General features: G+C 48.2%; 84 protein-coding genes, 6 tRNA genes and 6 rRNA genes (2 of these 96 only partly in view). 28 read left to right on the forward strand and 68 right to left on the reverse strand.

What is annotated here, in order from left to right:
• Both spoT and trmH read left to right on the forward strand, forming a co-directional pair.
• On the forward strand, positions 1–2,059 hold the 3' portion of the coding sequence (gene spoT, locus QMG91_RS17410) for a bifunctional GTP diphosphokinase/guanosine-3',5'-bis pyrophosphate 3'-pyrophosphohydrolase (RefSeq protein WP_004405948.1). Its footprint begins 65 nt before the window's first position; the window shows 2,059 of its 2,124 coding nt (coding positions 66–2,124); the start codon falls outside the window, past its left edge; it ends in the stop codon at positions 2,057–2,059.
• Between the two features lie 50 nt (positions 2,060–2,109).
• The gene (trmH, locus tag QMG91_RS17415; RefSeq protein WP_004405949.1) at positions 2,110–2,796 is read left to right on the forward strand and encodes a tRNA (guanosine(18)-2'-O)-methyltransferase TrmH; all 687 of its coding nucleotides are present in this window, start codon (positions 2,110–2,112) and stop codon (positions 2,794–2,796) included.
• A gap of 25 nt (positions 2,797–2,821) precedes the next feature.
• Here trmH and QMG91_RS17420 read toward each other — a convergent pair whose 3' ends face one another.
• The 12 genes from QMG91_RS17420 to fdhD all read right to left on the reverse strand — a co-directional run bounded on the left by QMG91_RS17420 (position 2,822) and on the right by fdhD (position 33,584).
• A complete protein-coding gene (locus tag QMG91_RS17420; protein WP_281827921.1) occupies positions 2,822–3,208 on the reverse strand; it encodes a VOC family protein in 387 nt (128 codons plus the stop codon).
• A gap of 38 nt (positions 3,209–3,246) precedes the next feature.
• Complete coding sequence (locus QMG91_RS17425) at positions 3,247–4,056, reverse strand: helix-turn-helix domain-containing protein (protein WP_281827922.1); 810 nt, start codon at positions 4,054–4,056, stop codon at positions 3,247–3,249.
• 60 nt (positions 4,057–4,116) lie between these two features.
• Positions 4,117–9,744: a non-ribosomal peptide synthetase gene (locus QMG91_RS17430; protein WP_281827924.1), complete on the reverse strand. Its 5,628-nt coding sequence runs from the start codon at positions 9,742–9,744 to the stop codon at positions 4,117–4,119.
• Between the two features lie 2 nt (positions 9,745–9,746).
• Entirely contained in the window at positions 9,747–13,121 is a 3,375-nt protein-coding gene (locus QMG91_RS17435; protein WP_281827926.1) for a non-ribosomal peptide synthetase, read from the reverse strand.
• A gap of 3 nt (positions 13,122–13,124) precedes the next feature.
• Complete coding sequence (locus tag QMG91_RS17440) at positions 13,125–22,130, reverse strand: non-ribosomal peptide synthetase (protein WP_281827928.1); 9,006 nt, start codon at positions 22,128–22,130, stop codon at positions 13,125–13,127.
• A 56-nt stretch (positions 22,131–22,186) separates the two neighbouring features.
• A complete protein-coding gene (locus QMG91_RS17445; RefSeq protein ID WP_281827930.1) occupies positions 22,187–24,037 on the reverse strand; it encodes a non-ribosomal peptide synthetase in 1,851 nt (616 codons plus the stop codon).
• Between the two features lie 80 nt (positions 24,038–24,117).
• Positions 24,118–25,443, reverse strand: a complete 1,326-nt coding sequence (locus tag QMG91_RS17450; RefSeq protein ID WP_281827932.1) for a glycosyltransferase — start codon at positions 25,441–25,443, stop codon at positions 24,118–24,120.
• A gap of 363 nt (positions 25,444–25,806) precedes the next feature.
• Entirely contained in the window at positions 25,807–27,897 is a 2,091-nt protein-coding gene (recG, locus tag QMG91_RS17455) for an ATP-dependent DNA helicase RecG (protein WP_281827934.1), read from the reverse strand.
• Between the two features lie 128 nt (positions 27,898–28,025).
• Positions 28,026–29,333 carry a two-component system sensor histidine kinase EnvZ gene (envZ, locus tag QMG91_RS17460; RefSeq protein ID WP_281827936.1) on the reverse strand — a complete coding sequence of 436 codons (1,308 nt, stop codon included), beginning with the start codon at positions 29,331–29,333 and terminating at the stop codon, positions 28,026–28,028.
• 123 nt (positions 29,334–29,456) lie between these two features.
• Positions 29,457–30,176 (reverse strand): osmolarity response regulator transcription factor OmpR, encoded by a 720-nt coding sequence (ompR, locus tag QMG91_RS17465; RefSeq protein ID WP_004405153.1) that lies wholly within the window; start codon positions 30,174–30,176, stop codon positions 29,457–29,459.
• Between the two features lie 199 nt (positions 30,177–30,375).
• Entirely contained in the window at positions 30,376–32,661 is a 2,286-nt protein-coding gene (locus QMG91_RS17470; protein WP_281827940.1) for an FdhF/YdeP family oxidoreductase, read from the reverse strand.
• Positions 32,662–32,699: 38 nt separating this feature from the next.
• Entirely contained in the window at positions 32,700–33,584 is an 885-nt protein-coding gene (gene fdhD / locus QMG91_RS17475; RefSeq protein ID WP_281827943.1) for a formate dehydrogenase accessory sulfurtransferase FdhD, read from the reverse strand.
• A 220-nt stretch (positions 33,585–33,804) separates the two neighbouring features.
• Between fdhD and greB the strand changes: the two genes are divergently transcribed.
• Both greB and QMG91_RS17485 read left to right on the forward strand, forming a co-directional pair.
• Positions 33,805–34,284 (forward strand): transcription elongation factor GreB, encoded by a 480-nt coding sequence (gene greB, locus QMG91_RS17480; RefSeq protein ID WP_004405156.1) that lies wholly within the window; start codon positions 33,805–33,807, stop codon positions 34,282–34,284.
• A gap of 57 nt (positions 34,285–34,341) precedes the next feature.
• Positions 34,342–36,666, forward strand: coding sequence for a Tex family protein (locus tag QMG91_RS17485; RefSeq protein WP_281827945.1), 2,325 nt, complete (start codon positions 34,342–34,344; stop codon positions 36,664–36,666).
• Positions 36,667–36,739: 73 nt separating this feature from the next.
• Here the strand turns inward: QMG91_RS17485 and QMG91_RS17490 are convergent, their stop codons facing one another.
• The 4 genes from QMG91_RS17490 to QMG91_RS17505 are packed head-to-tail and all read right to left on the reverse strand — an operon-like array spanning position 36,740 to position 40,683.
• Positions 36,740–38,506 carry a polysaccharide deacetylase family protein gene (locus QMG91_RS17490; RefSeq protein WP_281827947.1) on the reverse strand — a complete coding sequence of 589 codons (1,767 nt, stop codon included), beginning with the start codon at positions 38,504–38,506 and terminating at the stop codon, positions 36,740–36,742.
• Positions 38,506–39,237: a 3-deoxy-D-manno-octulosonic acid kinase gene (locus tag QMG91_RS17495; RefSeq protein ID WP_281827949.1), complete on the reverse strand. Its 732-nt coding sequence runs from the start codon at positions 39,235–39,237 to the stop codon at positions 38,506–38,508. Before QMG91_RS17495 ends, QMG91_RS17490 begins: the two co-directional genes overlap by 1 nt.
• 51 nt (positions 39,238–39,288) lie before the next feature.
• Positions 39,289–40,143 carry a 4-hydroxybenzoate octaprenyltransferase gene (gene ubiA / locus QMG91_RS17500; RefSeq protein ID WP_281827951.1) on the reverse strand — a complete coding sequence of 285 codons (855 nt, stop codon included), beginning with the start codon at positions 40,141–40,143 and terminating at the stop codon, positions 39,289–39,291.
• The gene (locus tag QMG91_RS17505) at positions 40,144–40,683 is read right to left on the reverse strand and encodes a chorismate lyase (RefSeq protein WP_022552077.1); all 540 of its coding nucleotides are present in this window, start codon (positions 40,681–40,683) and stop codon (positions 40,144–40,146) included. It lies immediately after the preceding gene.
• A 131-nt stretch (positions 40,684–40,814) separates the two neighbouring features.
• Between QMG91_RS17505 and QMG91_RS17510 the strand changes: the two genes are divergently transcribed.
• On the forward strand, positions 40,815–41,225 hold the full coding sequence (locus QMG91_RS17510) for a flagellar basal body-associated protein FliL (RefSeq protein WP_022552078.1): 411 nt from the start codon (positions 40,815–40,817) through the stop codon (positions 41,223–41,225).
• A 64-nt stretch (positions 41,226–41,289) separates the two neighbouring features.
• On the opposite strand, the gene glpG is transcribed toward QMG91_RS17510, so the two are convergent.
• The 6 genes from glpG to ftsY form a co-directional block, all read right to left on the reverse strand.
• A complete protein-coding gene (gene glpG / locus QMG91_RS17515) occupies positions 41,290–42,126 on the reverse strand; it encodes a rhomboid family intramembrane serine protease GlpG (RefSeq protein ID WP_281827953.1) in 837 nt (278 codons plus the stop codon).
• An 8-nt stretch (positions 42,127–42,134) separates the two neighbouring features.
• Positions 42,135–42,455, reverse strand: a complete 321-nt coding sequence (gene glpE, locus QMG91_RS17520; protein WP_281827955.1) for a thiosulfate sulfurtransferase GlpE — start codon at positions 42,453–42,455, stop codon at positions 42,135–42,137.
• 387 nt (positions 42,456–42,842) lie between these two features.
• Positions 42,843–43,700 (reverse strand): RNA polymerase sigma factor RpoH, encoded by an 858-nt coding sequence (gene rpoH, locus QMG91_RS17525; protein WP_004405181.1) that lies wholly within the window; start codon positions 43,698–43,700, stop codon positions 42,843–42,845.
• 173 nt (positions 43,701–43,873) lie between these two features.
• A complete protein-coding gene (ftsX, locus tag QMG91_RS17530) occupies positions 43,874–44,806 on the reverse strand; it encodes a permease-like cell division protein FtsX (RefSeq protein ID WP_281827958.1) in 933 nt (310 codons plus the stop codon).
• Positions 44,796–45,470: a cell division ATP-binding protein FtsE gene (gene ftsE, locus QMG91_RS17535; RefSeq protein WP_004405186.1), complete on the reverse strand. Its 675-nt coding sequence runs from the start codon at positions 45,468–45,470 to the stop codon at positions 44,796–44,798. The genes ftsX and ftsE overlap by 11 nt, the downstream gene beginning before the upstream one ends.
• Before the next feature lie 29 nt (positions 45,471–45,499).
• Entirely contained in the window at positions 45,500–46,708 is a 1,209-nt protein-coding gene (gene ftsY / locus QMG91_RS17540; RefSeq protein ID WP_223095528.1) for a signal recognition particle-docking protein FtsY, read from the reverse strand.
• A gap of 81 nt (positions 46,709–46,789) precedes the next feature.
• On the opposite strand from ftsY, the gene rsmD reads away from it, so the two are divergent.
• Both rsmD and QMG91_RS17550 read left to right on the forward strand, forming a co-directional pair.
• Positions 46,790–47,389, forward strand: a complete 600-nt coding sequence (rsmD, locus tag QMG91_RS17545) for a 16S rRNA (guanine(966)-N(2))-methyltransferase RsmD (RefSeq protein ID WP_281827961.1) — start codon at positions 46,790–46,792, stop codon at positions 47,387–47,389.
• Positions 47,386–47,652, forward strand: coding sequence for a DUF1145 domain-containing protein (locus tag QMG91_RS17550; RefSeq protein WP_004405193.1), 267 nt, complete (start codon positions 47,386–47,388; stop codon positions 47,650–47,652). The genes rsmD and QMG91_RS17550 overlap by 4 nt, the downstream gene beginning before the upstream one ends.
• Positions 47,653–47,709: 57 nt before the next feature.
• On the opposite strand, the gene QMG91_RS17555 is transcribed toward QMG91_RS17550, so the two are convergent.
• From QMG91_RS17555 to QMG91_RS17570, 4 genes are all read right to left on the reverse strand, one after another.
• The gene (locus QMG91_RS17555; protein WP_281827964.1) at positions 47,710–48,300 is read right to left on the reverse strand and encodes a YhgN family NAAT transporter; all 591 of its coding nucleotides are present in this window, start codon (positions 48,298–48,300) and stop codon (positions 47,710–47,712) included.
• 67 nt (positions 48,301–48,367) lie between these two features.
• Positions 48,368–48,604: a YecH family metal-binding protein gene (locus QMG91_RS17560; RefSeq protein WP_281827966.1), complete on the reverse strand. Its 237-nt coding sequence runs from the start codon at positions 48,602–48,604 to the stop codon at positions 48,368–48,370.
• Between the two features lie 48 nt (positions 48,605–48,652).
• Positions 48,653–49,273 (reverse strand): lysoplasmalogenase family protein, encoded by a 621-nt coding sequence (locus QMG91_RS17565; protein WP_022552085.1) that lies wholly within the window; start codon positions 49,271–49,273, stop codon positions 48,653–48,655.
• A 919-nt stretch (positions 49,274–50,192) separates the two neighbouring features.
• A complete protein-coding gene (locus QMG91_RS17570; RefSeq protein ID WP_004405197.1) occupies positions 50,193–50,561 on the reverse strand; it encodes a hypothetical protein in 369 nt (122 codons plus the stop codon).
• 235 nt (positions 50,562–50,796) lie between these two features.
• Here QMG91_RS17570 and QMG91_RS17575 point away from each other — a divergent pair, with 235 nt between their 5' ends.
• Positions 50,797–51,126 (forward strand): DUF2500 domain-containing protein, encoded by a 330-nt coding sequence (locus QMG91_RS17575; RefSeq protein ID WP_004405199.1) that lies wholly within the window; start codon positions 50,797–50,799, stop codon positions 51,124–51,126.
• Here QMG91_RS17575 and QMG91_RS17580 read toward each other — a convergent pair.
• Both QMG91_RS17580 and QMG91_RS17585 read right to left on the reverse strand, forming a co-directional pair.
• On the reverse strand, positions 51,123–52,142 hold the full coding sequence (locus QMG91_RS17580; protein WP_281827969.1) for an acyltransferase: 1,020 nt from the start codon (positions 52,140–52,142) through the stop codon (positions 51,123–51,125). The two genes, QMG91_RS17575 and QMG91_RS17580, sit on opposite strands and share 4 nt — an antisense overlap.
• A gap of 105 nt (positions 52,143–52,247) precedes the next feature.
• Complete coding sequence (locus tag QMG91_RS17585) at positions 52,248–52,967, reverse strand: SDR family oxidoreductase (protein WP_022590382.1); 720 nt, start codon at positions 52,965–52,967, stop codon at positions 52,248–52,250.
• A 127-nt stretch (positions 52,968–53,094) separates the two neighbouring features.
• Here QMG91_RS17585 and QMG91_RS17590 point away from each other — a divergent pair, with 127 nt between their 5' ends.
• Both QMG91_RS17590 and QMG91_RS17595 read left to right on the forward strand, forming a co-directional pair.
• Positions 53,095–53,925: a LysR family transcriptional regulator gene (locus tag QMG91_RS17590; RefSeq protein ID WP_200766342.1), complete on the forward strand. Its 831-nt coding sequence runs from the start codon at positions 53,095–53,097 to the stop codon at positions 53,923–53,925.
• 122 nt (positions 53,926–54,047) lie between these two features.
• Complete coding sequence (locus QMG91_RS17595; protein WP_281827973.1) at positions 54,048–54,518, forward strand: Dps family protein; 471 nt, start codon at positions 54,048–54,050, stop codon at positions 54,516–54,518.
• A gap of 98 nt (positions 54,519–54,616) precedes the next feature.
• On the opposite strand, the gene arsJ is transcribed toward QMG91_RS17595, so the two are convergent.
• The 6 genes from arsJ to rhtB form a co-directional block, all read right to left on the reverse strand.
• Positions 54,617–55,834 carry an organoarsenical effux MFS transporter ArsJ gene (gene arsJ, locus QMG91_RS17600; RefSeq protein ID WP_004405212.1) on the reverse strand — a complete coding sequence of 406 codons (1,218 nt, stop codon included), beginning with the start codon at positions 55,832–55,834 and terminating at the stop codon, positions 54,617–54,619.
• 88 nt (positions 55,835–55,922) lie between these two features.
• Positions 55,923–56,411, reverse strand: coding sequence for a cyclin-dependent kinase inhibitor 3 family protein (locus QMG91_RS17605; protein ID WP_281827975.1), 489 nt, complete (start codon positions 56,409–56,411; stop codon positions 55,923–55,925).
• A gap of 11 nt (positions 56,412–56,422) precedes the next feature.
• Positions 56,423–57,424, reverse strand: a complete 1,002-nt coding sequence (locus tag QMG91_RS17610) for an ArsJ-associated glyceraldehyde-3-phosphate dehydrogenase (RefSeq protein WP_038195715.1) — start codon at positions 57,422–57,424, stop codon at positions 56,423–56,425.
• Positions 57,425–57,493: 69 nt separating this feature from the next.
• On the reverse strand, positions 57,494–57,826 hold the full coding sequence (locus QMG91_RS17615; RefSeq protein WP_022552093.1) for a metalloregulator ArsR/SmtB family transcription factor: 333 nt from the start codon (positions 57,824–57,826) through the stop codon (positions 57,494–57,496).
• Positions 57,827–57,982: 156 nt separating this feature from the next.
• Positions 57,983–59,251 carry an EAL and HDOD domain-containing protein gene (locus QMG91_RS17620; protein WP_004405218.1) on the reverse strand — a complete coding sequence of 423 codons (1,269 nt, stop codon included), beginning with the start codon at positions 59,249–59,251 and terminating at the stop codon, positions 57,983–57,985.
• A gap of 101 nt (positions 59,252–59,352) precedes the next feature.
• Positions 59,353–59,970 carry a homoserine/homoserine lactone efflux protein gene (gene rhtB / locus QMG91_RS17625; protein ID WP_022590379.1) on the reverse strand — a complete coding sequence of 206 codons (618 nt, stop codon included), beginning with the start codon at positions 59,968–59,970 and terminating at the stop codon, positions 59,353–59,355.
• Positions 59,971–60,127: 157 nt separating this feature from the next.
• Between rhtB and QMG91_RS17630 the strand changes: the two genes are divergently transcribed.
• A complete protein-coding gene (locus QMG91_RS17630) occupies positions 60,128–61,123 on the forward strand; it encodes an alpha/beta fold hydrolase (RefSeq protein ID WP_200766345.1) in 996 nt (331 codons plus the stop codon).
• Positions 61,124–61,231: 108 nt separating this feature from the next.
• Positions 61,232–62,062 carry a Cof-type HAD-IIB family hydrolase gene (locus tag QMG91_RS17635; RefSeq protein ID WP_281827977.1) on the forward strand — a complete coding sequence of 277 codons (831 nt, stop codon included), beginning with the start codon at positions 61,232–61,234 and terminating at the stop codon, positions 62,060–62,062.
• Between the two features lie 6 nt (positions 62,063–62,068).
• Here QMG91_RS17635 and QMG91_RS17640 read toward each other — a convergent pair whose 3' ends face one another.
• Positions 62,069–62,521, reverse strand: a complete 453-nt coding sequence (locus QMG91_RS17640) for an EVE domain-containing protein (RefSeq protein WP_281827979.1) — start codon at positions 62,519–62,521, stop codon at positions 62,069–62,071.
• Positions 62,522–62,564: 43 nt separating this feature from the next.
• Between QMG91_RS17640 and QMG91_RS17645 the strand changes: the two genes are divergently transcribed.
• The 3 genes from QMG91_RS17645 to QMG91_RS17655 are packed head-to-tail and all read left to right on the forward strand — an operon-like array spanning position 62,565 to position 66,122.
• The gene (locus tag QMG91_RS17645; RefSeq protein WP_281827981.1) at positions 62,565–64,106 is read left to right on the forward strand and encodes a hypothetical protein; all 1,542 of its coding nucleotides are present in this window, start codon (positions 62,565–62,567) and stop codon (positions 64,104–64,106) included.
• Positions 64,106–64,732 (forward strand): tRNA-uridine aminocarboxypropyltransferase, encoded by a 627-nt coding sequence (locus QMG91_RS17650; protein ID WP_045967070.1) that lies wholly within the window; start codon positions 64,106–64,108, stop codon positions 64,730–64,732. Before QMG91_RS17645 ends, QMG91_RS17650 begins: the two co-directional genes overlap by 1 nt.
• The gene (locus QMG91_RS17655; RefSeq protein ID WP_281827983.1) at positions 64,713–66,122 is read left to right on the forward strand and encodes a coniferyl aldehyde dehydrogenase; all 1,410 of its coding nucleotides are present in this window, start codon (positions 64,713–64,715) and stop codon (positions 66,120–66,122) included. Before QMG91_RS17650 ends, QMG91_RS17655 begins: the two co-directional genes overlap by 20 nt.
• On the opposite strand, the gene QMG91_RS17660 is transcribed toward QMG91_RS17655, so the two are convergent.
• The 7 genes from QMG91_RS17660 to lptM all read right to left on the reverse strand — a co-directional run bounded on the left by QMG91_RS17660 (position 66,096) and on the right by lptM (position 73,437).
• The gene (locus QMG91_RS17660; protein WP_281827986.1) at positions 66,096–68,627 is read right to left on the reverse strand and encodes a bifunctional diguanylate cyclase/phosphodiesterase; all 2,532 of its coding nucleotides are present in this window, start codon (positions 68,625–68,627) and stop codon (positions 66,096–66,098) included. The genes QMG91_RS17655 and QMG91_RS17660 overlap by 27 nt on opposite strands.
• A 207-nt stretch (positions 68,628–68,834) precedes the next feature.
• Positions 68,835–69,557 (reverse strand): 5-amino-6-(5-phospho-D-ribitylamino)uracil phosphatase YigB, encoded by a 723-nt coding sequence (yigB, locus tag QMG91_RS17665; RefSeq protein ID WP_281827988.1) that lies wholly within the window; start codon positions 69,555–69,557, stop codon positions 68,835–68,837.
• A complete protein-coding gene (gene xerC / locus QMG91_RS17670) occupies positions 69,557–70,492 on the reverse strand; it encodes a tyrosine recombinase XerC (protein WP_004408835.1) in 936 nt (311 codons plus the stop codon). Before xerC ends, yigB begins: the two co-directional genes overlap by 1 nt.
• Positions 70,467–71,171: a DUF484 family protein gene (locus QMG91_RS17675; protein WP_281827990.1), complete on the reverse strand. Its 705-nt coding sequence runs from the start codon at positions 71,169–71,171 to the stop codon at positions 70,467–70,469. Before QMG91_RS17675 ends, xerC begins: the two co-directional genes overlap by 26 nt.
• A 34-nt stretch (positions 71,172–71,205) precedes the next feature.
• Positions 71,206–72,036 (reverse strand): diaminopimelate epimerase, encoded by an 831-nt coding sequence (gene dapF, locus QMG91_RS17680; RefSeq protein WP_004408831.1) that lies wholly within the window; start codon positions 72,034–72,036, stop codon positions 71,206–71,208.
• A gap of 10 nt (positions 72,037–72,046) precedes the next feature.
• Positions 72,047–73,300, reverse strand: coding sequence for a diaminopimelate decarboxylase (gene lysA, locus QMG91_RS17685; RefSeq protein ID WP_022589524.1), 1,254 nt, complete (start codon positions 73,298–73,300; stop codon positions 72,047–72,049).
• Positions 73,301–73,317: 17 nt separating this feature from the next.
• On the reverse strand, positions 73,318–73,437 hold the full coding sequence (gene lptM / locus QMG91_RS28990) for an LPS translocon maturation chaperone LptM (RefSeq protein ID WP_022609491.1): 120 nt from the start codon (positions 73,435–73,437) through the stop codon (positions 73,318–73,320).
• Positions 73,438–73,512: 75 nt separating this feature from the next.
• Here lptM and cyaY point away from each other — a divergent pair, with 75 nt between their 5' ends.
• On the forward strand, positions 73,513–73,827 hold the full coding sequence (gene cyaY / locus QMG91_RS17695) for an iron donor protein CyaY (protein WP_004408827.1): 315 nt from the start codon (positions 73,513–73,515) through the stop codon (positions 73,825–73,827).
• A 58-nt stretch (positions 73,828–73,885) separates the two neighbouring features.
• On the opposite strand, the gene QMG91_RS17700 is transcribed toward cyaY, so the two are convergent.
• Positions 73,886–76,414 carry a class I adenylate cyclase gene (locus QMG91_RS17700; RefSeq protein WP_281827995.1) on the reverse strand — a complete coding sequence of 843 codons (2,529 nt, stop codon included), beginning with the start codon at positions 76,412–76,414 and terminating at the stop codon, positions 73,886–73,888.
• 351 nt (positions 76,415–76,765) lie between these two features.
• Between QMG91_RS17700 and hemC the strand changes: the two genes are divergently transcribed.
• From hemC to QMG91_RS17720, 4 genes are read left to right on the forward strand one after another with little or no spacing between them, the layout of a single operon-like run.
• Positions 76,766–77,704 (forward strand): hydroxymethylbilane synthase, encoded by a 939-nt coding sequence (gene hemC, locus QMG91_RS17705; protein ID WP_281827997.1) that lies wholly within the window; start codon positions 76,766–76,768, stop codon positions 77,702–77,704.
• 6 nt (positions 77,705–77,710) lie between these two features.
• Complete coding sequence (locus QMG91_RS17710) at positions 77,711–78,466, forward strand: uroporphyrinogen-III synthase (RefSeq protein ID WP_281827999.1); 756 nt, start codon at positions 77,711–77,713, stop codon at positions 78,464–78,466.
• Positions 78,456–79,643 carry a uroporphyrinogen-III C-methyltransferase gene (locus QMG91_RS17715; protein ID WP_022604786.1) on the forward strand — a complete coding sequence of 396 codons (1,188 nt, stop codon included), beginning with the start codon at positions 78,456–78,458 and terminating at the stop codon, positions 79,641–79,643. The genes QMG91_RS17710 and QMG91_RS17715 overlap by 11 nt, the downstream gene beginning before the upstream one ends.
• Positions 79,640–80,827 (forward strand): heme biosynthesis protein HemY, encoded by a 1,188-nt coding sequence (locus QMG91_RS17720; protein WP_022552110.1) that lies wholly within the window; start codon positions 79,640–79,642, stop codon positions 80,825–80,827. The genes QMG91_RS17715 and QMG91_RS17720 overlap by 4 nt, the downstream gene beginning before the upstream one ends.
• A gap of 475 nt (positions 80,828–81,302) precedes the next feature.
• On the opposite strand, the gene QMG91_RS17725 is transcribed toward QMG91_RS17720, so the two are convergent.
• The 18 genes from QMG91_RS17725 to trxA form a co-directional block, all read right to left on the reverse strand.
• A tRNA-Asp gene (locus tag QMG91_RS17725) sits at positions 81,303–81,379 on the reverse strand.
• Between the two features lie 44 nt (positions 81,380–81,423).
• Positions 81,424–81,539 (reverse strand): 5S ribosomal RNA (gene rrf / locus QMG91_RS17730).
• A gap of 90 nt (positions 81,540–81,629) precedes the next feature.
• Positions 81,630–84,519, reverse strand: a 23S ribosomal RNA gene (locus QMG91_RS17735).
• Positions 84,520–84,894: 375 nt separating this feature from the next.
• A tRNA-Val gene (locus QMG91_RS17740) sits at positions 84,895–84,970 on the reverse strand.
• A gap of 30 nt (positions 84,971–85,000) precedes the next feature.
• Positions 85,001–85,076, reverse strand: a tRNA-Lys gene (locus tag QMG91_RS17745).
• Between the two features lie 2 nt (positions 85,077–85,078).
• A tRNA-Glu gene (locus QMG91_RS17750) sits at positions 85,079–85,154 on the reverse strand.
• Positions 85,155–85,242: 88 nt separating this feature from the next.
• Positions 85,243–86,786, reverse strand: a 16S ribosomal RNA gene (locus tag QMG91_RS17755).
• 315 nt (positions 86,787–87,101) lie between these two features.
• Positions 87,102–87,217: ribosomal RNA gene (gene rrf / locus QMG91_RS17760) — 5S ribosomal RNA — on the reverse strand.
• 103 nt (positions 87,218–87,320) lie between these two features.
• Positions 87,321–90,210, reverse strand: a 23S ribosomal RNA gene (locus tag QMG91_RS17765).
• 309 nt (positions 90,211–90,519) lie between these two features.
• Positions 90,520–90,595, reverse strand: a tRNA-Ala gene (locus QMG91_RS17770).
• A 41-nt stretch (positions 90,596–90,636) separates the two neighbouring features.
• Positions 90,637–90,713: transfer RNA gene (locus QMG91_RS17775), tRNA-Ile, on the reverse strand.
• Positions 90,714–90,815: 102 nt separating this feature from the next.
• Positions 90,816–92,364 (reverse strand): 16S ribosomal RNA (locus QMG91_RS17780).
• Together the 16S, 23S and 5S rRNA genes with 6 tRNA genes alongside form the textbook arrangement of a ribosomal RNA operon.
• Positions 92,365–92,840: 476 nt before the next feature.
• The gene (gene fre, locus QMG91_RS17785; protein ID WP_281828003.1) at positions 92,841–93,554 is read right to left on the reverse strand and encodes an NAD(P)H-flavin reductase; all 714 of its coding nucleotides are present in this window, start codon (positions 93,552–93,554) and stop codon (positions 92,841–92,843) included.
• A gap of 9 nt (positions 93,555–93,563) precedes the next feature.
• The gene (locus QMG91_RS17790) at positions 93,564–93,836 is read right to left on the reverse strand and encodes a 2Fe-2S iron-sulfur cluster-binding protein (RefSeq protein WP_004399134.1); all 273 of its coding nucleotides are present in this window, start codon (positions 93,834–93,836) and stop codon (positions 93,564–93,566) included.
• Positions 93,833–95,695 carry a 4-hydroxy-3-polyprenylbenzoate decarboxylase gene (gene ubiD, locus QMG91_RS17795; protein WP_281828006.1) on the reverse strand — a complete coding sequence of 621 codons (1,863 nt, stop codon included), beginning with the start codon at positions 95,693–95,695 and terminating at the stop codon, positions 93,833–93,835. Before ubiD ends, QMG91_RS17790 begins: the two co-directional genes overlap by 4 nt.
• A gap of 99 nt (positions 95,696–95,794) precedes the next feature.
• A complete protein-coding gene (locus QMG91_RS17800; protein ID WP_281828008.1) occupies positions 95,795–96,796 on the reverse strand; it encodes a hypothetical protein in 1,002 nt (333 codons plus the stop codon).
• A 108-nt stretch (positions 96,797–96,904) separates the two neighbouring features.
• On the reverse strand, positions 96,905–98,164 hold the full coding sequence (rho, locus tag QMG91_RS17805; RefSeq protein ID WP_004399140.1) for a transcription termination factor Rho: 1,260 nt from the start codon (positions 98,162–98,164) through the stop codon (positions 96,905–96,907).
• A 205-nt stretch (positions 98,165–98,369) separates the two neighbouring features.
• Entirely contained in the window at positions 98,370–98,696 is a 327-nt protein-coding gene (trxA, locus tag QMG91_RS17810; RefSeq protein ID WP_004399141.1) for a thioredoxin TrxA, read from the reverse strand.
• Between the two features lie 112 nt (positions 98,697–98,808).
• Here trxA and rhlB point away from each other — a divergent pair, with 112 nt between their 5' ends.
• Together rhlB and gppA are read left to right on the forward strand one after the other, a co-directional pair.
• Complete coding sequence (rhlB, locus tag QMG91_RS17815; protein WP_022552114.1) at positions 98,809–100,104, forward strand: ATP-dependent RNA helicase RhlB; 1,296 nt, start codon at positions 98,809–98,811, stop codon at positions 100,102–100,104.
• 18 nt (positions 100,105–100,122) lie between these two features.
• Positions 100,123–101,616, forward strand: a complete 1,494-nt coding sequence (gppA, locus tag QMG91_RS17820) for a guanosine-5'-triphosphate,3'-diphosphate diphosphatase (RefSeq protein ID WP_045966325.1) — start codon at positions 100,123–100,125, stop codon at positions 101,614–101,616.
• A gap of 70 nt (positions 101,617–101,686) precedes the next feature.
• Here the strand turns inward: gppA and QMG91_RS17825 are convergent, their stop codons facing one another.
• The 4 genes from QMG91_RS17825 to QMG91_RS17840 form a co-directional block, all read right to left on the reverse strand.
• Positions 101,687–102,667: a TauD/TfdA family dioxygenase gene (locus tag QMG91_RS17825; RefSeq protein ID WP_281828010.1), complete on the reverse strand. Its 981-nt coding sequence runs from the start codon at positions 102,665–102,667 to the stop codon at positions 101,687–101,689.
• Between the two features lie 276 nt (positions 102,668–102,943).
• On the reverse strand, positions 102,944–104,005 hold the full coding sequence (locus QMG91_RS17830) for a TRAP transporter substrate-binding protein (protein ID WP_022599043.1): 1,062 nt from the start codon (positions 104,003–104,005) through the stop codon (positions 102,944–102,946).
• Positions 104,006–104,144: 139 nt separating this feature from the next.
• Positions 104,145–105,434 (reverse strand): TRAP transporter large permease, encoded by a 1,290-nt coding sequence (locus QMG91_RS17835; RefSeq protein ID WP_281828013.1) that lies wholly within the window; start codon positions 105,432–105,434, stop codon positions 104,145–104,147.
• A gap of 3 nt (positions 105,435–105,437) precedes the next feature.
• Positions 105,438–105,971 carry a TRAP transporter small permease gene (locus QMG91_RS17840; RefSeq protein ID WP_004399151.1) on the reverse strand — a complete coding sequence of 178 codons (534 nt, stop codon included), beginning with the start codon at positions 105,969–105,971 and terminating at the stop codon, positions 105,438–105,440.
• Positions 105,972–106,311: 340 nt separating this feature from the next.
• Here QMG91_RS17840 and QMG91_RS17845 point away from each other — a divergent pair, with 340 nt between their 5' ends.
• Positions 106,312–107,046 carry a GntR family transcriptional regulator gene (locus tag QMG91_RS17845; RefSeq protein WP_004399153.1) on the forward strand — a complete coding sequence of 245 codons (735 nt, stop codon included), beginning with the start codon at positions 106,312–106,314 and terminating at the stop codon, positions 107,044–107,046.
• 52 nt (positions 107,047–107,098) lie between these two features.
• A complete protein-coding gene (locus QMG91_RS17850; RefSeq protein WP_281828016.1) occupies positions 107,099–108,208 on the forward strand; it encodes a Gfo/Idh/MocA family protein in 1,110 nt (369 codons plus the stop codon).
• A gap of 259 nt (positions 108,209–108,467) precedes the next feature.
• Here QMG91_RS17850 and QMG91_RS17855 read toward each other — a convergent pair whose 3' ends face one another.
• The 3 genes from QMG91_RS17855 to recQ form a co-directional block, all read right to left on the reverse strand.
• Positions 108,468–109,133 (reverse strand): 7-cyano-7-deazaguanine/7-aminomethyl-7-deazaguanine transporter, encoded by a 666-nt coding sequence (locus tag QMG91_RS17855; RefSeq protein WP_022552122.1) that lies wholly within the window; start codon positions 109,131–109,133, stop codon positions 108,468–108,470.
• A gap of 430 nt (positions 109,134–109,563) precedes the next feature.
• Entirely contained in the window at positions 109,564–109,875 is a 312-nt protein-coding gene (locus QMG91_RS17860; protein ID WP_022599039.1) for a DUF3630 family protein, read from the reverse strand.
• A complete protein-coding gene (recQ, locus tag QMG91_RS17865) occupies positions 109,868–111,706 on the reverse strand; it encodes an ATP-dependent DNA helicase RecQ (protein ID WP_022552124.1) in 1,839 nt (612 codons plus the stop codon). The genes QMG91_RS17860 and recQ overlap by 8 nt, the downstream gene beginning before the upstream one ends.
• Positions 111,707–111,857: 151 nt before the next feature.
• Here recQ and rarD point away from each other — a divergent pair, with 151 nt between their 5' ends.
• The 4 genes from rarD to ggt form a co-directional block, all read left to right on the forward strand.
• Positions 111,858–112,751 carry an EamA family transporter RarD gene (rarD, locus tag QMG91_RS17870; protein WP_281828019.1) on the forward strand — a complete coding sequence of 298 codons (894 nt, stop codon included), beginning with the start codon at positions 111,858–111,860 and terminating at the stop codon, positions 112,749–112,751.
• Between the two features lie 83 nt (positions 112,752–112,834).
• Complete coding sequence (locus QMG91_RS17875) at positions 112,835–113,635, forward strand: helix-turn-helix transcriptional regulator (RefSeq protein WP_022599038.1); 801 nt, start codon at positions 112,835–112,837, stop codon at positions 113,633–113,635.
• A 66-nt stretch (positions 113,636–113,701) separates the two neighbouring features.
• On the forward strand, positions 113,702–114,343 hold the full coding sequence (locus QMG91_RS17880; protein ID WP_004407725.1) for a LysE family translocator: 642 nt from the start codon (positions 113,702–113,704) through the stop codon (positions 114,341–114,343).
• A 108-nt stretch (positions 114,344–114,451) separates the two neighbouring features.
• Positions 114,452–115,343, forward strand: the 5' portion of a protein-coding gene (gene ggt / locus QMG91_RS17885) for a gamma-glutamyltransferase (RefSeq protein ID WP_281828022.1). It continues 866 nt past the right edge of the window; only the first 892 of its 1,758 coding nucleotides appear in the window; the start codon lies at positions 114,452–114,454; its stop codon lies off the right edge, out of view.

The raw sequence follows: 115,343 nt of genomic DNA on the forward strand, positions 1-115,343 counted from the left end.
TCTGAGTCGATCTTATGTGGTAGCAAGAGACGCCCATGAAGGGCAAACCCGCTCTACTGGCGAACCGTACATCATTCATCCTGTTGCAGTTGCACGTATCCTCGCAGAAATGCGCCTTGATAACGAAACCCTGATGGCAGCCCTGCTGCACGACGTTATCGAAGATACCGAAGCCACCAAAGAAGATTTGGAAGAACAGTTTGGTACCACGGTAGCCGAGCTGGTCGACGGGGTATCTAAGCTGGATAAGCTTAAATTCCGCGATCGAAAAGAAGCGCAAGCCGAAAACTTCCGTAAGATGGTGCTCGCCATGGTTCAGGATATCCGCGTTATCCTGATCAAACTGGCTGACCGCACGCACAACATGCGCACGCTGGGAGCGCTTCGCCCCGACAAAAAGCGTCGTATTGCTCGTGAAACTCTGGAAATCTATGCTCCATTGGCGCACCGTTTGGGTATCCACAACATCAAAGTGGAGCTGGAAGAGCTTGGGTTTGAAGCCCTCTACCCCAACCGCTACCGCGTTCTGAAAGAAGTGGTGAAAGCGGCTCGTGGTAACCGTAAAGAAATCATTCAGCGTATCCACTCTGAAATTTCCGGTCGCCTTGAAGAAATGGGGCTTGAAGCACGTGTCTTTGGTCGCGAGAAGAACCTGTTCTCCATCTATAACAAGATGCGCACCAAAGAGCAGCGTTTCCACACCATCATGGATATCTACGCATTTCGTGTCGTCGTCGATTCTGCTGACATGTGTTATCGCGTACTCGGGCAGGTTCACAGCTTGTACAAGCCACGTCCGGGCAAGATGAAAGATTACATTGCGGTCCCTAAAGCCAATGGCTATCAATCTTTGCATACCTCGATGGTTGGTCCTCATGGTGTGCCGGTTGAAGTGCAGATCCGTACTGAAGACATGGACCAAATGGCAGACAAGGGTGTCGCGGCACACTGGTCTTACAAATCCAATGGTGATAAATCCGGTACAACGGCGCAAGTGAAAGCCCAGCGCTGGATGCAAAGCTTGCTAGAACTTCAGCAAAGTGCTGGTAACTCTTTCGAATTCATCGAAAACGTAAAATCTGATCTGTTCCCAGACGAGATTTACGTCTTCACGCCGAAAGGTCGTATCGTTGAGCTTCCTGTTGGCGCAACTGCCGTCGACTTTGCTTATGCGGTGCACACCGACGTAGGCAACATGTGTGTTGGTGCGCGCGTTGATCGCCAACCATACCCGCTCAGTAAATCACTGAAAAACGGTCAGACCATTGAGATCATCAGTGCGCCGGGTGCTCGCCCGAACGCTGCCTGGTTGAACTATGTAGTGACTTCACGTGCTCGTACGAAGATCCGTCAGGTTCTGAAAACCATGCGTCGTGAAGAGTCCATTACCCTTGGTCGTCGATTACTCAATCACGCATTGGGCGACAACTCGATTTCAGACATCAAGCAAGAGAACATTGATCACGTACTGGCAGAGCTAAAAGTGGAATCGCTCGACGATTTGCTGGCAGCTATTGGTCTAGGTGAATTGATGAGTATTGTGATTGCGCGTCGCCTGTTAGGTGATGTGGATGAACTGACGGAAACCGAAAGCTCCGATCCGAAGAAAGCCAAGAAGAAACTGCCGATTCGTGGTGCCGAAGGTATTTTGCTGACCTTTGCCAACTGTTGTCACCCAATCCCAGACGATCACATCATTGCGCACGTCTCTCCGGGTCGTGGCTTGGTGGTACACCGTGAAACCTGTCCAAACGTTCGTGGTTATCAGAAAGAACCGGATAAATACATGGGCGTCGAATGGTCGAACGATTACGATCAGGAGTTCATTACCGAACTTCAAATCGACATGCAGAACCATCAGGGTGCACTAGCCGCACTGACCAGCGTGATTTCCCAGACGGGTTCAAACATCCATGGCATCTCGACTGAAGAGAAAGACGGACGTTTGTACACCATAACCGTACTGCTGACGACCAAAGATCGAGTCCACTTAGCTGGCATCATGAAGCGCATTCGCGTTATGCCACAGGCAACCAAGGTTCGCCGTCGCAAACATTAATTGCTTTAAAGCCTCTTCTCTCATGAGAAGAGGCTTTTTCAGAGTTTCTTATGAATTTAGACCGTTACCATCGCATTCAAACCGTGCTTAAAGCGCGCCAGCCAGATTTAACCTTGTGTCTGGAAGAAGTCCACAAACCCAACAATGTCTCCGCCATCATCCGCAGTGCCGACGCCGCAGGCGTTCATAAAGTACACGCTGTGTGGCCGGATCCGAAAATGCGCACCTTAAGCCATACCTCTGCAGGAGCAAGAAACTGGGTTGAAGTAGATACCCACGAGTCCATTGACGACGCAGTAGGCGTATTGAAAGGTCAGGGCATGCAGATTCTGGCAACCAACCTGTCAGACACGGCTGTGGACTTTCGTGAAATTGACTACACCAAACCAACCGCAGTTATTCTAGGCGGCGAAAAGCATGGCATCACCAAGCACGCTCTATCCATGGCGGATCAGGACATCATCATTCCTATGGTCGGTATGGTGCAGTCTCTGAACGTATCGGTCGCCAGTGCGCTGATCTTGTTTGAAGCACAGCGTCAACGCCAGAATGCGGGGATGTACGATCGCAGTGAGCACGCCCTGCCAGAAGAAACCATTCATCGAATTCTGTTTGAACGAGGGCATCCGGTATTGGCGAAAGTCGCCAAGCGCAAAGGGCTACCTTACCCTCCTCTTGATGAAGAAGGCCAAATCGTGGCTGATGAAGCTTGGTGGGCAGAAATGCAAAGAAAGTAGCCATTGGGCTACTTTCTTTTTATACCTACTGAGACACGTGCTCAACAACATCAATTCTAAAGCCTGCCGGGTCTTCCACCATAAAATGTATCTGCCCCCAGACTTCTTCTTTTAAAGGCATCGCCAGCGTGAGATTATTTCCCATCGCCCACTCATAAGCCGTTTGTGCACTCGCCACCTCCAATGAAATCACATACCCATCCTTGCCCATTTGAGGATGAAGAAACTCCGGTTGTGTCGCATGGGAAGGGACCAAGAACCCTAGTTGAATGCCGCTCTCCGACACAAGATGCAAATAGAATTCAGGGTCATAAAACACGGCTGTAAACCCAAATGTCGCTTCATAGAAGTGTTTGAGCGCTTCCAGATCATTCGCCACCATCACTGGAAACATCGCTTGTACATCAATCATCACTCTCTCCTTGTTGTAGTAAACAAGTTCAGTGTGAATTAATCGGACTCTTCTGAATTGTACAAAACGGACATATTGCGAAACTGCGGATAGGTCATTCCCATAAAGCGCTGGCAGTCGCGAATAAAATGGGACTGGTCGTAATAGAAGTCCGCCCAGGCATTCTCCTCTTGGGTATGTTCGATCTGCTTGATTGCGTGTTGAAACCGCATGACTTGCTGAAACTCTCTTGGAGACACACCGAGATGATGTCGAACTACCCTTCTGAGCTGACGCGATGATATTCCAAGTTCCCGACAGAGCGCATCAGAAAGTGCCATACTGCCCGCCGTTGCCCGGGAGAAATTAAGAAAGTTCGCTAAACGTGAGTCGATAACACTAGGCGAAGCGACTCGCGTAAGCCATTGCGTGATGGCACCACAACGCGAATAGAAGTCTGGATTTTCCACCAGAAAACGTTGAACTGCATCACTGTAGTCCGAAGGAAGCAAATCTAATACTGATAGCCCCTGAACTTCACTTGCCCAACTTTCCAGCGGATGAGCCGTTAATGCTTGATAGCCCAAGAGTTGAAAACGCACACCAAAATAGGAAACGGGACCTTCGAGCTGAAATGGATTTGCCGATAAAAACGGAGGAATGAAAACGCTCTCCTGCGGGTTGTCTACTCGCGTTATCCAGTCCACACAATTATCTGGAATGCTGTGGTACACATACCGACCACAGGGCACATTCAATTGCCAGAAGCTTTGCACTATCTGCGAAACTGGCTCTGGCGGCACTAATGTCTGATACCCATCCTGAATGTGCACATTACCTTGAATGGGGTGGTAGTTCGAGGAAGCCACGGCATATCCTTATTGCCTCAATAGCTATAAATCTACCTCAAACCCCACCCTTTTCCTAACTTAGGACGCAGTGCTCTCTTTCATTGAAGTTGACCGAATCCCCTCTGCTACTGGTAATTCGTCAGGAATCACATCAGGCAAACGCTGCTCCATCAACCTCAGCGGGCGATACAACAAACTTGCAATCCCCCATAAAACAGCAAATGCCCCGAGACCCGCCAGTAATATGCCAACACCAAGCCCTTCCCTTTCCCCCAATGCAGAGGAAATCAGCTCAGCCACTGGTGAATCGCCATAAACAAATGGCTCTACAACGTGCTCTGCCATGTAGCCAATCACAAAATACGCCAACGGCATCATCGACCAGGACATCATCTGGTTCGTGGCGATGACTCGCCCTTGAAGTTCCAGCCCCACTTTCACTTGAATCAAACATTGCCAGTGGGCGTTAACAAGCGCCAGTGACATACCGATACCGAAAAAGCCAAGCATTAAGAAGAACTGCTGCGCCATCAAGCCTGCGATCATCATCGACACGCCAGTCAGAAGGGTAAATCCAATCATTCCGTGGGCTCTCAATCTGGTGCCGCCCCAGATCCCCATCAGCAATCCACCAACCAACTGACCAATGCCATCAAACGCCAGAACTCGTCCTAGCAAATCGGCTTCACCGACCGATAAAATCAAGGGTGTGCCAAGCACCATAATGGCACTGAACGCAAAGTTATAGACGGCGAAGAAAATAACCATGGCAACCATTTCTTTGCGTTGCAGAATGTATTGCCAGCCTTCCATGATTTCCTGAACCAGCGGCAACTCACGTTTTTTGAACATCCGATTAGGGAACCGAATCAGCAGTAATGTCGTAAACGCCACACAGAATGCTGCGATGTCGAGCATCAGCACGTTTCTCAGCCCTATTTCCAGGAACAGATACCCACCCGCAAAGACAGCGATCACCTGACTGGTGGACGAAGCCAACTGAGCCAGACCATTAGCTCGTCCCAGATAGCGCTTGGGTACCAGCTGGGCAATGGTGGCGATATAGGCGGGTCGCTGAAACGCTTGCCCTATCGAACTGATGGCAACAACGGTGTAGATCTGCCAAATCTGAAGCTCGCTGGTGGTTATCATAAAGAAGATAAAGAGCGTACCGCAGACAGAAATGGTGTCGCTGAGCATCAGAATGATCCGCCTGTCCCAGCGGTCGACCAGTGCCCCGGCAAAGGGCAACATCAGAATACCGGGCAATAGGGCAAACACAGAAATGTACGCAAACTCGGTCACCGACCCCGTTTGCAAATACACCCAGGTGCCCAATGCAAATGCCGTTACTCCGGTGCCCAGCATCGACATAAATTGCCCAAATACGATGATGAAAAACAGCGCTAGGCTGGGATTGGTCTCTTGCTCCGCTCGCTCGCCTTGTAGCCAACCACTAAAAGAGAAGCTTTCCTGACTTTTCGAATGCCCCTTCTCCTTTGGTTCACTATTGGGATGGTGCTTATCCGACTGCCATTTGGTTATCTGACGGTCTAAGATTCGGCTCAGCTCATGGGGCTGATGTTTAATGAAAAAGTGCCCTGCGTCTGGTAATACTTCCAAATCCACATCCGAAGAAAATGCCTGCCAGTCTTGGTGTCTCTCTTCAAAAAACTCCGTACTCTTGTCCTTATCTCCATAGATAGACAGAATCGGCGCCTGAATTTGGTACTGTTCAGGAGATAGGTTCGCTTGAGTGTAGAAATCCTCCGCATCACTGACATCCTGCCGCATGGCCGACATCATAAAATCGAGCTCGTCTTCTTCTAACGATTCAGAAAAGCCCCCTAAAGACAGAATGGATTCAAATCGAAGGCGATTGGAGACCAGACGGTCAAACGGAATCCACTGCCTCAAGGACTCTAAAGCGGCAAAAGGCAGTCGAGGGAATGGGAAGGTCGCCCCCAAAAACACACCGTGAACCTGTCTTCCCTGAGACTCCAGCCTGCGAGCAATCTCCAGCGTCAGAGCGCCTCCGACACAATGACCGAGTAGGTACACGTCCCCTTCAATGCCACTCAGGATCTCTTCTACGCACTGCTCAGCTATCTGAGGCAATGGCATAAGCGATTCATCCGCTCTTGCGAAGTCGTGCCCTGGGAAGTTTAAGGCGTATAGAGAAAAGTCATCCGGCAGGCAACTGGCAAGAGGCTGGTACGCAATCGGGCTTCCACCACCATAAGGGACACAGATCAGCTGTTTTTTCTTAGTTTTGCTGCGTTTTAAGCAGTGAAGTAACCCAGAATGTTCTTCTTCACCCTCACCTTCCAGATACGTCGCCAAGCCAACAATGTTTGGATGCCTAAACAAATCCGTTACGGTTAGTTTTCGAATTTGCTCAAACTCAGCATGTTCTGAGAGCGCCCGATTCAGCACGCTGATCATCCTGATGGCAGCAATGGAGTTACCACCAATATGGAAGAAATTATCCTGCGTGCCGACACGTTCGATACTCAAAACATCTTGCCAAGTGCTCACAAGCAATTGCTCTAGCAGGGAATCTGGCGGTGTATATACATCCACGGACAGCCAAACAGGTTCGGGAAGCGCTTTGCGATCCAATTTGCCATTGGCAGTGAGCGGTACATCCTCAATGGCGGTAAAAGTGGACGGCACCATATATTCTGGCAATTGTTCTGTAGCGACGGTTTTCAGAGTTTCAAAGTCACACTCGCCATTGCCTTCTGGTACCACATATGCCGCCAGTGTTTTTACACCATTGCGCTCAACATCAATGACTACCGCATGCTTAACCGATGGTTGCTGACAAAGCAGAGTCTCGATTTCACCCAACTCAACTCGGTACCCTCGGACTTTTACCTGAAAATCTTTGCGCCCTTTGAATTCGATGTACCCATTTTGATTCCAGCTTCCTAAATCACCCGTACGGTAGAGCCGACCTAACGTTGGATGATCAAAGAACTGCGCCTCACTGCGAACCGGATCTTTGTAATACCCTTTGGCAACACCCACTCCGCCGATATGGATTTCTCCAGTCGCGCCAACGGGGCAATGACCACCAAACTCATTCAGTACCCACATCGTTTGGTTAGGCATGGCCAAGCCATAGGGAATGCTTGTCCAGTCGGGTTTCACTTCTTCAATTGGATACCAGATGGACCAGATACTGCCTTCTGTTGCTCCGCCTAGAGAGACAGGAGACACTCCAGGAATCAAGCTTTTAAGCTGATTTGGGAGTTGAAGAGGGATCCAGTCGCCACTCATCAGCACCACTCGAAGAGTACGAAGTTTGTTGGCAGTCAGTTCTGCCTCTTCCGCCAGAAGCTGTGCGAGCTGAGGAACGGAGTTCCAGATGGTCACCTGATGTGCTTCAACCAGATCTGCCCAGCGGCTCGGGCTCTGAACCTCCGACTGGTCTGGGAACACAATGGCAGCACCCGTCGCTAAAGTGCCAAACAGATCGTAAACAGACAGATCAAAGCTCAAATCCGACAAGGCCAATACCCGATCGTGCGCCTGAACATTGAAAGTCTGGTTCACCGCTTCAATGGTATTCATGGCGCCATCGTGGCTGATCACCACCCCTTTGGGTTTTCCCGTGCTGCCAGAGGTAAAAATAACGTATGCCAGCTCCTCCGGTTGCACAGTGGGAAGTGATTTTTGCCAGTTTTCAGGCGCAGGCTGTGATATCGCGTCATCAACAAGAATAAGCTGGTAAGCGTTCAGCCAATGCGGGTCGGAGCTTTGCTGGGAACCTTCTGCCATTTGAAGCTGATGATATTGCGCTTTTGAGATCACCAATCGAGATACGCCACCAGCTTGCAATACATCGTGAAGACGAGATGCCGGCCAGGCGACATTAAGCGGCAAATAAGCCGCACCGACAGCTATGATCCCCAGAGTAGACACCACCTGCCGTTCGCTCTTCTCGGTCAGTACCCCGATCAGCTCTCCCCTTTGAACACCAGATTGAGTCAATACATGAGTCAGGGACAACACATGCTGGCTTACTTCCTGATAGCTGTAATCCCCTTCGGATGAGATAACCGCCGTGGCATTGGGATGGTTCTCTGCCTGCTCAAAGAAACCTTCAAACAGATTACGCGATGGGTAGTCCGCCTCAGTTTTGTTCCAGTTGTTCAACAGGGTATGCTTTTCTTCTTCTGAGAGAATATCGATTTGTCCCAGTGCCTGCTGGCTGTTTTCAGCGAACCCGTTCAGCACACACATGAAAACCTTGATGAAACGGTGGATAGACACTTCATCAAACAGGCTAGTTGCGAAATTGATGCTGCCGTAGATGTCGTCTTCACCGTCATCCAGATACATGCTCAAATCGAATTTAGCGGGGTTGGTTTTAGAGCGAACGTCGTCAAACTGAGCTTGTCTGAAGGGCAAAGGGTTCTCTTTCAGCCTTTTTTCACCAAAGCTTTGCACCGCAAACATCACCTGAAAAACAGGATGTCGGGACATGTCCCTTTCTACGTTCAGCGCTTCAACCATTTGCTCAAATGGCAGGTCCTGATGCCCTTTAGCATCAAAAACCGTTCGATGAACGTCAGCGATAAAGTCTTTAACACTCTGCGACAGAGATACGTCTGCGCGCAAAGGCAGAGTATTCACAAAGTACCCAATCAGATTCGATACCTGAGGGTAATGACGGTTGTCAGAAGGGGTTCCCACGATAAGACTTTTCTGCCCAGACAACATGGCTAACGTCGTGTAAAAGCCACTAAGGAGCACGGTGTACAAGGTAGTGTCTCGTTCGCGAGCGAGCTCTCGTAACTGACGAGACAGATCCCCTTCAAAGGTAAACACGACATCTTGCCCGCGATAATCCACACTGGCGGGTCTCGGGCGATCCGTAGGCAGAGCCAGATTTTCTACATCAGAAAGTTGCCGAGTCCAGTAAGCGAGCTGCTTATCTAAGTTGTCACCTTGAAGATGCTGGCGTTGCCACAAAGCATAGTCACTAAAATCCAGGACGGGCTCAGCAAGATCTGGGTGCTGCCCAGAATGATAGGCTTGATAGACAGGTGCCAACTCATCAAGAAATACATCTGTCGACCAGCCATCAAAGGCGATGTGATGCCAAATCACCAGCAAGTAGTTTTTTTCTGCGCCAATATACCGAATCAGCCGCATCGGTGGCTCAGCAGTCAAATCAAACGGCTGGGCAATCTCGGTATCGAATGTCTGCTTTAATGACGTATCTTCGGGCAGAACCTCTACTTTGATAGAGGCAGCCTCGTTTAAGTGATGCACATACGGCTGATCTTGTTCATCCGACAGATAGACAGAATTCAGTACCGTGTGGCGCTCAGCCATAAACTGAAACGCCTGCTCCAACGCCGGTAGGTCAACATCATCATTGAGTTCAAACACGTAAGGAATGTGGTAGGCATCAGTACCCTGTTCAAACTGCTCAATGAAGAGCATTCTTTCCTGAGAAAACGAAAGCACATTGGGCTTTGACGGCAACCTGAGTATCTCTCTTTCCCAGAAATCGTACTTGGAGGCGACTTTATTCAACTGGAGCAACGCCAATAATTCAGGTTTACTGGCTTTGATTTCATCCAGCAATTCGGGGCACGGCTTGTCACCAGAAAACGCCAGCTTAATTGCTTCGTCTTCGACCCAGACCGACATATTGCTGGCTTTGATTCGATTGACTAGCTCATACATATCTAGATACTCATTTCGTTATCTTGTTCTTCCAGGAAGCTATGTTTCTGGTTCTCTTCAATAAACTGAGCCAGCTCACCAATAGTTTTGGTGGTGTATAAGTTCACCAGCTCAAGTCGAAGGGAATGCCCGAGATAGCGATTGATCTGACTGACCACCTTAATGGCGTTGATGGAGTTCCCCCCTACCTGGAAGAAGCTGTCATGTATGCCGACTCGCTCGACACCCAGAACCTCTTGCCAGATACCACACAGGGCGATTTCCAGCTCAGTTTCCGGTGCAGTGTAGCTGTCGCTGGCAGACCACTCCGGTTCTGGTAAGGCTCGGCGGTCTAACTTACCGTTCATGGTCAGCGGAATGGCGTCAATCTGAGTGAACGTCGACGGCACCATAAAGTCTGGAAGGGAGGCAGACAGGGCTTGTCTGATGTGTTCAACATCCAGCGTGGTGTCGCTGACAATATAGGCTGCTAAGTATTTTTCGCCCTCTTTCTCTCGGTCGATGACCACTGCCTGCTGCACCGTTGCCTCTTCCAGCAATACGGCTTCGATTTCACCCAGCTCAATACGGTGACCTCGGATTTTTACCTGAAAGTCATTTCGACCGATGTACTCCAGCTGGCCATTGTGACGCCAGCGCACCAGGTCGCCTGTTTTGTACAGACGCTCTTCGTGTCCTGCTATCGGGCTGGTGATAAAGCGTTCTTGTGTCAGTGCTTCTCGGTTGAGATAACCCCTCGCCAGCCCTACTCCGCCTATGTGCAGCTCTCCCGGCACACCAATTGGGCATAACTTGCCTTGGGTGGATAGCACGTAGCAGCTTTCGTTGTTTAAAGGAGTTCCGATAAGGTTGGCTTTACCTTGTTGGTACTCCGATTGAGTACTCCAGATGCAGGCTTCGGTTGGTCCATAAACCTGAATCACCTTCTGGAAACGCTGAGACAGACTTTGATACAGAGCTTCAGAGCCGCTTTCTCCACCCACTATCACGGTGATATGGGACAAATCGACCGACTCAGGCAAAGCCACTTGCAGCACTGACCACACCGATGGTGTGAGCTGAAGAACATTGGTCTTCAAAGCATGGCTAGATAGCGTGTCAGGTGCTTGATGGATGTCCGAAAGGTAGACTGTGCCGCCAGACAGCAGTGGTAACCCGTATTCCAGCCCAAAGATATCAAAGGTGTATTGCGTCAGACTAACCAGGGAGACAGGCTTTGCGCCCAGAGACTGGTGATATTGATGGATAAAGTCTGCGTAGGCAGCGTGCGGCATCATGACGCCTTTTGGCTTTCCTGTGGTGCCAGAGGTGTAGATGACGTACGCCAAGTCATTGCCTGAGATAGCTACATCCAGATTATCTGTTGATTGCCCCTCATACGCTGATGGGCTGTCCACCGCAATCAATTCAGGCAGCGCAGATAGCTTGTTGAGCCAGCTGTCCAGCCCACTCAATTTGCTTTGCTGAGTCAGCACCAAAGGCGCGGCGGTATCTTCAAAAATGAACTGCGCACGCTCTTTGGGGTATTCCGGCGAAACAGGGACATAAGCCCCTCCCGCTTTCAGCACCGCCAGTATGGCAATCAGCATTTCACTGCTGCGCTCCATAAATAGGGCAACGGGCGTATCGGGTTTCAGTTCGGATTGGTAACGTTGCTGATACGTCTCCCGAAGTGTGTTCGCCAACTGGTTGGCTTTTTCATTCAACGCTTGGTAAGTCAGTACTTCTTCCTGATACACCAGTGCTATGGCATCTGGTGTTTGTTGAGCCTGCGCTTCAAACAATCGGTGCCACGTGGGTTCAACGGGAAGCTCCGCCTCTGTTTGGTTCCAGTCGATAAATAACTGCTTCTCGCTGTCGGTTAGTACGTCTAACTCAGCGATGCTTTGCTCAGCATTACGGACAAACCCAGTCAGGATTTGCTGATACAACGCCAGAATGCGTTCAGCGGTAGCCAGCTCAAACAAACTTACCGCATAGTCCAGCCCGACTTTCAGAGCCTGATGCCCATCATCAACATGCAAAGTCAGATCAAACTTCGCGGGCGAGTAAAAACCTTCGCCTCCCAAATCTACCGATTCAAACGGCAATGCGTCCTGACTGAGTTCTTGATGGCCAAAGCTTTGCATGCCAAACATCACCTGAAACAGAGGATGACGCGACATATCGCGCTCAACGTTTAACACATCAATTAATCGCTCGAATGGCACGTCTTGATTCGCTTTGGCGCTGGTCATGACCTCGTGTACCTGCTTGATGAGGTCAGACACTTTGCTGTCGCCTTTTACCTGAGCTCGCAGTACCAGAGAGGTAGCAAAGAATCCAATCAGTTCTTGAGTCTGAGGAAGGTGTCGATTGTCCGACGGTGTCCCCACCAATTGGTCTTCCTGACCAGACAACGTAGCCAGTGCCACATAAAACGCACTCAGCATCACCACATACAAGGTCGTGTCGTGCTCACGTGCTAAGGATTTGAGTTGGTTGGACAGTTCTGGGGAAAGTGCCAGCGATACATTGTTCCCGCGATAATCCACTTTTGATGGTCTTGGGAAATCGGTCGGTAGGGCTAAGGTTTCGAAACCGGAAAGTGTGTTTTTCCAATATTCGGTTTGGTTGCCTGTCTCCTCACTTTCTAGTTGATGTCGCTGCCAGAATGCATAATCACAATAGTCGATCTCCAGCGCAGGAAATGTAGGCTGCTTGCCTGCTTTTAATGCGGTATAGGCTTGGGATAGTTCGCGCAGAAATATGTCTGTCGACCAGCCATCAAAGGCGATGTGATGCCACAGCATCAACAGATATTGTTTGTCGCCTACCTTGTACTGGATAAGGCGTAACGGTGGCTCTCTATCCAGTTCAAATGGGCGTGCAACGTCTTCGGCTAACGCCTGCTTAAATGCGTCAAACGAGTCCGCCAATCGCACGGGTATTGCGACGGGCAGATTGCTTTCATGCAAAGAGAATTGCCCCTCTTCACTTTGCTGATAACAGGATTTGAGTACCGGATGGCGGTCCACGATGTATTGAAACGCCGAGAGCAGTTGAGGTAACTGAATGTCGTCAGATAACTCCACGGTGTAGGGAATATGGTAAGCGTCCGTTCCCTGCTCAAACTGTTCGATGAAGAGCATACGCTCCTGAGCAAAGGAAAGCGCGCCTTTGCTCTCTGGCACTGAGAAGATTTCTTTACCCCAGAAGTCGTGCTTGGAGAAAATCTGATTGTTTTCTAAAACTTCCAATAACTGAGGCTTACTGGCTTTGATGGCGGTCAGCATCTCTTCGGAAGGTTTATCGGCACCAAACGCGAGTTTGATCGCGCCATCTTCCACCCATACAGACAACTCATTGGTTTTGATTTTATTGATTAGATCTAACATGGCTTAAATACTCATTTCGTTAACTTGCTGATCTAAGAAACCCGAGTCTTGTTGGGCTTGCAGATGTACGTGCAATTCAGCAATGGTTTTCAAATTAAACAGATGAATCAGTTCTAGACGGCCTCGAACTAAGGAGTGGCGATTGATCTGGCTGACCACCTTAATGGCGTTGATGGAGTTCCCCCCTACCTGGAAGAAGCTATCGTGAACGCCTATTCGCTCTGCACCCAACACCTCCTGCCAGATACCACACAACGCGATTTCCAGTTCGGTTTCCGGTGCAGTGTAGCTGTCGCTGGCTGACCACTCTGGTTCAGGTAAGGCTCGGCGGTCTAACTTACCGTTCATGGTCAGCGGAATGGCGTCAATCTGAGTAAACGTCGACGGCACCATAAAGTCAGGAAGGGAGGCAGACAGGGCTTGCCTGATGCGTTCAACATCCAGCGTGATGTCGCTGACAATGGTATCGCTGACAATATAGGCTGCTAAGTATTTTTCGCCCTCTTTCTCTCGGTCAATGACCACCGCCTGCTGCACCGTTGCCTCTTCCAGTAACACGGCTTCGATTTCACCCAGCTCAATACGGTGACCTCGGATTTTCACCTGAAAGTCATTTCGACCGATGTATTCCAACTGACCATCGTGACGCCAGCGCACCAGGTCGCCTGTTTTGTACAAACGTTCCTCGTGCCCTGCTATCGGGCTGGTGATAAAGCGTTCCTGCGTCAGTGCTTCTCGGTTGAGATAACCCCTTGCCAATCCTACTCCGCCTATGTGCAGCTCTCCCGGCACACCAATTGGGCACAGCTTGCCTTGATTGGATAGCACGTAGCAGCTTTCGTTGTTTAAAGGGGTTCCGATAAGGTTGGCTTTACCTTGTTGATACTCCGACTGAGTACTCCAGATACAGGCTTCGGTTGGACCATAAACCTGAATCACCTTCTGGAAACGCTGAGACAGACTTTGATACTGAGCTTCAGAGCCGCTTTCTCCACCCACTATCACGGTGATATGGGATAAATCGACCGACTCAGGTAAAGCCACTTGCAACACTGACCACACCGATGGTGTGAGCTGAAGAACATTGGTCTTCAAGGCATGGCTAGATAGCGTGTCAGGTGCTTGATGGATGTCCGAAAGGTAGACTGTGCCGCCAGACAGCAGTGGTAACCCGTATTCCAGCCCAAAGATATCAAAGGTGTATTGCGTCAGACTAACCAGGGAGACAGGCTTTGCGCCCAGAGACTGGTGATATTGATGGATAAAGTCTGCGTAGGCAGCGTGCGGCATCATGACGCCTTTTGGCTTTCCTGTGGTGCCAGAGGTGTAGATGACGTACGCCAAGTCATTGCCTGAGATAGCTACATCCAGATTATCTGTTGATTGCCCCTCATACGCTGATGGGCTGTCCACCGCAATCAATTCAGGCAGCGCAGATAGCTTGTTGAGCCAGCTGTCCAGCCCACTCAATTTGCTTTGCTGAGTCAGTACCAAAGGCGCGGCGGTATCTTCAAAGATGAACTGCGCGCGCTCTTTCGGGTATTCTGGCGAAACAGGGACGTAAGCGCTTCCCGCTTTCAGCACCGCCAGTATGGCAATCAGCATTTCACTGCTGCGCTCCATAAATAGGGCAACGGGCGTATCGTGTTTTAGCTCGGATTGGTAACGCTGCTGGTGAGTCTCCCGCAACGTGTTCGCCAACTGGTTGGCTTTTTCATTCAACGCTTGGTAGGTCAGCGCTTCTTCCTGATGCACCAGTGCTACAGCATCTGGTGTTTGTTGAGCCTGCGCTTCAAACAGTCGGTGCCATGTAGGTTCAACAGGAAGTTCTGAATCGGTTTGGTTCCAGTCATTAATCAGGCATTGCGCTTCTTGCTCACTGATCACTGTTATCTGTTCATGCAACTGCTGGCTGTCTGCCGCTACCGTAAGCAAGATTGACTCTAGTTGTTCAAGTAATCGAGCAGCCAATCTCTTGTCCAACAAAGTTTTATCAAAACCCAGTTGGATGCTGAGCACCCCTTCTTTCTCATACGCCATGATGGAGAACGGGTAATCCATCTTATCGCTCCAGCTGCGAGGCACGGTATCCGCAGCCAAACCCGAAGCGGTGTCATCGGCGTAAGATGGGTAGTTTTCGAAAATGAACAGGCTGTGGAACAGACGCTTTCCGTCTTTCTGAAGATCCGCCAGCGGCATGCTGCTGAAACTGTTTAACTCAGCAATGCTTCGATGAATACTTCTTAGCACATCGGCGATGGTGGATGACTCTTTCCATGTCACAGCTAAAGGAAGCGTGTTGATGTAGAGCCCGACACTCTCTTCAATTCCGTCGATGGGAATATCGCGCCCTGACACCGTCGTACCCACAATGGTTTGCGTGTCCTGCGTCGTCATTTGAATCAACTTATGCCAGGCAAACTGAAGTGCCACGTTGGTCGTCACGCCTAGCGACTGACACGCCGATTTTAGCAAAGCAAAGTGCTCTCCATCTAAACGATGCGTCAGCTCTGCGGGTTCCTGAAGTGAGCGAGAATCATCCAAGTTAGTCGGTTCAGAAAGCAATACACTAAGGTCATTCGCCGTCTGTAGGTTTTTGACTTTCTCCTGCCAGTAGCGCTGAGATGTCGAGTACTGCGCCACTTTATGCGCCTGAACACGGTCATAAACCGTATCTTTATTGATGCTTACTCCTAAGCCCTGAACCAACGCATCGTAGTGCTGGTGAACCGTTTTCAGCAGGATTGGATTACTCCAACCATCCGTCACACTGTGGTGCGCCGTCTGAATCAAGGTGTATTGACGCTCTGCCCGCTTAACCAGTGCGACTCGGAACAGCCCGGGTTTTGATAAATCGAACGGCTTGCGACGCTCTTGAGCCTGCAAGTCATCGATTCGTATATCGTGTTCGGATTCAGATACCCCAGAGAAGTCATGCAGAGTAAAGCGTTCACTCACATTCGATTTATCACTGATCACCTGAACAATCTCACCATCCCAGTGAAACGCCAGACGCAACGCTGGATACTGCTGTGCGGTTAACTCCCAAGCCTGTAGGTAAAGTGAGTGGTCAATGTGTCGTTCATAGTCCACCAGCACCTGAAGGCGATACGCGTCGTCATCGGGACGACTGATGTGATGATAAACAAACCCTTGTTGCAAACTGCTGGCTGGGTATATGGCTTCAAGACGAGCAGATCCGCTTACGCCAGATTGAATGACTTCAAGTTGTGGCTGGTGGAGGTTTGGACATTGGAAATCACTGGCGGTTTTGATACCCCCGGCTTTTGTCGTTTGTTCACACAGTGCTAAAACACGTTTCAGCGCAGATTTGAAAGACTCAACAAAACTCGCGGTTTGGTTTTGGGGCAGTTGAGAAAGCACCTCAAATTTCAACCGACCATTAAAGACGCCACCATTGATGTTTAATCTTGCAGAATCTTGGTTCTGAGAACCAATCACCTCACCGGCATCATCGTCTGTTACGCTCCAAAGTGCCGTTTGACCTGAGCTGTCCAGTTGACCGAGATAGTTGAAGTAAACATCAGGCAATGAATGTGATGCCAACACGGGGGCAAACGCGCCGTAACCGATGCCTTTTTCTGGAATGGCACGTAACATCTCTTTAGTGGAGATGAGTGTGTCTGACAGCTCAGAATGCGTACGTAGCCTGACCGGATAAGCCGTGGTAAACCAACCTACCGTGCGGGAGATATCCAATGAATCATCAATCGGCTCTCGACCATGCCCTTCAAGCGTAATGTGATGAACGGGCTGTTCAAACGTCTCAGTCATCGCATCGCTTAACGCCGTCAGCAGCAGGTCGTTAATTTCCGTCTGATAGCCCTGATTTGCGCTGTACACAAGCTGATGTGTCTCTTGCTCCGACAGGCTCAATTCCGCTTTGTGCTGAGGTGTTTGAGCATAGTCTACGGGTGAGTAGTCGGCGACGACTCGGTTCCAGTATTCCTGCTCTGCAGGGTGCGATTCTGGGTAGCAAGCAACGGCATCTGCCCATTGGCGATAACTACTGGTTTTGTCACCTAATGTCCTGCCGTTTACCAGCGCTTGCAGATCATCCGCCAGAATGCGCCAAGACATCGCATCGATAATCAGATGGTGGAAGGCAAACCACAACCTGGCTTCACCATTGGAATACCCTTCTATATGTGCAGCTCGCCACAATGGACCTTGGGACAAGTCGAAGTCGCTTTGCCAGCGAGTCAGTTGAGCCCTTATTGCGTCTTGCGTCATCGACATGGCGTTCAGCCTGCCAAGCGGCGCTAAAGTGACCTCTTTGAGGTAAATCTGCTCTGGTTTGCTAACAGAAAGATTGAATCGCGCTCTGAGGATGTCATGCTGCTTCGCCAGTTTATGCACCGCATCCTCAAGGGTTTGGTGCTCCAAGCCACTGGGTACTGTCAGCATAAACGCCTGATTCCAGTGATGTGGGTTCTCAAGCTTCTTATCAAAGAACCACTGCTGAATAGGCAGTAAAGTACACTCGCCTTCTAGCGTGCCCTGTTCCGCGATGATTTGAGTAACTGGAGCAGCTTCTGACAGACGCTCACTCAATTGGCGGACGGTCGGGCAGTCAAACATGTCTTTGACCTGAACCGAGAACCCTGCCTGACGAAGTTTGGACACGAGTTGAATGGCAATGATGCTGTCGCCACCGATACGGAAGAAGTTGTCGTTAACCCCAATGCTTTCCACACCCAGCACTTGCTTCCAGATCTGGCAGAGCGCCAATTCCTGCTCATTGTCGGGTGCCACATAGTTATTCTGGTCGACAAATTCAGGCTCTGGGAGCGCATTCCTATCTAGCTTACCTGCACTCGACAGCGGAAAAGCTTTCATTGGAACAAACGCCGCTGGCACCATGTAAGCCGGAAGTCGCTGGGATAAGTATTCGCTAAGTTCACCAAAAGTCAGCGATTTAGAGGCGATGTTGGGTGTATTGGTCAGATTCTCTCTGGAAATGTCTGTACCTAAATCCAGATTAGTGATGTTCACATTGTCTCTGTGGGAGAAGAACAGATGCAGCTTGCCAGCCTGACTCGCTTCATTGGCATGTAGCACCTTAAGCGTGTAACCGTAGCGCTTAGCTTGGTCATGTAGTGCTTCGATTGACGCGATGTATTCCAATGACACTGGTCTTGCATTCAAATTCGCCAGTACAGAACAGACCCGCTGATCTGGGTAACCACTCACCCACAGCTCTTCATATTGCTGCTCTTTTTGTTGCAGCAGATCGTCCAACTGAAAATCGGGCGTGTAAGTCACAGAGTGGAACGAAGTGAGTTCTGACTTCGAAGATGTTGTCGAGGTTCTGTCCACTTTGATGATCACATCAAACCGGAATCGATTCATTTCATGTTCTGCGTGCCCACGCTTTGGCAGAATCTCTACTGACTGTACGCAGTCAAACTGGTTCGACAATGCCAAAAAGTAAGCGGCGGCAATGGCTAACTCGGTTTCTTTTGATGCCAGCCATTTGGCTTGCTTCACCAATTGACGAGCAGGTTTGTCTGGAGAACGGTGGGACAAGATTGCCAGGTGAAACGCTTCAAGCAGGCGCAAATCTCGGATGTCCCCTAAGAACAATTGACCCTTATCGCTCATACCCTCAATGGCTTGTTTCAGCACTTTGTCGAGATACTGTTGACTCGGGAAATACTGAGACACCGAGTTCATCACTATGGTATCAACGGATTGCCCTTCCAATGACAAAGCAATCTGATCTGCCGGGCAGCTTACAAATTCACTGTTCCTCTCATAGCCCAGCACCGACGCGGCATGAGAAAGTCGCTTAATCGCATTTTCAGAGAAATCGGTGGCAATGTAGTGCTCGCACTGGCGATGCAAAGGGTAATAAATCAGACCAGAGCCAGAGCCAATCTCCAATACGCGACGAGGGTGCAAATTAGCAATTCTGGAAACCGTCGCATCTACCCACTCCCTCATCTCTTCAGCAGGAATGGGCGTATGAGTGAAGGAGCTCTTCCAGCCGCGAATGTCGAATTGGTCAATCGCCTGATTGTCAGATTTGTATTCGGCTTCGTACACACTTTTCCAGATGGCGACTCCATCTTCTTCCAGACTGCCATCGGATACCTGCGCGGCTTTTTCCGTGTAGTACCCCACCAATTTTTTCTCACCGGATTTCTCCACGGTGTGTACACACGCATTCTGAATACCTGGGTGGGCTTGCAACGCGGATTCGATCTCTTCAAGTTCAATACGGTACCCCCGCACCTTCACCTGAAAGTCGTTGCGCCCCAGATATTCCAGATCGCCATTCTCGCGGCGGCGAACCAGATCGCCGGTTTTATACAGCTTGTTGCGTCCCGTCTGAATGTCTTGTTGTGAAGCAAAGGGATTGTCCACAAAGCGTTCCTGTGTCAACACCTCGCGATTTAGATACCCGTCGGTTACCGCAACACCACCAATGTACAGCTCACCCGGCAAACCATCTGGACACAGTTGAAGCTGCTCGCTGTGCGGGTCCATGACCCATAGCTGAACGTTTTGGATCGCCTGACCGATAGGCACGGTATCCGTCTCGTTAAGCAGGCAGTCGTAATAGCTGACTTCGATGGATGCCTCTGTTGGACCGTATTGGTTATGTAGGCTTGCCCCGTGTTGATTGATGGCATTGAACAGCCGGATATGTTCGGGAGTCAGTGCGTCCCCGCTACAAAATACGCGTTTCACACTGGATGGCAGAGACAGGTTAGCTTGCTGAAGGTAGTGGCTCAGCCCAGTCAGCATAGGGGGAACAAAGTGAACCAGAGTGACGGAGTGATGGCGAATGGTCTCCAATATCAGTTCTGGTGACTGATGCGCTTTAGGCGCTGACATGACGATGGCGGCACCTGTCCAGTTCGCCCACAACAGTTCCCAGACCGACACATCAAACGTGTAAGGCGTTTTTTGCAGAACCCGGTCCTGCTCACTCAATGGATACTGGCTTTGCAGTGCTTCGATTCGGTTGACGACTCCGGTATGCGGCACCATCACACCTTTAGGTTGCCCCGTAGTACCCGATGTATAGATGATATAAGCCATGTCGCGGCTGGTGGTTTGGGTATCCAGGTTCTGAGCTGACTGTTTGGCGTAGGTCTCGACGCTATCAATGCATATGCATTCGGCTCCCAGCCCTTCTATGGTTTCTAAAACCGACTTTTCCCACGTTTGCTGCGTCAGGATAAATTGCGCTTTGGTGTCTTCAAGGATGTAGCGAGTACGCTTAACCGGGTTATCAGTCGCAATGGGTACATATGCCCCACCCGATTTCATCACTGCCAGAATACCGACCACCATCTCTAAGCTGCGATCCAGATAAAGTGCGATAGGCGTATTGGGAGATAAGCAATGTCGGTTTCGATTCAGATAACTTTCTTGAAGAAATCTCGCTAGCTGGTTCGCCCGCTGGTTTAACTGGCGATATGTCAGTGAGTGCTCACCAAATATCAGCGCGATGTTGTCTGGTGTTTTTTCCACTTGCGCTTCAAACATGGCGTGAAGCGTTTTGCTGCTTTGATACGGTTTTTGCGTTTGATTCCAACGCTCCGAATCCGCAAGTAACCGAGATAAATCCAACAGTGGCAACTGGCCAACCGACGATGACGAAGACATCTGGCATTGAATAATATGCTCAAATATCTCGCCAAAACGCGTAATGGTGCTTTCGTCAAACAGCGCGGGCTTATAGTTAAATGCCACACGTATTGAATCAGACTCATCTCGACAGATCAGGCTTAAGTCGTAACGGTTTTGATCATTACCAAGACGTTCCTCACCATATGGGCTCCAGCCATCTGCCTGGTATTGCTCACCTAAATGGCTTCGGTGTTCACGCAACAGAAACAAAGTGCGCGCGACCTGCCCATCCTGGCTGTCTTGCGTAATGTTGAGTTCTCGGTTTATCTGACCAAGGGAAATGTCGCTGTGTTCAATCGCATCAAATACCGTTTTTTGAACGGTTTGAGCCACTTCCCAAAAGGTCTGATGCGGGTCTGGCTGAACCCTGAGTAACGCCTCTCCGGCAAACAGACCTACCAACTCGCGAAGTTCTGGACGGCTTCGGTTGGTTAACGCAGACGCGATGGCGAGATCCGACTGACCTGTGATGCGGTGCAGCAATACCGAATACGCCGACAGCAAAGTGGAGTACAGCGATACGCCCTGCTCGGTGCAATGCTGCTTCAGCCATTGGGTCAGCGAAGCAGGCAATACATGCTCCCACTGGCGTACCTCTGTATCCGCCTGAATCCCAGGCATTCTGTCAAAAGGGAGCGACAGCGAAACATCACACTGATTTAACTGCTGCTTCCAATACGCCAGGTGCGCTGAACGACGATTTTGTTGCGCCTCTTGTTGCAACCAGTGGGCGTAGTCCCCCTGCTGAATCGGTAGCTCTGGAAGTACTGTCTCATTTGAACCGCAATGGTAGTGATGGAAAAAATCGCGCTCAAAGTTCGCTATCGAGCCTCCATCAAAAATCAAATGCGAGAAAACAAAGATAACTTTGGTATCTTCACCCTGAAGGGCGTGAATACGAAAAAGCGGTCCATTGTGTAAATCAAAAGGTTCGGCAATGAATTGCTGGATGACGTGGTTAAGATCGTTTGGGTCTGAAAGCTCAACAGACTGGTCAATGGCGTAATGAACTTCGGGTAACACACATTGCTTTAGCTTGCCTTCTTGGTTTCTGAATACGGTTCTCAGGCTTTCATGTCGTTGAACCACCTTATCCATCGCCGCTCGCACCGCATTCGCATCAAAGTTCTCTACCCTATACATACAAGGAATGTTGCTGGTCGACACCGATTCATTCAGGCTTTCCAGCACCCACATATCCTGTTGCAGCTCGGTCACCGGCAAAGTGTTAGTCTCTCGACTGACCTTTGAGATCCGACTCGTCGGTTTGAGTTTACGTTTAGCCAGAAGCTTTTTTCTTTGCTCTTGGGAAAGCGAAAGTCTTCCCTTTCTTTCACCACTCATACATTGCTCGCCTTATTGCTGACTGGTTGTTTTCATTGTTGTATTTCGATTGATGGCTACTCAGACGCCATCAGGGCTTCGATTTCTTCGTCACTCATGTCTGCCAGAATCAGATCTTCTATCCAGACGGAAAGATCTCGAATGGTGTTTGCGCGTGTAATAAAGTCGGAAAACTTCACTTCAACACCCAACTCAGAATGCACCGCCCCTAGAAGCTGAATTGCCAGAACTGAAGTCCCCCCCATCGCCATAAAGCCTTGTTCACAACATATGGGAGAACGATTGAAGACTTCACACCAGAGTCTGTGAACTTCTTCCTCAATGTCGGTTTCAGGGACATAAATTTCAGGTTTAGACAAGGAAGCGCCCTGTACATCGACGGGTTCCATTAACTGGATGGGGCGCTGGGCAAGGCTCTTGCGATCCACTTTGCCGTTGTCGGTCAATGGCAAGGTGGTGAGCAGTTGGATATGGCTGGGAATCATGTAATCGGGAAGTTTTGATACCAATGCTTCACGAATTTGTCCCGGGCTAAGCGACTCGTCAGAATGGAGCACCACAAATGCAGCAATACTGTCTTTGACCGACTCATTTTGTGAAAGGACAACCCCGACTTGCTGGACGTCGGAAACGGCTAAGATATGGCTTTCAATATCACCCAACTCAATACGATGGCCGTTGACTTTGACTTGATGATCTATGCGCCCTAAGCACTGATAGCTGCCATCGAGTTGGCGCACGCCTAAGTCGCCTGTTTTGTAGAGTTTCCCATTGGGTACTAAAGGATGTTGTACAAAGCTTTGGGCGGTTAACTCTGGCTTTTTCCAGTACCCTGCACTGACACCCATTCCTGTAATGCAAAGCTCCCCTACCTCACCTTCTTCAACAGGCTGCGCTTCTTCATTCAGAAGGTAAACTTGCGTATTGAGAATCGGGAGGCCAATATCCACCTGGCTTCGATGGGTAAGCTCCTGAACGCAAGACCACACGGTGGTTTCAGTGGGTCCGTACATGTTGAATAGGCGCGCGGAGGTCGCGCTTTGCAGTTTTTCGAGTAAAGGCTGCGGCAGAGCTTCGCCACCAATCAGCAGTAGATTGAGTTTGGACAGCGCCACCGTGAACATGGGGTCTTCCAAGAGTAATGTCAGATGCGATGGCGTGATTTGAAGCGCATCAACAGATTCCGTCACCTGTGCCAGTGCCGTGGCGGATTTACGTTGGTCGTCAGAAACAAGGTGTACAGATAATCCCTGCAGCAGAGCAACTATCGATTCGAGCACAAAAATGTCAAAGCATACCGTGGTCAGTGACGCGATACTGGCAACGCTGTCCAGACCAATGCTTTCCTGCATACCGGCATTAAAGTTCAGTAAGTTTTGATGGGTAACACACACGCCTTTCGGCTTTCCTGTCGAACCGGAAGTGTAAATGATATAAGCCAAGTCAGAAGGTTGGCTGGTATGCGCATCAAAACCCGAAGACATGGCTTCATATACAGAAGCACGAATCACGCAGAAATCAGATTGAACGCTTATCGCATTCATACATTCCAAACCGCTCTCATCAACCAACACTGCATGGCACTGACTGTCTTCAAGCATGTATTCAATGCGAGAGCTTGGGTAATTCAGGTCTATCGGAATGTACGTCGCCCCGACTTTTAATATCGCCAGCATAGAAACGATGGTATCAATAGAGCGTTCCAATAAAATGGCAACTCTGTTTTGTGGTTTTATCTGACTACTTATAAGTAAATTGGCAAGCTTGTTTGCTTTTTCTTCTAATTGACTAAAGCTTATTGCCTGATTATTAAAGACCACTGCGTTATTGTCTTTCGACAATAGCACTCTTTGTTCAAACAATCGTTGAAGGCTTATATTTTGATATTGATCACAACCATCAATCATATTTGTTCCACGTAATATTATTCATAAATGTAAAGCTATCTCTTTGAAATAGCCTTTAAGAAATATCTGAATACCGGTATTTAATTATTCGCTTTAAGCCTTCGCTCTAGCAGTGCTCTTTTATTAATTTTTCTTTTTATCGCAGGATTTACTGAATTAGATTCTGGTTGAGATCTCTTTTCTGATAACTCAGGTGGCGACACATATCCACTTTTTTCAGATACCAAAGTTTCAACCAGACGATTGATTGCTGAAAACGGCTGCTCCTGATTGATATGGTGGGCCACCTCTATACATCGCTCATTCAACAAGCCAGAACTAAGTTCATCGATAGATTGTCGAAGCGTTTCTGTATTCCAGTCAGATTGTGGCAGGAATCGGCCGACTCCCAATGATTTAACCCTTCTGGCGTTATCAGGTCCGTCAGTCATATGAGCCATGACAAGCTGGGGGACACCTGAAGCCAGGCACTGAGCGGTACTGCCAATTCCGCCATGGTGAACAACTAAAGAGCAATGTGGAAACACCTTATCAAAAGGCAATCTTCTGGCTCTCAAAACCTTCGAAGACAAAGTATTAGGGAGCAAGTGGTCGTGCTCTGTCACGACGATAACCGCTCGGTCAAATTGCTCACAGGCCTCTATCGCGATTCGATAAAAATCTTTTGAAATCAGCTGGCTAGTTCCACCCGTAATTAATATAGGGTTAGGGTATTGAGACAGAAAGTGGGCAATGTTGTCCGGCATCCCATCGGATTCGTCAGGTTGAGATAACGGAAAACCTATGGCTTCAGGTGTTAACTGCCCCGAGATTTCAGAATTCCACTCTGAAAGGTGACTCCATAGCGCCAGACTGTGAGGTGCTGAGCACTGGTAATCCAGCCATGTGGACTGGGTGCTAAGACCAAGTTCACTTCTTAACTCATTGATTTCACGATCTGTTAACGCTTTAAAGCTTTGATTGATGAGCGTCATGTAGCTTAAATTGCTTGGGGCAAGATATACGTTGATGTAAGGAATCTTGTGCACCTCAGACAGGTGCATGGCAGCAATACTGGAGCGGCAGCGCCCAATGATCACGGTATCAGGCTCACCAGCCCATTTAGCCATAATATTGAATTCTTTAAGGCGACGCTCTGGGCTTAAATATTGATTCCGAAAAGCTTCGAATTGTTGTGGCTGGGTGAAGGGTTCAAGGAAATCTGGTAAAGCCACTTGCAACTGTTGGTATTCCTGCTCACTTTCCAAGGCAGTAAAATTCAGCCCAGCTTCGTCAGCCCAATCCTTATAACCATAATGACTGAAAACACGAACTTGATGTCCCTGCTTTTTTAAATACACGCCCATTCGAATAAAAGGAAGTATATCTCCTCCCACCCAATGGCTAACCAGTAATATATTCGCCATTTAATGTTCCAAGCCCATTTATAAACACCAAAACTAATAACAACACTATTAGTTTGATTTATTTTTTACTGCGAAAAATATCACCAATAAAATTAGGGTTACATTAAGTTTGGATGAAAGTTAGACACACTTAACAATTATAAATTACTGTTCCAATGGTTTATCTATCTTGAGATTTATATTCTAGACAAAAGAAAAAAGCCGATATAAATCCGAAAAAGAAAAGCTTTACATCAATATATAGGAATAAAAATAAATGTAATTACCATTTATTTGACTTAGATTATTTTTTATTGACTAATTAAATAACAAAAAGGCAGCCATGATGCTGACTGCCTATTTTGATAAAAATAGTAATGACTATTACGCGTTTGAATAAAACTCTCTGTCGCCCAACCAACGGTCTATGATAGCTTGAGCATTGTTTGGATATTGCTCGTGCAGGTGTCTGGCAATACGCTGAACTTCTGGGATCATTTTTTGGTCTCGCACCAAGTCGGCAATCTTAAAGTCTGCCAATCCGGTTTGTTTTGTTCCAAGCAGTTCACCCGGTCCACGAATTTCCAAATCGCGCTGTGCAATGACAAATCCATCGTTACTTTCTCGAAGCACACCCAAGCGCTTCTGGGCTGTTTTTGAAAGCGGTGAGTGATAAAGCAGTACACAATGGCTGGCAACCGACCCTCGCCCAACTCGTCCTCGTAACTGGTGAAGTTGTGCCAAGCCTAGCCTTTCCGGGTTCTCGATGATCATCAAGCTGGAGTTGGGAACATCCACTCCTACTTCGATGACTGTTGTTGCCACCAGCAAATGAAGTTCATTGCTTTTGAACTGCGCCATAATGGCTTGTTTTTCAGCGGGCTTCATTCTGCCGTGCACCAACCCGACTTTAAGTTCAGGCAGTTGAAGCTTCAGCTCTTCGGCGGTATCCGCGGCAGCTTGCGCTTCTAACACTTCGGATTCATTAATCAGGGTACACACCCAGTAGGCTTGCTTGCCGTCAAGACAGGCACTGCGGACTCGGTCAATCACATCTTTACGTCTGGTATCTGGGATCGCGACAGTTTGAATGGGGGTTCGCCCTGGCGGTAGCTCATCAATAACCGAGGTTTCCAAATCGGCGTATGCCGTCATGGCTAGGGTTCTTGGGATTGGGGTGGCGGTCATGATCAACTGATGTGGATAATAGCCTTGTTTGGTGCCTTTCTCCCTCAGCTCCAAACGCTGGTGTACCCCGAAGCGATGTTGCTCATCAATGATCACCAGTGACAGGTTTTTGAACTCCACATGTTCCTGAAACAGTGCATGCGTACCTACCACCATTTGTGCTTCGCCGCTGGCAATAGAAGCCAGTTCTTTCTCTTTGGCTTTGCCTTTTAACTTGCCAGCCAGCCAACCCACCATAATGGGCTCGCCGTTTAACTTTATTTGTTCAAACCAGTTGGCAAAGTTGATGGCGTGTTGCTCTGCGAGTAACTCGGTTGGGGCCATCAAAGCGACCTGCTGCCCGTGCTCCAGAGCTCGAACCGCCGCAAGCGCAGCAACCAGAGTTTTACCGGAACCCACGTCCCCTTGCACCAATCGCATCATTGGGTGAGGCTTCTCTAAATCTTGCTCGATTTCCTTCACCACGCGCTGCTGTGCCCCCGTTGGGCTAAATGGCAATAGATCCAGCAATTGATTTTTGAGCCCATCCACATTTGGCAAAGGCAACGCGGCATCCAGTTGAGTTTTGCTCCGAACCGCCAGCATGGACAGGTTTTGCGCCAGTAGTTCTTCTAAAATCAGACGCTTTTGAGCGGGGTGTTCACCTAAGTCAAAAGCTTCTAAATCAATCGAAGGAGAAGGTCGATGGATAATATGCAGCGCTTGCCCCATAGTCATCTGATTGTTGTACAGACCGGAAGGAAGCAGCTCAGTGACAGCGGCCTTATCCAGCAATTCCAGAGCCTGATCAGTCAGGTTACGTAGCGTGATCTGACGAAGCCCTTCCGTCGTCGGGTAAACTGGCGTTAACGTGGGTTCGGTTTCGGCTTTTTGATCCGCCGCGTGGAATTTGTATTCGGGGTGAATGATCTCCAACCCGTTAGCGCCACGCTTTATCTCACCGTAAGCGTGTACCAACTTACCGTTAGAAAAATTGTTCTTCATCCCTGCGGTGAAATTGAAGAAACGCAGAGTAACGGTGCCATTGCCATCGCTAATTTTAACTACCAGCATTTTTCGACGACCAAATATGGTGTCTACTCCCATGACTTTCCCCTGCACCGCCGCCCATAGCCCAGGGTGAACTTTCGCCATGGGATAGACTCGGGTACGGTCTTCATAACGGGAAGGCAGATGAAACAAAAGATCCTGCACATTGTGCAGCCCAACTTTGGCAAGCTTTTCTGCTACTTTCGCACCCACGCCGGAAAGCTCAGTCAGTGGAATGGCAGATAACAGTTGGGACATAGGAATGCTCTCTTGCTCAGAAAAGTAAACGTGGATTCAGAGAGTTAGTTTGACTTGCTATCGCAAGATCTTCAAGGGGGCAGAAAACAACAGAGCCTCGATTTTCGAGGCTCTGTCTGCTGCGTTGTTTATTTCGCGGTCGGGAAACTGATCTGGACTTTTAACCCGCCTTCGCTGCGATTGTTGACCACCACCGAGCCATGATGCTGACTCATGATGCGTTTCACTATCGCAAGCCCCAGCCCGGTGCCTTCACTTCCTCGGGCGGTATCACCTCGGGTAAAGGGTTCAAACAGTTTGGCAATCTGGTCTTTTTCGATACCGGGACCATTATCTTCCACACAGACCCACGCCAACTTGTTATCTGCAGTCATGCCGGAGCTGACCTTAACCCAGCCGTCTCCATAGCGAATGGCGTTGACCACCAAGTTACTGATCGCACGTTTGATGGCGATGGGGCTGCCGAGCACAGGTTTGCTGTCTTCAAAGAAGTCGGTTTCGACCTGAATTTCGTAGCCGCCTTCTGAGCTTGCTACTTCTTTTGCTATGTCATTCAAGTGAATTGAGGTAAACGACTCTTTGTTAACCGGCTTCAGGTAATCCATAAACTGGCTGATGATCTCGTTACATTCTTCCGTGTCACTGATGATGCCTTCGGCAAGGTAAGCATCTTCCGGGGACATCATCTCTGTTGCCAGACGGATTCGGGTGAGCGGAGTACGCAGGTCATGACTGATGCCCGCCATCAGCAACGCCCTATCGCCTTCTAGTTCCTGAATACCACGGGACATCTGATTAAAGGCTTTCGCTACTGCTTTTATCTCCGTCGCTCCACGTTCTGGAACAGGTGGTGGGATCTCTCCACGCCCTACGCTCTTCGCGGCACGCTCTAATGCCATCAGAGGGCGGTTTTGCAAACGTATGAACAGCCAGCCACCGGCGATAATCAGTAACGCACCAATCAGGCTATTACGGAAAAACGGAGCAAAGTCTTCTTCCTGCAATTCAGAAAGAGGAATACGAATAAGAAACCCGGGAAGCGATTCAATTTTTACCCAAAGAACATAGCTTTCGTCTGACAGAATCAGGCGAACGTGACTTTCCCGATCCAATGCAGTCGTCATTTCCTGACTCATAAGTTCGATTTCAGTCGCGCGGTCATACTCTTCCACAATGGCTTCGTCCAGAGTATGCATGGTGACGCCAAGCTGCTCTAACAGCTTTCTACGCTGAGGTGCATCGAGTGTCACTCCGGATTCAAGCTCTACACTTTCATCCAGCATCAGGTTCATTTCGTAGGCAAGAATACGGTTGAACTGTTGCAGGCTGGGCAAAAGCGCGTAGTTGTAGACAGCAAAATAAGAGAACACCTGACTGGCGATCAGCAAAGTAAGAAAAAGAAAAATACTTTGGGTGCGGGAGCTGCGTAATCGCATGGAAGGCTCCTTGGGATGTTTGTTGTGATTAGGGTCTGAAGACCTATTGTGATGAAAAAAGTTAGGGAGTAAGTTCGTCACGTTTGTGCGTCTTTACTCCCTATCTTAACGGTTTAGTCAGGATTACATCTCTTTGCCGTCTGGCACAAATACGTAACCTAGTCCCCAGACCGTCTGAATATAGCGTGGGCGGCTTGGGTCTTCTTCCAGCATACGTCTCAAACGAGAAATCTGAACGTCGATGGAACGTTCCATTGCTGAGTATTCACGTCCACGAGCCATGTTCATTAGCTTGTCACGAGACATCGGCTCACGGGCATTGGTTACCAGTGCTTTTAACACGGCAAATTCACCGGAAGTCAGAGGCATAGGCTCTTCACCGCGGAACATTTCACGCGTGCCAAGGTTAAGCACAAAATCACCAAACTCGATCACTTTGTCTTCTGCACTTGGCGCACCTGGTGCTTCAATGGTCTGACGACGCAATACCGCACGAATACGGGCAAGCAATTCACGAGGGTTAAACGGCTTTGGCAGGTAATCATCGGCGCCCACTTCCAAACCAACGATACGATCGATTTCATCGCCTTTTGCCGTCAGCATCAGAATAGGCAGCATGTTGTTGGCATTACGCAAGCGGCGGCAGATAGACAAGCCATCTTCGCCTGGTAGCATCAAATCCAACACCATCAGATGAAAGTTTTCACGTGTTAGCAGACGATCCATCTGTTCGCTGTTGGCAACACTACGCACCTGAAAACCTTGTTCAGATAAGTAGCGCTCTAACAATGAACGTAAACGAGCATCGTCATCTACCACTAGTATTTTGTAGTTCTCTTGCATAGATCTTACTTCCGCTAACAACTTTTAACATCGCCATAAAGGTAGCATTGACTGAGCGTTTTTCACTCGATCAATTGTTACACTTTATTTCCTCGCTTCATATATGAAACATCTGTAGGTGGACGAGTATATACTTTATCTCATACGGACAGCGAGAGAATATTGTCAGAGAAATCTTCTTTATCAGAGAATTATGCTTCTATATCACAGAAGATGATTCTATTTTTTCAATTGTCACAGGAATGGATTTCGAAATAGGAGTAAAACTCAGCTCCCCATGACTGTCTAACGCCACTAGAGGATTGGTTTCTGGGAAATACGCAGCCAGATTGCCTGCCGGAATATCGTAAGGCACCAGCTTAAACTCGCTGACTTTTCGCTCAACATCATCCCCCCAACAAGCCGCAATAGTTACCCGATCGCCCTCTTCCAGCCCGAGCAGTTTGATATCTGAAGAATTAATAAACAACACTTTACGCTCACCGGTAACGCCTCGATATCGGTCATTAAACCCGTAGATGGTGGTGTTGTACTGGTCATGCGATCTCATGGTTTGTAACACAAAAACGGGAGCACTGTTTTTCCTCGGCTTCGCCCACTTGATAATAGAGTCAGGCAATTCGTGAGAATGAAATGTCGCTCTATTGCTCTCCGTCATCCAGATCCGCTCTGCCGCTCGGTTACCAAGATAAAACCCGCCAGGCTCTTTGATGCGCTGATTAAAATCATCAAACCCGGGAATGGTGCGCTCGATTAAGTCTCGGATTCGGTCATAGTCTTCGACTAACGAAAGCCAGTCGACCGGACTTTTCCCCAGAACTGCATTAGCCATACCAGCCACAATGACAGGTTCAGAGCGCATGTTGGCAGTATCACTTTCGACTACCCCACCTGACGCATGAACCATGCTGAACGAATCTTCAACCGTCACCTTTTGTGCCCCGTTTTTTTGCAGATCGATGTCGGTGCGCCCCAAACAAGGCAATAGCAGAGAGGCTTTTCCGGGAGTCACGTGAGTGCGATTCAGCTTGGTTGCGATATTCACCGTTAATTCGCAGGACGCCAGAGCTTTGAGGGTTCGCTCGGTATCCGGCGTCGCCGCAGCAAAGTTTCCGCCTAAAGCGATGAAGACTTTGCTTTCTCCATTTTCCATCGCTTGAATCGCTTGCACTGTGTTGTGCCCTGCTTTTCTGGGTGGATTAAACCCAAACTGCGCTTCAAGAGAATCCAACAAAGCGGCAGGGGCTTTTTCATCAATCCCCATGGTTCGGTCACCTTGTACATTACTGTGACCACGCACCGGGCAAAGACCGGAGCCCTTCTTGCCAATTTGCCCACACAGCAACTGAAGATTAGCCATCTCCTGAATGGTTTTCACCGAGTGATGGTGCTGGGTAATGCCCATCGCCCAGGTCAGAATCACATTTTCACTTTGCTGATAAATTCGCGCTGCCAGCTCTATCTCATTTTGTTTAAGCCCGGATTGTTCGGTGATTTTGTCCCACGGTGTAGCTCGCACAGTATCGAGGTAAGTATCTAAACCAAGCGTGTGATCCTTTATGAATTCCGCATCAAACACCGACGACGGTGCTCTCTCTTCCATCGCCAGCAAAGCTTTGACCATTCCGCGCACCACAGCCATATCGCCACCCAGCTTTGGCGTAAAGTAATGGTGAGTCAGCTGAGTACCACCGCCAGTCAGCATTTCATCCATCGCTTGTGGGTTAGTAAACTTTTGCAGCCCTCGCTCTTTCAACGTATTAAAAGTCACGATGTTTGCCCCTCGCAAAGAAGCACTCCTTAACGTGTCCAGCATTCGAGGGTGATTGGTCCCCGGGTTTTGCCCAAATACAAAAATGGCGTCCGCGTGTTCAAAGTCATTCAAGGTGACAGTACCCTTTCCCACACCGATCGACTGTTTTAGCGCTACACCACTGGCTTCATGACACATATTGGAACAGTCTGGAAAATTGTTGGTGCCATAGACGCGCACAAACAACTGATACAGGAATGCCGCTTCGTTACTGGCTCTGCCAGAGGTATAGAACTCTGCCTGATTGGGATCAGGCAAGGCTTTTAAGTGCCTGGCGATGAGTTCAAACGCCTCTCCCCACCTGATTGGCTGATAGTGGTCGGATTGTGCGTTATAAACCATGGGCTCGGAAAGTCGCCCCTGATCTTCCAAAAAATAGTCGCTCTGCTTGGCAAGCCATGAGACTGGGTAAGTTGCAAAGAAATCGGCTCGCACACGTCGGCTGGTCGCTTCCCAGTTCACGGCTTTCGCACCATTTTCACAGAACTTAAAGCGGCGATTTTCTTCTAACTCGCCCCAAGCACAACCGGGGCAATCAAAACCATCGTGCTGGTTGGTGCTGAGTAAGTTACGAATATTGCGAATGACGCTTTCACTTTTCATTAAGTGCTGAGTCGTGCTCATTAAAGCACCCCAGCCGCCCGCATTACCTTTGTATTTTTTAACTGTCATGACTGACTCCGATATCCGTATCAGATATGTCTCATTTTCTACATACTTTCCGACAAACGATGCTCACCGCAATAGACGTTAAAAGACGCTTGCTGACAAAACCCAATCAATGTCACCCCAAAGCGATGCGCCATTTGCACTGCAATGTGAGTAGGAGCGCCGACGGAAACCACAACGGGGATTCCTGCTACTACGATCTTTTGCATCATCTCGATGCTAATGCGCCCACTGAGCGCCACCATTTGACCTTGAGCTTCAAGCTTACGGTTACGAGCCCTCAGCCCCACCAATTTATCCAGCGCATTGTGTCGACCCACATCTTCAGCTATCGCCAGAAACTCTCCATGCTCATCAAACAATGCGCATCCGTGTGATGCCCCTGTTTGAGCAAACAGTGCCTGATGGGATTTCAATATCTCGGGCAACTTAGTGACGACTTGGGAATGCAACCAGCCAGACTCCCCTTGCAGGGCAGGAACCCCACGAGTTTCCAGCCAACGGATTGAAGATTTCCCGCAGATCCCGCAGCTTGAATAGGAAGGTGCGCGCGTCAGGTCATCAAAGTCCACAACGACCTTGTCTGATATCTCTACCGCACACTGATTCCTGCCATCCGAGTCTTCGTTCAGATTGATGCTTCGAATGTCCGCAGCGCTCGTTACTACCCCTTCTGCCAGCAGTAATCCAGTCACCATTTCTACGTCTTGTCCCGGTGTTCTCATGGTCGACATCCAGAGTTTTTCGTTGATGGTATCTTCTGATTTCTGGCGCAACCAGATTGCCAACGGTTCCTCAACGACTAAGGTATCTGTCTGAGGAGTAGCGTGACCGCGGCTGATTTTGAGTCGATTGATGCTTCTGACTGATTCGGAACTTTGCTCTCTCACTTGAACGACGGAACCTGTTGCTCTAATTTTTGTCATTGCTGGCTCATTTTCTATTCCATACATAAAATGAAACAGCAAATGACGTGCTACGCCACATCAGAGCATAAAAAATGGGCACTTGATGTCGAAATCGCGACATTCCGTGGCTGAAATTAAATCCCATGTCAAAATTACTCAAATCCCATAAGTTGATGCATTCCATTTGAACCGACTTGTGGTACAACAGACCCTAACTTCGGATACCGCTCAAAGCTGGATGAAAACAAACTTAATTACCCGCGAAGGCTACAACCGCCTGAAAGAAGAATTGGATTTTCTGTGGAAAGAAGATCGCCCGGAAGTCACCAAGAAAGTGACGTGGGCAGCCAGCCTTGGCGACCGCTCAGAAAACGCCGATTACCAGTACAACAAAAAACGTTTACGCGAAATTGACCGCCGGGTTCGCTACCTGCGCAAAAGACTGGAACAGGTCAAAGTAGTGGATTACGCCCCTCAGCAAGAAGGCAAAGTCTTCTTTGGTGCCTGGGTGGAAGTCGAAAACGAAGCTGGCGACGTTAAACGCTTTCGCATTGTCGGCCCTGATGAAATTTACGGTGGAGTGAAAGATTACATCTCCATCGACTCGCCCATGGCGCGAGCCCTACTAAAAAAAGAAGTGGACGACGAATGCGTGGTCCGCACTCCTGAAGGTGAAAAAGAATGGTTTATCAATGCCATTCAGTACGACCAGAGCTAAGCTTCTAGACGTATCGACCTTTCCTACATTCTAAAGAATAACTAAGAGTACACACGGATGAGCCAAGCTATCTGTCAAACCATTGCTCAAGAACTCAGTGTTCGTACCGAGCAAGTCCTTGCCGCTGTTACCCTGATCGACGATGGCAACACGGTTCCATTTATCGCCCGTTACCGTAAAGAGGTGACGGGTGGATTAGATGACACTCAATTGCGTAACCTCGACGCACGCCTTTCTTATCTGAGAGAAATGGATGAGCGCCGCCAGACCATTCTGAAATCGATTCAAGAGCAAGGCAAACTTACCTCCGAACTTGAAGCAGAAATCAACGGCGCTGACAGCAAGACTCGTCTTGAAGACTTGTACCTGCCCTACAAACCCAAACGTCGCACTAAAGGGCAAATCGCCATTGAAGCTGGTTTAGAGCCACTCGCGGACACCCTTTGGCAACAGCCTGAACACGATCCGGAAAGCGAAGCCAGTAAATATTTCAATACTGAAAAAGGCATTGAAGACACCAAAGCCGCTTTGGATGGTGCTCGCGCAATCATCATGGAACGCATTGCAGAAGATGCGAATTTGCTAGAAAAGGTACGTGTGTACCTGAATAAACACGCCGAGTTGAGCGCGCGCGTTATCGAGGGCAAAGAGCGTGAAGGTGAGAAATTCAAAGATTACTTCGAGCACGATGAAGCGATCAGCAAAGCACCGTCACACCGCGCTCTGGCTATGCTTCGCGGTCGTAACGAAGGTTTCTTGCAACTGGCAATGAATGCCGACCCACAACAGGAAGAAGGTCAGCGCGGCTCTTACTGCGAATCCATCATTGCCGAGCATTACGGTATCCACCTTAGCCAAGCTCCTGCCGATAGCTGGCGTAAGCAAGTGATCAGCTGGGCATGGCGCATTAAAATTTCCATGCACATGGAAACCGAGTTGATGGCAGCGCTAAAGGAGCGCGCAGAAATCGAAGCCATTGAAGTATTCGCCACCAACTTAAAAGACCTGTTGATGGCGGCGCCAGCAGGACCTCGCGCCACTTTGGGTCTTGATCCTGGCCTGCGTACAGGTTCAAAAATTGCGGTGGTGGACTCCACGGGTAAAGTACTGGCGACAGACACTATCTACCCTCATCCACCTCAAAAGCAATACGACAAATCTGCACACGTGGTAGAGCAATTGGTTCGCCAGTTCAGTGTTGACCTGATTGCCATTGGTAACGGAACCGCTTCACGTGAAACCGACGCCTTTGTGGCAGACGTTATCAAACGCGGCAACTTAAAAGTGCAGAAGATCATCGTCAGCGAAGCGGGTGCTTCGGTGTACTCCGCATCCGAATTAGCAGCGAAAGAATTCCCGAACATGGATGTGTCGCTGCGTGGTGCAGTGTCGATTGCCCGTCGTCTGCAAGATCCACTGGCAGAGCTGGTGAAAATCGATCCGAAATCCATTGGTGTCGGTCAGTATCAGCACGACGTCAGCCAAAGCCTGCTAGCAAAACGTCTGGATGCAGTAGTGGAAGACTGTGTTAACGCCGTAGGCGTGGATGTAAACACCGCTTCTCCGGCGCTGCTTACTCGCGTTGCAGGGCTATCCAGCACGCTGGCACAAAACATTGTCGACTTCCGTGATGAGAATGGCCGCTTTGAAAGCCGCACAACTTTGAAGAAAGTCGCGCGCCTTGGTCCTAAGGCGTTCGAGCAATGTGCTGGTTTCCTTCGCATCATGGATGGAAAAAACCCGCTAGACGCGTCTTCGGTTCACCCTGAAGCCTACCCGGTAGTGAAATCCATCGCGGAAAAGAATCAGAAAGACGTCAAAGGTATGATTGGTGACAGTGGTTTCCTAAAAGCGCTGAAAGCCGTTGATTACACTGACGACACGTTCGGTTTACCGACCGTTACGGACATCATCAAAGAGCTCGACAAGCCAGGGCGCGACCCTCGTCCTGAGTTCAAAACCGCGACGTTTGCGGACGGCATCAATGCAGTCTCGGATCTAGAGCCGGGCATGGTGCTGGAGGGTGTCGTCTCTAACGTGGCAAACTTCGGCGCCTTTGTGGACATCGGTGTCCACCAAGATGGTCTGGTACACATATCTGCACTGACCGATCGTTACGTGTCTGACCCTCGCGAAGTGGTGAAAGCTGGCGACATCGTCAAAGTGAAGGTGATGGAAGTGGACGTTCAGCGCAAACGCATCGGGCTTTCAATGAGGCTGAATGACGAGCCGGGACAAGACAACCGCAGTTCTCGACCTTCTGGTCAGCGCCAGGACAGAAGCAATCAGCGCAACCGTAACCAAGGGCAACGCAACGAGCCTCAAAACGGTGCAATGGGTGGTGCATTCGCGGCTGCCTTTGCTAATGCGAAGAAGCGTTAATCTCCTCCCAAGTTGAAAATAGAAAGGCGCTGAACTCAGCGCCTTCTTTATATTCCGCGAGTAACCGTTCAGGTTACTTAGCTTTTCGGAACGTATAGTTACCTTTGATTTTTCGCCACAACCCAAACACGTCCGTTCTCGGGAAAATCGCAATTCGCCTAATTTGATAAGGGTCCTGATGGAGTGCATGTGGACCCGAATTGGTCGCGACACTGAAGTCATAACCCAATTCTTTGCTAATGCATTTTGTGTCTTCGTTATGGTCACCATACGGGTAAGCAAACGACGTCAGAGACTTACCCAGTAGCGCTTCCAGCTCTTCTTTGTTGGCTTTGATTTCATGCCTCTGCTGCGCTTCATCCAGTTGGCTGAGCTTCGGATGCGTCAATGTATGTCCACCCACTTCAACCAAACCAGAATCCGACATCTCTTTTAGCTGCTCACGAGACATCAACTCCACTTTACGATCCGGTGTCTCTACCCCTTCTACATCCCAGCGGTTGTAGGTTTCGCCCGTCACCGCATAAAGCACCGCTTTGAAGTTGTACTTTCTCAGCAAGGGTAACAATAACTCATGGTTGTCTTTGAACCCATCATCCACGGTGATCATAATGAACCGCTTACCCGGAGACAGCCTGTGAATGAAGCCCTTGTCTTTCAGATCTTCAAAGGTGACGGTTTCAAAACCCATCTTCTTAATCAGCTGGAAATGCTTTTCAAGCATGTCGATGTGCATGAACGTACCGTTGATGCCTTTTTCCGAGTCGTCCCGAATAAAGCGGTGGTACATGATGATCGGCATCTCTTTTTGCAGCTTGGTGACCGTGACATCCTGATAAATACCTTCAAGCTGCTCAACGATAGAATCCAGCTCGTAGTTCTCTCGAATGGTGCGCGATACATTCTCGTCGCAATGAGGTTGACTCACTGCCTGTTCAACCAGCGCCGGAACTTGAGTGAAGTCGATATCGAGATCTTTCGGTCCAATGTCGCCAAAGTTGGTCGACATCGCTGTCTTGATGTTCTCCTGATTCACCAAGCCGACTAAACTGGCTTCCCCAACCGCCAAGGTTGGTCGACCACAAAGCAAAGACTCCATGGCAACTCGCCCAGCGCCAATAACCAAGTCAGATTGCGCCAACATGGAAACCACATCATCGGTATAACCGGTAAATTCAACCGTATCGGCAAAAGGTTGGAACCGTTCTGTCACCTCGCTTCCAGTCACCACTTTCACATGGTACTTGTCGGTGTCCAGACACTCTTTTAGCAACTGATAACACAAGTCGCCTTTCGGACCGCTCAAGCGACCGATAATCGTGATAACAGGCTTGGTATTCTGAGGGGCTGGCACCCATTGAAATTCCGAGGTATTGATGCCGTTTCGGCTGACTTCCAACTGCGCTTCAGGCACCTCAAGCTCGTCAATAAGCTGCTTTTGAATCGCTTCACACACCGGAAGCGCTTTGTCGCCCATGGCGTGGAATCTTTTGCGCGAAGCATGAACGGGCTGGCGACCATGAACGGTGGTCACCATTGGGGTGTTGGTAAGCTTGCAAGCAATATGACAGCTCCAGCTTGATGCTCGGGAATGTGCGTGCACCAATTGAATTCTGTGTTTTTTGATCAGATAGATAAGGTAGCCAACGTGCCAGAAACGACGAAATATGCTTCGTTTGTTGAAGCGAAGCTTAAAGAACTCCCCTTTGTGCGGCTTAGTCAGAGTATCGGATACGTATTTTACGTTGTGACCCAGCTCTGTGAGTTTATCGCCGACTGTTGTGGCGTAGACTTCCGCACCTGTGACTTCAAGCTGAGACAGCGCCATTAGGATATTCATTATTTGTTTTCCATTGCAGCATTCGAAGCGGTTAACTGGTAGCCCGCTACCAGGTCATGCCAATCTGATTGTTCCCAAAGAATGGAACGTTTTTTCTTTTCTTTTTCAAAGGATCGCAACAGGCGCGCGAGATTGCTTTCTTGCCAACCCGTCCCTGACTGAGTAGCACATTTATCAAAATCGATCAGCCAGACATCGCTCTTCGCATCAATCAGGATGTTGTGAATATTCAGGTCGGTATGGTTCACGCCTGCGTCGTGCATCTTTCTGATTTCTTGCCCAATGCGACGATAAACATCCGAACTCAGCGGCTGTTCGACCAATAACGCCACCAGATCTTTAGCGTCTTTGACTTTCTCAGTCAGGATATCTGCTCGGTAGAGAAATCCCTTTTTCGTTGCCTGCGCGGCAATGGGTTTGGGCACGCGAACACCAGCTTGGCTTAATTCGTCCAGCACCTTTAATTCCTGGTAGCAGCGCGTGTTTTCCCAACCAGAGAACCAGTAATCGTCCCGTACTAACTTGCCGAACAAGCCACCGCGATAGTAGTGCCTTAGCGCCGCCTCTCGACCTTCAAGATCTAAAAACAAGGTGGTTCCTCGCCCTTTGGCACTGCCGATCACCTTACCCGAGGTTTTCCAATATTCAGAATCAAATAAATGATGCTCCGGTTCTACCAGAGCATCATCAAACCAAATAATCTGATTGTCGGAACGAAAGGATTTGAGCATGGTTGTCTACTGAATGTTTAAGTAAGTGGACAGTGTAGCGAATTCAAACGATTAGAAGTAATAAATCGCCAACCCAATGGTGATAGCCATCCCAACATAGTTGTTGTTGAGAAAGGCTTGAAAGCACGCATCACGCTCTCGATGCCGCATTAAGTGTTGCTGATACACAAACAATGCACCTGTCGCCAATACTCCCCAATAGTAGCCGCTGCCAAGCTGTAGCCACATACCCAGAGCAATCAAAAGACCGACGGAAATCAGTTGAAGAATACCAATAATCAGTTTGTCGAAACGTCCAAACAGAATCGCCGTAGATTTAATGCCGATTTTCAGGTCATCGTCGCGATCCACCATGGCGTACTGGGTGTCATAAGCCACCGTCCAGAGCGCATTGATAAGGAAGACCAGCCACACTTGCGGCGGTAATTCACCAGACTGCGCCGCCCACGCCATGGGTATTGCCCAGCTGAAAGCAAGCCCTAAAAAGAGTTGTGGTAAGTGGGTAAAGCGCTTCATAAAGGGGTAAATAAACGCGAGTACGATGCCCACAAATGAAAGCTGAATGGTCAAGCTGTTCATGGTCAAAACCAGAACGAAAGAAACCAACCCTAGCACAGCGAAAAGTGCCAGTGCTTCTTTCGCACTCACTAGCCCGGAAGGCAAAGGTCTGTTTTGCGTGCGTTTCACATGACCATCAAAATTGCGGTCCGCATAATCATTGATTACACAACCCGCAGAACGCATCAGAAAGACGCCTGCGATGAACACCAATAATACGTCCCAGCGAGGAAAGCCTTCGGCGGCAAGAAACAGCGCCCAAAGTGTCGGCCAAAGTAACAACAGAGAGCCAATCGGGCGATCCAGTCGCATCAGTTGGCAATATGCCTGAGCCTTCGCCTTTAGCATTTACACCTTCTCCTTGGTATAGATTGGTGCATCGGGTAAAAACAGTTCCGCCACCAGCATAGGTTTATGATTCATCCAAAGCGTCGATCGCCTTGCCATCAGTTCTCCATTAGGCAGTTTTGCCCAACCAAGCTCCAAACCATCACGATGCACGTTTTCAGCACTGAAAACCGTAAGCCCTAATGGGATGGTACCCTGACGCGCGAGATCAGATTGCTGCCCTTCCAATGAAGAGGTTGGAATTAATGTACGCCCAATGACCCATGGCGTGCTGTCGCCAGACAAAACGACTTCACGTAATAGGCACGATTCCGCAGGCAAACGCTGAAGCTCGTCCCCCGTTAAATGGTCAGTGTCTATTGTGCTGTTATTTAACAAATCAACATCAAGTTTATTGCAACGTTCGGCGAGCAAACGCGACAGCGATCCCGACTCCAACAACCACTGTTTTGAGTGTTCATCACGAAAAGAAAAGTGCTCGGGTTTCTGCCAGGTAACTGATTTCAGTGCGGTTAAGTACAACGATTTCAACTCATCCATACCATTATTCTATTTGACGCATTACAATAAAGCGTGATGCTGGAAAAATTTCTTTTATTTTGGTCACTGTTGACCCAGTATTGTAACAGACTATCGATCCCCAAGTTACCCATAAAAAGAAAAGACCCATTATGATTCGAAATCTTATAAAGCCATTTATCTTAGCTTTTGCACTGCTCTTTTCGGTTGCGGGAGCTGCTGAAGAAGAAAAGACCGGACCGCAATTTGCGTACTACACATTGCAACCGGACTTGACGACTAACTTCCACACCAATGGTAAGAAGCTTGGATATCTACAAGTTCGTATAGATATTATGGTGCCTGATGCGACCTTTGTCCCGTTGCTTGAGCAACATACTCCTCTGATTCGAGATGCAGTTATTGAATTGCTTGGAAAACAAGGGGAAGATACAGTGAAGTCTTTGTCGGGTAGAGAAGAGCTGCGCAAACAACTGATGGCGCACTTGAATGAAATATTGCTTCCCGAGACAGGTAAAACCGTGGTGTCAGATCTGCTGTTCACCAAATATCTATATCAGTAAGAAAGACCATTCAGAAAGTTAGATGAGAAGAGGCGTGAAAGCGCCTCTTTTTTATTCGCGATTTTTACTTCAATACACGTTTAGTGTGCGCGTCAATCAGACCCAAAATACAGCCCGTCACTAAACCCATAACATGTGCCGTGTTGGCGATTGCCATAAAAGGCTGGGCAAATCCGAAAATAAGCCAAACCAACATAAAACCAACTATTGGTTTAGCGATCGTAACCCCAAGATGTGGCGCTTTCCAGCTGAGCATCCAAATGTATCCCAGCAGGGCATACACCACTCCGGACAAACCGCCAAAATTAGGGCCAGCAACAATAAACTGCCCAAGACCAGAAACCGCTGCGGATACTAAAAAGATTTGAATGACTTTGCCGCTGCCCAGCTTTCGCTCGATATCACCACCAAGCTGCCACCACCAAAGAACATTAAACACGATATGTAAAACAGAGAAATGCAGAATGGCATGAGTAAACCAACGCCAGATTTCAAATGCTTGCTGAGAAGATGCCGGGAAATGAAAGAGTTCTAAAAGTGCTCGTTCAAAACCAATAATTTGAGCAAAGAATATGACCCCGCAAACCACCATCCCAATCAAAGTAACTGGACCGGCTTTTGCGGCAATCATGGAACCGACAGAGGGAGAATGGTAGCGAAACTGGCGCTTTCGACTTTCCGCCACTTTCCAGGAAGCTTCTGAATATTTGGGGTCGCCAGGGTCACGAATAAAGGCAGTAAATTCAGCTTTGGCTTCTTCTGCGTCCTGATCATGCAGCAGCCACAAGGCAAAGCGCCCTTCGCCCTCTGGCATCATCTCAACCAAGATATCTCTTGATGCCATATAATCAATATAGGCTTGACCCAGTCTAGGGTTGTCTACTTCCGCCAGTCTTATCACTTATTGTCCTATGCCGTCTCAACAGAGAATCCGCTTCTCTGCCAAGCTTCAAAACCACCATCGACGCTATACACTTCCTCAAACCCCTGATTCACCATGTATTGCGCTGCACCCTGGCTACTCACACCGTGGTAGCACATCACCAAAACAGGCTGCTCAAACTCATGCTCGTTCATAAAAGACACAATCGTATCGTTAGTCAGGTGAAATGCGCTCGGTGCATGTGCCAGAGCAAACGACTGAGGGTCACGAATGTCCACCATCACCGCTTCGCCATTTTCTAATTTCTGTTGTGCTTGTAAGACATCAATATGCTTAAACTGCTCCATTGGATTCCTTATTATGTGACGTTCTTTGAGTAAACTTTTTTATGACCTCAAGTGTAACGTATCCAAAGGCAAAGTTAGACTTGGAAGTAATAAGGTTATCCACGGCTGTGTAATTTTGCACCATTTGTGGAAAACTCTGTGGATTGCGTTGATAAAGTGTTTTTTGGATCTTAGATCCACAATATGTAGTGATGATCTTTGTTTTTCTGTGTGTAAGAGTAAACATATCCCCATAGGACAAAAGGGTCTTCACACCAATATACACCCGTATTTCTCACTTATACCGAAAGTTATTTTCACAGAGTTATCCACAAGCCAGCCTTATTTGAAAGATCAAAAAAGCCGGGTCCTTTCGGATCCCGGCTTTCTAAAAATTTAAGTGCTAAATCAGAACTCGCCTACTGCCAGCTTCAGCTTCTTCATCGCGTTCTTTTCGAGCTGACGAATTCGCTCTGCGGAGACACTGTAAGTATCTGCCAATTCCTGAAGCGTCGCTTTCTGATCATCTAACCAACGAGAACGCACAATGTGCTGGCTGCGTTCATCCAATGTTGCCAATGCATGGCTAAGACGGTTGTTGGTGTGCGTTTCCCAGTTGGATGCTTCTACGTTTTCAGCAACGTCAGAATGCTTGTCTTCGAGGTAAAGCACTGGCGCTGAGTAAGCTGCCGCAGAATCATCGTCTTCGGTCGGCATTTCGAACGTAGCATCTTGTGCGGCAAGACGAGATTCCATCTCACGCACCTCTGAAGGCTCTACACCCAGCTCACGAGCCACGGTTTCTACTTCACCGTTATTAAACCAGCCAAGACGTTTCTTGTTCTTACGCAGGTTAAAGAAAAGCTTACGTTGCGCTTTAGTGGTCGCAATCTTAACGATACGCCAGTTACGCAGTACGTATTCATGAATTTCGGCTTTGATCCAGTGAACAGCAAAAGACACCAGACGAACCCCAACTTCAGGGTTAAAGCGTTTCACCGCTTTCATCAATCCGATGTTGCCTTCCTGAACCAAGTCAGCCATTGGAAGACCGTAGCCAGAGTAACCTCTCGCTACGTGAACAACAAATCGAAGGTGAGATAGAATCAGCCCTTTCGCCGCGTCAATTTCGCCTTTGTAGTGTAATCGTTCGGCCAGTTCACGCTCCTCTTCAGCGGTCAGCATTGGGTAGCTGTTCACTGAACGGATATAGCTGTCTAGGCTATCTTGTGTAACTAGAGCCATCGGATACGCTTGCTTAGTCATTCAATTCCTCATTTGTCTCTGAATTTAGAGCAATGGTTAATTTAAACTTGCCTTCTTGAACTCAAAATGAACAAATCCAAGAGGGGGAAAGTTATTATCCATAGTTAAACGTCACTGGCAAGTCAGAGATCTTGTCTGCAACGCCATTCGCCACAATATATGACTTAAATTTGTTACACAGGTTCAATTTCTCTCAAGTGACGTTGAGCGGAAAGCTTTGCAGCCACTAAACCGAGTGCCGTTCCTATCATCAGTAAGATGACGGTTTCATCCCAGTTCAACCCGATCAATCGGAACTGGCTATCGTATAGCACAGCGAGGTCTTCCACCGCACCATTCAAAACAATAGTAATGATCGCGGTTAAAATCCACGCAGCAATCGCGCTGATACCACCAAACCACATACCAGTATACAGATAGGGTCTTAATATAAAGCTATCGGTAGCGCCGATGAGCTTCATGACCTGAATTTCTTCTTTGTGCGCCAGCACGTTGAATCTTAATGTGTTACCCACAATCAAAAAGACCGCAGCCAACATCAATACGCCAAGCGCTGCTGCCAGAATCAATGCCAGATTGCGGATTGCACCCAATCTTTCTAACCAGTCTTCGTCCATTCGGACGTCCGTCACTTCCGAGTAATTTTGAAGCTTGATGGAAAGCTGAGATAACTCAGACTGGTCAGTTACGTTTGGAGTAATAACCAACACCGCAGGGAGCGCGTAATCGTCCAGCAATGACAAAGCCTGTTCCAGACCCGCATGCTGGCTCATGTCTTCCAGCCCCTGTTGAGAAGACACGTATTCCACCGCTTTTATTTCAGTGAAACCTTCTAACTCGTCTTTCAGCACCATGATACGGGCTTCAGGGGTCTGTTCGATCAAAAAGGCGTTAATTTGGGAGGAGGTATTCATACCCTGCGCCGCAACGCTGAGGTTTTTTCCGACCAGATACAAACTTGCTGGCAAGGTTAACGCCATTGCAATGACGGCGAAGGTCAGCATGTTGCCAAGTGGTCTCTTCAGCAATTCGACTAAAGATGCTTTGGCCTGTTTGAAGTGCAGCTTTAGAAAACCATCAGTTTTTGGTCGATTATTAGCGCCCATAGGAATCTACCTCACTCAAAAAGCCTTGATTCAGCTCCAGACGGCGGTACTGAGGACGCGTATTCATCAAATCGACGTCGTGAGTGGCAAACAATATGGATACACCCGCGCGATTGAATTCATCAAACAAACTCACGACTTTGTTCGATAAGGTCTGATCAAGGTTACCTGTAGGTTCATCCGCAAGCAGCAAAGTTGGGCGGTTTACCACGGCGCGGGCAATACCAACGCGTTGCTGTTCACCACCAGATAGTTGATTAGGCAGGCAACGTGCTTTGTCGAGCAATCCGGTTTTATCCAGCGCGGCTGACACACGACGCTTGATTTCATTTTCAGAAACCGACTCTATACGCATCGGGAGTGCAACATTGTCGTAAACGGTTCGATCCATCAGCAGGCAATGGTCCTGAAACACGATACCGATATTGCGGCGTAAAAACGGGATATCGTTGTTTTTTATACGAGTAATATCATGCCCGTTGAAGCTTATCTTGCCGTCGGTAGGGCGTTCTATCGCACAAATGAGTTTGAGCAGGGTACTCTTCCCTGCTCCTGAATGCCCACCAAGAAAGGCCATTTCTCCGCGGCGCAGGTGGAAATCCACCTTCTGCAGAGCTTGTCTGCCACCACGATATGCTTTACTGACTTGCTGAAACCTGATCACGCGTGCTGATTCCTATCTGTTCGCCGTATTTAATCTTCTCGGCTAAATAGTGCATCAATAAACTCTTGCGTTTCAAATGGTCGCAAGTCATTGATACCTTCGCCTACACCAATATAGCGAATTGGAATCTTAAATTGATCAGCAATGGCGAAAATTACGCCACCTTTGGCAGTTCCATCAAGTTTTGTTAGCGTAATGCCCGTAATTGGTGCTACTTCGCTGAACAGTTTTGCCTGACTGATGGCGTTTTGCCCGGTACCCGCATCAAGCGTTAGCATAATTTCGTGTGGAGCTGAGCCATCAATCTTCTGCATCACACGCACAATCTTGCGAAGCTCTTCCATCAGGTTGCTCTTGTTTTGCAAGCGACCCGCAGTGTCGGCGATCACCACGTCTACACCACGCGCTTTCGCTGCTTCAATGGCATCGTAAATCACAGAAGCACTATCGGCACCCGTGTGTTGGGCGATCACAGGGACATCATTACGCTGACCCCATACCTGAAGTTGTTCTACTGCTGCAGCGCGGAAGGTATCACCCGCGGCTAACATGACTTTCTTGCCCTGAGACTGGAACTGTTTCGCAAGCTTACCGATGGTGGTCGTTTTACCAACACCGTTCACCCCCACCATCAGGATCACGTAAGGGGTCTTGGTTGTATCAACTTCAAGTGGCTGCTCAACGTGACTCAGGATGTCTGCCATTTCTTCTTTCAGCAGACCATAAAGCGCTTCGCCGTCTTTTAAATCGCGGTGAGAGGCTTTTTCCGTCAGGCTGTCGATGATTTTCACTGTGGTGTTCATACCCACATCGGCAATCAGAAGCTGCTCTTCCAGCTCTTCAAACAGGTCTTCATCGATCTGCTTGCCTTTGAACATGCCAAAGAAACCTGCACCGATGTTTTCTTTGGTGCGACTCAGGCTACGCTTCAGGCGAGTGAAGAAGCTTTCTGTTGGCTTTTCCTGCTCAATCACTTCAGGTTTAGCGGGCTCCTCAACGATTTCTTCCGTTGTCTCTGCCTGCTCGGGAATGTCCTGCGTGTCTTCTAGGGTTTCATCCACTGTTTCAGTAACAGCTTCTTCCTTAATTTCTTCAGCGACAGGAGGCTGTGATGGGGTTTCTGGCTGCTCTGTTTGTTCTCCAGCGCCATCTTGCGTCTGTTGGTTGGCTTGCTGGTTTTGCTCTTCTTCACCAAAGCCCAGCCAAGACAATAATCCGCGTTTTTTCTTACCTGTCATCGGGGTTCCTAAATAAACATCAAAAACTTTCTGGTACACTTGACCGCGTATACTATCACTTTATTCTCGGTCAAAAAATCTATGGCAAGACGTCGTCAGTCAAACTCATCACAAAAAAAACAATCCAGTGGCTTTGTCAGAATCATCAGCGGGCTTTGGCGCGGCAGAAAACTCCCTGTTCACGATGCTGAAGGGCTGCGCCCAACTACCGACCGAGTCAAAGAAACCTTATTCAACTGGCTGGCTCAGGATGTCCCTCAAGCGAAGGTTTTGGACCTTTTTGCAGGTTCGGGGGGTCTTGGGTTCGAAGCGGCAAGCCGTCAGGCGAGCAGTGTCACTATGCTGGAAATGAATCCTCAGGCACACAAGCAATTGCTTGCCAATATCCAAACGCTGAATACGGATTCCATTGAAGCCATTCATGCCGATACGTTGGACTTTTTAAAACAGACCGGCACGGCACACGACGTGGTGTTTATCGACCCGCCTTTTCGAAAAGACCTGTTGGACGCTGTGATACATTTGCTTGAACAAAATGGCTGGTTAAGCGCCAATGCGATGATTTATATTGAAGCGGAAAAAGAGCTGGCTCTGGATTCCATTCCGGCTCATTGGCAGCTGTACCGCGAGAAAACCGCGGGGCAGGTTTGCTACCGTTTGTTTGAAAGGGAAGAGAAATGAAGATACTTCTGGTTCTTGCGAAAGCAGCCATCGCGTTTGTCTGGCTGGTCCTGTTGGTGAATATTTTTCATCCGTTTCCAGGCAAAGCGGCCATTGCTCTGTACATCATGACCGCATTTCTGTTCATCATGCATGGTTTACAGATGTTAATTTTCATTGGTGCATTTGGCGATAAAGTTCAAACCACGCGTTGGGAAAAATGGTCGATATTGCTGTTTGGTATTTTCTCGCTATTGGATATCCGCCGAAAATACATGATGTAATAAAAGGAAGCCGCAACAGATGTTGCGGCTTCTTTGTTATTAAGCGGAGTCATTAGATTAGGTAGCCTTGAAGTATGAACTAACACCATCCAGAAACATTTGGGTGGAGATGATCACCAGAAGCAGTCCCATCAAGCGCTCGACGGCTTTTAGACCACGTTCTCCCAACAGTTTATGGAAGAAATCGTAGAACATCAGGATCAGGAAGCTGGCACCCCAGGCAATCATTACGGCTCCTGACCACTCCCACAGCCTGTCCGGAGCCTGGTTAGAAAGAAGTAGCAACGAGGCGATCACCGAAGGTCCTGCAATCATAGGGATGGCGATAGGGACAATGTAAGGCTCTTCACCTGCGGCAAGCCCGGTTACGCCACCTGGCTGTGGAAATATCATTCGAATCGCGATGATAAAGAGGATGATCCCCCCAGATATGCTTAACGTTTCCGGCTGGACATGCAGGAAGTTCAGAATTTTCTGACCCGCAAACAGGAACAGCATCAAAATCAGCAGCGCGAAGAACAGCTCCCGAACCAGTATTTTTCTTCTTCGCTTAGGGTCCAGATGTTTAAGGATGGACAGCAAAACCGGAAGGTTGCCGAGTGGGTCCATAATCAGAAACAACATGACAGCAGCGGATAAAATATCCATCAAAAATCTCAAGTCGACATCAAATGCCGACAAGTATATACCTCAATTGGACTTAGTTGCATTTTGTTTAGTGGGAGCAGACTCGCGCTGCGTTCAGAGAGATAAGTTCACCTTCAACAAATACTTTCTGCCTTTGAATGAAAAACTCTAATAAGGCTTCAATGGTCATGCCTTCTTTGCTGCAAGTATGAAAAGTCGCATCCGCACCGAATTCTGCTTCAATTTTCTGAGTCAGACCTTGAATGGTCAGTGGTTGCTCGGCAAGAAGGTTAAGCACTTGGTGTGCATGAATAGACTGGGACATAGGACCTCCGAAATACGCTAATGAGGATTTAGCGTAATGGAAGCTCGACTAGGCTGTTTGATGTAGAGCAAAGATAATGGATAAAGCGATGAAAAACAGCGCAACAAAGTAGCTGACTGATCCCCAGGCTTCTCCGTTCTGAACAGGCTTTCTGTAATGGTGGAGAACAAAAAGCATTTGTGACGCCAGTAAGACCAAGCTGCCAATAAAGCCAATCAGGCTAAACAGGCTCATTTGCGCTAGCCAGACTTCTCCCGAAGCCCATAGCAACTGAACCAGCACCATTCCCATCAAAGTCACAGGGGCAAGTAGTGTGTCGAGCTGCGGAAGCATTAGCAGAAATACAATTACACCAGACGCAAACAGGAAAGCTGGTAACCACCAAATGATCTCGCTATCAAGCTGGGACCAGTATGCACCACTAATAGCGGCAATCCCAACAAGGTCGAAGGCAAACGCAACTTTGGATGTGGGCAGAGTCAGTCCACGAACCAAGTCACTCAGGCACAGGGTAATAAAACCTCCTAGCATCCATTGCGTTGCATCTGCATTCGGTGCAGTGACCCAAATAGCAATGCACAGCAATGCAGCAACAAGCGGTCGGAAGATCGCGTTACTTTTATCACCGGAGCTTTGGGTTGCAATGTCTAGTAGGTTGGTTTGCTTCACGTGCTATTGACCTCTTAATAACCGTTCGCCAAATTCAGCTACTCTTAAAGTAGAGGGTCAGTGTAGAGAGAGCTCAAACGAAGTCCAGAGACAAATGCTCAATATTCGATCTGGATTAATCTTCAAACGGTAAATAAGAACAGACATTCAACATACTGACACATAACATTAACAACGTTTGTAAATCTCTCGCCTTGTATCACTCATTGTCAGTTTCTCTATAAAAACACCATTCAAATAGAGAAATTCCACTTTTCAAACTTATAAAACCAATCTAAGTAAAAATTTAATCCATTGTTTTTAAAAAGATATAAACTAAAAACATTAATAAGAAGTCTCTAAGTAAAACACGAAGGCAGTATGTCATTCTTAATTAAATCTATCTTAATAACCACCATGTTGTTGATATCTATTCTCAATTAAAAACAACCCAACACATAGAAAACACCAAAAACAACGTTTTATTAGACCAAAAACGATCAGTTACACTCTAGACCCCATTTAAACAAGACAACTATTAGAGCAAAATAGAAACAAAATAAAATCAATTAAATACAACAAGTTAATAAGAATCTTTAAAGAAAAACCAAACATCGAACAAATATAAAACAACAAAAACCCTGACATTAAAGTGACGGTTTTCGGTCACTTTAAGAATAGAAAACTTATACTTTTGAAAACCAGATCAAATAAAACTTGATCAACCCCCAAAAGTAATGCTATTCTTTTTGTCAACGGTTAAATAAAGATTTTTAGGAGCAGTGTTATGATTACACCTTCCCAAAGACAAGGACTTGTGATGATTGCAGTAGTTGTTGGTTTGATGACGCTGCCAATGCTTTACGTATAAGTTTTTGACTCATACCCCAACGAAAAAGGGTGACGCAAATGCGTCACCCTTTTTCGTTTTATCTGTATTTTAAAGATGCTTACTTAATTCTTGCCAATGTGCGTAGTAAAAGCTCAGCGCAGCTAAGGTGATCAACACCATCAAGCTGAGTGCGACTCCCCATATAAATCTCCCACTTCTTGGGGTCAGTTCCTTTTCACACTCATCACAAAGCTTTAAAAACTGCCCCGGATTATCCAGGTCAATATCATTCTCATCATTCACCAATGAATCCCGGGTGGCAGCGACTGAGCGAAGTTTGTCGATCACATCGTGAGGCAAACGTTCTTCACAACTACTGATGAGCTGATCCATATTCGCGCCAGATGCGTGATACTGCTGGCGCAGCAGCTTTTCCAAGCGACGGGTTCGTATCACGACTTTTTCGATATCTGACATAAGAGTGCCTCCTTACAGAGAAGTACCGGACTTTGTCCATGTCTCTAAACCAGTTTCATAACTGATGACAGTATATAAGTACCTAACTCGCTGTTTTATGGCTATCCTCGTTTGAATTTAGCGCATTTACGGCAACAAATTCTCTAGCTAGATCACGCTTTGTGCCGCACTTATATGACGAACACGCCTCTGAGAGTAAAATTGAGCTCCATTGTGTTTCAAAGATGATACTCACATGCCTGTAACTCTATTCGCTCTTCTACTTGTACTGGCTATTGCGGCTGGCTGGTATTTTGTTCGCTTTCAGAAACAACACACGTTAGGCGAAGATGCGCCTGAGCAAAAAGCCGAAGTCACGGTTTTGGACAAACAAATCATTGATGTCCCCGACGCACAGCCCGGCGAAGAACCTCAGGAGTATTGGATCTACGTCCAGAAAGGGAAAGTCGGACCTAAACGCGAATTTCAGATTGGTGTTCACTACTATCAGGCACTGAATCCAGGCGATAAAGGCACACTGACCTATCAGGGTCAGAAGTTTCTTCACTTTGCGATGAAGCGCTAAGGCACCAACCACCGCGTATATCGCGTCCTGGACAACCCCCAACTTAAGGCAAGGGCACCCGAAAAACCGATCACCGTCCACACTGGAATGATCCAAAGAGCATGGTTGCCCTCATACCAACGCCATTGATATAAAGGTAGCAAAATCAAGGGATGTACCAGGTATATACCTAGACTATGACGGCTTACGAAAGACACGACCTCTTTAGTCTTCCGGCTTAAACTTGGTGCAAGATACCTAATTAACAAAAACAGCGCGGCGGCTTCCACTACTGTGTTAATGGTTTTGTAAGACAGCCACCTTCCTACTCGATACTGCTCCGCTTCCAGACTGAGAGTCACCACTTGATAGGCATTACACAAGATCGCTGCAATCGCTATAGCGCACATCAGCATGACCGACGACCCAGAAACGCGCTCCTGAGCAAACAGCAGATACCCCAACAACAAGTAACCAGAGAAAAGCCATAAGTCGTTTGACCATAGACCATCAATGTAAAACAAATTTAGCGCCGTCGTTGAAAGCCAGACCACCAGCAATGCAATCAAGGGGGAATGATCAGCATGCTTTGCTAAGTGAGCAAGAAACGGCGCGACAAAATAAAGGGGGATGAAATAGTAAAAGAAGCCAAGATGGTAATAGGTTTCGTGACTGAAAAAGCCCGCGATTTTTTCCTGAAATAGTTGCCAGTCCGTAGAACCCGTTGGGGACATAGACGCTATCCAGGCAAAAAAGAGTGACCAGACCAAAAACGGCAGGACCACTTTCACGACTCTTCGTTGAACGTAGTAACGCAAGTCAAACGGTCGACGATCACTCAACAACAGCGCACCTGTGATCATAATGAATATGGGGACAGCCCATCGAATCGCACTGTTTATACTTGCAGCACTCAACCAATGAGAAAGTGGCACATCTCCCAGCATATGTCGATATGGACCCAATACATGAATCGCCACCACAGCGATGGCAGCGACGCAGCGTAAAAGATCCAGATAAAATACCCGTTGTTGCATAAATCTCCCCCGATTTGTCATGAAATATATCAGTAAAATCTCGAGGGGAAATCAGTCTCACCGTCAGAAGAATGTGAAGGTTTAGAAACAGTTATCTACATCACATTATGCAGGCTGGCGAGTAGCCGCAATTACGATCTCACGCACACAAACGTTCTGTGGTTGGTTATAGGCATAGCTGATCGCATTCGCAATGTCTTCTGGTGCAATCACACCGCCCATACCTTCTTTCCAGTCTTCATAACCCGCTTTGATTTCGTCGCTTGTGGTATGGCTTAGCAATTCTGTTTCAACAGCACCTGGAGCAATGGTGATCATTCGAACGCTGTCATCAGCCACTTCTTCGCGGATATTTTCTGTAATGGCGTGCACCGCAAACTTAGTCCCGCAGTACGCTGCATGGCTTGGGAAGGTTTTGCGACCAGCAATACTGCTGATGTTAATCACGGTGCCCGATTTGCGAGCTTTCATTTTCGCCAGTACGACGTGAATACCATTGAGTAGCCCCATCACATTCACATCAAACATGGTTTTCCACTCTTGAGGATTTTGCTCGTGAGCATTGCCCAGTAGCATCACACCTGCATTGTTGATTAAACCATCGACAGGGCCAAACTGCGCTTCTGCTTCTTCAATTGCCGATTTAAAGCTTTCTACATCAGTTACATCGACTTTGCGGCACAAGGTGTTAGGCAGGTTCAACGCTTCAAGCTTTTCAATACGTCGTGCCAGTAGAAGCAGTGAGTAACCCTCTGCAGACAGCTTTTTCGCGGTCGCTTCCCCAATACCTGAACTGGCACCTGTAATAACGATTAATTTGGACATTTTCTTTCTCTCTGTTTGTTTCACCGGAACGAAGGACACTATATGGATAAGAGAAATAAATGATAAATATCGTTTTCTGAGGTTTATGATAAGTTTGAGTTATAGATAAAAAGAAAACGAGTCAATTATGGATCTGCGTCTGCTGAAAAGCTTTGTTGCCGTTTATGAAGAAAAGAACATCACGCTGGCAGCCGAGCGCTGCTTTGTTTCACAGCCTTCTATTTCTAATGCGATAAAACAACTCGAAGAAGAGCTGGATACATCTCTCTTCGTCAGGCATAAAAAAGGGGTGGATCTCACCGATGAAGCCCACCATTTATACCCTTTGGCAATCCGATTGCTTCACGACGTGCAGAAGCTTCCTACCCTGTTTCAGGAGCGCAACCAATGCTTGCCTATCAGGCTGGCGACTTTTCCTGACATCAGTCAGTCTGAACTGGCAAAACTGCTGGCTAAGCTTGCCAGACACGCCCCGAACCTGCTGGTAGAACTGGTGGATCATAATGCCGATTACGATGCGCGTATTTCGTTAGATATGTTCCAGCAGGAAGACGAGATCTTCTCTCCGCTTTGGGAAGAGGACTACGTACTCTGCATGCTGCCAGAACACCCGCTCGCCAGACAGGATTCGGTTGACCTTAATCAGCTGCATCAACACGACTTCATCGAATGCCCGCCTTGTGAAGCTCACCAACAAACGGTCGGTCTTCTTGCATGCGATGGGCTAGCCGTTAATTTGGTGGCCAAAGCGGAACACAAAACCCAAGTCATGCACCTGGCACAAGCTGGGGTCGGTATTTCATTTCTTCCGACTGGGGTTCTGGAAGCCTCGAATATGCTGATCACCAAACCGCTTAACGGTCCTAGAATGTTCCGCCGTGTCGGGCTCTGTTATCCCACCAACACCAGCCTGAACCCCGCACTTCAATTGGTGTTGAAAACACTCAATCGAAACTAAGGTCTATTGGTAATAGTTTTTGACTATTGGTTTTATAATTACAATCGATTTTAACGAACAATAGAAAATCGCTATTCTACTCCCATAGACAGAAAGAATACTGAAAACATTGGGAGAGCATCATGAATACGACACTTATCGGTTTAGACCAACAACAATCTGAAGACCTCGCAAAAGCGCTAAATACGCTTCTAGCGAACTACCAGGTTTTGTACATGAATAGCCGCGGTTACCACTGGAACATTAAAGGGCACGCTTTCTTCGAATTGCATGAAAAATTTGAAGAAATTTACACTGACCTACAAACCAAGGTGGATGAAATTGCCGAGCGTATTCTGACTCTGGGTCATACTCCTCTTCACAGCTTCACTGAATATTTGGAAGTCAGCACCATTGAAGAACACACGCAAGCATTTGATGGTGAAAGCACCATGAAAGGTTTAGTGAAAGGCTTTAGCCAGCTTATCAGCCAGCAACGTGGCATTCTCGGGCTTGCCGGAGAAGCAGAAGATGAAGGTACGGCTGCCCAAATGAGCGACTACATCCGCGAACAGGAAAAGCTGGTCTGGATGCTGAACGCCTGGCTCCAGTAAGACAAGTTTCGAACCTAATCCTTGCACTTTTTCGGGTGACACCCGTTTTAGAGTTCCCCTCTTTACCCGGCTTAACGCCGGGCTTTTTTGTTTTTCAATTAAGCGGTGACAGGCTTATGCTTTGGCAATTTAATGCTGATTATCGCCGTCAGGACGAGGAAGCCAAACGACACCCACAAACACGCCGCCAGCCCTGCGACCTGGAATACCCAGCCAGACAATACCGTGCCGATCAGTCTGCCCATGGCATTTGCCATGTAGTAGAAGCCAACGTCCAGCGATACCCCATCGCCTTTGGCATAGCTGACAATCAGGTAAGAGTGGAGTGACGAGTTCACGGCGAACACCGCACCGAATATCATCAAACCAATCACGATCACCCATTGTGGGTGCCATTCCATCTGCACTGAATACGCAATCACACCAGTGATCACCGCCAGCAGCAGCGCCCAATATAGTGCCGCAGAACCATCTGGAACCCTGCCCTGTGCTTTGCCTGTGATTTTGGGCGCAAACCCTTGAACAAATCCATAAGCGATCACCCAGCTGGCGAGAAACCCTCCCACCCATAGGTGGTCCCAGCCGAAAACAGAACCAAGGTAAATGGGGAGTGCGACCACAAACCACACATCACGTGCGCCGAACAAGAACATGCGCGCCGCAGACAGAATATTGATGCTCTCGGATTTAGAGAAAATCTGACTGAACTTGGGTTTATTTTTCGCTTTACCCATGTTGCTTTCTAACGCAATCAAGCTGCCAATCAATACACAGAAAAGAACAGCTGCCATAATCAACACGGCAGATTTAAAGCCGACAAGCGAAAGCAGTAATCCACCAATGAAGAAGCCCGCCCCTTTGAGCGCGTTTTTAGAACCGGTGAGAATCGCGATCCACTTATAAAGCGCTCCTTGATTTTCATCGGGCACCAATGTCTTGATAGCGCTCTTAGCACTCATCTTATTCAGATCTTTTGCGATACCAGACAACGCCTGCGCCGCCATTACCCATGGTATGGTCAGCCAGCCTGCGGGTACGGCTAACATCGACAGGGCAACTATCTGCATGCCCAAACCGATGTTCATGGTGCGATTTAGCCCAAGCCGGGCACCAAGCCAGCCGCCAATAAGATTGGTGACAACGCCAAAGAATTCATAAAAAAGGAAGAGAGAGGCAATGGCTAATGTGCTGTATCCCAAATCATGGAAATAAAGCACCACCAGCATTCGAAGTGCACCATCCGTGAGGGTAAAGTTCCAATAGTTAAAGGTCACCAACATGTATTGGCGTACGCTTTTACTCAAACCTGAAAACATGACAACTCCCAAGATTTAGGATTGGTCGATCTAATGTAGAGGTTAAACAAGCTTTTGGATCATGATGATCCAAAAGCCATATAAGCTGCTAACCTGCGACGCGTTCGATGTAATCAACCTGAACGGGTTTGGTGAATGCACCTGGGCGAAGAGCCTGTACTTCGCGGATAATGTCTGCAAGTTCCCAGCCTTTTTCCAGAAGAAGGTGCGCAGCAAACAGACCTGTTCTGCCCGATCCCCCCATACAGTGCAGAGCCACTTTGCCACCTTGATTCAGTATCTTGTGCAGCTCTGGGCTGGCTTTTTGCCATTTCGCTGTAAATGCATCACTGGGTGCGCAGTCGTCTTCTATCTCGATCTGGAACCATTTCATTCCCAGTTTTTCAGTGATTTCACCCAGATCACTGACTACTTTGCTGGCTAGCTCGGCGTTATCCAATGCGGTTACAACAGCTTGCACGCCTTCATCTTTAAGCTGTTGAAGTGACGCCTCCAGCGCTACGCCTTTGGTGCCAGGGCAAGGTGTCAGTACCAAGCCACCCGATTCAAGGTCTAAATTCCAGGTAGGATGTGTCATTGCTACTCTCCTTACGCCAGACCAACATTGCGAACCAGCTCAGCGGTACGCGTGGCGTAGCCCATTTCGTTGTCATACCAAGCGTAGATTTTCACCATGCGGGTTCCCACTACCATGGTTGACTGTGCATCCACAATTGTCGAACGCTGGTCACCTCGGTAGTCAATCGACACCAACGGACGCTCTTCAAAGCCCAGAATGCCTTTTAATTCGCCTTCCGATGCTTCTTTCAGAAGCGCATTGACCTCTTCTGGTGTGGTGTCGGTTTTCACATCGAAAATGATATCGGTAAGAGAGGCATTAGCCAGAGGAACACGTACCGCATGGCCATTAATCTTACCTTTCAGCTCTGGGAAGATTTCCACAATCGCTGTCGCGCTGCCTGTGGTAGTTGGGATAAGGCTCATGCCACAAGCGCGAGCTCGGCGAAGATCTTTGTGAGGCGCATCCAGAATGGTTTGGGTATTGGTCAGATCATGAATGGTGGTAAACGAAGACTGCTCAATACCCAGCTTTTCATGAATCACTTTCACCACAGGGGCAATACAATTTGTGGTGCACGAAGCTGCCGTCACAATTTTGTGTACTGCAGGGTCGAAGATCTCATCATTCACACCCACCACAATATTGGCGATGCCTTCTTCTTTCACCGGTGCAGATACCACAACACGTTTGACACCTTGCTCAAGGTATTGATTTAGAAAAGAAGTTTTGCGGTGCACGCCAGTGGCTTCAATCACTACATCACAGCCAGACCAATCTGTGTCTGCAATGGATTGATTTTGCGAAGTGGTAATACGCTGCCCCTGAATCACAATATCCGTGTTCTCTACCGATACTTCATGGTGCCAGCGACCTTGTACTGAATCGAACTCAAGCAGATGCCCAAGTGTTTCTGCATTACCCGCAACGTCATTGATGTGTACAAATTCAATTTCTGGCCAATCGAAAGACGCTCTTAGTGCTAAGCGACCAATACGTCCAAAACCGTTTATACCTACTTTAATCGTCATCGTTCTTTGTCCATTCAAAAATTTAGATAATTGGGTCTGTTGACCTAAGTTTAATCCGTTGCAAAGCCTTTACTGACAAGGTCTGTCTGCACGCTGCAACCGTTCAATGTCTGATTGATATTGCGTTTTTAAGCACTCGGATTTGGCAATGCCCTCTATCACATTGGAGAGCCACCCCGGAAGATCTGCAGCGATTCGGTAATACACCCACTGACCTCGGCGTTCATCCACCAGCACACCGGACTGCCTTAACTGCGCTAAGTGGCGGGAAATCTTCGGCTGACTTTCTTCCAGCGCATCCATCAGTTCGCACACACAAAGGCTGCCTTCTCGAGAAAGCAGCAACAGGCACCTCAGACGGGTTTCGTCTGACAGCATCTTAAAAAACAGGTGGGGTAACATGGCTTAATCTCAATATATTCGCATATCCATATATATTAAAAATCAAACCGATTGGGTCAAGCAGTTTTTCTTGAATTCACGGAATTGTCATAAAAGAGTGAGGTTGCTCCTGAATGAATTCACTCAGGAGCAATAAAGACGAAGTATGCTTTTGCCTTAAGAACAGACGGCTTTAGGTGGAGGCGTTAAGTTGGTGTTTTTGAGGATCATGGTCTGCATGTGTTCGCTCCACGTCATGGCTTCATGTAGCTCATTGCGTACATCATCAACTTTGAGTTTCAGTGACTGACAAAGGGTTTCTACGCCATCCCAGTCCGCATTTTCAAAGCGCTCTTCAAGAGTTAAGAGTTGCCCAAGAGGCCCCTGCCTTTGCAGTAAAGCAATATTGATTTCTGCACACAAAGGCAGTTGTTCTAACAAGCTGTCCATCGAGTGGTCGAGGAAAGAGTCGAGTAGAGAAAACAGACCAATGATAAAGGCTTGATCGCGCTGGCTATCAAACGGTTGATAGCGTGTCATCAGGTGACAGAATCTGGCGCGCTGCAAGGAGAGCTTGTGCAGCTCAAGCGGCTTTTTATTGGAAACGTAAGACGCCACAACCAAAGAAACAAACTGCTTAAGCTTATCTTGCCCAAGATACACCAGAGCCTGACGAAAAGAGGAAATCGGTACAGAGATGCGCGGCGTCATGCCGTTTACAAACCGAAGGAGCTGGTAGCTGAGCGTCACGTCCTGCGTCACCAGTAGCTCGACTCGGTCATAATCCACGTCTGCCTGACACACTTCCTGAAACAGCTCCAGCGCCAGCATTTGTTCAGGTTTTACTGCCCGATTGCGAATCACTTCAGGCTTACTAAAGAAGAAACCCTGGAAGAAGTCGAAACCCGCTTCCCGTGCCGCTTCAAATTCCTGATAGGTTTCTACCCTTTCTGCCAGAAATTTGCATTTCGACCCAGCCGCGATTTTCTGACGAACGTATTCACAGGCTTGCTCCACGCCAACCTGCATCAAGTCGATTTTGATGATTTTGGCGTATGGGACGAAGCGCTCCCACTCCGGACCTAAGTCAAAGTCATCCAAAGCGATGGCATAACCGTGTCGGTGCAGATAGCGAATCGCTTGCAGAAGCTCCTCCGTCGGACGGCAAGTTTCCAGCACTTCTACAATGATCTGCTCTTTGGGCAGCGCCATAGGAAGCAGTCGAACAAGGCTTTCGTGAGGGAAGTTGATGAAATAGCGCGAGGCTTTAGACGTCACTTTACTGCCAAACGACAGGAAGTTTTCGACAATCAGTCGATAAGTCGCTCGGTTGGAGTCAACATGAGCGGGAAACGCGTTGTGTTCCCCATCTCTGAACAGGAGTTCATAGCCTATGGTCTGGCATTTATTATTGAGAATAGGTTGCCGAGCAACATAGGTATACATAGATAATTACCCAAAACCACAAACTGAAGGTATCACTGGTCCGAGAAGATACCGTATTTCGACATATATCGGTAGTCCAAATTGTTAGAGTCTGTTGTGCATTAAGCTCTTGCTGTCGCTAGCAAAGCTCCGCAACCGATAAACATCGAGCCAAATATCCGGTTCATTTTGGACATCACCTTTTCAGATCGAATCAGTTTGCCAAACTGCGCAGCCATTCCCGTGTAAAAGAGCATCACCAATACATCGATAATAATCGTGGTTACTCCGAGTATAGCCAGTTGAGTAAACTGGTCCTGAGCCGGATCGATAAATGGTGGAAGCAACGCAACTAGAAACACAATGGACTTTGGATTGGTCAAATTAATGAAGACTGCGTTCCTCATTAACTGCCATCCCGATACCGTTTTTTGCTCTTCAGATATCTGTAAGCTCGCGGTTTCACGCCACTTTTGGATACCTAGCCAGATTAGGTACGCCACACCAACCCACTTGATCACGGTGAACGCGATCGCAGACTGTGCGACCAAGGTGCCTATCCCTGCTCCCACTAAGACGATATGAAAACTAAGCCCAATTTGTAAACCCAAGATTGCTGGTAACGACTTACGCATCCCATATTTGATACCATTGCTGATCGAGTTCACAGTTCCTGAGCCCGGAGCGAAACTAAATATCGTCGCAGTTGCGATGTACATCAAAAGAATCTGGAGATCCATTCTTACAACCTTTTACCCCAGCCATCTGGCTCTTCAATATGACTAAAACGCTCAAAACCTGAACACGTATTTACCGCAAATGGGCAACCGCCTCTACATCTAAGCGTCATTTTAAGCGTACAATATAGAGATACACAGGCATTCAATAGAGACAACCATGAGCGAAACCGCTTCTTCACATTACCCATTCAGTCAGGAAGACACATTTTCGCAAAATTACGAGCTACAGATTGCGCCTTTTTGGCAACAAAGGCAACACGGCTATGCGAAGGGTAAAAACCAGCGCCAACTCTATTGGGTGTCGTTTACTTCACCAGAGCACACCAAAGCCATTGTGGTAGTAAACGGAAGAATTGAGAGCACCTGGAAGTATCAGGAGCTTTTCTTTGATTTGTTCCAACAGGGTTATGACGTGTATTCTTATGACCATCAGGGACAAGGGCTGTCGGACAGGCTGCTCGATAACCCTGAGTTAGGGCATGTGGTCGAATTTCAGGATTACGTTGAAGACCTCGATTTGATGGTGTCGCAGTTTCACGTGGAACGTTACGATGAGTCTTTTCTGCTCGGTCACTCCATGGGAGGAGCCATCATCGCACGCTACTTACAGACGCATCCGAGCGCGCCTTTTCAGGCGGCTGCGCTCAGTGCACCCATGTTTGGGCTCAATCTTTCCTGGTACATGAAGCCTATTGCCAAAACGCTGAGCCGCATCATTTCCTCTTTTTCAAAAGCCCCTGACTTTGCGCCCGGGCAAGGTCCTTACTGGATCAAGCCGTTCGAGAACAACCCGTTAACCTTCAGCAAGACCCGCTACACCTGGTTCCGTGAGCTGTATGAAACCATGCCACAACTCAAACTGGGCGGACCAAGCAGTCATTGGGTCTGGCAAAGCCTCATTGCGGCGCAGCAGTGCGTAAAACACGCCGCCGACATCAAAACCCCTTTGCTGTTGCTACAAGCTGGTGACGATATTATCGTCAGTAATGAGGCTCAATCAGCCTTCATCAATAACCTGAAACACGCCAATTTACCTAACGACAAACTGGTATTGCCTGACTCCCGCCATGAACTACTGTTTGAACGCGACCACATCCGAAATGTCGCGCTGTCTAAAATTCTAGGCTTTTTCCAGTCAAAACAGAGTACTTAAATCGAAACAAAAAAGAGGAAATGGGGAATTACCCTCTTTTTTGTGTGTCTCCTGTTTTACACTAAAGCTGTTGATGATTTACCCAACTAAAGAGATCTTCTATTCCCTATGACTAGCAACGTTAGCCACTCCGAATTTCAAATCGTCGCCTCCGATCTTGATGGCACTCTGCTCGCCCCTAACCACCAGCTCAGCGAATTCAGTAAAGCCACTCTGAAATCACTGCACGAGAAAGGGCTTCATTTTATTTTCGCAACGGGCAGACACCACGTTGATGTGGCGGGTATACGCGGTCAGGTTGGTATTCCCGCTTACATGATTACATCAAACGGAGCCCGTGTTCACGACACAGAAGACAACCTGGTGTACAGCCAGAATGTGCCTGGCGCCCTGGTGCAACCCATCATAGACATCATCAAAGAAGACAGAGAAATCATCATTCACATGTATCAGGACGATCTTTGGTTGCTGGACAGAGAAGATGAAAAGCTAAAGAACTTCCATGAAGAATCTGGATTTACTTACCAGCGATTCGACGTTAATCAAGCTCCTACCGACGGTATTGCAAAACTCTTCTTTACCTATCCGGATCACGAGCATCTGGTGCAATACGAAGAAGTCCTAAATGAGCATTACGGCGATAAACTGAATGTCGCGTTTTCAACGCCTTGGTGTCTTGAAGTGATGGCTGCGGGGGTATCCAAAGGTGACGCACTGGATGCGGTAGCAAAGCAACTCGGGCTGACTTTGCAGGACTGCATTGCATTTGGTGACGGCATGAATGATGTTGAAATGCTGCAAATGGCGGGTAAAGGTCTGGTAATGGAGACGTCTCACGAGAAAGTGAAGAAAGCATTACCGAGTAATGAAGTCATAGGGAGCAACGCGAACGATGCAGTTGCTCACTACCTTGAAGATCATTTGCTTTCTGTTAGATAAATCATCTTATTCTTGATCCAGAATCGTCTGCCACTCCCGCTCTGATACAGGCATGATGGACAGGCGATTCCCTCTCTTCACCAACGGCAACTCCGAAAGATCAGTTAAGGACTTTAGCTTCGCCAGCGGAATCAGGCGGTCAAGTTTACGTACAAACTCGATATCCACCATGACCCATCTAGGATTATCCGGGTCTGATTTTGGGTCAAAGTAATCGCTTTCAGGGTCAAACTGAAAATGATCCGGGTAGGCTTCTTTCACTACTTTCGCAATCCCAGCGACGCCAATATGCTTGCATGAAGAGTGATAGATAAAGACCAGATCGCCGAGTTTTACCTCATCACGCATCATGTTTCGTGCCTGATAATTGCGCACTCCCTCCCAACACGACACATTTTTAACCCTAAGGGTATCAATAGAAAACTCGTCAGGTTCAGTTTTAAAGAGCCAATATGACATAATACCTCTCACTTTTTCGAAGGCTGGCTTAAGGTTAATTTTAATGAAATCCCTGTTTTTTACGACTGTTGTTGGCGGTGTTTTGCTTTTGCAAGGCTGTGCTCAGACTGAAACTCCAAAAGCACCCGCTAAAATCACCAAGCCAGTGACCATTGATCAGCCAGAAATCATGCCACAAACCTTTATGCTCCACGGAGAAATGGTACTAGGGCATGAAACCCGAAGCCTCGCTCCCTGTGGTGGAAAGCAGCAATACTGGCTGGACATGCCCGTTGATACATTTCAGCGAGTTGAAGGCTTGGTGAGCCGCCCCTATCAGCCTTTGTACGCTGAACTTATCGGCTACTTAGCACCACCGCCACAAGAAGGGTTTGCGGCAGACTTCACCGCTCGTTTTGTGGTAACTGGCGTTAATCACGTGAGCGCCGAGTCGCCTTCTCGCTGCGCCAAACCGCTCCATCCAACTTTCGCCTCTGGTCATGCTCCCGCCTGGAAAGCTTCTATCGAAAAAGACGCGCTTCGAATTTCTCAAATAGGAAAACAAGACTCACTCGTGCCTATCACCCGAACTGCCATCACACCCAATAAGCGCGAATACTTCTCCAAATCCGGTAATTTAACGCTAACGCGAGCCCATTGTGTCGATAGCAGAAGCGGTGATGTATTTAGCTGGAAAGCGGAACTCAACACTAAAAGCACCGCACTTCAGGGGTGTGCTGCCCTTTCGAATGGCGACTCCAGCCATGACTGGCTTGGTAGCTACCGAGCTCGAAGCACACAAACAGACGGCTTTTCAGTTCAGCTTGAACTCAATGCGGATCACACCGCTTTTACTCACTACCATTACAGCAACGGTGACCCAAGTACCCAAGAGAGCGGCTACTGGCAACAGCTAAATCCTAATCAGGTGATGGTGACCATGACGCACTATCAAAGCCAGCCACTGTTATCGGAACGCATATACACCCGAAAAGGTTCCAGCTTGAAAGCCATCAAAGAGAAGGTGAATGGCATTGTGTACCCCATTCAGGGTGACGGCTTAGAGCTGTTCGCAGACAGCGGCTCTTATACTCAGCAGTTAGACGCTCCAGACATTAAGACTAATGCACCGCTCAAAGACGCCACTGTCGTCTCTTCCAATCAGTTCGATAGCCATGTCGACAAAGCTGTACGTCAGTATTTCACGTTACACAAGACTGATCCCAAAAACACACGTTACCGCTGGCTAAAATACGACTTAAATCAGGACGGTCGACAGGAGCTGCTTACTTACCTGGACTGGTGTGGCGCACAAGGCTGTACCTTATTGATTTTTGAAAACAAAGGCATTGATCAGTGGCGGTTCCACTCTCGTATCACCCAAGTAACAACGCCGTTTAAAATCAGCCAGCATAACAAGCTAGGCTGGCACGATTTGGAACTGGAAGTAACAAATGGCGGGAAGAAGAGCATTCATTCATTGTCGTTTGATGGGATCAGCTACCCAGTCAGCCCAAGCTCAACACCAGAGCTATGGTCACCCTCTAACGCAGTAGTGAGTTTGTTTTCCGATGCTCAGCCACCACAAACAGGTGTGAAGATGTAATGCCGACCGATTCAGACAACAGTGCCTGCTCTCAGTGCCATCTGACATGGAACTGCGTATGTGATGCTCTACCGAGTATCCACACAGGCTGGCGCTTAGTTTTACTGACCCACCCGAATGAGTTTCGCCGGGAAACAAATACCGGACAATGGCTGGAAAAGTCTTTTCAGCATTGCGAAATCATAGAGTGGAATCGAGTGGCACCGCCTGAAAGCCTGTGTTCGCTGCTTGATGATCCATTGGTTGAAGTATTTTTACTGTTTCCCGGTGAAAACAGCCACCCTTTAACCCCCTCTTCCTTTGAAGATAATGGCAAGCACAAGGTATTCATTATTCTGGATGGCACCTGGCAGGAAGCCAAAAAGATGTACAACCGCAGCCCTTGGTTGAAAGCTTTGCCACATTGGAACCTCAAAATGTCGGGCGAGTCTTGTTATTCGCTTCGCAGAAATCAAACTTCGGGGCATTTCTGTACACTCGAAGTTGGCATCCAATTGTTATCATTATCAAATAACAGCAAGAACGAACCTCTGCGTCGGTTTTTTGAACATTATCTGAATGTCTATCAAGCTGAGAAGAGTGGGCATCAATGGAAAGGGAACCAACATGACAACAACTCAGAATAACCCCTTGATTGCGCATTTTCATCGCCAGAAGCTGGCTTTTGAGGGTGAAAAGTACCCGAGCCTGGAAGAAAGAAAGCAAAGACTGAAGGCATTGAAAGACGCCCTGCTCCTCTATCAGGATGAGCTATGCGAAGCCGCTTCGAAAGATTTTGGTGCCAAACATCATTATGAAACACGACTGACCGACATTCTTCCCTGCATTCAGCAAATCAAATACACCAGTAAGCGACTGAAAAAGTGGATGAAACCACGTCGTCGCCATGCCGGTTTGGTGCTGGCACTGTCGCAGGTACGAGTGCAGACTCAACCACTGGGCGTGGTCGGGATTATCGCCCCGTGGAACTTCCCGGTGTTTCTTTCCATTGGTCCTTTGATTACCGCTCTTGCTGCTGGCAACCGTGCCATGATCAAAGTGAGTGAGTACACACCGCGAACCAATCAGGTACTCATCAAAATGCTGCGCAGCATTTTCTCAGCCGAGCTGGTGCACATAGTAGAAGGTGATGCGCAGGTAGCCGCACAATTCTCTTCTCTCCCTTTTGATCACTTACTGTTTACAGGTTCGACAGAAGTGGGAAGGAAAGTCATGCAATCGGCTGCCCCCAATTTAACACCTGTGACTCTGGAACTCGGTGGGAAAAGCCCGGTAGTTATCGGTCCGGACATGACCATGGATGATGCGGCAGAAAGACTGGTTTACGGTAAAACGCTCAATTCCGGGCAGATTTGCGTATCTCCTGACTACGTATTGATTCCAGAAGGGAAAGCCAAAGAATTTGTCAAAGCCTACAAACACCACTTCAGCTATCTCTACCCGTCTGGGGTGAATTGTGACGCCTACACCAGCGTGATCAGCCAGTCGCATTTTGAGCGTATTCAACGCTGGCTGGATGAAGCTGAACAAGGTGGAGCGTGGATTGAACCTGCCAACAAATACTCCATCGACAGCAGTCAAAGAAAGATGGTGACTCAACTTGTGATGGATGCGCCTGAAGACAGCCAGTTGATGCAAAATGAAATCTTCGGTCCTGTGTTGCCCATAGTGGCTTACAAAAATCTGGACGAAGCCATCAAATACATCAACCAACGCCCGAAACCGCTGGCGTTGTATGTGTTCTCTCATGAAAAGCTGACTGTCGAAACCGTTCTGGAAAAAACGCACTCAGGTGGCGCTTGTGTCAATGACACCATTTTGCATGTGGTGGCTGAAGACGCGCCGTTTGGTGGAGTTGGGTCTTCAGGAATGGGGCAATATCACGGAGAAGAAGGCTATTTAACCTTTAGTAATCAAAGAACCGTAGTCGCCAGAAAGAAACTCTACCCTACGCGGATGATTCACCCGCCGTTTCGCAGTATCCACCAGCTAGTATGCAAGTGGCTCCTTCGCTAGCAGTGGTGAAGGCTCTGCCAGATAAAACCCCTGTAAGTAATCGACGCCCAGGTCTTCCGCAACGCGGCAGACCTGCTCATTGTGAACGAACTCTGCCACGGTTCTGGCATCGAACACGTGACATAATCTCACAAGCTGCATTGCAATTTGTCGCTGGCGACGATCTTTATCGATATTGCGAATAATGCTGCCATCCAGTTTGATGGTGTCGGGTTCGAGCTTAATGATTTCATCAATATTGGAATAACCTGAGCCAAAATCGTCCACCACGATCTTCGCACCCAGACCTTTGAAGTGGTTACACACTTCACGCATACGGGTGTAGTCTTTGATTTGTTCGGTTTCCAGTACTTCAATCCCTACCCGCTCCGGTCTCACCATTTTCTGCAAGGCGCTTTCCAAAAGGTACAGAGTTTTGTCGCTCATTAAGTCTTGTGGCGAAAGGTTAATGGAAAAAGATTCGTCACTGTGCGACATTGTTTCAAAGACATGGTTAATCATCTGACGACTCAGGCGCGTATAGATATGAGTACCTTCGATGATGGGTAAGAATTTACCCGGAGGGATCACCTGATTGCCATCTTTGATGCGGACCAGACATTCCTGAGAGACTTTTGTATGGCTGTGAGCGGCAAATATTGGTTGTGCATAGGCTATGACTTTATGGTCGAGCACAGCGCGGCTCACTGAAGCCAGCCAGCTTAGCTGCTCCTGTCGGTTTTCTTCTTCCTTCTCCAAAAGCTTGGCATTACACATATGCCGGTTGTTTTTCATGCCATGCTTGCGAGCTTCTATCGATTTGATCAACAGCTCTTCTACACTCGTATCGGGGAAGTCACGGCGACTGACCAAGCCACCGCATATCGAAACAGATAAGCAATCGAGATCCGGAAGACCAAACGGCTCAAAATTAACATGCTCAATGGCATCCACCAGCTCAGTGAACAGGTGACGGATATAAAGCCCGGTATGATGTGAAGGGAATACTGCGGCCCATTCTCCAACGCCAATGCTGTAAAGCTCTGCGCTGCCACCAAAGCGTTGCCACAGTTGTTCTTTAAAGTACTGGCTAAGGTCTTTCAGAAGCTGATCACCCACCTGATACCCATACTTCTCGTTTACCTGACTGAAATTGGTCAGTTTCACCGTAAGCAGGTGCTCACTAATACGAATCGAGGCTAAACGTTCTTTTAACACTGAACGGTTAGGCAAGCCTGTGCGGCGATCGCGGCGGTAGCTTTCCGTCAGCCTGCGAGCCTGTTCCAACAGCTTCTGCTCCATGTTGGTTTGCATGTCATCCACATCGGCGACGGCGTTGCGGATTAAGGAAAAAAGTGGAGAGACGTGATGCTGATAAGTTGCCCTTTCTTCGCAAACTTCGTTGGTGATGACTTCGTGTTCACGCATTGCCAGATAGGTCAGGCTATGATGCATGATAGTCTGCTGATTCACATCGCGGTACAGCTCACCCAAACAATAAGCGCCGTTTACGCTTCCTGCCGAGGCAAATGGGCGGGTTTCGTTTACATCGTCGATAAAGTCGAGACGCGAGGAGCAATTGTATATGAAGACACTTTCCGGCTGATGGCGGCGCAGGTTTTTTGCTCCAATGCGCACTTGCTCTTCGGTGAGTGACGGATGGTTATAGCAGAACCGAACTTCATCACCTTCTTGCCAATGCGTATCGAACTCTATACCACCATCTTCGAGCTGACGGACAGGCACATACACTTTCTGACCGTTTGCTTCGCCTTTCATCAATGGAAAATCGTACAGTTGTTCAAAAGGTACCGGATTTCCATCGGCCAGATAGCGGTTATACACCTGCTGAACAGGCACACCATCAAGCTTGTAAAGCACGCCATCTTTGGCTTCGGTTATCCGAAAAGTTCGACCAATAGGGTTCCATTCCGCAAAACACCCTCGCCAAACATTCAGATCGTGATTGTGCAAAGCGACAGCAACACAGGCATGATGATAAATCTCGTCACCGCACAACACCCAGCGCCCGAAGAGATTGGGCTGAGATAAACCACCTGCCACGGGCAGCTCGAAAGGCAGCTCGTTGAACGCATCAAATACCTGATAATCCTTTGAGCCAAACAGCAGCGTTTCTTTGTCATCGACTTGTTCAGCAAAACAGATGACGGCTTTGGTTTCTTCTGTAATCTGCAACTGCTCAATCAGTGCCTCACCATCACGGGATTGATCGCCAGTGTAAGGAATAACACAAGCGCTAAGGCGGGTTTCATCCAGCTCGGTAACCACAACCAAGGTTCCAAGATTGACGATATCGCCGTCTTTGATGCAATGACTGGTGCTCTGACCCAGGATAGTTGCGTTGGGAAATCTTTGCTGGAGTAACCGACTGTACTCGACGACAAGGTCGGAAGATTGAGTGGAGAAGACCTGAATCAGGTGCTGGGCGCTTTGATTCGAGGAAAACTGCAATACCTCAGCTTGCAGCTGGCTGAGATCCTGAACCAAAATCGAGTGACATTGCATATTACAGATTATTAACAGATAGAGGTTTTCGCCACTATAACGTTTGCGTATCAGAGGAAAACACGCATCGGATCAACTTTTTCTCAATTAGCTAATAATATTTCAGTTTTTAGTGATTATGCTCCAAGTTTTATGCGACGCCATGTAAAGCAAGAACAACAAAATAAAAGATAGAGCGTAAGTGTCCACTAACTAACATTAATGCAATCAATACCTTACTAGTTTTAATAAACAGCTCATCGTACGGATTTCGACGTCCGGTAAAGTACGCATATGACGGTTCATTGAAATGTTAGGAAACTGATCATTGAACCAGCACGCCATATAACCAGCCTCTTTCGCACCAAACACGTCACTGATTCCATGATCACCTACATGTAGGATAGATTCAGGGGGAAGCTTTAAATGGCTTGCAGCGCGTTCAAACATCTCCGGATGAGGTTTCGCCTTTCCGTCAGGTCCTGCTTTTAACACAAGGGAAAAATACTGAGCAAGCCCTATCTCTTCAGGGTCGACATTGCCGTTAGTGATCGCCACCAGCGGCATGTGTTTCGCCAGTTCGGCCATCACCTGATGCGTTTCTGCCGGAACATCAATTTGATGACGCCAGTACCTTACCTGCTCCATCACTTTAGGAATCGCGGCTTCCACCTCTGAAGCGTCATAGCCTGCATGGATAAACGCTAACCTCAGTTGTTGCTGACGAAGTAAAGTCACGTCGTTGGCAAGCTCTGGGTTCTCCCGTCGTGCCTGTTTTTTAAAGGCAAACCAGTCGTCATTATTGTAAGCGCCGCATTTTGGATAATTCGTTCGAATCCATGCCTGTACTTCTTTCTCTACCCGATGGATGACTGGTACGTTGTCATAAAGTGTGTCATCCAGATCAAAAGTCATGGCTTTGATATCAGAGATAGAGCGGTAGAAGTGCATTATTCGTCCTTGTCTGTTTTATCTTTCTTGCGGGCTCTGGGATGCGCCTTATCGTACGCATTGGCCAGATGTTGGAAATCTAAGTGGGTATACACTTGAGTGGTGGAAATGTTTTCGTGCCCGAGCAGTTCTTGCACCGCACGTAAGTTGCCACTGGATTCTAATACGTGTGTCGCAAAGGAATGACGCAATTTGTGTGGGCTGATGTGGCTGGCAACAGACTGCTTCTGCCCCCACTCTGCCATGCGTTTTTGCACATTGCGGTGAGATATCCTTCCCCCTAATTTGGACACAAACAAAGCAGGCTCGTCAGGAGACGCCAGTTCACCGCGCACTTTTAGCCAGTTAGACACCCACTCTTTGGCAAGCCCGGAGAACGGTACTTTACGTTCTTTGTCGCCTTTACCCACCACGCGCAGCTCGCCCCGCGACATCGAAATGTGTTTCACGTTGATGCTGACCAGCTCTGCCAGACGCAAGCCTGCGCCATACATGAGTTCCATCATTGCGCGGTCGCGTACCGATAGCGGATCATCTTCATTCACTTCAAGCAGTTGACCCACTTCATCCACATCCAGATTCTTGGGTAACGGACGTTGCTTACGAGGCGCGGACACGCCTTTCGCAGGATTAGCCTGCAAATCGCCACGTAGAATGAGGAAATCAAAGAAAGAACGAAGGGAAGACAATCGAGTTGCAATGCTGCTGGGCTTCATGCCATCGCGCATGCCTTTACTGGCAAGCTGTCGAACCCAGGCGGCATCAACTTGTGACCAGTTTTTTAATCCTAGGGAGACCAGATGCTCTGCCATACTGGTCAGCTGAAGTTTGTAATTCCTTTGGGTATGAAGGCTAAGCCCCCGCTCACTTCTTAAAAATTCGTAGAAGCTATCGAGAGGCTTTTGAATACTACTTGGAAGAGGTGCATTGGACATGAGGGCTCTCTTCATTCTGCCACGAAAGAGTTTCCACCAAATGGCTGACCACCAGCGTCAGATGACGCAAAAACAGAGTATCCATATTAGGCTGGAAATGACCGCCATCATCACTGGAAAATGCAATGATTCCCAACGGCTTCTTTCTGATTATAGGCAAAATGGCAAACGAACCCAGTTCAGAGACCGTTTCGTCACTGAATAACAGAGTGCGATCCGTCTGCTTCAAACGACCTAAGAAGGCGTCTTTACCGTTAAAGTGGTTGGTCGCAAAGCGCTGGTATTGCTCCTGAGACACAGCACGCTCGCTATCGGGAGCATTGAAGACCTTCATCCACCCTTTCAGCCCTAACTCACGCGCTTTTTCTTCAATGCATTGGGCAACCTGATTCAGGTTGTCGCATTGAAGTACCTGCTGCTGCAAGTCCATAAACTCATGGAAAGTACGATCATTGTTTGCCGCCAAAGACATCAACTGGGTGATCTCTTCTTCCAGCTCTTCAATACGCTGACGGTGGCGGTTCAACTGAACTTCTACCAGAGAGACAGCCCCTTGCTGGCGATGAGGGATCGACAGACACTCTACCAAATCAGCGCGATGCTGAAAGAAATCTGGGTTGTCTAACAAATATTCCGCGACAATTTCTGCTGTCAGAGCATCGGCTTCTGGGTAAGACAAAATGTTTCCTTATCTGTATTAGGGTCTGTTGACCCTAGCAACTTAACTGACCATCAAATACATGAGTCGCCGGCCCCGTCATATAAAGCGGTTTCCCCGGTCCCTGCCAACGAATTTTCAGATCACCGCCTGGCAGATGAACTTTCACTTCGTTGTCCAGCAGCTCCTGCAGGATACCAACAGCCACGGCACCACAAGCGCCACTTCCGCATGCTTGAGTTTCGCCAGCACCGCGCTCATAAACACGAAGGTTAATTTCATTGCGAGAGATGACCTGCATAAAGCCGGCATTCACTCGCTCAGGGAAACGTTCATGAGATTCAAGCAATGGGCCTAAGGTATCAACGTCCGCCGTTTCTGTATCATCAACCACAGTGACTACGTGCGGATTCCCCATGCTGACGGCACCACAGAATAAGGTCTTGTCTTCGGCACGCAGAATATAAGTCTTCTCTTTCTGCTTGGCTTTAAACGGGATTTTTGAAGGTTCGAATACAGGCTCACCCATATTGACGGTCACCTGATCCCCTTCTTCAATATTCAGCACCATTTTACCTTTCTTGGTGCTAACGCTAATGGCGTGCTTGTTGGTCAGCCCTTTCATTCGGACAAAGCGTGCAAAACAACGAGCGCCGTTGCCACACTGCTCCACTTCGCTACCATCCGCATTAAAGATGCGATAGTGGAAGTCTGTTTCCGGATCATAAGGGGCTTCAACCACCAGCAGTTGATCGAACCCGATTCCGGTATGACGATCCGCCAGGCGGCGGATCAAATCCGGAGAAAAAAACACATTTTGGGTAATGCAATCCACGACCATAAAGTCGTTACCCAATCCGTGCATCTTAGAAAAATGAAAGTGCATGTGTATCAACTTACTCCGGTAACACTTGTTCCAATTCCCACAAACTGCTTAATTCTTCACGCTTACGCACTAAGTGGCTTTGCTTGCCGTCCACCATGATTTCAGCGGCACGTGTACGGGTATTATAGTTCGATGACATCACGAACCCGTAGGCACCAGCACTGCGAACCGCCAGCAAGTCACCCTGCTCAAGAACCAAAGCGCGATCTTTACCCAGGAAGTCGCCCGTTTCACAGATAGGTCCCACCAAATCATAGTTCGTTGGCTCACCTTCACGTGGGGTGACTGGCACGATATCTTGCCATGCCTGATAAAGCGCCGGGCGCATCAGATCATTCATTGCAGCATCAATGATGGCAAAGTTTTTATGTTCTGTATGCTTAAGGAACTCAACCTGAGTCAGAAGAATACCTGCGTTTGCCGCAATGGCACGACCAGGCTCAAAAATCAGCTCCAGATCGGAATGGTTGTCCAAACGCGCCAGCAGCGCCTTCGCGTAGTCAGACGGCTGCGGTGGCAATTCATCTTTGTAAACCACACCCAAACCACCACCTACATCTAGGTGGTCAATTTCAATGCCTTCAGCTTTAAGTTGGTCAATCAGTCCAAGCAAACGGTCAACGGCATCGATAAATGGTTCAATGTCAGTCAGCTGAGAACCGATGTGACAGTCGATACCATGAATATCCAGATGCTCCAGGCTTTGCGCAAATTTGTAGACGCGCAGTGCCTGATCGAATGCGATACCGAATTTGTTCTCGAGTAGACCAGTAGAAATATAAGGGTGAGTTTTGGCATCCACGTCTGGGTTGATACGCAGGGAAATCGGTGCTTTTACGTTAAGCTCTTTCGCCACCTGATTGAGCAACTCAAGCTCTGGCTCAGACTCCACATTGAAGCATTTAATCTTCAGTTCAAGAGCTCGGCGCATCTCAGCTGCGGTTTTGCCCACACCAGAGAAAACAATCTTAGCTGGATCGCCACCAGCTGCCAGCACACGTTCTAACTCGCCCTGGGATACAATATCAAAGCCCGAACCCAACCTTGCTAAAACGTTTAGCACACCAATGTTGGAATTGGCTTTTACCGCATAACACACCAAGTGAGGGTGCTCGCCGACGGATTTATCAAACGCGTTCCAATGACGTTCCAGCGTTGCACGAGAGTAAACGTAAAGTGGCGTGCCGTATTGCTCTGCCAGTTCAGTTAGTGCGACATCTTCAGCCCAAAGCTGACCATCATCCTGATAATTAAAATAATCCAATGTAGTATCCCTGTTTCTTACTGTTGCGTTTGTTCGTTTTGCTCGGAGTCACTTGGCAGATAGAGTGACCCTGTTTGCCCGCACCCAGCCAAGCCAAGTACCGCAAACATAAAAAGTGCCATGATTGACTTTTTCATACTGCAATTCGTGATTAATAACTCAATGCCCCCTATAATCGCACCACACTCAGGAAAAGCAATAGGATATAAGGGATGAACGATACTGAATTTCATCAATTAGTGGATGAGCAGCTACAAATAATAGAAGAAGCCATCGATGATTCCGGTGCGGACATCGATTATGAAACATCCGGCAATGTCATGACCCTTGAATTTGAGGATCGCTCGCAAATAATCATCAACCGTCAGGAACCCATGCACGAAATCTGGCTGGCGTCGAAATCAGGTGGCTTTCACTTCAAGCTACAAGGCGATGAGTGGATCTGTTCAAAAACAGGCGTTGAACTGATCACCATGGTGAAAGAAGAGTGTGAAAAGCACGCCCAAGAATCGATCGATTGGGAATAAGTCTGCTTTATAACAGCAAAAAGGAGCGCTAGGCGCTCCTTTTTAGTTTGAGTTGATTTCAGGCATTCACCGCGTTATTCGAACGGCTCTGAGAAGAGGAATCGCTTCGATATGGCACCACATAAGTCTCACCATCTTCTGGATTGATGATTTGGTAGTACTGAGGCAAATTAAAATTGATGAACTTAGAGCTGATCTCTAATTCGTCCTGATTCGACGTATAGAAACGGTTCACGTTGCTGATCATCTCGTCTTTATCGCCGCTGAACTGATGATACACCTCTACGCGGTTGGCTTCGTCCAGCACATAGATATTGAACCCTTGCTCGGTGTCTTCAAAGAAGAACTGGATCAAACCTTCGCTGGCAAAGCTGTCGACTACAGCAGGAAGCTGATAGTCCTGCTCCTTATCCAGCATCATCAACGGTGAGCCTTTCAACTTGTTGGTGGAGATACTGCGGTAGAAATCTACTGAGTTTTCTAGCTTCTGAACGGATACTCCGCGGCGTTCGAAGAACAGACCATACACCTGCTCACCAATTCGAATGGCTTTAAAGCGGCGACGTTTTTCCTGCTCAACAGGCTTGAGGCGCAGCTCAATGCATTCAGCCAAAAGCTGGTAGACCATATTGCGCATCACACCACGAAGGTTCTTGCTGTAACAGAACACATCCACAGATTCTGGTGGCAACGCGTCCTGGTGCATTTTTCCAAGCACCGTTTTCAGAGCGTCCAGCATGGCTGTTTCGCCCGTAAAATGCAGCGTTCTGACTTCGTGCCATGAATTACGGTATACCAGATCAACGCTGCCGACTAAGCTGCGGTGTTCTTCACCAAAACTGAAAATGTCGATGTTCTTCAAATCAACTTTGAGTGACTTGCCTTTAAGTTCACTGGTCGGGTCATTTTCAAAGTTGATGAACATTGCAAGCTGGCTGATTTCACACGGGCTCGCCAGCGCTTCCATTGTCGGACGGCGCTTATGTAGTGAAAAAGTATTACGCAGATCACTGACCATCTGATAAAACTTATCGATATCCAACTCTGCTTCACGCACCACAGAATGCAAACGGGTAGATTCGGTAATCAAGCCATTGAAAAATGACCAGGCCACAAGCTTACTGAGGTATTCATTGTGCTCCAGATGCTTCTGACCAATGATTGCGTGTGGATCAAGCGGCTGCTTATACAGATACCAGCCTAACTTATTGGTTCGACCCGGAGAGACCTGAATGAAACTTAAGTCCGATTCGTGCAAGTCTGGAGAAATCTGAGGATTCAGCAAAGTGACTTTGCCCGGTAATACCTCAAATGCGGCGTAAAGCTTTCGAGCAAGAATACTGATGTCTTGCGGGCTGATCGCCGAGGTAATGTCATTTCGGCGAGCAAACTGAATTAAGTTACGGTAACTGGTCATCAGAGCGTCAAGCAGCTCGTGATGCACGACTTTCACCTGTTCGACTTTCCAGTTCCGACGATCATCCAGCTCTTCAATCACACTGTCTGACCACTGCCACTTCTTCACCATGTCACCCAGAGCTTCACGACGCCATGCTACTGAACCAACTCCCGGTTCACGAGAAAGCTTTTCATGAGTTTTCAGGTAGAAACAGCGGCGAACCAAGTCCAGACGCCTGTGGTCATCTACTCGCTCCAGATAACGCGTCACTTTTTCCAGCATCAGATAATACGCGTCCATCCCGTAGAGATCGGGCTCGTGCGAGAAGAAACGACGCTTGGAATCAATACAAAGGAGTCGAGTCGCTGGGTATTCCCATGAATAGGCTTCCAGCAAAATGGCTTTCAAAACGGACTTATACGGAGAGTCGATGCTCTTATAAAGTTGCCATAGGTTGGAACCGAAATACTCTTCGGCAGGAATTCGGTCAAGCTGACCGAAATCGATCCACTCATCGCGGTTGATGTCACCGTTGTCGACGAGTTGTTTTACGTAGTCGTCGTACGCTTCTTCCATCTCTGGCGGCACAACCTGCCAGAGCAAGCGCTGACCCGCCAGGCGAACTGCCGAGCGGTAAAATTCATCTAAAAGCAGCAAATGCTGCGAAGAACCACAGTTGTCCCCGGTCATTTCTTCAGAGCGATTGCTTCTGAATCGTTCTTCATCCATTAAGAAGAAATTGGCTTCCACCCCTAAGCTCTTCGCCCAGTCAGTAATCAGCAAACATTTGTTGGTCAGGCTTTCTCTGTCTGCCTTTGGCATGGATGGAGATACACAAACCCACACATCTAAATCACTGGAGGTGCTTTGACCGATAGACGATGTACTTCCCATGGTGTACAGAGCAAGAATCCCCGGCTTTTCGGCAGTCTGTAAAGATTCTCCTAATGTCAGTTCCGTATCATCAACAAACTGTTGTTGAGTCACGTTAAGAGAGAAATTTGTAATGCCGAATGGAACGTTGCTTTCGAGGTAACCTGGAATGGATGGATGATTGAAATGCAGAAGTGCAGGCAGTAAATGGAATACGCGTTGACTTTGCGTATCCATCAGAGCGAGAGCTCGATCAATACGCTGTTGATTCAACAAATCCAATCTGTGAACAAGTGTTTCGGTAAATGCCTGCAAGGGGGTGATTCCTTGAATTCTTGGTTAAATTGATGTTTTTGCTCAAAGTGTATTCACAATCGCCACAAAAACGTGATCAATTTAACACTTTCCTGCTCAAGGGTAAAGAATAAGCGTATATCTTAAACATCAGCTTTCATCTTCTTCCTGCATCTTGCCCTGCCGCACTAAGTGTCATCCCTTCTGCCCTATAGTAATAATAGACCGAATAACATTTGAGATATTGATCACATATTTTTTTCTTAATATCGAGATTAGAGGTCGCGCCCTATGCTGCTGTGATGAAACAGTAATACTTTACTGAATGGAGTGGTAGGATTAGCGCATCCGATTGACCTATATGGAAACACTATGTCAGAAAGAGCTCCCATTCGAATCGCAACCAGAAAAAGCCCACTTGCCCTTTGGCAGGCAAACTTTGTGAAGGATGCACTGCAAGCAGCACACCCCGGTTTAAACGTTGAGCTGGTAACAATGGTGACGAAGGGAGACATCATTCTGGACACCCCATTAGCCAAAGTGGGCGGAAAAGGCTTATTTGTAAAAGAGCTGGAAGTCGCTATGTTGGAAGGCAGAGCCGATCTGGCGGTACATTCCATGAAAGATGTTCCTGTCGATTTCCCCGAAGGTCTTGGTCTTGTCACTATTTGCGAGCGAGAAGATCCACGAGATGCATTTGTTTCGAATACTTACGCCAATATTGACGACCTTCCTCAAGGTGCAATCGTTGGTACGTGTAGCCTGAGACGCCAATGCCAGCTAAAAGAATATCGCCCGGATCTGCAGATAAAAGAACTGCGGGGCAATGTGGGCACGCGCTTAGGCAAACTGGATGCAGGCGAATACGACGCCATCATATTGGCTGCCGCTGGCTTAAAACGCCTTGAACTTGAAGAGCGCATTCAGAACTTTATCGAACCTGAGCAGTCTTTACCTGCCGTCGGTCAGGGCGCAGTTGGCATTGAATGCAGATTGGATGACGAAGAGCTTATCAAGCTGCTTGAACCATTGAACCACAAAGCGACCGCTGACAGAGTGAGCGCAGAAAGAGCGATGAACCTGACGTTGGAAGGTGGGTGTCAGGTGCCTATTGGCAGTTACTCACTCATTGAAGATGGGGAAATCTGGTTGCGTGCATTAGTGGGTGAGCCTGATGGTTCAAAAATTGTACGCGGGGAAATTAAGGGACCTGTCGATAAAGCCAGTGAGTTAGGTGTTACTCTCGCGCATCAACTGCTTGATGATGGCGCCAAAGAGATTCTAGAACGCCTCTATCAGGATCACGAATAGGCGACTATGGCAGTTCTCGTCACCCGACCTGGTCAAGATGGCATCGAACTATGCGAAGTGCTGACTTCGCTACATATAGATGCCATCCACCATCCATTGATTAAACTGCAACCCACCCAAGACCACCAACCCCTGCTCGAAAAGCTACAAACCGCAGATATCATTATTGCGGTAAGCCAGCATGCTGTTCATTACTCACATCAAATTCTTACTCAGCATCGTTTAAGTTGGCCAGAAGGTAAGCTTTACCTTGCCGTTGGTCAAAAAACTGCGTACAAATTAGGCAAAGTAGCGCAACAAAAAGTACACTATCCGACAACCAGCGATAGCGAACACCTTCTGCAATTACCTCAAATACAAAGCGTTTCTCAATGCTCCATCATTATTTTGAGAGGGAATGGCGGTCGGGAACTGATCTATCAGTCGCTACTCGAAAGGGATGCCAAAGTTGAATACATCGAAGTTTATCGACGTTCACCTCTCCCTTTCGATCCAGAACAGGTTATTCAGCATTGGCGCAGCCGCAATATTGATACCTTAGTTCTGACAAGTGGTGAACAACTCCAATATTTGGATAGTTCACTCAGTGAAATGCAAAGAAATTGGCTGCAAACTTTAAGCCTTCTAGTGCCAAGCCAGCGAATAGCGACAATCGCCAGGGAACTGGGATACAAAAATATCGTCAACATAGGCAGCGCGGCAAATTCGGACTTGTTGAATGCAATCGGCAAGAAACAAACAGGACAAGAGCATGGTAAGTAAAAAGAACAACAAAGAGCACATTGAACCTGAAGAAACAAAAGAGGAAGTGACGGAACCCAAAGAACCCATCACTGAACCTGAAGAAGAAGTGGTAACTTCCAAGCCTGAAGAGCCAGAACAAGAGCCTGTTGAATTTGAAGAAAAACAAGGCAAGCGTGGCGTTAAACTGGGCACCATTGCCATTATTCTTGCATTGATATTTGGCGGCGGACTCACTTACCTTATCCAGCAGAAGTCTCACCAGCACGAACAGCAAATTGCCCAGTTAAAAGCGCAGCTGACTTCCACCCAGACCAACCTGTCGCAAGAGATGGAAACAACCAAAAGTGAAGTAGCAGCACAGAGCCGCGACGTTTATAACCGCACTCAGGTGGAACTGGAGCAGCAGCAGAAAAGTATCGAAAGCCTACAACTGGCGCTGGCAGATGTAAAAGGTCGCCGACCAAACGACTGGCTGTTAGCTGAATCGGATTACTTGGTGAAACTGGCAGGTCGTAAACTGTTCCTGGAGCACGATATAGTCAGTGCGACAACCCTGATGGAAAATGCCGATCAAAGGATTGCAGCACTGAACGATCCAAGCCTGGTACCTTTACGCCGCGCCTTAGCGAACGACATCACGCTGCTACGCTCATTACCCTTGATTGATCGTGACGGGTTAATTCTGGCACTGACCAGTCTTCAGCTACAGGTGGATGAACTGCCACTAGCGAATGCTATTCTCCCTGAAGCCCCTGTTGTCGAGACAAAGGAAGTATCTGAAGACATCAACGACTGGCAACAAAACCTTCAAACATCATTGAAAGAGTTTTCAGAGCACTTCATTACCTTCCGCACTCGTGATGGAAACGTGATTCCTCTTCTCTCACCAGAGCAGCATTTCTACCTTCGAGAGAACATCAAAGCGAAGATCGAAACCGCAATGAAAGGGGTGTATACGGAACAGGGTGAAATTTTCTCTACGTCTCTGAAAGTCGCGCATGAATGGTCTACTCAATTCTTCAACCTTGATAATCCAGCAGTTCAAAGGTTTAACCAGCGCCTAGAAACACTTGGCAAGCAAAACATCCAAGTCAATTACCCCGTGAAACTTGAAACCCAAGAGTTATTGTCTGACGTCATTGCTGATCGTTTACGCCGTGAAATGACAACTATCATCACGGAGGAAACCAAATGATTCGATTGATTTTCCTCTTTATCGTGCTGGGTGTTGGGCTGTATGCCGGTACTCAGTTCTCAGGGCAACAGGGTTACGTCCTCATTTCGATCGCAGACAAAACCATTGAAATGAGCGTGACGACACTTGTCATATTTGTCGTTGCCCTGCTGGCTGCACTGTTTGGTATTGAGTACCTGATTAAGAAAGTGCTGTATACCAGCAGTGCGACCTGGAACTGGTTCAGTGTGCGCAAAATGAAACGCGCACGTCGATACACGAACGAAGGAATCATCAAGCTTCTGGAAGGTGACTGGAAAGGTGCGGAAAAGAAAGTGACACGCTGGGCAAATCATCACGATATGCCAATACTTTGCTATTTAGTCGCTTCCGAAGCCGCCCAAGGTTTAGGAGACAAGAGCAAGCGTGACCACTACCTGGAGCTGGCATCTAAGCAAGAAAACTCAGATCTGGCGGTTGAGCTGACGCGTTCTAAGCAACAAATCAGCGACGGTCAATATGAACTCGCACTTGATACTCTTCATGACCTCAAAAGAAAGTACGCAACAAACCCCGTCATTACGGAATTGCTCAAAGTGGTGTATAGCAAATTATCACTTTGGGACAGCCTGATTGAGTTACTGCCGCAACTGAAGAAAGCCAAACTGATCGATCAGCAAGAGTTTGACGAACTGACACAAAAAGCGCAGTGCGGTTTATTGGCAGATGTCGCCCAACAAAAAGGGAGCGAAGGGCTATTGGCTTATTGGAATACTCTTCCGCGTAAAGCTCGCCAGAATGATGTTTTACTGTATTGCTTACTTGAGCAGCTCATTGAGCGCAAAGCGGATTCGCAAGCATACATTATCGTTCGAGATCATTTGAAAAAGCACTCAGATGACAAGCTCTATGCACTGATTGCAGAAATGAACTTGCCAGATTTGCATCCAGCTGTCGTACTGCTTCAGGGAGTGCTTCAGAAGGACGGTGAAAACGCGGTAGTGCACAGCACCCTAGCACAACTGCTGATGCGTCAGGAGAACTGGTCTGAAGCACAACACCACTTTGAGCAGGCTCTGAAGCTTCGTCAGGACATTTCCGATTATGCTTACCTCGCGGATGTGTTGGAGAAACAACAGCTCACTCAAGCCGCTGGAGATGTTTCTCGTAAAGCTTTGTCCTTGATGGACAATAAGCCGCAATAACCAATCGTCCCCCTTCTACAAAGCCAGTGTTCAACCACTGGCTTTTTTATTACCTCTCGCACATCCCTTCCAGTAGCTAAACCGTTTCTATTCAACGCACTTCTATTCGGCTGCCCGGCTGACCTTATATCGATACTTCACAAAGTAACTTGGGTTCGATGCATTAGGTCCCCTACTAGTAGGTTTCCAAGATAAACACTTTCTCGTGATACGTTGCTAAGGTCTAACAGTAATACAAAGCACTTGCATGGGCATAAGGTGAAATTACACATTTTCTTGTAGATAAATGCTTTTAAACGAAGAGCAACACTAGCTTTCCAATGGATTTGAGATTGTTGTTCAAAAGAAATAGCGGAGGCTAGAAAGGCATACGAACGGGCTCGTATTCGAACATAGCTCATTTACCCACAGGGTAAACCAAACTGAAAGATACGAAAAAGCCCTAGCATTACTGCTAGGGCTTCGTCTAAATAAATGGCGGAGTGGACGGGACTCGAACCCGCGACCCCCGGCGTGACAGGCCGGTATTCTAACCAACTGAACTACCACTCCGCAGTGGAATATCCGCTTATCAGAAGCAGATGTTCAAAATCAAAGCCTGGCGATGTCCTACTCTCACATGGGGAAACCCCACACTACCATCGGCGCTATTGCGTTTCACTTCTGAGTTCGGCATGGAATCAGGTGGGTCCACAACGCTATGGTCGCCAAGCAAATTCTTTAATTCGGAAAGCTGTTTTTAGTTCTGATTCTTACACATTCAATGTTCTTATCTGAGTCCACAAAACCCCTTGGGTGTTGTATGGTTAAGCCTCACGGGCAATTAGTACAGGTTAGCTCAACGCCTCACAACGCTTACACACCCTGCCTATCAACGTTCTGGTCTCGAACAACCCTTTAGGATACTTAAAGTATCAGGGAAGACTCATCTCAGGGCTCGCTTCCCGCTTAGATGCTTTCAGCGGTTATCGATTCCGAACTTAGCTACCGGGCAATGCCATTGGCATGACAACCCGAACACCAGAGGTTCGTCCACTCCGGTCCTCTCGTACTAGGAGCAGCCCCCTTCAATCTTCCAACGCCCACGGCAGATAGGGACCGAACTGTCTCACGACGTTCTAAACCCAGCTCGCGTACCACTTTAAATGGCGAACAGCCATACCCTTGGGACCGACTTCAGCCCCAGGATGTGATGAGCCGACATCGAGGTGCCAAACACCGCCGTCGATATGAACTCTTGGGCGGTATCAGCCTGTTATCCCCGGAGTACCTTTTATCCGTTGAGCGATGTACCTTCCATTCAGAACCACCGGATCACTATGACCTGCTTTCGCACCTGCTCGAATTGTCATTCTCGCAGTCAAGCGGGCTTATGCCATTGCACTAACCACACGATGTCCAACCGTGTTTAGCCCACCTTCGTGCTCCTCCGTTACTCTTTGGGAGGAGACCGCCCCAGTCAAACTACCCACCAGGCACTGTCCTCACTCCCGATAAGGGAGCCAAGTTAGAACATCAAAGCTACAAGGGTGGTATTTCAAGGACGGCTCCACGCAATCTGGCGACTGCGTTTCAAAGCCTCCCACCTATCCTACACATGTAGGTTCAATGTTCAGTGCCAAGCTGTAGTAAAGGTTCACGGGGTCTTTCCGTCTAGCCGCGGGTACACTGCATCTTCACAGCGATTTCAATTTCACTGAGTCTCGGGTGGAGACAGCGTGGTCATCATTACGCCATTCGTGCAGGTCGGAACTTACCCGACAAGGAATTTCGCTACCTTAGGACCGTTATAGTTACTACCGCCGTTTACCGGGGCTTCGATCAAGAGCTTCGTCCGAGGACTAACCCCATCAATTAACCTTCCGGCACCGGCACCGGGCAGGCGTCACACCGTATACGTCATCTTACGATTTTGCACAGTGCTGTGTTTTTAATAAACAGTTGCAGCCACCTGGTATCTGCGACTCTCGTCAGCTCCATCCGCAAGGGACTTCACCGATAAGAGCGTACCTTCTCCCGAAGTTACGGTACCATTTTGCCTAGTTCCTTCACCCGAGTTCTCTCAAGCGCCTTGGTATTCTCTACCCGACCACCTGTGTCGGTTTGGGGTACGATTCCTTACAATCTGAAGCTTAGAGGCTTTTCCTGGAAGCATGGCATCAATGACTTCATCACCGTAGTGACTCGACATCGTGTCTCAGCCTTAAAGAGAGCCGGATTTACCTAACTCTCAAGCCTACGCACTTGAACCTGGACAACCGTCGCCAGTCCACCTAGCCTTCTCCGTCCCCCCATCGCAATTGTAAGAAGTACGGGAATATTAACCCGTTTCCCATCGACTACGCTTTTCAGCCTCGCCTTAGGGGTCGACTTACCCTGCCCCGATTAACGTTGGACAGGAACCCTTGGTCTTCCGGCGAGGGAGTTTTTCACTCCCTTTATCGTTACTCATGTCAGCATTCGCACTTCTGATACCTCCAGCAGCCCTTACGAACCACCTTCAACGGCTTACAGAACGCTCCCCTACCCCGCATACAAAGTATGCAGCCGCAGCTTCGGTGTATTGCTTAGCCCCGTTACATCTTCCGCGCAGGCCGACTCGACCAGTGAGCTATTACGCTTTCTTTAAATGATGGCTGCTTCTAAGCCAACATCCTGGCTGTCTGAGCCTTCCCACATCGTTTCCCACTTAGCAATACTTTGGGACCTTAGCTGGCGGTCTGGGTTGTTTCCCTCTCCACGACGGACGTTAGCACCCGCCGTGTGTCTCCCGGATAGTACTTACTGGTATTCGGAGTTTGCAAAGGGTTGGTAAGTCGGGATGACCCCCTAGCCTTAACAGTGCTCTACCCCCAGTAGTATTCGTCCGAGGCGCTACCTAAATAGCTTTCGGGGAGAACCAGCTATCTCCAGGTTTGATTGGCTTTCACCCCTAGCCACAAGTCATCCGCTAATTTTTCAACATTAGTCGGTTCGGTCCTCCAGTTGATGTTACTCAACCTTCAACCTGCCCATGGCTAGATCACCTGGTTTCGGGTCTATATCCAGAGACTGAGCGCCCAGTTAAGACTCGGTTTCCCTACGGCTCCCCTAGATGGTTAACCTTGCCACTGAATATAAGTCGCTGACCCATTATACAAAAGGTACGCAGTCACCCCGAAGGGCTCCTACTGCTTGTACGTACACGGTTTCAGGTTCTATTTCACTCCCCTCACAGGGGTTCTTTTCGCCTTTCCCTCACGGTACTGGTTCACTATCGGTCAGTCAGTAGTATTTAGCCTTGGAGGATGGTCCCCCCATATTCAGACAGGATATCACGTGTCCCGCCTTACTCGATTTCACTTTAAATCCGCTGTCGGTTACGGGGCTATCACCCTGTATCGCGCTCCTTTCCAGAAGCTTCACCTGACGCATAAAAAGCTTAAGGGCTAGTCCAATTTCGCTCGCCGCTACTTTCGGAATCTCGGTTGATTTCTCTTCCTTCGGGTACTTAGATGTTTCAGTTCCCCGAGTTCGCTTCACTGAGCTATGTATTCACTCAGCAATACTTACTTATGTAAGTGGGTTTCCCCATTCGGAAATCCCAGACTCAAATGACTCTTACTGTCTTATCTGGGCTTATCGCAAGTTAGTACGTCCTTCATCGCCTCTGACTGCCAAGGCATCCACCGTGTACGCTTAGTCACTTAACCATACAACCCCAAGAGGTCTTGTATGTTCAAACAACCAAGGTTTGTGTCTCTCATTATTGAATGAGCGAGAGACATTCGATTTTGCCGGACTCAAATATAAACATCCTATGGATGTTTCCAAGAACACTTGAATGTGTGTTGGTACCTAAAACAAAGTTTTAGGATTTGAGAACTTTTAATTGAATAACAACGCTTATCCGTAGATAAGGGGATGGTTGTTATTCGTCAGCTTTCCAAATTGTTAAAGAGCTATGTCACTTCCTAAGAAGCACATTTTCTAAAGACTTTCAGCTACGCTGCATAGGCGTCAAAAATTCCAACCACATACGTTTTAATGAAGTGGTTTGGAAAGATTATCCAAAAATACTTAGAGAATGGTGGGCGATACCGGGCTCGAACCAGTGACCCCCTGCTTGTAAGGCAGGTGCTCTCCCAACTGAGCTAATCGCCCACATATATTTTGATTTCCTGTGGCAGGAAATGGTGGGTCGTGCAGGATTCGAACCTGCGACCAATTGATTAAAAGTCAACTGCTCTACCAACTGAGCTAACGACCCAATGGTATCCCGTAGGGGAGTCGAACCCCTGTTACCGCCGTGAAAGGGCGGTGTCCTAGGCCTCTAGACGAACGGGACACTAGTTGTGAGTGTTTGGGAACACTCTGCTCTCTTACGTTATAAACCGTATCAATCTGTGTGGACACTCATCACGATAATCATCGTATAAGGAGGTGATCCAGCCCCAGGTTCCCCTAGGGCTACCTTGTTACGACTTCACCCCAGTCATGAACCACAAAGTGGCAAGCGTCCTCCCGAAGGTTAAACTACCTGCTTCTTTTGCAGCCCACTCCCATGGTGTGACGGGCGGTGTGTACAAGGCCCGGGAACGTATTCACCGTGGCATTCTGATCCACGATTACTAGCGATTCCGACTTCATGGAGTCGAGTTGCAGACTCCAATCCGGACTACGACGCACTTTTTGGGATTCGCTCACTCTCGCAAGTTCCGCCCTCTGTATGCGCCATTGTAGCACGTGTGTAGCCCTACTCGTAAGGATATGATGACTTGACGTCGTCCCCACCTTCCTCCGGTTTATCACCGGCAGTCTCCCTGGAGTTCCCACCCGAAGTGCTGGCAAACAAGGATAAGGGTTGCGCTCGTTGCGGGACTTAACCCAACATTTCACAACACGAGCTGACGACAGCCATGCAGCACCTGTCTCATAGTTCCCGAAGGCACCAAAGCATCTCTGCTAAGTTCTATGGATGTCAAGAGTAGGTAAGGTTCTTCGCGTTGCATCGAATTAAACCACATGCTCCACCGCTTGTGCGGCCCCGTCAATTCATTTGAGTTTTAATCTTGCGACCGTACTCCCCAGGCGGTCTACTTAACGCGTTAGCTCCGAAAGCCACGGCTCAATACCACAACCTCCAAGTAGACATCGTTTACGGCGTGGACTACCAGGGTATCTAATCCTGTTTGCTCCCCACGCTTTCGCATCTGAGTGTCAGTATCTGTCCAGGGGCGCCTTCGCCACCGGTATTCCTTCAGATCTCTACGCATTTCACCGCTACACCTGAAATTCTACCCCCTCTACAGTACTCTAGCCTGCCAGTTTCAAATGCAGTTCCGAGGTTGAGCCCCGGGCTTTCACATCTGACTTAACAAACCACCTGCATGCGCTTTACGCCCAGTAATTCCGATTAACGCTCGCACCCTCCGTATTACCGCGGCTGCTGGCACGGAGTTAGCCGGTGCTTCTTCTGCAGCTAACGTCAAAATGTGCATCTATTAAATACACACCCTTCCTCACTGCTGAAAGTGCTTTACAACCCGAAGGCCTTCTTCACACACGCGGCATGGCTGCATCAGGCTTGCGCCCATTGTGCAATATTCCCCACTGCTGCCTCCCGTAGGAGTCTGGACCGTGTCTCAGTTCCAGTGTGGCTGATCATCCTCTCAGACCAGCTAGGGATCGTCGCCTTGGTGAGCCTTTACCTCACCAACTAGCTAATCCCACCTGGGCATATCCTGACGCGAGAGGCCCGAAGGTCCCCCTCTTTGAGCCGAAGCTATTATGCGGTATTAGCCATCGTTTCCAATGGTTATCCCCCACATCAGGGCAATTTCCCAGGCATTACTCACCCGTCCGCCGCTCGACGCCGTTATCGTTCCCCGAAGGTTCAGACAACTCGTTTCCGCTCGACTTGCATGTGTTAGGCCTGCCGCCAGCGTTCAATCTGAGCCATGATCAAACTCTTCAATTTAAGATTTTGGTCGGCTCAATGAATACTGATTACATTACATAGTAATGTTGAATTGACTGTGCCGGTATTGCTACCGATTGGTCACTCAGTTCATTGAAACCTAATTTGATACCGAAGTATCTATTTGGATTATCATCAACGAGTGCCCACACAGATTGATAGGTCTATATTGTTAAAGAGCTTTGCTTTCAGTGCGTTAGCACTTAGGCAGGACGCGTATATTACGCGATTGACTCTGTAAGTCAACATAAAATTCTAAACTTTTGTTTAAAACCTTATGGTGACTGAACTCTGTCGAGTTCAATCAGAATCAAAGCCTGGCGATGTCCTACTCTCACATGGGGAAGCCCCACACTACCATCGGCGCTATTGCGTTTCACTTCTGAGTTCGGCATGGAATCAGGTGGGTCCACAACGCTATGGTCGCCAAGCAAATTCTTAATTCGGAAAGCTGCTATCTCTTAAATAAAGAGCAAGTTCTATTTCTACACATTCAATGTTCTGTCTGAGCCCACAAAACCCCTTGGGTGTTGTATGGTTAAGCCTCACGGGCAATTAGTACAGGTTAGCTCAACGCCTCACAACGCTTACACACCCTGCCTATCAACGTTCTGGTCTCGAACAACCCTTTAGGATACTTAAAGTATCAGGGAAGACTCATCTCAGGGCTCGCTTCCCGCTTAGATGCTTTCAGCGGTTATCGATTCCGAACTTAGCTACCGGGCAATGCCATTGGCATGACAACCCGAACACCAGAGGTTCGTCCACTCCGGTCCTCTCGTACTAGGAGCAGCCCCCTTCAATCTTCCAACGCCCACGGCAGATAGGGACCGAACTGTCTCACGACGTTCTAAACCCAGCTCGCGTACCACTTTAAATGGCGAACAGCCATACCCTTGGGACCGACTTCAGCCCCAGGATGTGATGAGCCGACATCGAGGTGCCAAACACCGCCGTCGATATGAACTCTTGGGCGGTATCAGCCTGTTATCCCCGGAGTACCTTTTATCCGTTGAGCGATGGTACCTTCCATTCAGAACCACCGGATCACTATGACCTGCTTTCGCACCTGCTCGAATTGTCATTCTCGCAGTCAAGCGGGCTTATGCCATTGCACTAACCACACGATGTCCAACCGTGTTTAGCCCACCTTCGTGCTCCTCCGTTACGCTTTGGGAGGAGACCGCCCCAGTCAAACTACCCACCAGGCACTGTCCTCACTCCCGATAAGGGAGCCAAGTTAGAACATCAAAGCTACAAGGGTGGTATTTCAAGGACGGCTCCACGCAATCTGGCGACTGCGTTTCAAAGCCTCCCACCTATCCTACACATGTAGGTTCAATGTTCAGTGCCAAGCTGTAGTAAAGGTTCACGGGGTCTTTCCGTCTAGCCGCGGGTACACTGCATCTTCACAGCGATTTCAATTTCACTGAGTCTCGGGTGGAGACAGCGTGGTCATCATTACGCCATTCGTGCAGGTCGGAACTTACCCGACAAGGAATTTCGCTACCTTAGGACCGTTATAGTTACGTACCGCCGTTTACCGGGGCTTCGATCAAGAGCTTCGTCCAAAGACTAACCCCATCAATTAACCTTCCGGCACCGGGCAGGCGTCACACCGTATACGTCATCTTACGATTTTGCACAGTGCTGTGTTTTTAATAAACAGTTGCAGCCACCTGGTATCTGCGACTCTCGTCAGCTCCATCCGCGAGGGACTTCACCGATAAGAGCGTACCTTCTCCCGAAGTTACGGTACCATTTTGCCTAGTTCCTTCACCCGAGTTCTCTCAAGCGCCTTGGTATTCTCTACCCGACCACCTGTGTCGGTTTGGGGTACGATTCCTTACAATCTGAAGCTTAGAGGCTTTTCCTGGAAGCATGGCATCAATGACTTCATCACCGTAGTGACTCGACATCGTGTCTCAGCCTTAAAGAAGAGCCGGATTTACCTAACTCTCAAGCCTACGCACTTGAACCTGGACAACCGTCGCCAGTCCACCTAGCCTTCTCCGTCCCCCCATCGCAATTGTAAGAAGTACGGGAATATTAACCCGTTTCCCATCGACTACGCTTTTCAGCCTCGCCTTAGGGGTCGACTTACCCTGCCCCGATTAACGTTGGACAGGAACCCTTGGTCTTCCGGCGAGGGAGTTTTTCACTCCCTTTATCGTTACTCATGTCAGCATTCGCACTTCTGATACCTCCAGCAGCCCTTACAGACCACCTTCAACGGCTTACAGAACGCTCCCCTACCCCGCATACAAAGTATGCAGCCGCAGCTTCGGTGTATTGCTTAGCCCCGTTACATCTTCCGCGCAGGCCGACTCGACCAGTGAGCTATTACGCTTTCTTTAAATGATGGCTGCTTCTAAGCCAACATCCTGGCTGTCTGAGCCTTCCCACATCGTTTCCCACTTAGCAATACTTTGGGACCTTAGCTGGCGGTCTGGGTTGTTTCCCTCTCCACGACGGACGTTAGCACCCGCCGTGTGTCTCCCGGATAGTACTTACTGGTATTCGGAGTTTGCAAAGGGTTGGTAAGTCGGGATGACCCCCTAGCCTTAACAGTGCTCTACCCCCAGTAGTATTCGTCCGAGGCGCTACCTAAATAGCTTTCGGGGAGAACCAGCTATCTCCAGGTTTGATTGGCCTTTCACCCCTAGCCACAAGTCATCCGCTAATTTTTCAACATTAGTCGGTTCGGTCCTCCAGTTGATGTTACTCAACCTTCAACCTGCCCATGGCTAGATCACCTGGTTTCGGGTCTATATCCAGAGACTGAGCGCCCAGTTAAGACTCGGTTTCCCTACGGCTCCCCTAGATGGTTAACCTTGCCACTGAATATAAGTCGCTGACCCATTATACAAAAGGTACGCAGTCACCCCGAAGGGCTCCTACTGCTTGTACGTACACGGTTTCAGGTTCTATTTCACTCCCCTCACAGGGGTTCTTTTTTCGCCTTTCCCTCACGGTACTGGTTCACTATCGGTCAGTCAGTAGTATTTAGCCTTGGAGGATGGTCCCCCCATATTCAGACAGGATATCACGTGTCCCGCCTTACTCGATTTCACTTGAAATGCGCTGTCGGTTACGGGGCTATCACCCTGTATCGCGCTCCTTTCCAGAAGCTTCACCTGACGCATAAAAAGCTTAAGGGCTAGTCCAATTTCGCTCGCCGCTACTTTCGGAATCTCGGTTGATTTCTCTTCCTTCGGGTACTTAGATGTTTCAGTTCCCCGAGTTCGCTTCACTGAGCTATGTATTCACTCAGCAATACTTACTTATGTAAGTGGGTTTCCCCATTCGGAAATCCCAGACTCAAATGACTCTTACTGTCTTATCTGGGCTTATCGCAAGTTAGTACGTCCTTCATCGCCTCTGACTGCCAAGGCATCCACCGTGTACGCTTAGTCACTTAACCATACAACCCCAAGAGGTCTTGTATGTTCAAACAACCAAGGTTTGTGTCTCTCATTATTGAATGAGCGAGAGACATTCGATTTTGCCGGACTCAAATATAAACATCCTATGGATGTTTCCAAGAACACTTGAATGTGTGTTGGTACCTAATTCATAGAATTAGGATTTGAGAACTTTTAATTGAATAACAACGCTTATCCGTAGATAAGGGGATGGTTGTTATTCGTCAGCTTTCCAAATTGTTAAAGAGCGTGATTCGTTAAGAACCATTTTTAAATATTCTCTGATTTAAGAGAAGAACACTTAAAGATGGTGGAGCTAAGCAGGATCGAACTGCTGACCTCCTGCGTGCAAGGCAGGCGCTCTCCCAGCTGAGCTATAGCCCCATAAAGATTCAATGTCTGACCCGCTATCTTTGGGAAGATAGTGGTGGGTCTGAGTGGACTTGAACCACCGACCTCCCGCTTATCAGGCGAGCGCTCTAACCAGCTGAGCTACAGACCCAACATTGCTCTTAACGTTATAAACCGTATCAATCTGTGTGAACACTCATCGCGACTTATTCGTCTTCACTTTGAAAAGTAAAAACAAACTATCCGTATCGTATAAGGAGGTGATCCAGCCCCAGGTTCCCCTAGGGCTACCTTGTTACGACTTCACCCCAGTCATGAACCACAAAGTGGCAAGCGTCCTCTCGAAGGTTAAACTACCTGCTTCTTTTGCAGCCCACTCCCATGGTGTGACGGGCGGTGTGTACAAGGCCCGGGAACGTATTCACCGTGGCATTCTGATCCACGATTACTAGCGATTCCGACTTCATGGAGTCGAGTTGCAGACTCCAATCCGGACTACGACGCACTTTTTGGGATTCGCTCACTCTCGCAAGTTGGCCGCCCTCTGTATGCGCCATTGTAGCACGTGTGTAGCCCTACTCGTAAGAGTATGATGACTTGACGTCGTCCCCACCTTCCTCCGGTTTATCACCGGCAGTCTCCCTGGAGTTCCCACCCGAAGTGCTGGCAAACAAGGATAAGGGTTGCGCTCGTTGCGGGACTTAACCCAACATTTCACAACACGAGCTGACGACAGCCATGCAGCACCTGTCTCATAGTTCCCGAAGGCACCAAAGCATCTCTGCTAAGTTCTATGGATGTCAAGAGTAGGTAAGGTTCTTCGCGTTGCATCGAATTAAACCACATGCTCCACCGCTTGTGCGGCCCCCGTCAATTATTTGAGTTTTAATCTTGCGACCGTACTCCCCAGGCGGTCTACTTAACGCGTTAGCTCCGAAAGCCACGGCTCAAGGCCACAACCTCCAAGTAGACATCGTTTACAGCGTGGACTACCAGGGTATCTAATCCTGTTTGCTCCCCACGCTTTCGCATCTGAGTGTCAGTATCTGTCCAGGGGGCCGCCTTCGCCACCGGTATTCCTTCAGATCTCTACGCATTTCACCGCTACACCTGAAATTCTACCCCCCTCTACAGTACTCTAGCCTGCCAGTTTCAAATGCAGTTCCGAGGTTGAGCCCCGGGCTTTCACATCTGACTTAACAAACCACCTGCATGCGCTTTACGCCCAGTAATTCCGATTAACGCTCGCACCCTCCGTATTACCGCGGCTGCTGGCACGGAGTTAGCCGGTGCTTCTTCTGCAGCTAACGTCAAAATGTGCATCTATTAAATACACACCCTTCCTCACTGCTGAAAGTGCTTTACAACCCGAAGGCCTTCTTCACACACGCGGCATGGCTGCATCAGGCTTGCGCCCATTGTGCAATATTCCCCACTGCTGCCTCCCGTAGGAGTCTGGACCGTGTCTCAGTTCCAGTGTGGCTGATCATCCTCTCAGACCAGCTAGGGATCGTCGCCTTGGTGAGCCTTTACCTCACCAACCAGCTAATCCCACCTGGGCATATCCTGACGCGAGAGGCCCGAAGGTCCCCCTCTTTGAGCCGAAGCTGTTATGCGGTATTAGCCATCGTTTCCAATGGTTATCCCCCACATCAGGGCAATTTCCCAGGCATTACTCACCCGTCCGCCGCTCGACGCCGTTGTCGTTCCCCGAAGGGTCAGACAACTCGTTTCCGCTCGACTTGCATGTGTTAGGCCTGCCGCCAGCGTTCAATCTGAGCCATGATCAAACTCTTCAATTTAAGATTTTGGTCGGCTCAATGAATACTGAACATTACATAAAGTAATGTTTTGAATTGACTGTGCTGAATCCGAAGATTCAATGGTCACTTCGTATCATTGAAACCTAAATTGATACCGAAGTATCTATTTGGATTATCATCAACGAGTGCCCACACAGATTGATAGGTCTATATTGTTAAAGAACTTGGCTTTTCGAGAAGCTTTTCTCTCAAAGCGGAGGTGCATTCTAGCGAGATAATTTGAAGAGTCAAACACTTTTTCAAATTTATTTTCTCAGAAGTTTTTCACCTCTCTGATTCAGCTGAAGCCTTGTGGCGTCTGCCGTGTCAGTGAGGCGGAATTATAGAGACACGAATCACATTGGCAAGCCTTTTTTGAGAAAAAATTCAAAAAAGTGCCTTTTCGATGAATATTCAATCAAAAACAAAAAAAGAGGGTTAAAAAACCCTCTTTTCTTTCTATTTATCTTCAGTATTTAGATAAATGCGTAGGCGTCAGCGTACATCTGATCTCGGTTGGCTTGCTTAGATTGCGTGAATTGCTCTCTTGCCGCACCTGCCATTTCAAATCGACCTGCTATATAGATGTCGACGTTTTCCAGACTTTCAAAATCTGCTTCCACGGCTTGGAGTACGTTTCCGACTTTACCCGCCCAGTTTTCTGGTGCTTCCTCTACTACTGGTACGAATGTGATATTACCGTGCGCGTTTGCGATTTCATGCAACTCTTCTTTTGCATATAGCTGGCATTCGTCTTTTGCTCCCCAATATAGGTGGATCGCGTTTGACAAATTTTGACTTACGCAGTGGTCCAAAATAGAGCGTACGTAACTGAAGCCTGTGCCACCAGCGATTAATAGCAGCGGGTTTTGGCTTTCTTCACGAACCCAAGCATCACCATGTGGTGCATCGATGGCAATATCGCCACCCTCTTCTAACGCTTTTTTCATGGCTTCAACCACTTCGCTTGCGTAGGCGTTGTGCTCCGCAGCTCCGATATGAAGCTCTAGTTCACCTTCGTGACGGCAAGGGCTGCTTGCAATAGAAAATGGACGTTTGTCTTTTTCACCCATTTCAACCAACAGGTATTGACCTGCTTTAAAGCTGACTGGTGTTTCTGGGTGCAATAGAATTTGGTATGTGTTGCACGCCAAAGGCTCAATGGACTTTACTTGGCACTTAATTGTCATGGTTTCCTCTTACTCACTTTCGAACGTGAGTAGTAAATCACTTTCGGCGTATGCCTGACATGGGAAGATCCAACCGTGAGCTATTTCTTTTTCCGTAAGCATAGGCTCAAGGTGATAGCTGACTTCCCCTTCTAATTTTCTGCACATACACATGGCACATGCGCCTACTGTACAACGATGCGGGAAGCGATAATTATTGTTGAGCGCTGCTTCCAGTATTGTTTGCCCAGTAGAAACTTCAAATACCCATTGCTGGGGCATTATTGTGACGGTTTGAGTCATTCTATTCCTAGTTGATCCCAAATCTCATCAATTTTTGCGACTACCGCAGGGTCTTTCTTAATGGGTCGACCCCATTCACGCTGGGTCTCTTCTCCTTCGACCTTATTGGTCGCATCCAGCCCCATTTGGGTTGTTGGGAGATTAGCTTCTTGCTTCATTAATGTATCGCGAGCAGGATCCATACGTGTGGTTATCGCCCAAATAACGTCGTTCCAATCTCTTACATCTACGTCTTCATCGCAAATGATGATGTATTGAAGGTGGATATGCGCCTCAAACTCTTCCCAAAGCGCATTCATTAAGTTACGCCCCTGCCAGGCTTCACTTTTATTGATACTGATAATTGCCATACTTCTGCCATTGGCAGTTTCAGGCAAATAGAGATCAATCAGCTCTGGGTGATTCTGTTTGAACTGAGCAACCAATTTATCTACGGCTTCCGCTTCAGGCATCACTTCTTCAGGTTTTGCAGAAACGGACAGTTCTGCATCCCACTTTATCGTGGCATCCAACCCCATCTTCGACCCGAGACCTACTACTGGAGAAGCGAAGTCTAGAGAATCAATTGGAGTGTTTTCTATCATGACTGTATCGCGAACAGGATCCATCTGCGTAGTCATGGCATGAACCACTTCATTCCAATCTCGAGTATTGACACTCTCATCGACCACGATAACGAACTTAGTGTACATGAACTGACGAAGGAATGACCAAACTCCCATCATGACGCGTTTGGCGTGTCCCGGATATTGCTTTTTCATCGACACAACGGCCATGCGATACGAGCAACCTTCCGGTGGAAGATAGAAGTCGATAATCTCTGGGAATTGCTTCTGTAAGATAGGCACAAACACTTCGTTCAGTGCGACCCCCAGTACCGCTGGTTCATCCGGCGGGCGACCTGTGTAGGTACTGTGGTAAATTGGGTTTTCACGCATGGTCACATGAGTGACGGTAAAGACGTGGTGTTTCTCTACCTCATTGTAATAACCGGTATGATCGCCATAAGGGCCTTCATCGGCGTATTCGCTAGGGTCGATGTAACCTTCCAGAACAATCTCTGCGCTGGCAGGTACTTCCAAGTCGTTACTGACCGATTTCACCACTTCGGTTTTACTGCCCCGAAGCAAGCCTGCAAATGCGTATTCAGATAATGTATCTGGCACTGGGGTTACCGCGCCAAGGATGGTCGCTGGATCCGCGCCAAACGCGACGGAAACTGGGAAAGGTTTACCTGGGTTGGTTTCCATCCAGTCTCTGAGATCGAGCGCGCCGCCACGGTGAGCAAGCCAACGCATGATGACTTTGTTTTTACCAATCTTTTGCTGGCGATAAATCCCTAAGTTCTGGCGTTTCTTGCTCGGACCTTTAGTGACGGTTAACCCCCATGTTAAAAGAGGGGCTACGTCATCTGCCCAACAGCTCATCACTGGTATCTTATCCAGATCAACCTGATCGCCCTGCCACACCACTTGCTGACATGCTGCTTTTCGCAAGCGCTTTGCAGGCATATTCAATACCTGACGAAAAACTGGGAGCTTATCTAAAGCGTCTTTAAACCCTTTCGGCGGCTCAGGCTCTTTTAGATAAGCCAGGAGCTTCCCAACTTCCCTCAATTCGGAGACATCTTGCCTTCCCATACCTATGGCAACCCGCTCCGTGGTACCAAAGAGATTAGTTAACACGGGAAAGTCGTAACCAATTGGGTTTTCAAATAACAGAGCAGGACCACCAGCACGCAGCGTGCGATCGCTGATTTCTGTCATTTCATAGTGGGGGTCAACCGGGTGAGCGATGCGTTTTAGCCGACCGTCCTGTTCCAGACGATCTATAAAGTCGCGTAAATCCTTAAAACTCATAAGCCTTTCTTGTGGCAGGTTAAACTGCGCGCATTATAGCAAATATAACTTGGTAACCTAAAGATACGTACATTTTACAAGTTAGTAGCAATGCAATGACTAGTTATCTTTTCCACCAGACAAAGCTTTAAGCAGTGACTTGGTGTTCAGACCGCGATGGTTTTCTGCCAACTGTTCAACCCATCGGCGATGACCATGGCTAACCAGATTGCGGGCAATCACCGAAGCGCCATCCGATTGCTCCAGTTTCTTAATCAAAAAGGTTTTCACTTCAATGGGGAGTGGATCGAGACGTGTCAGTTCGTTAAGGGCTTGATCATGCAATGAGGGATTTTCGCTGGCGAGCATCACTTGTTGCAGAGAAAATTCATCTTTGGTTTTGGCTAATCGAACCATCTCGGCTCGGGTATGTTGATCGGCTTTCATTCGCCAGAGGATTTTGTACACCTCGGGATCTTCACTCACCTGCGCCATTCGAACGACAACTTTGGTGGATGGGAGCCAATTGGCAACTGGATTATGAGTAAGCTGCTGGGTAAGGTGATTCAGAGCTTTTGGGGATAACCCATCCAGTTCGCGAATCAAAAGTGCTTCTCTTGCTTTGTTCTGCTTGTCTTTGCCTTCTGTCAGCCACTTGGACAATTTTAGTTTCTGCTGCTCTGCCTGAAGAATGAAGGTCAGTATCTGCTGATCGCCATGCCAACGCTTTAATAAGCGACTGGCTACTACACTGCTGTCGAAAGCTGGAATGGTAAATTCGTAGCCGTCACCCTGCTTGCGAACTTTATATGGAGAGGGACGACCGATTTGCTTCTGTACAAACTTCGCCATTGACGTCGTCAGGATGATGTCTTTCTCTTCCATATGCTCAAGCAATAAAAAACGAACCACATCCTGTTGTGGCAAGTTGAGCCTTTGGAGAGCGAATTCCAATGAATCAACTTCATCAGTCAAAACCAACTGATAAAGCTCATCGGCTTTGGTGAGTATTTGCTGGTTCTCTATCCATTGCTGTGTTTCATCCTGTGAGAGCTCTTTTGCCATCACCGGAGAAAACACCAAAAGTAACGATATAAACCATGCTAACTTTCCCTGTTGCATATTCACATCCTGTTAACGATTTCGTTTATTCTGCAACCATTATGGAACAGACGCAAACAAAAACACCACCTTGAAAGGTGGTGTTTTGTTAAACAATATTACCGCTATTTACTGACGACGCATGGCGTCAAAGAACTCGTCATTGGTCTTTGTCATTGCCAGTTTGTCGATCAGGAATTCCATCGCATCGATTTCGCCCATTGGGTGAACGATTTTACGCAGAATCCACATTTTCTGTAGCTCGTCTGCTTTCGTAAGCAGCTCTTCACGACGAGTACCACTGCGGTTAAAGTCGATAGCTGGGAATACACGTTTCTCAGCAATCTTACGGTTCAGGTGCAATTCCATGTTACCTGTACCTTTAAATTCTTCGTAGATAACTTCATCCATCTTAGAACCAGTATCCACCAGTGCTGTCGCGATGATTGTCAGGCTTCCGCCTTCTTCTACGTTACGCGCTGCACCAAAGAAACGCTTTGGACGGTGAAGTGCGTTTGCGTCTACACCACCAGTCAGTACTTTACCTGAAGAAGGTACTACGGTGTTGTAAGCACGCGCCAGACGTGTAATGGAATCCAAAAGGATAACTACGTCTTTCTTGTGTTCAACCAAACGCTTCGCTTTCTCGATCACCATTTCGGCAACCTGTACGTGACGAGATGCAGGCTCGTCAAACGTTGATGCAACAACTTCGCCTTTTACCAAACGTTGCATCTCGGTAACTTCTTCCGGACGCTCGTCGATAAGAAGTACCATCAATTCACACTCTGGGTGATTGTGAGCAATGCTCTGCGCAATGTTTTGCAGAAGCATGGTTTTACCCGCTTTTGGCGGAGCGACAATCAGACCACGCTGACCTTTACCAATCGGTGAAGCCAAATCCAGTACACGCGCGGTGATGTCTTCGGTAGAACCGTTACCACGCTCCATCACCATACGTTCGTTGGCGTGAAGTGGTGTTAAGTTTTCGAAAAGGATTTTGTTGCGGGCGTTGTCTGGTTTGTCGTGGTTGACGGTGTTGACTTTAAGAAGGGCAAAATAACGTTCACCGTCTTTTGGTGGTCGAATCTTTCCTGCTATCGAGTCACCTGTACGCAGGTTAAAACGACGAATCTGACTTGGTGAAACATAGATATCGTCAGGACCTGCTAAATAAGAACTGTCGGCACTACGTAAGAAACCAAATCCATCTTGAAGAATTTCCAGAACCCCATCGCCGAAGATGTCTTCACCACTTTTCGCGTGAGCTTTCAAAATAGCAAAGATAATGTCTTGTTTTCTTAGACGCGCTAGGTTTTCCAAACCCAGGCTTTCACCTAGTTTCACGAGCTCAGACACAGGTCTGTTCTTCAGTTCTGTCAGGTTCATAGTAGTGGATACTTGTTTAGTCAAAATAGGATCTGTTGTGTTAGTTAGAGAGATTTGGTCACAGGATCGACCAAGAAATGAACATTTGTTTAATTAACGTGCGATAAACTAGCACTAAAATCAAGCCTAGTCTAGCCATTAGAAAAAATCAAAACCGTGCATCTGGACATAGAGCACGGTTTTATGACCTCGTTTGCACTCGCTATCAGATGTTAGCGTCTAGGAACTCTTTAAGCTGAGTCTTAGACAGTGCACCAACTTTGGTCGCAGCAACGTTGCCGTCTTTAAATAGCAGCAATGTTGGGATACCACGGATACCAAACTTAGGTGGTGTGTCCGCGTTTTGATCGATGTTTAGCTTGCCGATAGTGAGCTTGCCTTCATATTCTTCTGCGATTTCGTCAAGAATCGGCGCAATCATTTTACAAGGACCACACCATTCTGCCCAGAAATCAACCAGAACTGGACCTGCAGCTTTGATTACGTCGTCTTCAAAACCGTCATCAGTTAGCTGCAAAATCTTGTCACTCATCTTCCACTCCGTTGTGTTTTTCAGGAACTGGTTGGATGATAACCAGTAAATAGATGCCCTATTGGAATGTATTTACTTTCGTAATGCAAGCTTAAGCTGATATTCTATAGCCATGAAAAAGACGCATATCACAGAGCAAAAGTTCGCCGATTTGGATTTACATCCCCAAATCATTGATGGGCTTGAAAAAAAAGGGTTCGAGTATTGTACCCCTATTCAAGCCTTGGCGTTGCCGGTACTGCTCACCGGCCAAGACATTGCAGGCCAGGCCCAAACGGGTACTGGTAAAACCCTAGCGTTTCTTACTGCTACTTTTAACCACCTGCTGAGCACACCAGAACACGAAGGACGCAAACCATCTCAGCCACGCGCGATTGTTATGGCACCAACGCGTGAGCTGGCTATCCAGATTTTCAACGATGCCCAGCCTTTGATGGAATCGACAGGCATTAAAGCAGCATTGGCTTACGGCGGCGAAAGCTACGATAAGCAGCACGCTGTAATCGAGAAAGGCGTCGATATTCTGATCGGCACCACTGGACGCATCATCGACTTCTACAAGCAACGTGTCTTCAACCTGAACAACATTCAGGCGGTGGTATTGGATGAAGCCGACCGTATGTTCGACCTCGGCTTTATTAAAGACATCCGTTTCTTGTTCCGCCGTATGCCAGAGCCAAAAGATCGTCTGAACATGCTGTTCTCGGCGACTTTGTCTTATCGCGTTCAAGAGCTGGCGTTCGAGCACATGCACAACCCAGAGCATGTTGTGGTTGAACCAGAAAGAAAGACAGGTCACCGCATTCAGGAAGAACTTTTCTACCCTTCTAATGAAGACAAGATGACGCTTCTACAAACACTAATAGAAGAAGAATGGCCAGATCGCGCAATTGTATTTGCCAATACGAAATACAAGTGTGAAAACATCTGGGGGCACTTAGCAGCAGATGGTCACCGTGTTGGTCTTCTTACTGGTGACGTACCACAGAAGAAGCGTGAACGCATTCTGGAACAATTCACTCAAGGTCATGTTGATCTACTCGTTGCGACTGATGTCGCGGCACGTGGACTACACATTCCTCAAGTGACGCATGTATTCAACTACGACTTACCAGATGATTGCGAAGACTACGTACACCGCATTGGTCGTACGGGTCGTGCTGGCGCAAGTGGTCACTCAATTAGCTTTGCGTGTGAAGAATACGCGATCAACCTGACAGCGATCGAAGACTACATTGAGCACCCAATTCCGGTTTCCGATTACGATGCCAGCGCTTTGATCAGCGGCTTACCTGCGCCATTGCGTCTGCGTCACAAATCGCACCCACGTCGCACTAATACTGGTGGCAACAAGCCAGGCGGCAACCGCAAGCGTCACTCGCGCCCAAGAAACCAACGTCAGTCGTAAGGAACACTACAAATATTTATGAGTCAGTCAGCTACCTCGCCGCTCTACGCTGCTATCGACCTCGGGTCGAACAGTTTTCATATGCTCGTTGTGCGTCATATTGATGGCAGCGTTCAGACCATGGCCAAAATCAAACGTAAAGTACGTTTGGCCGCTGGGTTAAATAAGGAAAATGAACTTAGCGCTGAAGCTATGCAGCGAGGCTGGGACTGTCTCAGCTTATTTGCAGAAAGGCTGCAGGATATTCCGCCTGAAAACATCCGCATTGTCGGTACTGCGACGTTGCGTACCGCCACAAACGTGGATGTGTTTCTGAAAAGAGCCAATGAAATACTCGGCTACGAAATTGACGTCATCTCGGGTGAGGAAGAAGCCGCCACCATCTATAAAGGCGTGGCACACACGTCGGGTGGTTTAGGTAAACGCCTGGTTGTGGATATCGGTGGTGCCAGCACCGAGCTCATCATTGGTGAAGGCTTCGATGCCAAAGCCCTGACCAGCTTGAAAATGGGCTGTGTCACCTGGCTGGAGCAGCACTTTAAAGATCGTCAGCTTACGGCTACCAACTTCAGCACCGCAATTGAAGCGGCAAAGAATACACTCTCTCCAATTCTAGAGCAGTATAAAGACATTGGCTGGGATGTGTGTGTCGGTGCCAGCGGCACGGTGCAAGCGCTGCAGGAAATCATGCTGGCGCAAGGTATGGACGAAGTGATCACCCATGCCAAGCTAAAGCGGCTTCAGAAGCAAGCCATGCTGGCAGACCATCTTGAAGAACTGGATATTGATGGCTTAACGCTTGAGCGAGCTCTGGTTTTCCCTAGTGGTCTGTCTATCCTGATTGCCATTTTTGAGCTTCTGGAGATAGATTCCATGACTCTGGCAGGCGGCGCACTGCGTGAAGGTATGGTTTATGAAATGATGGCAGAAATGCGCCAGAATGATATTCGTGACCGTACCATTACATCACTTCAATCTCGCTACCAGCTGGATTCTGAGTACAGCGAACTGGTAGCCGAGTCCACCAGCCAGCTTCTTAGCCAGTGTGGTGGTGAAGCCTGGATTGCAGAGCCTCAGGCTCAATACCTGCTAACAACAGTGGCTAAGCTGCACGAAATCGGGTTAACCATTGATTACAAAACAGGCGGAGAGCATAGTGCGTACTTACTTCATAACCTTGATTTACCAGGTTATACACGCGCTCAAAAGCACCTGCTGGCAGAGCTCGCAAGGCGTTATCGTGAGCAATTGAGCTCCCTGCCAGAGCAGCACGCCCTGTCTGGTCAGAGTGCAAAACGCGTACTTCGTCTGCTGCGCTTGTCTGTACTGCTCACCCACCGTCGCTGTCGCAACCTTCAGCCACGCGTTACCCTCAATGCGGATGGTGACAGGCTGGAACTGTGTGTGGACAGCCAGTGGCTGGATGCAAATCCACTCACCAAAACTGAGCTTGAAATTGAAGCCAACCGCCAGTCTGATATGGGTTGGCCATTGAGTCTGAAAGCCTGTTAGTTATTTAACGAATACCAAATACCAGAAGACCTCGCATTGCGAGGTCTTCTTTTTTCATATCAAAGCCAGGTTACTTAATCGCTACTGACGCTAAGATGCGTCGCTTTCCGGTAAATGGCTGTCTGGCATGCAAGACCGTGTAGTTATTTACGAGAAGCACATCTCCGGCTTCCCAGCGGAAATTCACACACAACTCGTCCATAGCGGCTTTGGTCTCTTCCATGACTTCGGCGTCCATAAACTCACCCGAACCGGTGGTCACGGCTTTGGTTGATACATTCCGGCTGTCGTTCCAGCCGTCGTATACCGCAATCATGGAGTTAAAGAAAGTTTTTTCCTGCGTCTCTTCATCTAACCGAATGGCAGGTAACGTCGAAGTCTGAGTTTTCAGTACCCCACCGTCTTCCCACTGCCAAGTCATATTGTGTTCCCGAAGCTTAGCTTCACACTCTTCACGCGTCTGCACGTTGAAGGTCTCTTTCCAGGAACGACCTATGGGAGAAGAATTGTCGGTTTCTTCTGGCATGTAGCGTACGTAACGCACCCCCTCTTCTTCTATCTTTTGTGCAAACTCAGAATTTATCTCAAAGAATCTCTGACAGATTTCAGAAGAATGCAGAATCGAAGTTGCTCCGCCAGTTTCTGATGGGTAATCACAATAGAAGAAGATATAGCCCGGCGGGTTAGGCACTTGAGCCATTTCATGGTGAAACGGGATCTTTTCCGTTGCTGGCGCTTCATTGGCAGTCACAATTCGAGATTGCGTCACCTGAACACGAGGAGCCGCTCCACCAATGTATGGCATGTTTTCGTAGCTGGACTGGTTGAGCAGATCTTCAAATAAATCGGCATCTTTTACTGGAAAGCCACGCAGCAAAATAGCGCCATGTTCAATCAGTTTTTCATGGACGGCGTCCTTCACTTCTGCAAACCAATGAAGCATTGCACTAGGTTCGCTGGCCACCGTTGAGTCTGGCGGAGAGACAACCAAAGGAAATGCTCGTCCGTTCACCATTTTTTGTTCAGATATATTTCCGATATTTAGGGTCATCCCTTCCTCCAAACATGAATCAATAGTAAATGAATATTAAATCAACTTAACAGTCATTGATTAAAATGTAAATCAATTGTGAATGAATTTGCATCTCGGTCACGAATTCCATGCGACTGAACCTAACCAATCACAGGTTTGAATAGATGAAAGGGAACATAGAGCCCGGTGAGCAAGTCGCCCAGAGCATTCACAAATGGCATCAACCCAAGTCACGTCTAGCAACTGGGCTAAGCCAGAAAAACCTCTCCAACTCAATGGAGAGGTTGAGACCAATTATTTCAATTCGCTTGCGTAGGTATCCGCGATACGCTGTTCAGCGTTACCTGCCTCTGATACCAGCAGATTGTAGTATTTCTCGCCTTGCTTCACGTTCTTCGTGAACCATTGATAAACAGGCTGAGCTTTGGCTTTGAATTGGTCTTTTTCTGCCTGACTCGGTACGTACAACTTACCGCCAGCCTTAGCAAAGTCCTGATACGCTTTGATTGACTTACGCTTAGGTGAAGCGAAGGTCGCTTGTTGCAACGCATAGAACCCGTCAACAACGACTTTACGAAGGTCTTCTGGCATTTTGCTAAATTGCTGGTTGTTCATAAACCACAGGGCTGCCATGTAGGCATGACCATCCAGCGTGACGTATTTCAGCCCCGCTTCTGGGAACTTCATCCCCATGATGTCAGTGATGCCGTTTTTCGATCCTTCCACCACACCTGTCTGGAATGAGGTGTAAAGTTCTGGCCACGGGATAGGAGTCGGGCTGGCACCCAATGATTTAACCAGTTCTTGTGGCAGATCCGCGACGATGGTACGAATCTTCAATCCTTTAATGTCATTCGGTGATTTCACTTCGCGCTTAGTGTTGGCAAAGTTACGCCAGCCGCCTGTATTACCAATGGTCATCAAGCGAACTTTGTTGCCCGAGTCTTTCAGTATGTCCTTTCTCATCTCTTGCACAAACGACCCACTGAGCACCTCTTCGGCAACACGGTCATCCGACAGAATGTAAGGCAGGTCAAGCACCTGAACGTAAGGGAACATATTGGCGGTACCACCGGATGTGGATACGTAGATATCGATCGAACCATCTTCCAGCGCTTGGACACATTCCGTACCATTGCCGCATAGCTGGGTACCAATGAACAGATCGACCGAGATTTTTCCGTTAGAGCGGGACTCAACAAAGTCTTTAAATACGACCAGCCCATCATAGTCTTCGTCGTTTTCGTTCGAGTTTGCAACAGCCCTCAGACGAAAGTCCGCAGCCTGTACCGCCGAAATCGATGAAGCAAGAACCAGAGCAGCAAGACTGTTCACTATTGCTTTAGCAAATTTCATAATCTCTTATCCTTTTGACTTATTTCACTTTCCTGTTTTTGGTAAGCACTGAGTTTATTGTTATCCCCGTCCTCAATGACCTACCCTTTTGACCTTGCGGTCGGTTATCGCAGCCACCCCAGTCGGGCTGACTGCAAATCTAATGCACAAGCCCCAGCAACTTTGGAATCGTCATTGATACTGACGGGAAGAAGGTGATCAGGAAAATCACCAGAATCTCTACCGCCAGAAACGGAAGAATGCCTTTAGCGATGGATTCCACCCGCTCCCCTGACACGCTGGATGCAACGAATAGCACCAGCCCCATCGGCGGCGTCGCCAAGCCAACGGTCAGGTTGACACTCATGATGATGGCGAAATGCACTGGATCGATACCAATAGAGATAAAGATAGGCGCTAATATGGGACCTAAAATGATGATGGCAGGACCTGCGTCGAGGAACATCCCGACGATAAAAAGAAGAATATTGATGGCAAACAGTAAGATAAGTGGGTTTTCACTGACACTCAACACCCAACCTGCCAGATCTTCTGCCGCATGCGATAAGCTCACGACTGTCTTAAACGCTAAGGCAGATCCAACCAACAGTAATACCACGGCTGAAGACGACGCCGAGCGAGCGAAGATTTCCGGCAACTCGCTGGTTTTGATGGTTTTCATCATGAACAGGCTTAGGAATAGCGCATACCCCACGGCAATGGCAGACGCTTCGGTAGGCGTGAAAATCCCCCCCACTATGCCACCCAGAATAATCACTGGTGTCAGCAACGGAAGAATCGCCGCTCTGGTTGCCTGCCCACGTTCAGGCCAGGTAGCTTTCTGACTGGCAACGGGAAAGTCGTGCTTTTTCGCCATTAAGGAAGTCACACCCATCAGTGCCAGCCCAATCAAAATCCCCGGAACAATACCAGCGGCAAACAAGGCAGCAACCGATACCTCCATGGTATAGGCGTAGATGATCATGATGCCAGATGGCGGAATGATAGGACCGATAACAGAACTTGCAGCGGTAATTGCAGCGGCAAAACGCCGAGAGTAACCGTTCTTCTCCATGGCAGGAATCAGCATTGAACCCAGCGCCGATGTGTCGGCTACGGCCGAACCTGACAAACCAGCAAATAGCATGCTCGACATGATATTCACGTGCGCCAGACCACCACGTACATGCCCGATAAAGGCTTGCGAGAAGTTGACCAGCTGGAGGGTGATACCGCCACGGTTCATCAGCTCACCTGCCAGCATAAAGAATGGGATGGCCATCAATGGGAAGGAATCGATCCCGTTATAGATGTTGCGAAACAGCAAGGGCAGGTCGCGATCCATATCCAAAGCCAGCATCATGGCTCCCGGCGCAAATAGCGTCGCAAAAAAGACAGGCAGCCCAACCAACAGGAGAATCAAGAATAAAGGTAAAAATAGAACGAGCATCGGTTACCCCCTTGCCGCTTCAGTTTCAGAACTTGCGACATTTACACCGAGCAAGTTTTTCAGAATCAGTTCCACATTCACCATCAGCATGGTGATGAAACAAACGGGCATGGCGAGGTATATCCAGGCGCGGGAGAGTTGGAAAGACGCTGCGCGAGTGCGAAACCCACGGTCAAAGAATTCCAGCCCCAGAGTAGAGAGCTTGAAGAGCACCAGAGCAGATATCACCAAAAGCGTAAGCTTGAGAAACTGCGCCAGACGCTGGGGGATAAAGTCATGGAGCATTTCAATCGCAACAAACCCACCCGTACGGTAGGCACCTGCTGCAACCAGCGCCATCATCCAGATCATCAATGCTCTGGCTACCTCTTCCGGCCAGGGCAAAGCATTAGACAAAACGTATCGGCAAAAGACTTGCAGTAATATCGTCGCGACCATCGCGAATACTAACACCCAGGCGATTTGCCGACCCACCCAGATCATACGGTTGTTGACAGCTTCCAGAAGTCGCAAGCTTCCATGCAACACCTTCATCATTGACTTTCTCCAGTGATAATCCGTTATCAGCAAGAAGCAATATCAGCGCTTACTGATACCGAGCGATTCCAAAGGGTCTGGAAAATGAAATTTCAGCAATGTTGAGCAGTGCTTTCCAAATACTTCACACCTTTAGTTAAAATTGCTTTTAACTGCTGGTATTTAGCTTCCCAGTCCGAATAAAATCACTTTCATTCACAATTCATTTATTTTTTTAGTTTGCAAGATTACCCTAGCAGTGTATTCTCTAGATGTAAATCAAATGTAAATGAATTGATGCAAAAATACGTATCTGTTTTAATTCAAACTAGTTACAAACTGCGGATAATTCGAGAAAAAAATGACCATTGATTTTCAATCCAAGAGCGGACAAGGCAAACAGAAGAAGCGGCCTAAGTATGTGCAGGTCAGCGAACTGCTGATCCGCGAAATTAACGCGGGGCACTGGCGCGCTGGTGAACGGCTGCCTGTAGAGGCGGAATTGGCTGTCGAGCTTAAAGTCGCAGTAGGCACTTTGCGAAAGGCTCTGGCTCTGCTGGAACAAGATGGACTGTTAGAACGCCGGCAAGGCAGCGGCACCTATGTGAAGAGCCCGCCTAAAGAAGCCGTGTATCAACTGTTTCGTCTAGAGTTACTGGAAGGAGGCGGCACTCCGCATGCCAATACACTGTCGGTACGTAAAGAACGGAACGAAGACGTGGCACAGCACTTCAAAGCACCAGTAACCGCAGAATTCTGGCGAATTGAGCGCCAACGCTTTTTGAACAACACGGTGATCGCGGCTGAAGAGATGTGGATTCGTGCCGAACATGCTGAATCACTAGGTGCTGATGAGCTGGACGAATCTTTGTATCGCCATTACCGGGAGCACTTTGGTTTTTGGATCAGCCGGGTAGAAGACAGAATCAATGTAAAAGTCGCAGACCACTGGGCAGCTCAGATTTTAGATGTTCCGGCTCAGACATCCGTAGGCTGGATAGAGAGAATCAGCTGGTCTGACGATGAAAAGGTCGAAGAGTACTCCAGAACCTGGTTTAACCCTGAGACCTGTCATTACGTATCACGAATGTCTTAGGATTCCTCCTGAGACATCTCCCTCAGGGAACAGATAATCATAAGGAGATGACATGGCAATTCGGTACGCCATCATAGGATGTGGCATGATGGGACAGGAGCACATCCGTAATATTCAGTTGCTGCCCGATGCATCGATAACCGCGGTATATGAACCCGACGGGGGTATGAGGGATAAGATTCATCAGCTCGACGCCAGCATTGAATTTGAATCCAGTATCGAAAACCTGCTGAATCGCAAAGACCTCGACGCGATACTTATTGCCAGCCCGAACCATTGTCATGCTGACCAACTGGTGCAAGTGTTCAAAAGCACCGCCTTACCTATTCTGGTCGAGAAACCGATCATTACTTCTCTGGACGATGCCGATCGCGTTCGAAAAGCCGCTCATCATCACCCGGCTCCCGTTTGGGTGGCGATGGAATATCGCTATATGCCACCTATCACCAAGCTGCTCGATCTGGTTAAAGAGAACAGTACGGGGAAAATTAGCCAGCTCAGCATTCGGGAACATCGTTTCCCATTTCTGGAAAAAGTCGGCGACTGGAACCGCTTCAATCGAAATACCGGCGGGACACTGGTTGAAAAGTGTTGTCACTTCTTCGATTTAATGCGACTGCAAACCCAAAGTGAAGCGGTACGTGTTTACGCTTCTGGCAGCCAGCACACCAATCATGTCGAGGAGCGCTACCAAGGTGAAGCCCCTGATATCCTCGATAATGCGTATGTAGTGGTCGACTTTGCTAACGGGCAACGCGCTATGCTGGAGCTGTGTATGTTTGCTGAAGGGTCCCGGTATCAGGAAGAAATCTCTGTGGTAGGCAGTTCAGGTAAAGTCGAAGCCTTTGTGCCCGGTCCTACCCGGTTCTGGAATACCGAATTGGGCGAGCCACCCACACCAAAAGTTGTCCTCTCACCCAGAAACCCGACCGGACCTGTTGAGATGGATATCCCCGTTGACCCAGAGCTTTTAGAAGCAGGCGATCACAATGGCTCGACCTTCTACCAGCATCAGAAGTTTCATCAAGCCATCACTGAAGGCACAAAGGTTGAAGTCACTGTGGAAGACGGGCTGAAAGCCGTGGTGATTGGTTTAGCGGCGCAAGCTTCTATTGAGCAGGGAAAAGTCATCCATATTCTGGATGATGGCTGGTCTTTTTAGGCTGGGTTAACTGCCAAACCACCACAAAACAGCGATCAGAAATAGCAGACAGCCCAATTCACGCCTTAGAAAGTGAATAGCAAGGAGAATAACTAGTAGCTCAATCATCGATATTCCTGCCTATTGAGTTCACGTAAGAACAAAAGACAAAGGCTATCGGATATTGAGATTTGAAAATCCTAATTAGCTGAACACAAGGTGTTAGTTGTTCATCTCATCGATACAAAAAAGGAGCCTCTCGGCTCCTTTTCTATTTTGTTTACGCTTGCTGTGCTTTTAAATCCGGTTTTGCCAGAGTGAGCTTTTTCACCAGATAGTTAAGTAACACACCGTACATAGGCACGAACAGACCCAAACTGATCACCAGCTTGAAGCCGTAATCCACCAGCGCGATTTCCGTCCAGTGCTCTGCCATAAATGCGTCTGTGCTTTGGTAAAAAGCAATGGAGAAAAACGCTAGCGTGTCGAGAGCATTACCGATCAAAGTGGAACATGTCGGTGCGACCCACCATGCTTTCAACTGACGAAGACGGTTGAACACGTGCACATCCAGAATCTGACCCAGTAAGTACGCCATAAAGCTGGCAATTGCAATTCTCGCCACAAACAGATTGAACTCTGAAAGCTGACCAAAGCCCTGGAATTGACCTTCAAAAAATAAAACCGACAACACGTAAGAGACCGCTAATGCAGGCAACATTACGTAGAAGATGATTTTACGTGCCATTGCCGCACCAAAGATACGAACAGTTAGATCAGTGGCAAGAAAGATGAACGGAAATGTGAATGCGCCCCAAGTGGTATGAAAACCAAAAATGGTGAACGGCAACTGAACCAGATAGTTGCTGGATGCAATGATAATTAGGTGGAATAGAACCAAAAAAGAAAGGGCGTTGCGCTGCTGCGCAGGAGTAAAGTGACTCATACTGTACCTTTTTCGTTTTATTTGGGGGCGAGGGAACCCAAATTAAAGCATTCGCTTCATAACCAATGTTATACCAATCGTAGTAAGTAATTGCTCATTCTAGCTTGTTAAAACACTCGATAACTACGTTAAAAAATTTGACTGTAGAATAACTACTTATTGAAATTTTTTGCCTTGTTCTCAAGCGTTTTTCCTGCGCTATCTCTGAACACCTACTTACTGTGATTGGTATTAATCTGAATCTGCAAAATACCTTAAAGAAGGCAATGCCTCATCAGTGTTCAGGGTCGTGGATTATACGCCATTCTAATGATGGCGCAACAGGTCGTTTTTTAGGCAATCGTTTAGCCTGATAGAAAATTGGCAGAATCCGCCTATATAGATGTTTCATGTGAAACAACAGGTTGGAAAGAATAGAATGAATGGGAGGTCAGATGGCGTCGAAGCCTGTTTCAAAGAGCCCGGCAAGGTAGTCCAGCTCTTCTCGGTTTTCATCTTTATTCAGCACTTCTAACCAAACCGATTCGCTGTAATGTTCCGATTTCAGGAACAATTGGCAGCCTTCAAAGTCTATCAGCCATGAGTGAATGTCTGCGTCCCATTGCTTTTCAACCACGGTGGCAGATAAGGTCTTCACCAGCTTGTCACCCAATTCTGGAAAGCTGTCATAATCAAACCGAGGCGTAGTCAAAATGATGCGCCCTTCTTCCCTTTGGTATTCCATCAGTCCGTAATCAGCCATTGTGGGTAATGTGCTCCTGAATTAGATCGAGAAATGGATCGGCGTATTTCTCCAGCTTGCGCTGTCCGACCCCATTTACTGCCAGCATCTCGCCGTAAGAGGTGGGCAAGATGTCCGCCATATCAATAAGTGTGGCATCACTGAACACCACATACGGAGGTAAGCCGTCTTCATCCGCAATGGATTTGCGAAGTTTACGTAACTTGGCAAACAGCTTTTTGTCGTAGTGTTTGTTGATAAGCTTGTCGGACTTGGCGCTTTTAGCCGCCGTATCTAACCTCGGAACCGCCAGTTCCAGCGGCTGTTCACCACGCAATACCGGACGCGCTTCCTCGGTGAGCTGCAAGGTTGAATTTCGCGTGATATTTTGGGTTAGTAGCCCTTTATGAATGAGCTGGCGAATGATACTCACCCAGTAATCGTGGCTGTGCTCGCGACCAATACCATAGGTCGACAGCTTGTCGTGACCATTTTCTCGCACTCGGATGTTCTGCATTCCGCGAAGGACTTCCACCACGTAGCCCATGCCGAAGCTTTGGTTAACCCGGTAAACGCAAGACAACGCTTTTTGCGCCGCTTCCATTCCATCGAAGTGTTTGGGTGGGTCAAGGCAGATATCACAGTTACCGCAAGGCTTCTCGCTGTACTCACCGAAGTAGTTCAGCAATACCTGGCGACGACAGGTCTGCGCTTCGGCAAATGCACTCATGGCATTGAGCTTATGGGCTTCGACCTGCTTTTGCGGTCCGTCATCTTTTTCATCCAACATTCGGCGCAGCCAGCTAATGTCAGCTGGGTCGTAAAGCATCATGGCTTCAGCAGGTAAGCCATCGCGCCCTGCTCTGCCAGTTTCCTGATAATAGGATTCGATGTTTCGCGGAATATCGAAGTGCAGCACGAAGCGAACGTTGGGTTTATTGATGCCCATCCCGAATGCCACGGTTGCCACAACGACCTGAATGTCGTCTTTCTGGAATGCATCTTGTACGTAGGCGCGCTCATCCGCATCCATACCTGCATGGTAACCTGCGGCACGAATATGATTGTTGCATAGCTTTTCCGTCAGCATTTCTACTTTCTTGCGGCTGCCGCAGTAGATAACGCCACACTGCCCTTGCTGAGTCGCAAGAAAGCGAATGACCTGAGAAACCGGTTTGTGTTTTTCCACCAGGTTATAGCGGATATTCGGGCGGTCAAAACTGCCTAAGTATTCTAGAGGCTCTTCAAGGTGAAGGCGGGAGACGATGTCTTTTCGCGTCGCTTCATCGGCAGTCGCCGTAAGTGCCATGATGGGCGCATAAGGAAAGCGCTGTTTCAGTTCGCCTAACGCGGCGTATTCACGGCGAAAGTCATGACCCCATTGGGAAATACAATGTGCCTCATCCACTGCGATCATCGATAACCTGAGGTGTTCAAGCCTTTCCATGAAGTCGCGAGTCAAAACGCGCTCTGGCGAAACATAGACCAACTTCAACTGACCGGCATTCATGCGATTGTAGACTTTGATCAGTTCATCGCGTTCCATGGTGGAATTGATGCACTCAGCGGCAACGCCATTGGCTTTTAGCTGGTCGACCTGATCTTTCATCAGAGAAATCAGAGGGGAAACCACAAGGGTCACGCCTTCTTTGACCAGAGCAGGAATCTGATAACAAAGCGACTTACCACCACCCGTAGGCATGATGACTAAGCTGTCTTTGCCTTCTAATGAAGACTGAATCACCTCTTCCTGACCGACTCGGAAAGACTGGTAGCCAAAGACCTCATTCAATACCTTGACGGCATCATCAATTTTGGGCTCGGCAGGCTGAACTGTAGCGGAGTCGGACATTCGATTCTCTGAAGGACAATATAGCAAGATGCAAAGCCGGATATTGTAGAGTGCTTTCCCTGTTAATTAAACTGCAAATTAACGGGCGAGAAGATATACTGGCGGCTCCTTCACAAATGTAACTTTCTGTTACCTCAAGCGATAGATAACAATGACAGACGAACAACAAAGATCGCGCCAAGGTGTAATTTTTGCGGTGTCCGCGTACACCATGTGGGGCATAGCCCCCATCTACTTTAAAGCCTTAGAACAAGTCCCTGCATTAGAGATACTCAGCCACCGGGTAATATGGTCTTTTGTATTTCTGGCAATTCTCCTGCAAGCCGGCAGGCATTGGCACTCAGTAGTCTCTGTATTCAAGCGTCCTAAAACATTTGGGCTTCTGGCTGTCACCGGGTTATTGGTGGGCATTAACTGGTTGATATTCATCTGGGCAGTCAATGCGGATCACATGCTGGATGCCAGTCTCGGTTATTACATCAATCCGTTACTCAACGTGCTATTGGGAATGATGTTCCTTGGAGAAAGGCTAAGAAAATTGCAATGGCTCGCTGTTTTTCTTGCCGCCATTGGTGTGCTGGTTCAGTTGGTGGTATTTGGCTCTGTTCCTATTGTCGCAATAGCCCTCGCTTTCAGCTTTGGGTTTTATGGGCTGCTGCGCAAGAAAATCAACATGGATGCGCAAACGGGGCTGTTTATCGAAACACTCGTCATGTTGCCTGCTGCTGCAATCTACGTGTTATTTATCGCAAACAGTGCGACTTCCGACATGAGCACCAACAGCCTGAGTCTTAACCTTCTGCTTTTTGCTGCCGGGATCGTAACCACGCTGCCTCTGCTCTGTTTTACAGGCGCAGCTACCCGCATCAAGCTTTCTACCCTGGGGTTCTTCCAGTACATTGGTCCTAGCCTGATGTTCTTACTGGCAGTTCTGGTGTATGGCGAAGCATTTACCCTCGATAAAGCGGTCACCTTTGGGTTTATCTGGGGAGCCTTGCTGGTGTTCAGTGTCGACGGCATCAGAAACAGTAAGAAATCACGCTGATTGTCAATTTTTTACAAGACACAGAGAAGTTGGTTATGATTTAGTCGTCATAGCCAATTTTTTTGTATCTAACATAAGTAAGCATGGACAGCGTTAAGTACCACCTTTCAGAGCAATCTGGCATCCAGTTAATTGATGCCGACTACCAAAAGTTTGCGTTTTCACGCCACTATCACCTCGATTTTCATATCGGGCTGATTCAGCGCGGTGTGCAGAAATTCCATCATTCAGGAAGTAGTCATAAGGTCGGTCAGGGGCAAATCATAGTGATGCCGCCGGATGAGTTACATGACGGACACTCCGAACTGAAATCCGGCTATCAGGTAAAGGTATTCTCGATCAGACCTGAATGGTTTACTGATCAACTGGATCTGAGCAACAAACAGACAACAGCACACTTTACTCAGTTGATCATTGATGATCCGACACTTTTCCACCAGCTTTCCTATCTGCATTCACAGCTTATGCACACTCAGATCAGTCAGTTGGCTCAAGACTGCCTGCCTTTTGAGAGCTTCGAACACATGCTTGATCAATATGGTACGATCAAACCGAACATCGCCCAGCCGCTTGGGAAAACCACCATCCAGGTGTTAAGAGAATACCTGATGGAGAACCTTGATCAGCCCATACGCCTCAATGCATTGGCAGATATGTGCCAGTTAACACCCTCTCAGTTTCAACGCCATTTTAAAGCTCGAATGGGCATCACGCCTTATGCGTGGCTGACTCGTCTAAGAATGGAACATGCACTCAGCCTGCTCCTTCATGGCGTCAACAGCGTAAACGTCGCGCTGCGGGTGGGTTTCTATGACCAAGCCCATTTCGTTAAAGCGTTTAAAACCACCTACGGGGCAACGCCCGGGCAAATCAACTGTCACTAATTTACAAGACGTACTCGTTGGGGTTCGACACAATGCCCGTATGTCTTCTTTAATCTCTCTAAGATCATGAACGAACTGACTCTATTACTAACACTTGCCACTGTTCATTTCATCGCACTGTTGAGCCCAGGCCCTGATTTTGCTCTGGTTGTCCAGAACGCCAGTCGCCACGGCCGCCAAACGGGTATCTACATCGCTTTGGGGCTATCGGTGGGTATACTTCTGCATTCTGTTTTCAGTTTAACTGGCGTAAGTTATCTGGTTCATCAGCACCCTAACGTTTTCCGGTTGTTGCAACTCGCTGGCGGGAGCTACCTGTTGTATCTGGGAATAGGCGCACTGCGGTATGTCATTTTCAGCTTCAAAAGCCATCAGCCTTCAGATGACACAGAAACCAGCCTGATTCTTGCTAACCGCAAGCAAGCTTTTGTCCGGGGTTTTATTACCAATATTCTTAACCCAAAAGCATTGGTGTTTTTTGTTAGCCTGATGTCTTCGCTAGTGCCCGCTTCCATGTCTCTCACGGGGAAAGGCTTCGCTTTACTGATCCTTTGGGGGCTCTCTTTCTTTTGGTTCTCCTTACTGGCTTGGGTGTTGTCGGCACAGCGCTTTCAGGCAAAATTGAAACAGGCGGCACTGTACATTGACGCTCTATGTGGCTTGGTTTTTACTGGGATAGGTATCAGTATTTTGTATCAGGTTGCGTAAGGCTTTCTGACGTAACAAATCTGGTACATTGCTTACAAAACAACCGAAATAATGTAGACCGCGTTCCGTTGTCCTGACAGGCTGGAATCTCCACAAAAGGAGAAGCTTATGTCATGGAAAACAACACTCACACAAATGACCTCGTGCTCACTTCTGCTTGTCAGTTCATTTGGCTATGCAAATCAGGCTGCTGATGGGGTAGCACCAGAAGCAAGCACAGGAATAGAAACCAAAACACTCACCCATGCAAAAGACTGGATGGTAACGGCAGCGAACCCGCTGGCGACTCAAGCTGGGGCAGACATTCTCGCCGCAGGTGGGAATGCCATTGATGCCATGGTTACCGTTCAGCTCATGCTGGGTTTAGTTGAGCCGCAGTCCTCTGGTATTGGCGGTGGCGCATTTCTGGTGTATTGGGATGCCAAGAAAAACCGCTTAACCACGGTTGATGGTCGTGAAACGGCACCTCTGGCAGCCACACCTACCCTATTTCAGGATTCTGAAGGCAAACCGATGAAGTTTTATGATGCCGTCGTCGGTGGTCGGTCCGTTGGGACACCAGGAACCGTAAAGCTGCTTTGGGATACTCATCAGCAATACGGTAAGTTACCGTGGAAACAGGTAGTACAACCTGCGATAGACCTTGCCAACAAAGGCTTTGTAATCAGCCCTAGATTGGCGGGATTAATCGAAAAAGACAAAGAACGTTTGAGCCGTTTCGCCACAACCAAGTCGTATTTTTTCAATGCCGATGGTTCACCGAAAGCAGAAGGCACCCTTCTGAAAAACCCCGAATATGCCAATACACTCACTCAAGTGGCAGAAAAAGGGGCTGATGCCTTTTATTCAGGTGACATAGCAAAAGACATTGTCGAAACGGTTCAAAATGCTCCAGGTAATCCAGGAGTACTGGATCTGCAGGACTTCTCAAACTATCGCACCAAAGAGCGCGCACCAGTATGTGCCGCCTACCAGTCTTATGACGTTTGCGGAATGGGTC

Origin of the sequence: Vibrio nigripulchritudo (genome assembly GCF_027924785.1) — a bacterium.
In the GTDB taxonomy this organism is placed as follows: domain Bacteria; phylum Pseudomonadota; class Gammaproteobacteria; order Enterobacterales; family Vibrionaceae; genus Vibrio; species Vibrio nigripulchritudo.

What these genes read in the sequence shown, in the direction of transcription:
- QMG91_RS17660 (WP_281827986.1), bottom strand. Translation starts at nt 68,627, where the DNA reads ATGCAATGTCACTCGATTTTGGTTCAGGATCTCAGCCAGCTGCAAGCT.
- QMG91_RS17450 (WP_281827932.1), bottom strand. Translation starts at nt 25,443, where the DNA reads ATGGCGAATATATTACTGGTTAGCCATTGGGTGGGAGGAGATATACTT.
- QMG91_RS17860 (WP_022599039.1), bottom strand. Translation starts at nt 109,875, where the DNA reads ATGGCTGATTACGGACTGATGGAATACCAAAGGGAAGAAGGGCGCATC.
- recQ (WP_022552124.1), bottom strand. Translation starts at nt 111,706, where the DNA reads ATGTCCGACTCCGCTACAGTTCAGCCTGCCGAGCCCAAAATTGATGAT.
- QMG91_RS17490 (WP_281827947.1), bottom strand. Translation starts at nt 38,506, where the DNA reads ATGAATATCCTAATGGCGCTGTCTCAGCTTGAAGTCACAGGTGCGGAA.
- QMG91_RS17845 (WP_004399153.1), top strand. Translation starts at nt 106,312, where the DNA reads ATGACCATTGATTTTCAATCCAAGAGCGGACAAGGCAAACAGAAGAAG.
- QMG91_RS17445 (WP_281827930.1), bottom strand. Translation starts at nt 24,037, where the DNA reads ATGATTGATGGTTGTGATCAATATCAAAATATAAGCCTTCAACGATTG.
- QMG91_RS17430 (WP_281827924.1), bottom strand. Translation starts at nt 9,744, where the DNA reads ATGTATGAGCTAGTCAATCGAATCAAAGCCAGCAATATGTCGGTCTGG.
- QMG91_RS17835 (WP_281828013.1), bottom strand. Translation starts at nt 105,434, where the DNA reads ATGCTCGTTCTATTTTTACCTTTATTCTTGATTCTCCTGTTGGTTGGG.
- QMG91_RS17720 (WP_022552110.1), top strand. Translation starts at nt 79,640, where the DNA reads ATGATTCGATTGATTTTCCTCTTTATCGTGCTGGGTGTTGGGCTGTAT.
- QMG91_RS17505 (WP_022552077.1), bottom strand. Translation starts at nt 40,683, where the DNA reads ATGGATGAGTTGAAATCGTTGTACTTAACCGCACTGAAATCAGTTACC.
- QMG91_RS17840 (WP_004399151.1), bottom strand. Translation starts at nt 105,971, where the DNA reads ATGATGAAGGTGTTGCATGGAAGCTTGCGACTTCTGGAAGCTGTCAAC.
- QMG91_RS17640 (WP_281827979.1), bottom strand. Translation starts at nt 62,521, where the DNA reads ATGTCATATTGGCTCTTTAAAACTGAACCTGACGAGTTTTCTATTGAT.
- QMG91_RS17855 (WP_022552122.1), bottom strand. Translation starts at nt 109,133, where the DNA reads ATGAGTCACTTTACTCCTGCGCAGCAGCGCAACGCCCTTTCTTTTTTG.
- QMG91_RS17790 (WP_004399134.1), bottom strand. Translation starts at nt 93,836, where the DNA reads ATGACTCAAACCGTCACAATAATGCCCCAGCAATGGGTATTTGAAGTT.
- QMG91_RS17555 (WP_281827964.1), bottom strand. Translation starts at nt 48,300, where the DNA reads ATGGATATTTTATCCGCTGCTGTCATGTTGTTTCTGATTATGGACCCA.
- rho (WP_004399140.1), bottom strand. Translation starts at nt 98,164, where the DNA reads ATGAACCTGACAGAACTGAAGAACAGACCTGTGTCTGAGCTCGTGAAA.
- QMG91_RS17630 (WP_200766345.1), top strand. Translation starts at nt 60,128, where the DNA reads ATGAGCGAAACCGCTTCTTCACATTACCCATTCAGTCAGGAAGACACA.
- fre (WP_281828003.1), bottom strand. Translation starts at nt 93,554, where the DNA reads ATGACAATTAAGTGCCAAGTAAAGTCCATTGAGCCTTTGGCGTGCAAC.
- ftsX (WP_281827958.1), bottom strand. Translation starts at nt 44,806, where the DNA reads ATGGGCGCTAATAATCGACCAAAAACTGATGGTTTTCTAAAGCTGCAC.
- QMG91_RS17420 (WP_281827921.1), bottom strand. Translation starts at nt 3,208, where the DNA reads ATGATTGATGTACAAGCGATGTTTCCAGTGATGGTGGCGAATGATCTG.
- QMG91_RS17830 (WP_022599043.1), bottom strand. Translation starts at nt 104,005, where the DNA reads ATGAAATTTGCTAAAGCAATAGTGAACAGTCTTGCTGCTCTGGTTCTT.
- yigB (WP_281827988.1), bottom strand. Translation starts at nt 69,557, where the DNA reads ATGCACTTCTACCGCTCTATCTCTGATATCAAAGCCATGACTTTTGAT.
- rsmD (WP_281827961.1), top strand. Translation starts at nt 46,790, where the DNA reads ATGGCAAGACGTCGTCAGTCAAACTCATCACAAAAAAAACAATCCAGT.
- QMG91_RS17550 (WP_004405193.1), top strand. Translation starts at nt 47,386, where the DNA reads ATGAAGATACTTCTGGTTCTTGCGAAAGCAGCCATCGCGTTTGTCTGG.
- QMG91_RS17635 (WP_281827977.1), top strand. Translation starts at nt 61,232, where the DNA reads ATGACTAGCAACGTTAGCCACTCCGAATTTCAAATCGTCGCCTCCGAT.
- QMG91_RS17610 (WP_038195715.1), bottom strand. Translation starts at nt 57,424, where the DNA reads ATGACGATTAAAGTAGGTATAAACGGTTTTGGACGTATTGGTCGCTTA.
- QMG91_RS17570 (WP_004405197.1), bottom strand. Translation starts at nt 50,561, where the DNA reads ATGTCAGATATCGAAAAAGTCGTGATACGAACCCGTCGCTTGGAAAAG.
- fdhD (WP_281827943.1), bottom strand. Translation starts at nt 33,584, where the DNA reads ATGACAAAAATTAGAGCAACAGGTTCCGTCGTTCAAGTGAGAGAGCAA.
- envZ (WP_281827936.1), bottom strand. Translation starts at nt 29,333, where the DNA reads ATGCGATTACGCAGCTCCCGCACCCAAAGTATTTTTCTTTTTCTTACT.
- rhtB (WP_022590379.1), bottom strand. Translation starts at nt 59,970, where the DNA reads ATGGATCTCCAGATTCTTTTGATGTACATCGCAACTGCGACGATATTT.
- QMG91_RS17650 (WP_045967070.1), top strand. Translation starts at nt 64,106, where the DNA reads ATGCCGACCGATTCAGACAACAGTGCCTGCTCTCAGTGCCATCTGACA.
- QMG91_RS17710 (WP_281827999.1), top strand. Translation starts at nt 77,711, where the DNA reads ATGGCAGTTCTCGTCACCCGACCTGGTCAAGATGGCATCGAACTATGC.
- cyaY (WP_004408827.1), top strand. Translation starts at nt 73,513, where the DNA reads ATGAACGATACTGAATTTCATCAATTAGTGGATGAGCAGCTACAAATA.
- ftsY (WP_223095528.1), bottom strand. Translation starts at nt 46,708, where the DNA reads ATGACAGGTAAGAAAAAACGCGGATTATTGTCTTGGCTGGGCTTTGGT.
- QMG91_RS17645 (WP_281827981.1), top strand. Translation starts at nt 62,565, where the DNA reads ATGAAATCCCTGTTTTTTACGACTGTTGTTGGCGGTGTTTTGCTTTTG.
- arsJ (WP_004405212.1), bottom strand. Translation starts at nt 55,834, where the DNA reads ATGTTTTCAGGTTTGAGTAAAAGCGTACGCCAATACATGTTGGTGACC.
- rarD (WP_281828019.1), top strand. Translation starts at nt 111,858, where the DNA reads ATGACAGACGAACAACAAAGATCGCGCCAAGGTGTAATTTTTGCGGTG.
- QMG91_RS17575 (WP_004405199.1), top strand. Translation starts at nt 50,797, where the DNA reads ATGCCTGTAACTCTATTCGCTCTTCTACTTGTACTGGCTATTGCGGCT.
- rpoH (WP_004405181.1), bottom strand. Translation starts at nt 43,700, where the DNA reads ATGACTAAGCAAGCGTATCCGATGGCTCTAGTTACACAAGATAGCCTA.
- QMG91_RS17495 (WP_281827949.1), bottom strand. Translation starts at nt 39,237, where the DNA reads ATGCTCAAATCCTTTCGTTCCGACAATCAGATTATTTGGTTTGATGAT.
- QMG91_RS17580 (WP_281827969.1), bottom strand. Translation starts at nt 52,142, where the DNA reads ATGCAACAACGGGTATTTTATCTGGATCTTTTACGCTGCGTCGCTGCC.
- dapF (WP_004408831.1), bottom strand. Translation starts at nt 72,036, where the DNA reads ATGCACTTTCATTTTTCTAAGATGCACGGATTGGGTAACGACTTTATG.
- QMG91_RS17470 (WP_281827940.1), bottom strand. Translation starts at nt 32,661, where the DNA reads ATGACAGTTAAAAAATACAAAGGTAATGCGGGCGGCTGGGGTGCTTTA.
- trmH (WP_004405949.1), top strand. Translation starts at nt 2,110, where the DNA reads ATGAATTTAGACCGTTACCATCGCATTCAAACCGTGCTTAAAGCGCGC.
- QMG91_RS17615 (WP_022552093.1), bottom strand. Translation starts at nt 57,826, where the DNA reads ATGTTACCCCACCTGTTTTTTAAGATGCTGTCAGACGAAACCCGTCTG.
- QMG91_RS17590 (WP_200766342.1), top strand. Translation starts at nt 53,095, where the DNA reads ATGGATCTGCGTCTGCTGAAAAGCTTTGTTGCCGTTTATGAAGAAAAG.
- recG (WP_281827934.1), bottom strand. Translation starts at nt 27,897, where the DNA reads ATGTCCCAACTGTTATCTGCCATTCCACTGACTGAGCTTTCCGGCGTG.
- QMG91_RS17435 (WP_281827926.1), bottom strand. Translation starts at nt 13,121, where the DNA reads ATGTTAGATCTAATCAATAAAATCAAAACCAATGAGTTGTCTGTATGG.
- greB (WP_004405156.1), top strand. Translation starts at nt 33,805, where the DNA reads ATGAAAACAAACTTAATTACCCGCGAAGGCTACAACCGCCTGAAAGAA.
- QMG91_RS17585 (WP_022590382.1), bottom strand. Translation starts at nt 52,967, where the DNA reads ATGTCCAAATTAATCGTTATTACAGGTGCCAGTTCAGGTATTGGGGAA.
- QMG91_RS17655 (WP_281827983.1), top strand. Translation starts at nt 64,713, where the DNA reads ATGACAACAACTCAGAATAACCCCTTGATTGCGCATTTTCATCGCCAG.
- QMG91_RS17440 (WP_281827928.1), bottom strand. Translation starts at nt 22,130, where the DNA reads ATGAGTGGTGAAAGAAAGGGAAGACTTTCGCTTTCCCAAGAGCAAAGA.
- ompR (WP_004405153.1), bottom strand. Translation starts at nt 30,176, where the DNA reads ATGCAAGAGAACTACAAAATACTAGTGGTAGATGACGATGCTCGTTTA.
- gppA (WP_045966325.1), top strand. Translation starts at nt 100,123, where the DNA reads ATGAGTCAGTCAGCTACCTCGCCGCTCTACGCTGCTATCGACCTCGGG.
- trxA (WP_004399141.1), bottom strand. Translation starts at nt 98,696, where the DNA reads ATGAGTGACAAGATTTTGCAGCTAACTGATGACGGTTTTGAAGACGAC.
- QMG91_RS17880 (WP_004407725.1), top strand. Translation starts at nt 113,702, where the DNA reads ATGAACGAACTGACTCTATTACTAACACTTGCCACTGTTCATTTCATC.
- xerC (WP_004408835.1), bottom strand. Translation starts at nt 70,492, where the DNA reads ATGTCCAATGCACCTCTTCCAAGTAGTATTCAAAAGCCTCTCGATAGC.
- QMG91_RS17620 (WP_004405218.1), bottom strand. Translation starts at nt 59,251, where the DNA reads ATGTATACCTATGTTGCTCGGCAACCTATTCTCAATAATAAATGCCAG.
- lptM (WP_022609491.1), bottom strand. Translation starts at nt 73,437, where the DNA reads ATGAAAAAGTCAATCATGGCACTTTTTATGTTTGCGGTACTTGGCTTG.
- rhlB (WP_022552114.1), top strand. Translation starts at nt 98,809, where the DNA reads ATGAAAAAGACGCATATCACAGAGCAAAAGTTCGCCGATTTGGATTTA.
- ubiA (WP_281827951.1), bottom strand. Translation starts at nt 40,143, where the DNA reads ATGCTAAAGGCGAAGGCTCAGGCATATTGCCAACTGATGCGACTGGAT.
- QMG91_RS17715 (WP_022604786.1), top strand. Translation starts at nt 78,456, where the DNA reads ATGGTAAGTAAAAAGAACAACAAAGAGCACATTGAACCTGAAGAAACA.
- QMG91_RS17510 (WP_022552078.1), top strand. Translation starts at nt 40,815, where the DNA reads ATGATTCGAAATCTTATAAAGCCATTTATCTTAGCTTTTGCACTGCTC.
- QMG91_RS17825 (WP_281828010.1), bottom strand. Translation starts at nt 102,667, where the DNA reads ATGACCCTAAATATCGGAAATATATCTGAACAAAAAATGGTGAACGGA.
- QMG91_RS17595 (WP_281827973.1), top strand. Translation starts at nt 54,048, where the DNA reads ATGAATACGACACTTATCGGTTTAGACCAACAACAATCTGAAGACCTC.
- QMG91_RS17485 (WP_281827945.1), top strand. Translation starts at nt 34,342, where the DNA reads ATGAGCCAAGCTATCTGTCAAACCATTGCTCAAGAACTCAGTGTTCGT.
- QMG91_RS17875 (WP_022599038.1), top strand. Translation starts at nt 112,835, where the DNA reads ATGGACAGCGTTAAGTACCACCTTTCAGAGCAATCTGGCATCCAGTTA.
- QMG91_RS17560 (WP_281827966.1), bottom strand. Translation starts at nt 48,604, where the DNA reads ATGTCCCAGTCTATTCATGCACACCAAGTGCTTAACCTTCTTGCCGAG.
- glpE (WP_281827955.1), bottom strand. Translation starts at nt 42,455, where the DNA reads ATGGAGCAGTTTAAGCATATTGATGTCTTACAAGCACAACAGAAATTA.
- hemC (WP_281827997.1), top strand. Translation starts at nt 76,766, where the DNA reads ATGTCAGAAAGAGCTCCCATTCGAATCGCAACCAGAAAAAGCCCACTT.
- QMG91_RS17850 (WP_281828016.1), top strand. Translation starts at nt 107,099, where the DNA reads ATGGCAATTCGGTACGCCATCATAGGATGTGGCATGATGGGACAGGAG.
- ubiD (WP_281828006.1), bottom strand. Translation starts at nt 95,695, where the DNA reads ATGAGTTTTAAGGATTTACGCGACTTTATAGATCGTCTGGAACAGGAC.
- QMG91_RS17605 (WP_281827975.1), bottom strand. Translation starts at nt 56,411, where the DNA reads ATGACACATCCTACCTGGAATTTAGACCTTGAATCGGGTGGCTTGGTA.
- QMG91_RS17800 (WP_281828008.1), bottom strand. Translation starts at nt 96,796, where the DNA reads ATGCAACAGGGAAAGTTAGCATGGTTTATATCGTTACTTTTGGTGTTT.